We start from the raw sequence: 115343 nt of genomic DNA, 5'->3' as shown, positions 1-115343 counted from the left end.
ACCCGACAGTCATTTAAAGCGGGACTGGACAGAACCCTATCAGGCGTCCGATGCGGTTGAGGCCGCATGGAAAAAGGTATACACGCAGGGCGAAAATTACTGGGATCTTTATGAATGGGCCGAAAAGCTTGTCGACCTTGAGCACCGTTTTCAAACCTGGCGTTTCAGCCATATGAAAACCGTCGAGCGGATTATTGGCTATCGTCGCGGGACAGGGGGGACCGCCGGGGTTCATTATCTGAAAAAAGCCCTTGAGCTCCGGTTTTTTCCGGAACTCTGGAACGTCAGAACATCCCTCTGATAATAAAAAAGGCGGCAATTCTGCCGCCTTTCCATCTCCGGTATTTCCGCTATTATTATATAGCGCGGATTTTATGGAAGAACTCTTCAATATCTTTTTTCAGAGTTTCCGAAATCCGTCCCATTTCAGATGATGCTTTCAGCACATCCTGTCCTGCACTTCCGGTTTCATCAGCCTCATTGGCCACAAGCGAGATATTATTTGAAATATCGGCTGTACCAACAGCGACCTGCTGAATATTTTCGGAAATTTCTGATGTGGCGCGGGATTGTTCCAGCACCGCATTGGCGATTGTTGTGGTTGAATCGTTTGATTCATTGATAACCGCCTGGATTGCTTCAATGCTGGCCACAGTCTCATCCGTCAGGCGCTGCATTTCAGAAATATGATTGGCAATTTCCTCAGTTGCATTGGCTGTCTGACCGGCAAGAGCCTTAACCTCATTCGCCACAACAGCGAACCCTTTACCGGCTTCACCGGCACGGGCACTTTCAATAGTCGCGTTAAGGGCCAACAGGTTGGTCTGGCTGGCAATATCATTAATCAGGTCGATAACCTCGTTAATGCGTTTTGCTGATGTGGCCAGCTTGTTAATGGCTTCGCTACTATGGCTTGCTTCACGTAAGGAACGTTCCGCAATAGCGTTAGCACTTTCAACCTGACGATTAATTTCGCCGACCGATGCGCTTAGCTCTTCTGCTGATGCTGCAACTGTCTGAATATTGCTTGCTGTCTGTTCAGATGCTGAAGCCACTTCAGAAGAGCGCGTTTTGGTGCTTTCAGAAATAACAACCATCTGGTTTGCTGTCGCTTCAAGCTCAGTCGCGGAAGAGGCGAGAGCATTAAGAACTTCAGTAACCTTGGCATCAAATTCCTGAACCGTGTCGTTAATTCTTTTGGCACGGGCTTCTGCCTGTTCACCTTCCATACGGATGCGTTCTGCTTCCTCGCGTTCACGTCTGGCCTGATCTTCGCGCTCTTTGGCTTCATGGGCAAGCCGCTCTTCTTCGGCACGTTTATTTTCGGCGGCCAGGTGTTCACTTTCAAGGGCGGCCTTACGAAGATCTTCAATCGCATTGGAGAATTGACCAAGTTCGTCTTTACGGGTTTTACCGCGGACTTCCTGGGTATAGTCACCCGTTGCAATAACACCCACAGCTTCACGAAGCGTTGTAAGCGGAATGGAAATACTTTTCAGAATTAGCCAACCGAAGACACCGACAAGCACTACAAGAACCGAACAAAGCGATTCCAATAATATCGTTGCAAAATCACGGGTGCTGTCCAGCTGTTTGGTGGCCGTGGTCAGTTCACTCTGTGCTTCTTCTGAGAGAACGTCAAAATGAGGCATCATTTCCACATAGACGTCGTTTAGTTCCGCACGAACATCAATCAGTGCCGAAGCCTGTTCTGCATATGCATTAAAAACATTGCCATATGTGTCAACATTTGCGAGCAATTGTTCTTTTACTTCAGGCGCAAAATTTGTAGCACTGATTTTTTCCGACAATTGTTGAAGTGTTTCGTCCATACGGCTGATATATTTACTGTCAGTCCGCAAGATAAAATCTTTTTCATGACGTCGTGCCAACAGCAAGGTGGCTGTCAGATTAACATCATTTTTTTCGGTGAGGACTTCTTCAATATCATGCACAGCAGCGCGCATTTCTCCTTGAAGTCCGCTATCTTCATCGTAACCAACTTTTTCCAGAGCATCTGTTGCCTTAGCAAAGATTTCTTTATATTTCTCAACAAGACCCGTGAGGGCATTTGCAGCTTTTACCGCTGCTTCACTATTGGTGTTTCCCTCAACATCATATGTATATGTTTCCATATTATCCGCTGCTTCTATTGCTAGATCAGCATATGCAGGTTCTTTTTGAAGGAAAAATTCTTTTTCCGATTGCATCATATCAAGTGAAGACGATTTTATATCTGCAGCAATTAGGCTTAAATCGGAACTCATCGAATATCGATCCTGTCCTGTTTTTAATTCCTGCAAGGTCATATATCCAATCACCCCAACACCCATTGTGCCGAGCAACGACACAATTGATAACGCCATTATTTTTTTTGAAATACTTACATTTTTGAAAAGATGTGTCCCTAACAACTTATCAAAGAGCCTTGCCGGCTTAAACGCACTAATCACTATTTTACTCCTCCTTATCGGAATTAACAAAATTACAAATGGTTCAATATAATTTTCCTATCCTAAACATGTTAATTTTTAGTGAACTTATTAACTATGTTTCTCATATGGCCGAATTTTATTTTTTTTTGATCAGTTTTTGGAATTTACCCGTATAATATTAAGTATAATACTAAGTCACATTTTTGTGATTTGAGTTTTCGGGCAATTTAAGGTTTAAATTTAACCACTAATGATACAGAATTTGGGCTGATGAATTTAAAAGATACAGATAAAAAATACGGGGCTTTATCAAAATTATTACATTGGGGGGTGGCACTTACAATAGTCGGCATGTTTGCTTTGGGATACTGGATGCGAACACTGGACTATTACAGCAAGTGGTATATGAAAGCCCCTCATATTCATGAAAGTGTCGGCCTGCTTCTGTTTATTGTTGTGCCGATTTTTCTGATCTGGCGACTTAAAAACCGAAACCCTGATGACAGCTATTTAAAACCTTATGAAAAGCTGACATCCGGGCTGATGAAAATTGCGCTTTATGTCTTAATGGTCGTAATTCTGATGACCGGCTATCTTATTTCAACAGCGGGGGATACCCCGGTGGCACTGTTTAACTGGTTTGAGCTGCCGGCCCTCATTACGGTAAATGAAAGCAAGGTCCTAATCGGAAATATTCACCAGTATATGGCCTATTTCATCATATTGCTTGCGGTCATCCACGCTCTGGCAGCGCTTAAACATCACTTTATTGACAAAGATAATACGCTTTCACGTATGCTGCCATTTGTCAAAATCAAATAAATATCAGGGTACATTCAACCAAAGGAAAGAATTCTATGAAAAAACTGCTTATTGCTACATTTCTTCTTATTTCACCGGTGACAATATCGGGGGCAACCGCCGCTGATTATATTATTGATGCCGAAGGAATGCATGCTTCCATTAATTTCCGTGTAAAACATATCGGATATAGCTGGCTTACCGGACGCTTTGATAAATTCAGCGGAAAATTCACCTTTGATGAAAATAATCCTGCCGCCTCAAAAGTTGTGGTTGACGTGGATGTCAGAAGCGTCAATACCAATCATGCCATGCGTGATAAACATATCAGTGAGGCAGCTTATCTGAATGTTGAAAAAAATCCAATGGCCCATTTTGAAAGCACGTCAATTGAAGTGACAGGCGCTGACAGTGGCGTTATCAAAGGCAATCTTACATTAAACGGCGTGACAAAGCCGGTTAACCTTATGGCCAAACATGTGGGCGGCGGCGATGATCCATGGGGTGGTTTCCGCCATGGGTTTGAAGCCACAACAACATTGCAGTCAAAAGACTTTAACTATGAATTTGACTATGGTGACATCATCCTGAATTTATATGTCGAAGGCGTCAGACAATAATATAATTCACTCAATCATTTTGAAAACCGCGTCTATCAGGCGCGGTTTTTTTTCAGGTAATGATAAAAAACATCCAGCATTTTATCCAGTCCGCTTCGGCCAAAGCCAATACGGAAATGATCCTGCGGGGTGGACATCAGTTCAGAATTATAAATGCGTGGCGGAAGCAGCAAAATACCTGTTTCATCCAGCAGTTTTTCGCAAAAGTCATTTGCCGTATCAGGCCCAAGATAACGCGGGTAGGCGACGGCACCGCCATCAGGGCGCTTCCAGTCAAACAGGTTGGGAAATTCGCCAAAGAATTTATCCAGTTTATCCAGATTTTCCGATAATAGTTTTCTGTTTTTTTCCAATAACTTATCGCTCGATTTTAAAGCGATAAGTGAAAGAATTTCGGATGGTGCGCTGTTACAGATGGTCAGATAATGCTTATAGCGCTCAATTTCAGCAAGAATGGCTGTATCCTGCGATGCAAGCCAGCCAATACGAAGCCCGGGAAGGCCATACGCTTTCGACATAACATTCAGGGAAATGCCTTTTTCATATATATCGGCAATCTGCGGCAGTCTTTTATGCGCTTCAAGCTCAATGCCCCGGTAAACCTCATCACTGAATATATAAACATCAAACTCGCGGGCCATATTGACCAGGCTTTCAAGCTTTTCCCGGGAAATGATTTTTCCGGTTGGATTATTGGGAAAATTAATCGATATCAGCTTGGTATTGGGTCTTAGGGCGCCGACAACCGCGTCAATATCCAAATCCCAGTCATTGTCCGCATCAAGCCGGATACCCGTTACATCACAAATGCTGATGGGGACCGTTTCTGCTGCCTGATAATTGGGAACGATTACAATGGCATGATCGTCCCTGTCCAGCATGCTTCTCATGGCGGCATAAATGCCTTCCTCTGCACCCGCAAAACAGAGAATATTCTGATCCTGCATGTGGTCATAAGTCCTTGCAATTTCACGTCTTAATGCTGGCAGGCCATAGGTTTCAGTATAGCCAAGCCACAGGTTTTCAAAAGCATCACGGTCTTCCGGGCTTGCCATGGATAGCAGGTCCTTCATCGTCATGCTTTCCACATCAGACGCTGTCAGATGATATTTGGCTTTAAATTCCCATTTGGAGAAAAAGACTTCCAGTTCAAAATTTCGCATTTCCTGCCTCATTCTTCAGTCATAATGATTTTTTATCATGCCTGATCGGTTTGTTAAAGTATATTGCTTGACTTATGATGTTAAAAAGCGCATTACCGGGCCGTTACAGGATTATTTAATAATTCAATTCCGCCAGGCAGCCGTGACAAGTAACGATCACGTGTATCCTTTTATATAAGGCCAAGTGCATTCGCGGAAAATATATATACCCGAAAAATCGGGTAAACCCGCGAAGGACATATTATGACGCTGGAAAATGCGCAGGGCGTGGATGCGCCTATTTTTGATTTTGACAAATTCGGCTTTGATAAAGCCATTATCAAATCGATTAAAAAAGAGAGCTTTACAACACCAACCCCCATTCAGGATCTTGCCATTCCCTATGTAATGGGCGGGTCTGACCTGATGGGCATTGCCCAGACCGGTAGCGGCAAAACCGCGGCTTTTTCATTGCCCGTCATCAATAAACTGATCGATGATTATCAGAAACCGGAAAGCCATAAACCGAAAGTCCTGATCCTGGCACCGACCCGGGAGCTGGTCATGCAGATCGGCAAATTCATTGAAATCATGAGCCGGGGCACACCGATTAAAAATCTGGTTGTGGCAGGCGGGCAAAGTTACCAGCCACAGATCCGCAAACTTAAGTACGGGGTTGATATTCTTATTTCCACACCCGGCCGGTTGATTGACCATATGGGAAGCGGGAATGTCAAACTGGACGAATGCCGGACATTCATTCTTGATGAAGCGGACAGAATGCTGGATATGGGCTTTATTGATGATGTGATTGAAGTGCGGAAAAACCTGCCTGAAGATCATCAGACAGTCATGTTTTCCGCCACCATGAATGATAAAGTCAGAAAGCTTTCTGCTGAACTTCTCAAAAATCCGGAATATGTTGAGCAGGAGAGAAAAACGGTTGTTGCCGATACCATAACACACCGCTTAATGAATGTGCGCCGCAAGGATAAACTGGCGCTTCTTATTTCTTTGTTACAGGACGAGACAATTGATAAAGCACTCGTTTTTGCCCGGACGAAACTCGGGGCAGACAAACTATGTGACGACCTTAAAGCCGCATTTGAAGGAACGGATATGCGAATTGACGCTATCCACGGCGATAAAAAACAGCGCACACGGGAAAAAATCCTGCTGAATTACCGTAAAGGCCGCACCAAAGTATTGGTCGCCACCGATGTTGCTGCCCGCGGCATTGATGTGGAAGGGATCAGTCATGTCATCAATTACGAACTGCCGATTGAAGCGGAAAATTATATTCACCGTGTCGGGCGTACAGGACGCGCAGGCGTACGCGGTCTTGCCATTTCTTTTTGTGATCCAAGTGATGTCCGCCTGCTGCGGGAAATTGAAAAGCTGATCAAACTGCCAATTGAAATTGATGAAGAACAAAGATTTCATTTTGATATTGCTGATGTCGGTGATTTTAAAAAGGGTAAAAGAAATAAGGCAAGAAGCTCAAAAACAGTGAGCCGTCGTCCGGGGCGGGACTCGGCCGCAAAACCGGAAAAGAAAAAAGCAAAACCCTATAAGGCTGATCAGCAAAGACCGGTAAGGGAAAAAAGCGAAAAACCGGTAAAAGCGAAAAAAGCTTACGACCCGCTTCAGGACAGCTATCAGCTTGGTGCCGCAGAATTTGGTGACGATCCGGTTCTTAAAAAACTGCATGGAAAATCGACAAAAATAAAACCAGCGAAAGCAAAAGCCAAAAACCGCAATGAACCAAAAGGAAAACGCGAAAAACTTTATGGGAAAAAGACTGAAAAACCGGCGAGTAAAGGACGGGAAAAACCCGCGTCCAAAAGGCGGGAAAAGCCAAAAGGCAAGACTTCAGGCAAGCAAAAACAAACCGGCGGTTTTAACCGATTTTCACCAAAAGGAAAATCATCTGCCCGTCGCAGCGGCAAATAGCATAAGTTATTGATATATTAAGCATTACCGTGCTAGCATAGCAGAGTAAAAAAAATATGGGGAAAAATGAGCAAGATATTAAAAATTGCCGCTCTGCTTGCGCTTGTTTTTATTTCGTGGAACTTGTTAAGTAAAAAAAGTTTCGATGAAGGGCTTATTGCCTATCGTAGCGGCGATTATAAAACCGCCTATGATATTTTTATTGATGAAGCTGAGAATGGCAATATTAATGCCGCCTATAATGTCGGCTATATGTATAAAAATGCACTTGCCGTTGATCAGGATCTGGCAGCAGCCATAAAATGGTATAAAGAAGCCGGAGATGGCGGCCATGCCGTTGCCCAGAATGAACTGGGGCAGATGGCCAAAAACGGTGAAGGAATGCCGGTTGATTATGATGAAGCCATGTCATGGTTTTTAAAATCAGCCGATCAGGGATATTTCGGTGCACAGTTTAATATCGGTCAGATGTTCTATCAGGGGACCGGCGTTGAGCAAAGTTATGAACAGGCGTTTAGCTGGTATATTCTGGCTGCAGGGCAGGGCATGACCGCCGCGCAAAGAAGTCTTGGTGTTATGTATAAAATGGGTCAGGGAACACTGCAAAGTAATCTGTATTCATTCATGTGGCTTTATATTGCAAAAGAACGCGGTGATGGTCCTGCCGCCAGTTTACTTGATAGCTATACCAAAGATATGGATGTTGATACCGTAACCCAGGCAATCACCCTTGCCAATCAATGGATTGCCAATCATCCTTCGTGACAGATATTTTTGCAAAAATTAACACTTTATGAGAATATAAGTGCTTAGTATGTGTTTTTATAAATAGTATCCTTAATTTCAGGGAAATTGAAATGAGTAAAAAAATCCTGTTTTTCTTTCGTTTGGTTTTTCTTTGTGGCCTGCTTGAGGCCTGCGCTACCGGCATGTCGATGGATAGTGCCAGACTGGCCTATGACCAGGGGGATTATACCACGGCGCTGAATTATTACCGGGAGCAGGCGGCTGCGGGAAATATGGAAGCAAGCTTTCTGGCTGGTCAGATGTATGATCAGGGCACCGGTGTTGAGAAAAACAGTGTGGAGGCGCAAACCTATTATAAAATAGCCGCTGACAGTGGCTATCCCGGTGCAGCACTTGCATTGGCAACCGCCTATTATTTTGATAAAAAATATACTGAGGCAAAGCCTTATTTTGATAGTGCGGCAGCATCCGGCAATGGTGTGGCGCTTTATTATCTGGGTGAAATGTCAGAAAACGGGCTTGGGGTCAGTCGTGACAGTATAAAGGCACTTGACTATTATCAGTCCGCTTCGAAAGCCAATAATGGGGCAGCACAATATAAACTCAGCGAATTTTATCAAAATGGCAATGGTGTGGCGCAGGATGCGGATCAATCCGACCGTCTTTTAAGAAGTGCGGCGGCCAATGGCTATCCTCAGGCGGAATATCAGGTGGCAAATCGTGTGCTGGATGGCCTTGATGCCAGTGTAGGGAGCCGTCAGGCCGTTGACTGGATGAGGGATGCCGCTGATAACGGCGTCATGGAGGCACAGACCATCATAGGGAAAATGTATAATACCGGGGACCGTGTTGATCAGAATGTGACGGAAGCGTTTAAATATTTTGAAATGGCCGCCAATCAGGGTGATGCTGAAGCGCAGCATAACCTTGGCAATTTATATCGACAGGATAAGGGCATAGAACGTGATCTGACTGAGGCGATGCGCTGGTACAGAACGTCGGCTGATCAGAATTACCGTGCAGCGGAATATGATCTGGGCTCCATGTATTATATCGGCCTTGGTGTTGATCAGAATATCAAGGAAGCGACAAAATGGTTTCTGAGGGCTGCCGAAAAAGGTCATCCGATTGCTCAGTATTTTCTTGGCAATATTTACAGAACAGGGCAGAATGTCATCATTAATGAGGAAGAAGCCTTAAAGTGGTATCAAAAGGCGGCGGAACAGAATATCCCTGAAGCCCAGAATAATCTGGGCTATATGTATGCCAACGGTCAGGGTACGGGCAGAAATTATATTCTGGCCCATATGTGGTTCAGCATTTCGCTGGTAAATGATAATCTGAGTGCGCAGCAGGCAAGGCAGTTTATTGAAACTGAAATGACGGAAGACGAGATTGATGAAGCGGAAAATATGGCAAGAAGCTGGCTTGAAAATCATGGGCAATAAATGAAGCACATATATTTCCTGCTGCTGGTCTTATGTTCCTTACCTGCTCATGCGGATATTGATCAGGCAAAAGAAGCCTATTTTATGGGTGATTACAGCCGGGCCATGAATGAATTTATGCCACTGGCCGAGCAGGGCAATACATATGCCCAGATAAAAGTCGGGCAATTATATGAAAATGGCTGGGGTACAGACATAAATTATGAATTGGCCCGCGAATGGTTCGAAAAAGCGGCGGCGGCCGATGATCCGCTGGCGCATGTCGCTTTGGGCAAGCTTTACGGATATGGTCACGGAGTTCCAAAAAACTACAGCCGTGCTCAAACTCATCTTCTGAAAGCGGCGGATCTTGGTTATCCCCATGCCTATTATATTCTGGGGGAACTTCATAATGATGATTTTGCATTGGGTCATAATGATGATTATGCGCTTGAATATTATATTCTGGCGGCAGAACATGACAGTGCAGCATCGCTAATAAACGGACATTTCAGGACAGGGACCGGACAATGGTTTCGCCTGATTACCCCAAAGGGGGTTGCCCTGACCAGAAAATATGCCGATGCCGGTAATATCTATGCACAGTTTAATACCGGCATTCGTTACTATTTTGGTGAAGGGGTTGAAAAAACCATAAAACGGCCGAAACCTATTTTTCTGATGGCAGCGGATGCAGGCAACGCTGAAGCGCAGAATTACCTGGCGCAGAACCGGGTTATGGAAAATCCGACAGGATTTGATAAAATATTTGTCACTAAATGGTTTTTTGTGGCGGCCGAAAATGGCAATCCCGATGCCCGCAACAATCAGCTCAGAATAGAAGCGGACATGACAGCGGACCAAATAAAAGAAGCTCATGCCGCCGCGGATTCAATTCTCAAAATTCAGAAAAAATAAAAAAAATGGAGGGCGGGCAACGAGAAACCCACCCTCCGATCCTTTACTGCCGCATGATCAGAAACAGCAGAAGGGAGATATTTGTAAAGCATAAAGAATCACATGTTTACAGTGAAAACTTAAACGATAAATTGACACTGTCAACTTTAAAATTTAAGCGTTTGAACTTCTGCCATTTTTTGCGTAAAAAAAGAGGTGGGAACTATTTACGGTCAGGGAGTATGGGATGAGTTTCGATGAAGAATTGTTTAAGTGTGTGATTGAAACGGCACGGGAATTTGAGAATAATCTTAAAACGGGTCCTGTTGTGCCGCCGAAGGACGCCATTGATGCGCTGGTCGAATTTAATGAAGCCATGCCGGCAGGAAAAACGGACGCGCTTGATGTGATCAGACAATTAAGAAGACTGGGTAATCCGGCAACGACATTAAGTCGTAGCGGGCGGTTTTTCGGCTTTGTTGTGGGTGGGACATTGCCTGTATCTGTAGCGGCCGACTGGCTTACCTCAACCTGGGATCAGAATTCGGCCCTGACCATGCTTGGATATGTCAATGCCAAGCTTGAGCAGGTCTCCCAAAGATGGATTATTGAGCTTTTATCCCTGCCGCAGGGGACGGCCGTTGGCTTTGTCACCGGGGCGACGATGGCGGGCTTTACCGCATTATCATCGGCACGGACAAGAATTTATAAAAATCTTGGCTATGATCTTAAAACCTGTGGGGTGCGCCGCGCCCCCAAAATCCGCTTTATCATCAGCGAAGATATTCATGCGACCAATATCCGCGCCCTGAATTATATGGGCTATGGCGCGGAGGATTTTGAGTTTGTGCCGGTGGATGACCAGGGCAGAATGCGGCTTGACCAAATGCCGCCACTTGATAACAGCTGCATCATTCTGGCCCAGGCGGGCAATATCAATAGTGGGGCATTTGATAATTTCCCGGAAATCTGCGCCCGCGCACGAAAAGTCGGCGCATGGGTCCATATTGACGGGGCATTCGGCGGCTGGATAAAGGTTTCCCCCACACGTGCCCATCTGGGGGAAGGAATGGAACTGGCCGACAGCTGGTCAATTGATTGTCATAAATGGCTAAATGTGCCCTATGACAGCGCCATTGCCATATGCCGTGACCGTGAAGCAATACTTGAAACATTTTCCATATCAGCAAGCTATCTGACAACGGAAGGGGAAAGAATTCCCAATAACTTTACGCCGGAGCTGTCCCGCCGTGCCCGTGGCATTGATGTCTGGGCGGCGCTTAAACATCTGGGCCGGGAAGGGTTCGGCGAAATGATTGACCGCTGCTGTGACCATGCGACATGGTTTTCGGGAGAGCTTCAAAAAATCGGCTTTACCATCATGAATGATGTGGTGATTAACCAGATTGTCTTCTGCCTTGCGGATCATGATGATCAGCGATTAAAACAGATCATGGATCATGTGGCGGCAAGCGGCAAAACATGGTTCGGGCCAACCCACTGGCAGGGCCGGGATGTTTACCGGATGAGCATATCTTCCCATGAAACAACGCGGGCTGATCTGGACATTGCCCTAGGCGCCATTAAAGACGCAATCAATGCGGTTGGCGGTTAAGGTTTTTTCTCGGATTTTGAAAAAATAAATTTGCGGATATCATAGGCAAATAAGCTGGGCCCGGTGTTAAAATGGAACACTTCGGACAGATGATTATTATCCATCAGTTGTTTAACCATCGGCATTTCACCGTCCCTCCGGTAAAGCGCATCAATCAGGCGGGATGCCTGATACTGGAAATTATCCTTGTCATATTCTGCATATGAAATAAAGACCGGCACTTTCCGCCCGTCCAGTTTATTTAAAATCGAACGGTCAGCATAAACCTTATTATCGCGGCCGAAATAATCGTAATATTGCGGGTCGGCATCATGGTTTAGAATATCTGTATCATAGACGGACCCGCTCGCCAGAATGACTCCGGTGACGCCGTCATTTTCAATCTGGTAGTCTTCTTCGAATATATAGCTGGCAACATGCTGTGCCCCGGCCGAATGACCGAACAGGAATATATTTGATCTATCACCGCTTTTGATTTTATCCGGATTATCCCTAATCCATTTAAGCTGAAGTGCCAGGTCAAGGGTGCCTGTCGGCCATTTATATTCGGGAGCAAGCCGATATGTCATTACCACTGTCGGGATGCCAAGTTTGGCAAAATGATAGCCCACATTGGCATACATGGCCTTATCTCCGGCCACAAACGATCCGCCATGCAGGAATATCAGGATCGGGGCAGGCGTATCCGGCATTTTTGCCGGTTCATAAATATCAAACCCCTGTTTTGGGTCCGGGCCGTATTTCAGATCACGGCTTACCTTGACTTTGCTGTTATCTGCCGCATCCCAAAGCGGTTGCCAGCGTGCCAAAGATTTTCCCACATTTATGATTTTGCCGTCACTTCTGATTTGTTCCGTTATCTCCGTCAGTGACAGTGTCTGGGCATTTGCGCTGAATTGAACCACCAGCAAACAGATAAAAATAAAACCCCGCATCATCATTTCGTTACCTGTCTTTTTTCTGATCATTGTCATTTTCATATTTTTTCAAAATTGACGGATGCAGGTTTGCTTTTAATTCCTCAACCGACTTTGATCTTAACCGTTGGCGCTGGGCAACTTTTTTCTTTAAGTCAGGTTCTTTTCTCTCGCTCATCAGCGTATGAATTAGAAACATTTCAAATATTCCCCTGACCAGTGACAGACAAAACTGGAAGGCATAGCTGAAATTTGGATAAACGACATAATCCGGAAGATCGACAAAGGGAACATCACGCCAGACGATATCACGGCGGATAATTCTCGAATGCTGAATGAAAAAGGCTTCCTGGTTAAAATAAACCATATAGCCATCATAAACGATGAAGAAAAATATAAAGATAACAATCAGAAATTTAAGATAAACAAGATCATAAATCCGCCCGACAAGCTCATAGCGATAGTTCAGCAATATTCCGTAAAAAACAACTCCTACACTGACCATGGCTATGAATATCGTAAGATAAGGGCCAACCTCGGTAAGTTCATAGGTGCTGATCATCATCTTGGCGATGATTTGCGGTAACGCCAGTACGGCAAATAATAAAATAGTCTGGGCAAAATTTAGCCCGCTTTCCTTTAACTGATCCTGCAAGATTGACCCTTTAGATTGCTCAAATTTTTAAAATTATTAATTCTAGTCTTTGATATTGGCATTTCACCACAATTCAGTAAAGTCGAAATATCTAAAAAAAGGAAAGCATGATGAAATTCGACCAGCAATTATTTGAATATGTGGTGAGTGCCGCGAGAGAGTTTGAAGAGAAACTGGACAGCCGCCGGGTAACACCGGACGAAGATGCGCTTATGTCACTGGAGCGTTTCAATGAGCCGTTAAGTCAGGCCGGTGAGGCCGCCACATCCGTCATCAAAATGCTGAATGAAGTTGGTGAACCCGGCGTCGTTTCGTCGCGTGGCGGTCGCTATTATGGGTTTGTCACCGGTGGCGCATTACCCGCCGCCGTGGCGGCAAACTGGCTGGCGGCCAGTTGGGATCAGAACGCAGGCCCCATGGTCATGAGCCCGACTGCCGCCAAAATTGAGGAAGTGGCAGGACGCTGGGTGCTTGACCTGCTTGATCTGCCGCACCAAAGCGGGTTTGGCTTTGTCACCGGCGCCACTATGGCGGGCTTTACCGCATTATCAGCCGCCCGAAACAGGCAGTATAAAAATCTGGGATATGACCTTAAGGCAGACGGGATCAGAAATGCTCCAAAAATCCGCTTCATTATGTCGGAAGAAATCCATCCGACCAATATCATCGCCCTGCAATATATGGGATACGGAAAAAATGAACTGGAATTTATCCCCTGTGATAAGCAGGGGCGGATTATGGTTGATAAAATTCCGCCCCTTGATGATCACTGCATTATTTTGCTTCAGGCGGGCAATGTGAACAGTGGCGCTTATGATGATTTTAATGCCGTCTGCGACCTTGCGGCAGGGACAGGGGCATGGGTCCATGTTGATGCGGCTTTTGGCGGCTGGGTTCGCGCCTCACGGACAAGGGCGCATCTGACAAATGGTATGGAGCGGGCCGACAGCTGGTCACTGGACTGCCATAAATGGCTAAATGTGCCCCATGACAGTGCTATTTCGATCTGCCGCGACGCCGGCAGCCTACAGGATATGTTCGGGGTCAGAGCCGCTTATCTGGTTGAAGGGGCGGCAAGGGAGCCAAACCACCACACGCCCGAGCTATCCCGTCGGGCACGGGGCATTGAAATCTGGGCGGCGCTCAAATTTCTGGGCCGGGACGGCTTTGCCGACCTGATTGAGCGGACATGTGATTATGCAAAATATTTCGCGTCCGAACTCGAAAAAATGGGTGTTGAAATACTCAATGATGTGGTGATTAATCAGGTTGTGGCAACAATGGATGACGCAAAACTTGATCAGTTCATTAAAACGGTGCAGCGGGACGGCAAAACATGGTTTGGCCCGACCGCCTGGCAGGGACGCAGAGGATTCCGCATCAGTATTTCTTCCCATGCGACAACGGATCGGGATATTGAAATTGCGCTATCCTCGATCCGGGCGGCGCTTTAGGAAATAATTTCGGTCACAATTTCCGTCGTCACCGAATTGGCGATAAAGCATAATTCGTGGGATTTATGGTGTATGCGGTCAAGGTCTTCCGGCGTTGGCCGTTTTTCCCCGCTATAATGGGCTTCCGGTTTTAAGATAACTTTGGTCATGGCCATTTTATTGCGGCCAATGCGTTCCAGCGTGCCAACGGCATGATCGGTATAATCATCGACGACAAACCCTTCACGTGAGCAAAGATCAAGAAAGAAAAGCATATGACAGCTTGAAAGACTGGCGACAAAAGCCTGCTCAGGATCAATAAAATCCGGGTTGGAATAAGGGAGCGGCACAATATGATGCGATGGACTGGCAGGAATGCTCAGGCCGCCTTCAAATTCCCATTTATGTTCGCGGCTATATTTCTGATCCGTATATTTTTCGTCGCTTCCACGTTTCCACGAAATCACCGCTTCATAGTCAGACATTCTTTTCTCCTTTTTTAAAAAAACTAACATAGTTTTTAAAAAGCGCGTATCCGAATGTTGTTTTTTTGAACAGAAAAGTTATAAAAAAGAAATCAAAAATATCATTTAGGGAAAATTATGAAAAATTATCTTGCCGACAGCGCACGGACCGCCTCAAACACCTATTTCATCGAAAAAGTCACTGACGAGGAAGTCAAAAATACTTTTGAGGATTTTGCCAAAACCGGTGAAATTCTGGATAACCAGAAACGCCGCCTTTTTTACGGTAAAGGCGACACGCTTGAGGGCGGAAATGTAGATGATTTTTCCATTTCAAATTTAAACGGCAATATTGTCCATGCCATTTACGGGATCTGCACCGAAGCGGGGGAAATCAGTGAAGCTTTCCTAAAGGCGGCAAAGACAGGGGAATTCGACCAGGTCAATTTAAAAGAGGAAGCAGGGGACCTGATGTGGTATCTGGCCATGCTGTTTCGTGAGCTGGGGACCGATTTTCCGGAAGTGGCCACAACCAATATCAATAAGCTTAAGGCACGCTTTCCGGAAAAATTCACCCAGGAAAAAGCCTATAATCGCGATATTATAAACGAGCGGGAAATTCTTGAGCGGTGATAAAAATTTTGTCCGTAATTTTATTTAGTAAGCGGAATTTTAAAAAATTATGCAGGTTATAGTAGAGAATCTTATGTTTCATGACATCTATAATTATTGACTTCCACTTGGTTAAGACATACCCTTAAAGCTTATAAATATAGATTTTAAGGAGTTATGATATGGCTCATTCAGGTTTATTAAAACTTTCCACAGCGCTTCTTACAGTTGCTGCTTTTTCGCCACTCAATAGTATAGCACAGGCACAGGACGCCGGAGACACAGATGTTCTTGTCGTCACCGGGTCCTATATTGGCGGAAAGACCCAGGAAAATTCACCATCACCACTCAACGTTGTCACCCGTGATGATCTGAGTGTGCAGGGGCTTAACAGTCTCGCTGATATTTCCCGCAATATGACTTTTAACGCCGGGGCGGAGATCAATACCGATGCCTTTACCCAGAATTTCAGCACCGGCACGGGAAATATCAATCTTCGCAACCTCGGGCTTGGCTCAACACTGGTCCTGATTAACGGCAAACGGCAGACCCTGTCGGCTTCCTATGCGGATGACGGGTCAACCTTTGTTGATACCAATTCCCTGATGCCGATGATTATGGTTCAGCGCGTAGAAACATTAAAGGACGGCGGTTCCGCAATTTACGGGACCGATGCGGTTTCCGGTGTGGTCAATTTCATTTCCCGAAAAAATTTCACCGGTCTTGAAATGGACGCGGGCTATATGCAGACAACGGCGGATAATCAGCATGATTTTGATATTTCCGCCATCTGGGGAACGGAAGTCGGCGATAACGGTCATTTTGTTATTGCCGGCAGTTTCATGAGCAGAAGCAGCCTGAGTGCCAGTGACCGTGCGGAACTGACAGCAGGCACCGGCATTTCCGGGTCAGGGCAACCGGGCACACTGGTTTTCCGTAACCAGATTCCTGTCCCCGGCGGGGGTGGGGCCACATTTCCGATCCTGCCTATCATTGACCCCTATTGCGGCACAGCGGCCAATTCCATTCCGAACCCGACCGGGGATCAGCTTCCCGTTGGACCCTATACACTGGATGTCGGCAGCTGCGGTTTTCAGTTTGACGGCTATTATGATCTGGTGCCGGAAGAAAAGCGGCATCAGCTATTTGCCAGCTTTGATACGGACATAAATGATACTGCCCATTTATATGTGGAAGCGGGCTATGCCAATAATAAAGCCAAGCGAAATAATGCTCCGGCATTTCCGATAGCGTCACCCGTGCCGGTTCTGGTCGGTGACGGCATGGGCGGCGTGCTGCCCAATGTCCCGGCGGAGGTTCAGCCACTAGTCCAAAGCCTTGGCCTTTCAACAATATTATTTGTCGGTCGGGTGCTGGGTGATAATGGTGCACCGTTTGTTTCCAACCATGATAATGAAACCTTCCGCATTGCTTCAACCCTGGACGGGGATATAAATGAAAGCTGGACATGGGAAACATCGGCCACATACAGCAAAAATACATTTGGCTTAAATGTTCAGGACGTCAAGCGAAACGAATATATAACCGCGCTGACCAACGGCAGCTTTAACCCGTTTGGCACCGCATGGACAGATTATCCCAATAGTCAGGCAGTGATTGACGCCATAACCGGCGATGCAACCGTCGCCGGGAAAACCGATCTCTTTACCTATGACGCCCATGTGACCGGGGAGGTGGCCCAAATTAACGGTAACCCGGTTCAAGTTGCCATCGGCGGCCAGTACCGCCGCTCAACCATGAATTATGACTGGAGCAGCGACTATAACGGTCCAACCGGGGATAATGGTGATGGCAGCAATGGCGGCGTTTTTGCCGGAACGCCACTGGCGCCCTTTGACGGCGGCACGCTGATGTTCCTTTATGGTGGTCCTGATTATGGCGGAAACCGTGATGTCATTGCCGGATTTGCGGAACTTGCCGTGCCGCTTGATGACACGGTTGATGTCCAGCTCGCAGCCAGATACGAAAGCTATGGTGATGGCGTGGACAGTTTTGATCCGAAGGTTTCCGTGCTGTGGCGGCCGAATGATATGTTCTCGGCCCGGGCGTCATACAGCACCACATTCAGGGCACCGTCGCTTTATAACACATACGGGGTTCAGACGGCCCTTAATGAAATTACCCTTGGCAGCAGTTCGACATTTCTGCCTGTAACCTCCATCGGCAATGCGCAGTTAAAACCGGAAACATCCGATGTGATCAATATCGGCTTTACCTGGGAACCGGTTGATATGCTCAGCTTCGGGGTCGATTACTGGCGCTATGATTTCAGCAATCTTATCACGCAGGAAAATTCGCAGTCCGTGGTAAACCGCGCCCTTAATGGTGATATGGCTGCTTATTCCCAGCTGGAATTTTCCGACCCGATGGACCCGACAACGCTTTATCACATCTATACCAATATCATCAATGCGCCGTCGGTTAAAACGGATGGTGTGGATTTGACGGCCAATCTTGAATTTCCGCTGGACGCGAATAATGCAACGCTCCATGCCGGGGTCGAAACTACCGTTGTCTTTAACTATGACGGCGTTGATCAAGCCGGCAACAGCTTCGAAGGGGCGGGAAGCCGCAATTTCACCAATTTTGCCCGCTCACTGCCGAAATGGCGGTCAAATTTCAATGTCGGCTACAGCACTGATCATCACCATGTCAATCTCTTCATGCGCTATATCGGCAGCTATCAGGATGACCAGAATAATGTGGACGTTTCCAGCTATACCACATTTGATCTTCAGTATAGCTATATCTGGGGTGATCCGGACGAGGCACCGATGCAGTTTACACTGGGTGTGATCAATCTATTTGATAAGGACATCCCGCGGCTTAATACCAATGCCGGGTTTGATACCAAAGTCCATGACCCGAGACAGCGGATGGTCTATGGCCGGGTCAGTAAGCGGTTCTAGGATTTAGGACTTTTGCTATTCCGGCAGCTGGTCAAATTGGGGGAGGTCGTCTGTGATCTCAAACCACGGTGCTTTTGAGCCGACGAATATATGCATCTGCGGTTTGATTGACGGTGTATCAACAAGTGTGCCCATGGTGACATGGGCATATTCGCCATCCCGCACCATGGAATAAAGCAATGATCCGCAAGTGCCACAGTGAATATCATAATTCAAATCATCACCGTATTTCAGGATATTTTCCCCGCCCTTCACCAGTTTCAGATGCTCTTTCCTGATCCCGGCAAAGGATTTGAAGGCCGACCCGGTGGATCGCCGACAGTTTGAACAATGACAGTTCATGGCATATTCAAAATTATCATCCACAGCATAATTGACCGCCCCGCATAAACATTTTCCGGCAAGTTTTTTCTGTTTTGTCATGCGCGTCCTTATTTAATTGGTCTTTTCTGATCCTACGTCGATTTCCCCTTGCTGTAAATTATCAATTCCTGAAATTCTGATAGGGTTTAGGAAACTTGGTCATTATTGACAGGATTGCGCGAAGTCAGTACGATCAATAAAAAGGACCATTAAGGGGGATGATATGCGCTTTCTGATTTCCATTCTGTTAGTTGTTTTTGTAACGAATTCTGCCCATGCTGAAGACATTGTCGGCAATCTGAAGATTGGCGATGCAATTCCGGAGTCTCTGGGGGCCGACATTGACGGCAATAAAATAAATTCAAGTGATTATCAGGGCAAAATTATAGTCATAAGTTTTTGGGCAACCTGGTGTCCCCCATGCCGTAAGGAACTTCCGATCATAGATAATCTGCAAAGGCTGGCCGGGAAGGAACGACTGGCTGTGATTGCAGTGAATTTTGGTGAACCCAAACGGATATTCCGCAAATTCGTCAAGGCGGCGGGGGATGTCCATCTGACCTTTAGCCATGATAACAAGGGAAGCATTGGGAAAAAAACCTTCGGCATTGAAGCAATTCCACATATAATTATTGTTGATCATCTGGGGAAAGTTGCCTATGTCCATTCCGGGTATGGTGAAGAAACCGTGGATCATCTGGCCGATGAAATAAATGATCTTTTTCGAAAAATGCAACCAGACATATAAAACCGTCTTTCAATTCTGCGATATAAACCTTAAACTACGCCGGTAATTAAAGGGAGAGATTTATGCGCAAAGTGTTAATTGGAATTGTTCTGCTTATTTCAACCTCAATGGTGGCGGCACAGGAAAACCAGTCTGTCACCATATCGGGGCTGAGCGAACCGGTTGAGATCATCAAGGATAAATGGGGTATTTCCCATATATATGCGCAGAACCAGGCCGATTTATTTTTTGCCCAAGGGTTTAACGCTGCCCGTGACCGGTTGTTCCAGTTTGAAATATGGCGCCGTAAAGCGACAGGAACACTGGCCGAAATTATGGGGGAAAAGGCACTTGCCCATGACGAGGGGGCAAGACTGCTGCGCTTTCGCGGTGATTTAAAAGCCGAGCTTGCCCATTACCATCCTGACAGCGTCGAAATTATCAATGCCTTTGTTGCCGGGGTTAATGCCTATATCGGTGAGACGGAGAAAAACCCCGATCTGCTGCCGTTTGAATTTAATCTGCTCGGCATCAAACCCGGCCGCTGGACACCGGAAATTGTGATTTCCCGCCATAATGCGCTGACCGGCGGTATTTCAAGTGAAATTATGCTGGCCAAAGCAATAACAGCCCTTGGCGGTGAAAAAGTGCGGGACATTATGCCCTTTTACCGGGATACCTATCTTAAACCGTTTGAAGGGGTTGATCTTTCCAAAATCACGTCGGATATTATGGCAAGCTACATTGCGTCGCGCAGCGAGCCTGTGTTTGACCAGAGCGACCTTAAAAACCCTCAAATGGCCTTTATTGACGCCCAGCCGCAATTATTCGATGAAAATTTCTGGCATGACCCGATTGAGGGCATCAATAATATCGGCAGCAACAATTGGGTCATTGCCGGAAGGCGCACCAAAAGCGGTAAACCGATCATGGCCAATGATCCGCACCGGACAATCCAGAACCCGTCGCTTCGCTATATGGTGCATCTTAATGCCCCGGAAAAGGACGGCAAGCGCGGCTGGAACGTGATCGGTGGCGGTGAACCGGTGCTGCCCGGGGTTTCGATCGGCCATAATGAATATGGCGCCTGGGGGCTCACCATTTTTCGGATCGATCAGGAGGATTTATATGTTTATAAAACCAATCCGGATAACCCGAACCAGTATTGGTATGATGACAAATGGGTTTCTATGGAAACGGAGCAAACAACCATCCCTGTTAAAGGCCAGGCTGACGTAACCGCCACCCTTAAATATTCAAAACATGGCCCGGTCATTTTTGAGGACACGGTAAATCATCTGGCATACGGCCTTAAGGCCGCCTGGCTTGATGTCGGGGCGACACCGTATCTTGCCAGCCTTAGGATGGACCAGGCACAGAATTTCCGCGAATTCAGGGAAGCCTGTAGTTTTTCCGGACTTCCCGGTGAAAATATGGTCTGGGCCGACAGGGAAGGCACCATTGGCTGGCAGTCCGTTGGGCTGACCCCGATGCGATTTGGCTGGGACGGTAGTCTGCCAATCCCCGGTGATGGCACATACGAATGGGATGGTTATGTGCCGATCAAACAAATGCCCCATATTACCAACCCGGTCGCCGGATGGTATGGCACTGCCAATAATCATAATGTTCCGGCCGGATATCCGAACATCTTTTCCGATTTTTATTCGGACCCGGCCCGGGCAGAACGTATGGCTGAAGTACTGGACGCGGCAACGGATCAGACGGTTCAGGACAGTATGGCCCTGCAATATGATACCAAATCAATGAATGCGGAAAAAATGACCCCGATCATTGGCAAGGTCAGAATGTCCGGTAAATCGCGTGACGCGCAGAAAGAACTGGCAAACTGGGACCACCGGCTTGACCGGAACAGTATTGCCGCCGCTATATTCGATATCTGGGAGCAGACTATGCTAGCACAGGTTTATCAGCGGCTTGTACCGGAAGAGCAGGCGGTAAATGTGTCCATGATCACACGTGAAAAACTGACCGAGTGGATGGTGAACCCTCCCGACTTTGTGTTTGGGGATAATCCGGCAAAAACACGCGATCAGCTGATCAGGGAAAGCATGGAAATGGCCGTTGCCAAACTGAGTGAGAAGCTCGGTCCTGATATGGATAAATGGCTTTATGGCAGCCTTCATTATGCGGAAATAAATCATCCGCTCAGTCATCTTTTGAGTGCGGAAGAACGGGAGAGGGCAGATATCCCGCGCCTGCCAAGGGGCGGCGGCAGCAATACACTGAACGCCAACCATGGCAACAGCCGGCAAACTTCGGGTGCCAGCTTTCGCATGATTGTCGATACTGCCGACTGGGACGGGGCCATGGGCACCAATACACCTGGCCAGTCCGCTGATCCGCGCAGCAAACATTATGCGGATTTATATGAAAACTGGAATAAGGGGGACTATTTCCCCATGTATTATTCAAAAGATAAAATTTCAGATAATAAAGATATAATAATTCATTTAAAACCAATGAATTAAAAATAATCATTAAAGTAAAAGATTAAGAAAATGGACGATCATATTAAAGAAATTGAGGATATTACCTTTAAAGATTATGGCTCAAAAGCCCATGATTTCTGGGACAGAACCAAAGACCATGATGTGACACAGAATTATGAAGCCTTTCTCGCGCCCTTTGGGGATAAAAAAGGTCTGGATATTCTTGATTTTGGCTGTGGGCCGGGTCGTGACGTGCTTTATTTCAAATCACTGGGCCATAATCCTGTTGGCCTGGATGGCACGGCCGAATTTTGCCAGATGGCACGGGAGCTTACCGGTTGTCCGGTGCTTGAGCAGTCCTTTAATGATCTTAAACTGGAAGAAAACAGCTTTGACGGTGTTTTTGCCAATGCCTCGATGTTTCATGTACCAAGCCGTAATCTGCATAAGGTGCTGACCGACCTTCACCGCGCGCTGCGCCCCGGCGGAATTTTATTTACATCAAACCCGCGAGGTGACCAGGAAGGGTGGCAGAATCCGGGACGATACGGTCATTTTATGCAGTATGATGCCGCGATACAATATTTGGATAATGCCGGGTTTGAGCTTGTACATCATTATTACCGGCCTCCCAATTTGCCGCTACACGAGCAAAAATGGCTGGCGATGGTCAGCCGAACACGGTAAAAGGATTGTTAGATAGAGATATACGTTCAATACCTATAAGTTAAAGACACAATGTCAGTATTTAGCGTAATTTTTTGAGTAATAAAAAATATGAATTTAATGATTAACGTTGCAACACTGACCAGTGTAAGCAGCGCCTTTTATGCTATTTTATTTATTCTGCTGTCAATTTTCTGGTGGCAAAATAAGGATATTGACGGGATCATCTGGTGGTGTGCTTTCCCGCTATTTCGTCTTGTCTATAGCCTGATAGGGTCTGATTCCGTTAATTATGATGATCATTTTTTTATCTATGTTGGCAATCTGGCGGCAGTTCTGTCCGATACATTCCTGATGATTGGCTGTCTCAAATTTATCAGTCAGCCGGTAAACTGGAAGCTGATTGGCGGGTATCTGACCCTGTTTGTGCTGATCTGCAGCTATCAGTATTCAATTAATGCCGACCTGCCGGAGCGGACAATGCTGGTGGTGGTATTCGATCTTATCCCGATTGTATCATCCATTCTGGTCTTATTCAGGCTGCCCAATGCCAAATATGCCCTTGAAAAATTCTTCACCATTTTCTGGGTAAGTACGCAAGTCGCGGTATTTTCATTCTGGATATTAATCAATTTTGAATTCAGCAATCGCGACTATGGCTTATATATTATGCTCAGCCTGACGCTAATTTATTTAAGTCATATTTTTACCACCGTTGGCCTTATTATCCTGACAATTGCCAGAAGAAGAAGTCAGCTTCGTGAAGAAAGCCGAGACCATAAGTTGCTTGAAGAGGAGCTGGAGAGAACCCTTAAAAAGGCGCAGGATGCCAATGACGAAAAAACCAAGTTCCTGACCAATATGTCCCATGAGCTCAGAACGCCGCTCAATGCCATTATCGGCTTTTCGGAAAGCCTCAAACTCAGGTATTATGGTGAACTAAGTGCCAAACAACGCGAATATGTCAATAATATTCATGGCGGGGGCGAACTTCTCCTGAAGCTGACCACCGATCTGCTTGATCTTTCCAGTATTGAAGAAGGAAAAATAGATATCATGCTGGAAGAGGTCAATCTTAACCTTCTGATTGAAAAGACATTGCCGCTTCTTCGGGAAATTGTTGGAGCGGAGAGTGACAGGCTTAAAATCAACAATGAAATTATTGAAAGCGGAAAGTCCTGTGCAGTCTATATTGACCAGATCCGCACCAAGCAGATATTGATTAATTTTGTCTCAAACGCCGTTAAATACGGCAATCCCGACAGCGATGTTATTCTATCCATTACCGACCATGATGAGCAATATTTCAGGGTCAGCGTAAAAGACAGCGGTAAAGGGATCGCCCCGGAACAGTATGAGAATATATTCAAGCCATTCAACCGGGCTGGCAATGAAAAATCCAACATAGAAGGGATCGGGGTCGGGCTTTCCATAGCCAGAAAACTCATTCATGAAATGCAGGGAAATATTGATTTTATCAGCACTGTGGGTGAGGGATCCGTGTTCTGGATCGATATTCCAAAATCAAAACAACATCAATTACCGATAAGTTAGAGCCATGGCAAATCTGGATTTAAATACAATACAGTTGATCAGTTCGGTAATTCTTTTGGTGCTGAGCGTTCTAATGGTGCTTTTATGGTCACAGGATGCCCGTAACAAGGCCAGAACCTGGTGGTGCGTATTTTCGGTGCTTCTCACTGTTGATACCATTTTTTCAACATTCCCCGACATCAGAAATAACCTTGCCTATATTTATATTTTTGATGTGATCAGCAGCTTTTCCTATCTTGCGCTGATGAAGGGCTGTCTGGAATTTGCCTCTATTCGCTATAACCGTCTGTTCATTTTTGCCTTGTTCTTAAGTTGCCTGATTATAAATGCGGCGGGCACGGTTCTGGAATTTTCCGATGATTTATGCCGTATCATTACGATGGCCTATAATAGTGTTGCTCTTCTGGTTTCGGGATATGCCATATTGAAACTCAACAAACATATTTATTTTCTGGAACGCTATTTTTTCATGGTACTCATGGCAATTAATCTGGGTATTTATGGCATCTGGGTCTATTTGCTTCTCAGAAAAGAACCGGAAAACAATTTTCTTTTTGGCTTAAGTGCCACGCCAATTTATTTTGTTCAGATTTTTGTCATTATTACGCTGTTTCTGTTAATCCTTGGCCGGATCAGGTCCCAGCTTGAGCGGGAAAATCATCGCAGTATAGTCATTAAAAATGCCATGACAGAGGCAGTCCGTGAAACCAATGTGGCGAACAAATCAAAGTCCATTTTCCTCACCAATATGAGCCATGAACTCAGAACGCCACTTAACATTATTCTCGGCTTTTCGGAAGCCCTGAAAATGGAACTAATCGGACCCTTAAATGAAAAGCAAAAATCATTTGCCGAAAATATCCATTTTGGCGGCAAAAGGCTGCTTAATCTGATTAATGATCTTTTATCGTTAAGCAAAATCGAAGCCGGTAATTTAAGCAAAAAACTGGAACCGATAAGCCCGGAAATATTGCTGAAGGAAAAAGGGGCGGTTCTTCAAAAACATATTGAAAAGTTTAACTGTAGACTTTTTCTGATTGATGATTTTACTGACCTTGATCCGAAAGCTTATCTGTCGGTAAATTCCGACTGGATTGAACAAAGCCTGCTGGCGCTGGTTGATAATGCCCGTAAATATGGTGAGGACCATGCAAGTATATGGCTCAATGGTTTTATGCTGACTAAAAATACAGTTCGTATCAGCATAAAAGATGAGGGACGCGGCATATCGGAACAACATCGTGACATGGTGTTTAAACCTTTTAACCGCGCCGGCAATGATGACAGCGCAATAGAAGGAACCGGTACCGGTCTGGCGATTGTAAAGGGGCTTGTGGAAGCCATGGGCGGCACAATCGGCTATGAAAGTCAGCCCGGAATGGGCACAACCTTCTGGATTGATCTGCCGCTTAAACGGAAATAATCAGTCCTCTACCTTGGTAAAATCAAGATCATGGAAGTCATAACTGAAATCCGTCAGGGGGGAAATGGCCTTCATTTTAAGTCCATTGACCCGTCCTTCAAAATCTGTGCTGAACATGGCGTAAGCATCAGCCTTGAAGCTTCTGTCTTCCCAGATTGCCTTAAATGTATTGAATTTAAATGCACTTAACGGCCCTTTCAGTTTTCTTGAACGCATTGCCGTGAAATAAAGACCGCCATCCTTTATACTGATACGGACATCGCCGAACCAGGGATCACGATATAGCCCGACATAATCGGATAGCGGTAGCAAAGCTTTTGCGTCCGCTTCTGCTTCGTCTTTTGCCACTTCCGAGTCCGCTTTTTCAATTTCCCTCTCTTCAATTTGTGCATAGCGCTCTGTCCAGTCAATATCGCCCTGATCCAGATACACCTGCATAATATTTTCCATGATGGCCCGCATGGCGTAGCCGTTTTCCTGATTGGTCAGGACAACAACACCAAGATTTTTTTCCGGTATCATGACTTCATAAGTCACCATACCCAGCAATCCACCCGTATGGGAAACCTGTTTATAGCCATAATAATCTTTCAGACGAAACCCAAGGCCATAGGCCGCAAAATTGGTTCCAAACCAGTTATGATCACTCATACTGACCGGCTGTATGGTTTGGGGGGACCACATTTCATCATGTTGTGCCTTGGACATAAGCCCGGCACCATTATGAAGATGTACATTCATCCATTTAAGCATGTCACGGGCACTGCACTGAATACCACCGGCAGCGGCAATGACCATTGGCTGACCCGGTTCATTCAGTCTTGATGCAATCTGCAGCTTGCCATCCACCGATGTATGGGGCGTGGCAACATTATCCTTATCGGTAATTGTCGTAATATCGGCCCGGCAACCATTCCCGATTGCCAGCTGGTTCATGATCCTTGTCTGGACAAATTGTTCATAGGACATGCCGGATGCGGCGGCAATCACCTCACCAGCAACCACATAAAGTGTATTATCATAGGCATAGGCACTTCGAAAGCCAGTGACCATTTTCAGATACCGGACATTACGGATAATTTCCGCCCGTGTACGCTCAGTTGTCGGCCAGAACATCAGATCACCGGCCCCAAGCCCCATACCGCTTCTGTGGGTGAGCAGGTCACGGATCGTAAAATCGGCGGTAATCCAGGGATCCATCATTCTGAAATCCGGCAGAAAATCGATCACCTTATCATCCCAGTGAAGAACCCCATCATCAACCAGAATGGCCAGGGCCGCAGCGGTAAAGGCCTTGCTGTTTGAGGCAATGGCATACATCGTGTCGCCATCAACCGGGGCGGGCTTTCCAATTTCCCGGACGCCATATCCTTTCAGCAGTTTAATCTCATTATCCTGGACAACACCAACGGCAATGCCGGGGACGTTAAATTTGTTCATGGCCGCTTTGACAAAACCGTCAAGCTCCATTTCCGACAACTCGCGGGCAACGGAACTTGAAGCCATTGCTATAAAGAACAATGCGGCAAATCGAAATGAGTTTAAAACTGATCTTTTCATGACATCCTCTTTTTTATTTTTAAGAATTTACACTAATATGAGAAAAGCGAATTTAAAAGGGAATATTTAAGCCTAATCCTTCAAATGATCCGTGTAAATTAGACGCCGGTTTCGATTTCTGTCGATTTCTGCCGATTTTTCGCATGGTTTTTATCTGTTACACCGTATCATTGAGGAAAATAATAATTATTATCATTACTGGTGATGCTTATTCATGGGAATTTATGTGAGCATCCCGTATTTGTTTCTGCCGATAACAAAAATGTTATTACAAATAAGTTGTGGTAGCCCTTTGATAATATTTATAACTAAAATAAAAAATACAAAATGACCAGGGAACGGAACCAAATGACGTGTCGAAATGAACGCCAAAAGAAACTAAATCCACTTAAAACCTATTTTAATATTTTACTGATCTCAACTGCCGTTGGTTCCTTCCTTATTAACCCGTCTTTTGCGGCACAGGAAATAGTTGAAGATGGTGACGCATCAATTGTCACCTATGATAAAGAATTTTTTATTCAGTATGAGCCGGTTACTCTGCTGGATATGTTGCAAAGAGTGCCGGGTGCCCCGGAAATTTTAAATGCAAACCGCCAGCAACGTGGTGGAGGCGGCGGGAATGGCGGCGCACAGAACCAGGGCGAGCGGGGTTTTGGCTCCGGTGGTGATCAGATATTGATTGATGGAAAAAGGCTTGCCGGGAAAAGCAATAATATTAACGACACATTGGGCCGGATATCGGCTGAGAACGTCCAGAAAATTGAACTGATCCGCGGTGCGGCCAGCGGGCTTGACGTTCAAAGTCAGGGGCTGGTTATTAATATTGTCCTTGCTGAAGGAGCATCCACCTCAACCACATTCTGGAAACTGACATCGGAAACAAAGCAGGGCCATTCACCCGGTCTTGAGGCACTCATCTCGCATAGCGGGTCTGCCGGCAGACTTGATTATACATTCAGTGGCGAGCGGACCAGCAATAATGGCTTCTTCACCCGTGATGAACGCTTTTATAATCCGTCTGATGTTTTTACCAGTGACAGGCTTGTCGATATGGCTTTTCATCAACGGGGATGGAAACTAAACAGTAATCTTACTTATAATTTTGAGGATAATTCTGTGCTACGCCTGAACGGGTTATGGAGCACGCAAAATCAGAAAAATAATGAAGACCGTATCAGAACCGGGGATGTGCTGGAAAATATACTCTGGTACCGTGATGAAGATCAGAAAGCCTGGGAAGTCGGCGGCGATTATACCAGAAGTCTTGGGTTTCTGGGACGTTTGAAGGCCCTATTTGTCGTTAATCACAGAACGGAAGACCAGCTTTATGACCGATCAAAAAACAGGGACACATCGCCATTTACCTATACAATTGAAAATGTCCATGAGCTTAAGCAGGAAAAAATCTTCAGAGCTTCGCTGACCAATAATATTACGTCAAACCAGACACTGGAAGTGGGCGGGGAAGCGGCCATTAATAGTTTTGATAAGCGCTTTAACAGCGAAACCCGTGATCTGGCGACAGACCCCTTTGAAGTGGAAGCGCAGGATAATGTGGAAATCAGCGAAAACCGTTACGAGGTTTTTGCCAATCATACCTATAATATTTCAAGCACAATTGTACTGCAAAGCACCCTGACGACTGAATTTTCAAAAATTGTTGCCGATAATATTTTTCCGGATAACAGCATCAGTCGCCGTGATACCAGCTTTACCTATTTTAAACCAAGGGTAAATCTGCGCTATGATTTGACTTCCCAGGATCAGCTGCGCGGCACTGTTGAGAAAAAAGTAAGCCAGCTTGATTTTAATAATTTCGTCACCCGCTATGACCAGAGGGCAGAAAAATACCAGTTTGGTAACACCAATATCCGCCCTGAGCAGTTATGGGAATTTCTGGCCGCTTATGAGCACAGGTTTAATAATGATGGTGGCTCTATACAGTTTGAAGGCTTTTACCGGCATTATAAAGACAAGATCACGTTGGTGGATTTTACAGAATATCTTGATTTTGCCCATAATGCGATTGAACGGGAAGCCTTTTTCAGTCTGCCGCCGGATATGGCATTGCGTGATTACATTGTGGACAGCGGTTCAGACTTTATTTCAAAATCCGGAAATGTTGATAAGGCGACCTCGTATGGCGTTAATGTCAAGGGAAGCCTGCGCCTTGGACTAGTCGGATTGCCGGATGCCGTCTTTTCGGGAACCTATACTTATGAAAAAAGCAATGTCGTTGACCCGTTCACACTTGAGGATCGCCCATTTCAGCGTACATCCCTGCACAGATGGGATCTAAACTATCGTCATGACATGACGGATATCGGGCTGTCATATGGCGGGCGTGCTGTTTTTGAAAGCGATGCAGCCACCAATGACATTTATTATTATTGGCCCTTTAGCCCACAGGCGTCATTAAGTGTATTTGTGGAATATAATATTTTAAAAGGAATTAAACTGCGTGCTGAAGCCAAGCAACTTACAGGAAAACGCGGATATTCCACGCAATATAATTATATTGACCATATCAGGTTTAATGAGCTGGATGAGCGTATTGACAAAAGAACCACAGTCCCGAGAGAGATAGAAATTTCAATTCAGGGAACTTTCTGACATAAAATCAGTTGATCTAAAGAAATAATTAATACAGCAATGATATAACATTTGCTAATTTGGTTTGATTTGGATATATCAAAACCAATCAATTTTTATAAAATTATCGAAATATAGATTAATGAATAAAAGACTTGTTGCGACGCTATTACTCACAACCGCTATGGCAAGCTGGGTATCAACAGCTTTTTCTGCAGAAGAGGCAGCCACAGATAGTTCTGTTGTCATTTATGACAAAGCCTATTTCGAAACGTTTTCCCCTGTCACCCTTCTTGATATGCTGCAGGCAGTTCCCGGTGTTCCGGAAATCTTAAGCCAGAACGAGCAACAGGCAAGACAGGCCCAAAGAACAGGTGGGGGCGGTCAGCGCGGGTTTGGTTCCGGTGGGGATCAGATCCTTATGGACGGTAAAAGACTGGCCGGTAAAGCCAATAATATCAATGATACACTCTCCCGTATTTCAGCGTCGCAAGTCGCCCATATTGAACTGATCCGTGGGGCTGCCAGCGGTCTTGATGTTCAAAGCCAGGGACTGGTGATCAACATCGTCATGATGGAAGGGGCATCCACCTCAACCACTTTCTGGCAGGTCAAGGGCGAATGGACACAAGGTCATAAACTGGTTCCCGAATTTTTGGTTTCCCACACCGGCTCTGCCGGAAACCTTGATTATACGTTTAGCTATGAACATAAAAATAATTATTTTTATATTGATTCAACTGAGGAATTTTATGACCCACAAGGCGTTCATAAAGCCACGCAGTATATTGATAACGGTTCCAACCGCTTTTCCGATGCCTTTAACACAAACCTGTCCTATGAATTTGAAGATGGTGGCCGACTGCGGCTGAATGGGCTTTATGAGCCGGGCGGACAAAAAGGTGATGAGGTCCGCGATAAAACGAGTGACACATTGCGCCCTGTATTATGGAGCACTGACCGCGATGCTGATAAATGGGAAGTCGGTGGCGATTATACCAGGTCTCTTGGTGTTCTCGGCAGCTTGAAATCACTCTTCGTCATCAATAAAAATACTGAAGATTATCTGGTTGACCGATTTAAGGGGACAGGCACAGAAAAAAATGAATATACCAAGGACGATACCAATCTTTATCAGTCTGAAAAAATCTTCCGTGGCTCCATCACAAAAGGGATAACCTCTGCTCAATCAATAGAAATTGGCGGCGAGGCAGCCATTAATAAATTCAACAAAACATTCGACAGTTCCGAACGCGCAGATGCCGCAAGCGATCTAATATTATCCACCAGCGACAATGTTAAAATCAAGGAAAACAGATACGAGGTATTTGCAAACCATAGCTACAACATTTCTTCGGCAATAGTGCTGCAAAGCTCGATCACAACGGAATTTTCAAAAATTGTTGCTGACAATATTCTCACCGGTGGCGCAATTGACAGGCGCGATACGAGTTTTACTTATATTAAACCCCGTTTTAATCTCCGCTATGACGTAACGGAACGTGATCAGATCAGACTGCTTGCCGAGAAAAAGGTCAGCCAGCTTGATTTCAATAATTTTGTTACACGATTTGATCAAATGGAACAAAAACTGAAACCCGGAAATACACAGATCCGCCCTGAGCAGACATGGGATTTTGCCTTTACCTATGAACATCGCCTGCCCAATGATGCCGGGTCTTTTGAAGCTGAGGTTTTTTACCGCAAATATACCGATCATATCGAAACGGTTGATTTCACCAATTATGTGGACTTTAATTTTGATCCGATAACTGCGGACGAATTCTTCGCGCTGCCACCTGACTTGGCTTTACGTACCTATGTTGATGTTACCGGGGAAGGCTATTCCGCCAAGGAAGGCAATATCCCGAAAGCCAATGCCTATGGTGCCAAGGTTAAAGGAAACCTTCGCCTTGGCTTTATCGGTGTGCCTAATGCAACGCTGAGTGCGAATTATACATTCGAAAGACGCCGCACCACTGATCAGTTCACCGGTCTTGAGAGAAATTTTGACCGGGAGTCAGATCATACCTGGAGTGTTAATTTCCGCCATGACTTGCCGGAAATCAAATTTACTTACGGATTTGAATATACGGCCAGAAGTGATTATGCCCGATATTATATTGATTATTACTGGCCGAATAACCCGGCGCCAAATATCAAACTCTATGCTGAAAAGACAGTCTTTAGTGATTATAAGGTCAGGTTGGAAGCAGAAGGGCTTAACAAAAAACGCGGACAGTCGGTTTACTGGCTCTATAACGACCATATCAGATTTGATGATTTAAAAGAACGTCAGGAAAAACTGTTTAAACGTCCAATTGAGCTTAGAATTTTCATTCAGGGAACTTTTTAAAACATTATAATATTACATTTGATTATTAATATCATATGTTTTATACCTTTGCCGTAACCATATTTTAATGATTTGAACTATAAATACGTGTGGTTATTGACGGCCAAAAAATAAAGGGACTAAGATTAATGGGTTTAAAGATATTACCGGCAAAAATCAGGACAACAATTTTTTATTCCACTTTGCTTGCTGGTAGTATGATCTGCCCAGTAATGGCTGCCGAAGATGCCCTCGTTGATGCGGCAATCGTTTCTTATGAACCGGCATATTTTGAAAAATTTTCACCGGTCACCCTGCTGGATATGCTGCAAAGAATTCCCGGTGTTCCGGAAGTCCTGAATAATAACCGCCGTGGTGGTGAGCAAAGAGGTTTTGGTGGCGGTGGTGACCAGATCCTTATTGACGGCAGACGCCTTGCCGGAAAATCAAACAACATTAATGATGCGCTTTCCCGTATTTCAGCGGACCAGGTTGCCAAAATTGAATTGATCCGTGGGGCGACAAGTGGTCTTGATGTACAAAGTCAGGGACTGGTGATTAATATTTTGCTTCTTGAGGGAGGATCAAAATCCTCAACATTCTGGAAAGCAATGGGTGAATATACATTCGGGCATGATTTTTTGCCGCAGTTCCTTGTTTCCCATACAGGCTCAGCGGGCAACCTTGGCTATACCTTCAGTGCGGAAACCAAGAATGATAAAGGATACCGCCCGCGTCATGAAATTTTTTATGACAGCAACGACGACGAGACCGGAACCCGCGACGTTGAACATGAATTTAAATTTAAAGGCTATAAATTTACCACCAACTTGAATTACGCTTTTGAAAATGGCAGTGAGCTGCGCATCAACGGATTATATGAGCCCAATGGCTTTGATTATCACGAAACAAGAGCGGAATTTGGTGATGAACCGGATTATGTGATTTGGGACCAGGACAGAAACAACAGTCGCTGGGAAGTTGGCGGGGATTTCAGTACGGATCTGGGCGCACTGGGACGGTTCAAGACTCTATTTGTTGTCAATAGGAATACGGAAGATACGGAAATTGACCGGACCCGCGATTATATTGATCCTGCATTTATTTATGCCAATGAATTTACCGATGCCGTGAACAGTGAAAAAATATTAAGAAGTTCAACAATTATAACCCTTTGGGGTGATCAGTCCATTGAACTTGGCGGTGAAGCGGCCATCACGACATTCGAAAAAACTTTTGAAAGCTACTCCCGCGATCTTGAGGCGGACCCACTCGACCTGGAATCGCTGGATAATGTGGAAATCAAGGAAAACCGTTACGAGGTTTTTGCAATTTATAATTATAATATTTCACCGGAACTTCTTCTGCAAAGTTCACTGACCACTGAATTTTCAAAAATTGTTGCGGACAATATTCTTTCCGGTGGCGCAATTGACAGGCGCGATACGGCCTTTACCTATTTCAAGCCAAGGTTGGATCTGCGCTATGATTATACCGAAGTGGACCAAATCCGAGGAACCATTGAGAAAAAGGTCAGCCAGCTTCGCTTTGATACTTTTGTGACGTCTTATGACGCACAAAATGATCAGTATAGTGCCGGAAATACGGATCTGCGGCCGACACAAACCTGGGAATTTACCCTTGCCTATGAACATCGCCTGCCAAATGATGCGGGCTCGCTGGAAGGAAAAGCCTATTATCATTACCGGAAAGACCATCAAACGCGTATCGATTTTACCGATTATTTTGATTATGACGGCAATCCGGTTTCTGTGGATGAATTTTTTGCCCTTCCGCCGGACATGGCCCTTCGAGACACCATCGACTTTACACCGAGCCAGGGCAATATTGACCATGCCACTATCTATGGTGTGGATTTAAAAAGTAACCTGCGCATGGGGTTTGTTGGGGTGCCTGAAGCCGTCCTTTCTCTTGGATACAGATTTGAAAAACGCCGGTCATTGGATCAGTTTACCCAAATGATGAGAAACTTTTCACGGCATTCAAACAATGTCTTTAATGTGAATTTTCGTCATGATGTCACCAAGTGGGGCTTTGCCTATGGCTTTGATGTCGAAGCGAAAAGCAACTGGGCCACGTATGATATTAATTATTATCAACCGCAAAGTCCGGCTGCTGCCATTAAGGCTTTTGCAGAATATAACCTGAATGGCGGCATTAAGATGCGCGTCGATTTACTGGAAATCACCGGCAAAGAAGGCCATATGACCACATTCCGTTATACGGACCATATCAGGTTTGATGAACTCTATAAACGTGAGGAAAGAGAAAATACCCGCCCGCGCGCTGTACAGGTATCCTTGCAGGGTAATTTTTAAATGGGCAAAAACCATATGAAATTATCAGGATTTCTAACCACAGTTATGCTATCAGCGCTAATGATTGGCCATGCTTATGCGGGAGGGCAGGACGCAACCGATGATGCGGCTATCGTCACCTATGATCAGGCATATTTTGAAAAATTTGCCCCGGTAACTCTCCTTGACATGATGCAGCGGATTCCGGGTGTTCAGGAAATTATTGATAAAAACCGTGAACAGCGCCAACAGGCCGCCCGTGGTGGTGGTGGTGCTGAAAATCAGGGTGGTCGCGGTTTTGGTTCCGGCGGTGATCAGATTTTGATTAATGGCAAACGTCTGGCAGGAAAGAATAATAATATTGATGACACATTGTCCCGCGTGTCCGCAGGCCAGGTTGAAAAGATCGAATTGATCCGCGGCGCCGCCAGTGGACTTGATGTACAAAGCCAGGGGCTTGTGATCAATGTCGTCATGCAGGAAGGCGCATCTTCATCCACCACTTTCTGGAAATTTACCGGAAATTATTATGAAGGGACCAGTGCTTTTCCACCGGAACTACTTCTCTCGCACAGTGGCTCGAGCGGCGATCTTCAGTATATGGTCAGTGCCGAAGTCAAAAATACCCGCTCTTTCTTTACCCGCTCTGAAGAACATTTTAATGCCGCCGATTTGCAGACAGGGGATAAATTTATTGATAACAGGGTCATCACCCAAACGCTGAACTTAAACAGTAACTTATCCTATGATTTTGGCGATGGATCAGAACTGAGACTAAATGGTCTTTATCAGCCGGGACTTAATAACCGGCTTGAAGATCAGAATGAGACCGGCACTCAGCCGCTTCATACACTGTGGGATACGGACAGTGATACCAGTAAATGGGAAATTGGCGGGGATTACAGCCACAACCTTGGCTCATTGGGACGTTTCAAGGGGCTCTTCGTTATCAACAATGATACAGAGGATCAGGCCGTCTTGCGTGACCGTAATATTGGAGAGGCCGGAGAATTCCGCTATGCCGAGGAAAGCACCAAACTTGATAAATCAGAAAAGATTTTCCGCGGTTCCATTACCAAAAGAATTACTGAAAGTCAGAACCTTGAAGTTGGCGGTGAAGCCGCCATCAACAATTTCAACAAGGATTTTGAAGATAATCGCCGTAGTCTGGCCACAGATCCTTTTACTCTGAATGCAGGGGACAGTGTAAAAATCAAGGAAAACCGCTATGAGATTTTTGCCAATCATACATATGATATCAGCCCTGCGCTTGTACTTCAAAGCTCGCTGACCACCGAATTTTCCAAAATCGTTGCTGTCAGCAGCTCTGCCGCCGCTCCACGGGATACCAGCTTTACCTATATCAAACCACGGGTCAATCTGCGCTATGATGTTTCAGGCAATGACCAGTTGCGCCTTACAGTCGAGAAAAAAGTCAGCCAGCTGGACTTTAACAATTTTGTCACCAGCTTTGATCAGCGTACGGATCAGCTGGTCTTTGGCAATACCAATATCAGACCGGAACAGATCTGGGAATTTTCGGTTGCCTATGAGCACCGCTTTGCCAATGATGGCGGCTCGGTCGAGGCGGAAGTTTTTTACCGTGACTATACGGATCATATTACCATTGTTGACTTTACCGACTATGTCAATTTACTCGGTCAGCCGATTACGGCGGATGAATTTTTTGCCCTTCCTGCATCAGATATTTCTGCCATTCGCGGCAGTCTTAATTTTACATCAAAATCCGGCAATATTGACGGCGCCACGTCACGCGGACTTAAACTGAAAGGCAATTTCCGTTTGGGCCTTATCGGTCTTCCGCAGGCGGTCTTCAGCGCCAGTTACGCCTATGAAAACGGCAAGGAACTGGATCAGTTCACAAAAGAGATTGTCCATTTTGCCAGGATCAGCACCCATACCTTTACCTTTAATTTCCGTCATGACATCACCGAATGGGATTTTTCATACGGGTTTGACGGCAAATCACGCAGCACATTTAACGTCTGGGAACGAAATTACACCTGGCCCTGGAAACTTGGGTTCGGTTATTCGATTTTTGCCGAAAAAAATATCTTAAACGGTATCAAAATCCGTGCTGAAATGAAAAATGAAGACAATGGAACCGGCCTTTCAACCCTGACATATTATTATGACCAGCGGCGATTTAATGATGTGCTGGAACGGACAGAAAAAAATCATATGCGTCCAAAACAGTTTATTTTATCCATTCAGGGCACATTTTAGCATTTCGTCTTAAATAAAACACATTTGACCGCATTATGGTTTACATGTTTGGGTGAGGGCATATGGTAAGTGCGCCTCTATAAAATAACAAACAGGGGGGAGCCATTACCGACGTCGTCAGAAAAGCCGTACTCATAACATTTTCCGTTATCCTGTCATCCGGCACAGGGGCTTTTGCCACTGTCGGCGATGATCAGGACCCCGACATTCTGAACGAGAACAGTGATAATCCATCAACAGTTGCCTATGATGTCAGTTCCTTTGATCAGTATTCCCCTGTAACCCTTATTGATATATTGCAGCGCATACCAGGTGTTCCTGCCATTCTTGATAAAACGGACAACCGTAATAATCAGCAGCGGGGTTTTGGCTCTTCCGGGGATCAGATCCTCATAAACGGAAAAAGACTGTCAGCCAAGGGAAGTTCAATCCGTGATGTGCTGGCCAGGACCTCCGCAAGCGATGTCAGGCGCGTTGAACTGATCCGCGGTGCCGCCGCCGGACTGGATGTTCTGACAGAGGGACTGGTGGTCAATATTGTCCTGAATAAAGAAGCCAATAGCTCAACCACTTTCTGGAAAATTGGCGGCTTTTACCGGGTGGGATATCAGCTCTTGCCGGATTTTGAAGTTTCGCATAAAGGCACTGCCGGAAATCTTGAATATACTGTTGCCGTTGAAGGTGAGTGGCGGTCAAGCAGCTTTGGCCGTGATGAAATTCATCATGATAATAATGACAGTGTGATTACCGGTATACGCGATGTGGACGGAAACTGGTACCACCGGGAATTTAAATTCACAAACAGCCTTTCTTATGACTTTGGCAACAATCAGATCCTTAATCTGAATGGGCTCTATAATCCAAACTATAATGAAAATCATCAGGATCATATCGACCGCGAAGCGGACGGTGAAAAGCTCTTCTGGGATTATGGCGAACATTTCACTGAATGGGAAGCCGCAGGGGATTATAGCCGCGACATTCCCTTTTTAGGAAGTCTTAAGAGCCGGTTTGTCATAAACCGCAAACATAATAAGGATAATCAGACAGAACGGTTCGATGGCACAGGCACGGACCGTTTTCTTTATACAAGAGAAAAAATAGGATTTCATTCAAGTGAAGATATAATCAGGATTTCATTTACGAAAAAATTAAGTGACTCTCAGTCGCTTGAATATGGTAGCGAGGGCGCGTTTAACACCTTTAAACAGTTATATACGAGTGAAGAGCGGGAAGAAGCCATTGATCCACTCGAACTCGCAACAAGCAATGATATTGTGATAAAGGAAAACCGATACGAGATTTTTGCCCATCATAATTACTCCATAACCCCCAAAATCGTCCTGCAAAGTTCACTGACAACAGAATTTTCGAAAATTACGTCTGATACAATTCTTGCCGCTGACAATATCATTAACGTCACCAATAAATTTACGTTTTTAAAACCGCGTTTCAATTTTAAATATGATGTGACCTCACGGGACCAGCTTCGCCTGACCACAGAAAAGAAAGTCAGACAACTTGAATTTTTTCATTATTTTACTTTTTTCGACCAACTGACCAAAGAACTGAAACTTGGTAATAATGATATCAGGCCAACAAAAATATGGGAATATTCAGCGACATATGAACATCGGCTTGCCGATGACGGGGGAAGTCTGGAAGGGAAGGTCTTTTACAATGATTACAGGGATTTTATCGCCCGCAGTGATTTTACCGAATATATGGATTATAATGGAAACAGGGTCAGTGCCGATCAGTATTTTGCCCTGCCGCCGGATGCAGCACTACGGGAGGACACCGATTTTACATCGAAATTTGGCAATGTGAAAAAAGCAACCGGATACGGTATTGAAATAAAAGCGAATTACAGGCTAGGGATTATTGGTCTTAAGGAAGCGCTTATCAATGCGGAATATAAATATGACAAACGACGATATGATGATCCCTTTACAGGCAAAAGCCGAAAATTCAGATGGGAATCTGATCACAGAATTAAACTGGGCTTTCGCCATGATCTTTCATCGCTGGGACTATCCTATGGCGCAAAAGCGGAATATGTAAGTCCGTTCATGCGGTCGGATATTGATTTTGACTGGCAGTTTGAAGCAAGAAATGGTTATGAAATATTCGTTGAAAAAAACATCACGACTGATATTAAAGCCCGACTGGAATATTCCAAAGATGGTGAAAATCATTCAAAAGCCAAGCTTTATAATTTTGTCGACCACCGGCGATTTAACGAACCGGACGGTATTGATGATTACCGGTTTTACTTTCCGCAGCGGATATCCTTTACCCTTCAGGGGACATTTTAGATTGTTATAACATAACAGTTGATTAAAAATATTTATTCCTCTATATGTTTTTCCATAAAATAAAAACGAATAAGGGTTGATATTTTCAAAATGAGGCACAAACTTCTTTCCTCGGCTGTCATTGTGCCGTTTCTTATCCTTGCCCAGACAACTTATGCGGAAGAAGATGACAATTCCGGTTCCTCGATCATCACCTATAACAAAGACTATTTCGTAAAATTCGAACCTGTAACCCTTCTTGATATGTTAAGCCGTATTCCCGGTGTTCAGGAAATTCTTGATAAAAGCAGAAGGGAAAAGGAACAGCAGCAGTCTTTGGGGACCAGCGCCGGGCCACGGGGTTTTGGTTCTGGCGGCGACCAGATCCTGATCAATGGCAAACGGCTTGCCGGGAAGGACAATAATATTGATGACACGCTTGCAAGGGTAACGGCCGACAATGTAGAAAAAATCGATCTGATCCGCGGTGCGGCGGCCGGACTGGATGTACAAAGTCAGGGACTGGTGATTAATATCACCCTGAAAAAAGGAACATCTTCTTCCTCCACATTCTGGAAAGTCGGCGGACGGGCCAATCTGGGGGATGACCTTGGCCATTCTGTTACGCTGTCCCACAGCGGTTCAAGCGGCAACCTTGATTACACGGCCACATTTGAAAGCAACCGTAATTTTATCATCAAAAACCGTATTGATGATTATATCTATGATGGAAGCGGGGTCGTCGCCCGCGTACAGGACAGCCATACACCAAACCGCAAGGATAATCATAAATTTTCCGGCACCTTGACCTATAATTTTGAAGACGGGGCGGTGATGCGCCTTAACGGGCTTTTTAATCCTGAAACACAGAATGAAGTCGCCCCAAGAACAATGACCTTTCTTGATGAAAGTTATGGCCCGGCCATTACCTTTACTGATACGACCCTTGACAGTGACGGGCACCGCAAGCTCAGCGAAAGATGGACCACAAATGGGGCCCCGACCAAATGGGAAATTGGCGGTGATTATTCAAGAAAACTGGGCAGTTTAGGATCGCTTAAATCACTTTTCGTGATAAATAAGGAAAATTCGACCATTAATAATGGCTATTATAAAGGGGATGGCGCGTCCGAATTCCTTTATAATAATCAGGATGCGGTCCTAAGCAAATCGGAAAATATTTTGCGGGGATCGGTGAGCAGAGGGATTGCGACAGGGCAATCGCTTGAAATTGGCGGCGAAGCAGCCATCAATAAATTTGACCGCAGCTTTCAAAACAGCACCCGCAGCACCGCAGCCGACCCGCTGCTGCTAAAAACTGATGACAATGTGAAAATCAAGGAAAACCGTTTCGAAATATTTGCGATCCATAGCTATACTATTTCTCCTCAAATGTCACTGACAAGCTCTCTGACGGGGGAATTTTCGAAGATTGTCGCGGATAATTTCTTTGCCAATAACACTATTGATCGCCGGCAAGCCAATTTTAAATTTTTAAAGCCGCGAATGAATTTCCGCTATGACTTTAATTCGCAGGATCAGCTGCGTCTGACAGTTGAGCGCACCGTCAGCCAGCTTGATTTTAATAATTTTTCCACAAGCTTTAACCCGCGCACCGAAAAAATTGATCTCGGCAATACCGGCATAAAACCCATGCGATCCTGGGATTTTACAGCCGCGGTTGAACATCGTTTTGCCCAGGACAGCGGGTCCATATCGCTTGAAGTTTTTTATAAGAAATATACCGATTATATTGATAAGGTCGATTTTACGGACTATGTCGACAGTATTGGTAATCCTATTACAACGGATGAATATTTTGCGCTTCCCCCATCAGAACAGAACCTGACCAGTGATGATTTTATTTCCAAATCAGGAAATGTCCCGTCTGCAAAGGCAATCGGGTTTAAATTTAAAAGCAGTTACCGGCTCGGCATTATCGGCCTGCCGGAAGCCGTATTCAGTGCCAATTATGATTATGAAAAAGGCACACTTGATGATCCTTTCACGGGCCGGGAAATCCGCTTTTCCTATAAACCGTCAACCCAGATTAATTTTTCCTATCGCCATGATATTACGGCACTTCAGCTCTCATACGGTGCCAGTGTAACCTTCAGACGCGGTTTTTACGGGAATGATATCCGTCTTAACTGGTATGGTACACCGGGAACCCTGCTTGAAGTCTTTGTGGAAAAGAATATCTATAATGGCATCAAGCTTCGGGTCAGCGGTAAGGATCTTAGCGGTAACCTCGGTGATTCAAATCAGTTTTTATATGACAAGCATTTAAGGTTTAACGTTCTCGATCATGAAGTCCAGCGCCATACTAGAGGGCCAAGGGTGATAGAAGCAAGCCTGCAGGGAACTTTCTGACCCGGCAGGCGGCATTAAAAAATATCAGCTTTATGATTGAAAATCATAAACATTGGTTATACTCTTGTGCCAATATTATGACATCAGGTGAGCTATAATGATGACGCGTTTTCTTTTACTATTCTCAATGATTGCAACACTGTTTGCGGCAACGGCAAATGCCGACAATGCAAAAGGCGAAGAAGCCTATGCAAAAGGTGATTATGCCGTGGCCTTTAAGGAATTCAGTGAAGCAGCAGAGAAGGGGGACATGAATGCCCAATATAATCTTGGCGTCATGTATGAACATGGCAATGGCGTGGATCAAAGCGACAAAAAAGCCGCCGAGTGGTATCAGAAAGCTGCCGATAACGGCCATCCGGAAGCCCCGATGGCCTTACAGCTTTTATATGAATATTTTTAATTTATTGGACAGGAATTTACGATGAAAAGCCTCCGACTGTTAATAGCCAGCCTGTTTATTATTTTGTCATTACCGGCAATGAATGCCCTTGCCGGATATGAGGAAGCAAAGGCAGCCTATGATGACCGGCGATTTGAAGAAGCCTTTAAAGGCTTCACCGAAGCGGCGGAGCAGGGACATATGCTCGCACAATATTATCTGGGTGTGATGTATGCGACAGGGCGTACCGTACCGCGCGATGATGTATCGGCCTATAAATGGTTTATGAAAGCGGCGCTGCAGGGGCACCCGATATCACAGGGCAATATCGGCACAATGAAGCTTAACGCCCGTGGTACGGACTATGATGTGACCGGATCATATTTCTGGTTCATTCTGGCCGAGGACGGTGGCTTTGAAAAGGCCCGTAAATTTATGTGGCGGGTAACCAATTATATGACCCGCGACGATATTAATAATACCAAAGCAAAAGCCGAGGAATGGATCAGGGAAAACCGCGGCATAAATTAAGCCGAAAAAATAACGAGGAATGATGATGACTGTGGCCCGTAATATTTTCGCACTATGTTTTATTTGTTTATTTTCATTAAACGTTTTTGCGGCTGATTTTGATTATGATCATATGCCTCCACCGGCTCCTGAAAAATGGCGCCCTTATTATGGTGAATATATACTGGGTGATCAGAAACTTCTCTTTAGGGAAAATAATGGCCGTTTAGAAGTCCTTTATAATCCGTCTGCTGATGGTAAAGACCTGGACAAAATTAAAATCCGGCCGTTAAGTGAGCTGGGCGACGGAAAATTTACCTATAGCTTTAACGGTGAGTTTTCAAATTTCCTGTTCCGGCTTGATGATCAGGGAAAACCGCTCGGGGTTCTGGTCAACGATGATTTCTACGAGCGAAATAATATTGAACCGACCAACGGCAACACTTTTAAAGTCACCCTTGATAAGCCGATTGAAGACTATATTCAAGAGGCGCTTAAAGCCACCCCACCGGTGCAAAAAGGAAACTTCCGCAAACCCGATCTTGTTGATGTCACCACGGTCCTTGAAAAAGTCAAACTTGATATTCGTTATGCGACAACCAATAATTTTCTGAATGCCCCGACTTATTCGCTGGCAAAAAGCTTTATGCAGGGACCGGCACTTGAAGCACTTAATAAAGCCAACAAACGCTTTCTCAAAATGGGTTATGGGCTTCTTATCCATGACAGCTATCGCCCCTGGTATGTGACAAAAGTCTTCTGGGATGCGACAGAAGGCAACGAGCGCGATTTTGTTGCGAACCCTGAAAGAGGGTCAAAACATAATATGGGAAGCGCCGTTGATCTGACTCTTTATGATTTAAAAACCGGAATGCCTATTAAAATGGTCGGCACTTATGATGAAATGTCAGATCGGTCCTATCCGGAATATCCCGGTGGCACTTCGCTTGAAAGATGGCACCGCGATTTGCTTCGTCATGTTATTGAAGCGGAAGGCTTTAAAGTTGTCAGCAACGAATGGTGGCATTTTGATCATAAGGATTGGCAGAAATATCCTATTTTAAACAAAACCTTCGAAGAATTGCTTGCTGAAAAATAGTTTTCTTATATTAGCGAAATATTAATTAAATGAAGGCATATATACCACAAAAATAATAATAACGGTAAAGCAATGAAAGAGCCAACCCATAACGATCCTTTAACAGGACTACCAGGCCGAACCTATCTATGGAGCATGTTGGAGGATACCCTAAATCAGGTTAGGCGCAATGCCTCCAACGCCGCAGTATTATATGTCCAGATTGATGAGCTTTCTACGTTAGGGGACTTAATCAGCATTGAAGCACGAGACGCTTTTTTAAAGCTGATTTCTTTAAGAATAAAAAACAGTCTATGGGATTTGGACAGCGCAATTCAGTTTGAAACCGACAAATTTGTCATCATTGCCAATAGCATCCAAAAGCCGGAAGACGTCCATATTGTTATGACTAAGGTTCATAATTATCTGAGCCTTGACTGTGAAATTTCCGGGCAGACCATTTCACCAACTGTCAATATCGGTATTGTCCTGCTGCCGGGTGACGCAATGGAAGTTGATGAAATCATGACCAATTCCGGAATTGCCCTGCAAATGGCAAAGGCCCGTCAGGATTATAATTATTGTTATTATAATCAGGAACTCGGTGCGGAAATTGAAGATCAACAGTCTATAAAGAATTCAATTCTTGAAACGCTGGAAGATCAGCGGTTTTTGCTTATGCTTCAGCCAAAAATCAATGTTAAGTCTGGCAAAGTTGCCGGTGTTGAAGCGCTGGTTCGCATGCGTGATAATGACGGTAATATTGTCAGCCCTGCAGACTTTATCAAGGTGGCAGAAAAAAGCACACTCATCGCCGAAATCGGCAACTGGGTTTTAGGCCGGGTGCGTGAAATCATTGGGGAATGGCAACAATCAGGCATTGATATACCAATATCGATTAATATTTCAGATATGGAATTTAAGGGCAGCGCGAAACTGCTGTCCGCACTTTACACACTTTCGGAAGTGAACCGGGAAAACCCCGGAAAAATTATACTGGAAATCAATGAAAACAGTATCACAAATGATGTTGAACTGGCTGCCGCCCTCCTTAAGGAAATAAAATCTTATGGATTTCAGCTTTCACTGGATAAGTTCGGCTCCGGATTAAGCTGCCTGTCAATCCTTAAAGATTTGAATATTGATGAAGTCAAAATTGACAGAGGATTTCTAAAAGACGTTCCGGTAAACAGGAAAAATACAGCCATATTTGAAGCAATTATCCATTTGGGCCATAGCCTTGATCTTCGTGTTGTGGCGATGGGTGTCGAAACAAAAAGCCAGTATGATATACTCAAAGCGGCAAATTGTGATGAATATCAGGGCTTTCTCATCAGCAAACCAATGGAAGAAACTGATTTTATCGCCTGGTATAAAAATCAAGCCTGATTAATTTTTTAGCCTGGCCAGCGTTTTTACAAAATAGGCCGCGTCAGCCATATCATTATAAACGGATACCGCAATGCGGAAATGCCCTTTATAAAGGCTTGCTTTTATGTCGGCTTCTGAAAATAGGGGACCGAGCCTTTTTGCTGCGTCGGCACAGTCAAATGTCAGGATCGGTGTGATCATCCGCCCCGGGGTCAGGCATTTATAGCCAAGCGCTTCAATTTCTTTTCTTAAAAACCGTAACATTGGCTGGCGATAGGCGGTAATACGGTCCACACCGACAGCAAGAAGATATTCCAGCGACTGGTCAAGCTGGGCAATAACAATGCGTGGCTCGCTCCATATTGAAAAATACCCTTCGGTATTTTCGGCCAGATCATATTCATAGACATTATCGTCGGTGGTGATTTCATCACCGGGAAAAACATGGGTTACAAGGTTTCTGACCTGCCGCTTGCCATAAACCGGTCGCTTTAATGACTTGAGCCTATCACGGCGGACATATAAAAATCCTGACCCCTGATCCCCCATCAGCCATTTGAATGTTCCGCAGGACATAAAATCAACCCCACTGTCCTTTACATCGAACGGGGTTGCGCCGATATGATGAATTGCGTCAGCATAAACAAGGGCGCCGCGCGAATGGGCAAGCTTGCAAATTCTTTTTAAGTCATGCTGATGGCCGTTAAATGTTGAAACACTAGACAGCGCCACCAACGTGGTCTGATTTGTAATCGCTTCCTCATAGGCTTTATAATCAATATCACCATTAATATTTCTGATGGTGATAACCTGGACACCCTGTTTTTTCAGCTCACCATAAATCTGATAGGATCCAAAATAATGAAGATCGTCGGTCACAACCCTGCCGCCCTTAGCCACCAGATCAAGCGCCTGAATAATCAGATTTTCACCGGCCGTGGTGCTGCCGACCAGTGTCAACTCATCCGGTTCTGCATTGACCAGTTTTGCAAATTTTCCGATGACGTTACTCCGCATGGCGGCCGGATCATAATCCATATCCGTGTGAAACCCTTTATAACGGATATACTCTTTCGCGGCGGCGGCACTCGCCCGGCTTACTGGGTGTTGGACACCCGCATTGAAATATACGCCCCTGATCGGGAAGAAGGCGTCCTTATGGGGCAATTCTGAAGCAGTATCAAACCCGTCATTTTTAATCATGTTTATCATCCGGCATTGCTTAAATTCATTATTTTTTCTTTTACACTTAATGTCCGGCCTTTTCCATATTCTTAAATTTATTTTTCTTTCCTCATGATCCAGTAAGGTTAACCAATTTTTATCGTTAATTAAAATTTAACATGTTTTTTATATACATGTTTAAATAATAGGCAAAATCCTAATATACGAATATTCTGTTTTGCAAATATAACGAGGGTGATAAAAATGTTTTTTAATAATCGTAAGAAAGAAAATGATACACTTGCTTTGACCCCTAATACTGAGGTTAAGTCAGGTAAAGCACCGTCAACTGAATTCATGAGAGTCATTGAGGGCTTACCCCTTAATGTCATGCTTTGTGACCCGCAAACACTTGAAATTACCTATGCCAATTCTACAAGCATAGAAACGCTCAGAACTCTGGAAGAGTATCTGCCCATCAAGGCAGAGGACCTTGTAGGGTCCTGCATTGACATCTTTCATAAAAATCCCGCACATCAACGGGCATTGCTGGCAAATCCCGACAATCTGCCCCATAGTGCACGGATTAATGTGGGTCCCGAGATCCTTGATCTTCTGGTTAATCCCATTTTTGATGAAAGTCAGAATTATATCTATGCAGCACTGAGCTGGTCAATTATCACCGACAAAGTAAAAACCGAAGCGGCAACAGCACGCCTTACACAAATGATTGATAAAATGCCAATCAATGCGATGATGTGCGATCCGAAAACTTTTGTTATTACTTATGCCAACGAAACCTGCATCAATACCCTTCGCACATTGGAAAAATATTTACCGATAAAAGCGGATCAGCTGGTGGGAACCTGTATTGATGTGTTTCATAAAAATCCCGCACATCAGCAAAAAATCCTTAGCGATCCGAAAAATCTCCCCTGGAGTGCGCGTATTAATGTTGGCCCGGAAATTCTTGATCTGAATGTCAGTGCCATTATTGATGCAGACGGCAATTATCTTGCACCAATGGTCACCTGGTCCATTATCACTGCACAGGTCGGTGTTGAAAAAGCGGTTCAGGAAGCGGTTCAGTCTGTCCATACGGAAGCAAAGGAATTAAGTGATAATGCTTCAAAAATGCAGGAAAATTCAGAACATTGCATCCGACTATCAGGGGCAATATCCGCGGCAGCAGAGCAATCCTCGGTAAATTCCCAAACGGTGGCCGCTGCTACTGAAGAACTTTCGGCAAGTATTGATGAAATTTCAAAACAGGTGTCCCATGCCGCCACGATCAGTGCTGAAGCAGAAGCGAAGACGGAAGAATCCATTAAAACGGTTTCCGGTCTTGCTGAAGCATCAAGTAAAATCGGCAATGTGGTTAATCTGATCACCGATATTGCCGCACAGACAAATCTGCTGGCGCTCAATGCAACGATTGAATCTGCCCGTGCCGGGGAAGCCGGCAAGGGATTTGCTGTCGTCGCAGGGGAAGTTAAAAAACTTGCCGGTCAGACCGCAACTGCGACCATTGAAATTAAAGAGCAGGTGGATAATATCCAATCAGAAACCCAAAGTGTTGTCGAAGCCATTCAGTCAATTCAGGCAACAGTTATGCAGGTTAGTGAAATTTCAACGGCCATTGCCGGCGCTGTCGAAGAACAGGGCAATGCAACCCGTGAAATCAGCTCAAACGTTCATGAAGCGGCAAAAGGTGCTCAGGAAGTGTCCTCTTCAATCACTGATATCCTTACCGCTTCAACAGAAACCGGGGAAGCCGGAAAAGCCATCATGGCAGCTTCTGAACTTCTCGTGTCCCTTGCGGACAGCCTTAATCTTGAAGTTGGAAAAATGCTTAAATAAGCCAGTCACAATTTAAAAAGCGGGTTATTCATTAATCCGCTTTTTTTAAACGATCAGTGACCCCGATTGAGGCAATAGTGTATTCAGTCGGTTTAACCCGTCCTGGTAATTGGCAAGTTGTTTCTGTAAATATGGGGGCACCGGGCCATCGGTATTTCTCGCTGCATCCTTTTTAAGCTGCTCCGCAACCGGATCATAGGTGAGTGACCGATAAGCTGACTTGACAATACCGATAGCATAGTCAAGCTGTTGAGCCACATATCGGGCTTCCCGCTTATCAGCGACAGAAAAGCGGTCATCCAGCTTGAATGCAAACACCCCACCGATTTTTACCGAGTCATTTTCATCACCATTTGCATTCAGGTTGAAAAGCTCTTCCGTTGAAAGAACAAGGGTTGGTTCAAGCCCCAGTTTTTTAAGGGCATCCTGCTCACCGCGTCCGGCAATAATTTCGACCCGGCCGCCCGATTTTGTCGCAATTTTCAAACTGTTTCCGTAAGTGGTGAGGGGGGCAACTTCAAACTCTTCCGCTTCGGTAATCCCGTTTCTTTCATTCTGAATTTTTTTAAGCTTTTCCGCAATAACCGCTTTGGCATCAAATTCTTCCTGCTCGGCAACTCCATAATCGGTACTGCTGCCGGAACTGAAGGAGACCGATGCATTTAAATATCTGAAGGATGCCTGGTTAATCCTGTTGGCAAGGGTCCTGTAGGTATCACCCTGTTTAATTTCAATCTTTTTGGTGATCAGTCCATTGACCTTGATATAAAAATAATCTCCGGCACGGGCCGTTGTCTGGGTTTCAATAGTTCTTTTTTCATCTTCATCAAACTGCCCCATGGGAAGGCCCAGTTTACTCAGGACTGATGACCCCTGCGTGGCAAAGGCAATGCCGGTTGCTTCCCTGTTTTCTGTTGAATAACCAATTTGCTTGATCCAGTCGGTTGCCCCGCTGGTTCCGTCAATTTTTGTTGCAAAACTGTCAGTACCGCCCTGAAGTCCATTGCCATCAACATTTCCGTTTGTGGTGCCGGCAATATAAATCTTGCCATCCGAAACAGTAAGTGACCCATTTCTATCCGTGCCGCTGCTGCCAATAAATTTGGTCCAGTCGGCACTGGCACTGCCCCCCGCATCATCAATGGCAAGAACAAAATTATCAACCCCGCCTATGGGCGCGTCAATTTCAGTTCCCCCGCCCGTCAAACTGTTACTGCTGCTGCCGGATACATAAATCCGGCTTCCCTCAACGACAATTTTATCAACCTGGCCACCAACGCCCAGATCACCATAATCATAGGACCATAGGGACGTGGAAAGATCATTTTTATCCAGCTTCTGCAAAATGAAATGGCCATTTTCTTCAGTGCCGACAATGATATTGCCGTCTGCGGCAACAGCAATTGATTTTCCGTAATCACTGTCTGATGACCCGATTTCCACATAATCGGTTTTTTCTCCGTCCGCAGCGTCCAGTTTAAGAACATAGGCATTATCGCTGCCGACAGGAATGGTCGTCGAAAGCTCATAAGCATTCTTTTTTCCGGTCACATAAACATTGCCATCCGCATCAGTGGTGATGCCCGCGGCTCCGTCGGTTCCGTATTTATCATTTAAATACATCCATTGCTGTGTACCGACGCTGTTATATTTAATAACAAAACTGTCCTTTCCGGAAAAAAGATTACTGCTGAGGGCGAGGGGATCATTGCTTTTACCTTTTTCAAGCTTGTCGGCCTGACCAGCGATGATCACGTTATCGTTTGCATCAACGGTGATTGCGTAACTGCTGCCCTGTCCCTGGCTGCCAACAAGGCGGCTCCACAGCAGTTTGCCACTGGCATCATATTTATTCAGGAACGCGTCGCCGTCTTCCGATGTGTTTAAGTGGTTGGCAAAGCGCCCATCGGTTGAACCGATGGTATAATAATTTCCAGAACTGTCAGTCGCAATCGCCGTGGTGAGGGTTTCTGATGCCCTGTCAAGCGGATCAACCTTTGTGGTCAGGGATTTTTCCGGAAGCAGCAGAGCCTCACCGTCGGTGGCAAAAATCGACTTTTGATACTCCTGCGTTGCCTGTGCATCAGAAAGATTGGTCAGTTTGGTGACAAATGCCGTGGTCGGCACATCCGTATTTACTTCCTTGGTGGTCAGATCAATCCGGTTAACATTTCCGGTGATATAAAGTGCGGGTTCCGTATCAGGGGCGGAAAAGCTCAGTTCTTCACTGAACTCGGTTTTTATCCTGAGCGCAAATTTATTTTTTTCAACTTCCTCGGCAAAAAAGCGGGTATTATAAAGCGGGACTTCCTCACCATCATCATTGGTTGTTTTTATGCTCTGGATTTTTGCGTTAATCTGTGCGGTAAGGGCTTCAAGCGTACGGTCTTCAGCAACCGTGGGAATGGTAAAATTAAAATCCTGATTTACGTCAGTCGTGACCCCGGCAACGGTTTTTTTAGTGGTAATGGTAAGGGTAAAGGTTTCCCCGCCGGAAAGTTTTGAAAGCGGATCATCAATTTCCCCTTCATGGATAATTGGGCCGACAAAATCATATTCCTTTTTCCCAAGTCCTGCCTGTGCCGTTACACCATTTTTCTTTTCCCCGAAAAGAAGAGTAAGCTTATTAAAATCTTCGGTGCTGATAAAATCCTTCACCTGCGAAAGTCCAAGTTTGAACTGTTCTTCAAGGGCCGCCATTTTACTTTCTGAGGTTCTGGCATCCCCCGCATAGTCGGCAATGGTTTTTAAATCCCTAAGTGCGTTATAAAGGGTGAATAGTCCCTTGCTATCAACATCAAGGCTGGATTTGGATACTGAATTGGTCAGTTTATTGATAAATTCGTCTTTATTGGCGATTGCCGAATAATCCTTGGTCAGCAGTTTATAGAGAGCATTTGAGGAAAGATTTTCCCCAGCCCGCTCACTTTCAACAGCACTATCCTGATCCCAGGGTGTTAAGGCATTGTTGGTTTTGCTCAATGATACATTTGACTGAACCGATGGCAATGTCAGCAATGAATTTGTCTGTTGCCTTGCGCTGTAATAAGCGCCAAGCAGATCAGCACCGAAGCCAATTAACTGAAATGAATTTTCATCTGACATATTTTTTTCCTTTGTAACGCCTTATTATTTAAAGCAAATAACATGCCATTATGCGCCTCTCATCGGATTGATGATTTTTTCTCATAAATCAACGGATTATGGTGATAAAAACTGTCGCAAGAACTGCCTTTTGTAAATTTACAGGGCAATAAATGCCTGCTATGGTGTGCGCATCTGAAATAAATGCATAGTGAAAGCACAGAAATGGAAGTTTTTGAAAGCCGCCCACCGTCATATAGCCCTGATGAACTCGCAAAAATTGCGAACAAATATTTCGGCAAAACCGGCACTATAAAAACGCTGGTCAGTGAACGGGATCAAAATGCCCGACTGAGCACCGAGGATGGTGACTATGTGCTTAAAATTGCCAACCGTGCCGAGGATCCGGCCTTTCTTGAATTTCAGAATGCGGTGTTAAATCATATTGCCGACCTTGATCCATCCCTTGCCGTTCCAGCGGTTATAAAGGGGAAGGCAGGCGAGGAAATATTCAAACATGGTGAAAATTATGTCCGGTTGATTAGTTTTCTCAAAGGGGACATTTTCGGGGACAGTGAAAAAAGCCTGAGCCTTTATCAGAATCTGGGGCAGTTTATGGGCCGTTTCTCGAAAGCAATGCAGGGATTCGGTCATGTCAAAGCCCATCAGCCGGACTTTTTATGGAACCTTGATGCTGCGCTCAATGTCAGGGACTATGCCGACGAAATTGAAAATGAAGAAAACCGGGAGCTGATCAGAAGTTATTTTGAGCGCTATCAAAATCATGTGCTGCCCCGGCTTAAAAAAATGCGTTCCGCCGTTATTCATTCAGACGCCAATAATTATAACCTGGTGATCAAGGGCGACACTATCAGTGGACTGATTGATTTTGGCGACATGCTGTTTGCCAAACAGGTCAATGAACTGGCCATTACCCTTGGCTATGCCATGATGGATGTTGATGATTTCTTTGCGGTGACAAGGGCACTGATCAGCGGCTACGCACAGGAATTCAGGCTGACAGAAGACGAGCTTGAGGTGCTTTTTGATCTGGCCTCAATGCGGCTGGTGATGAGCGTCTGCATATCCACGCACCGGGCCAAAAAAGCAAGCAGCGAGGAACATAAGGACTATCTTCTGGTGACGCAGGCACCGGCGCTTCGCACCCTGAAACGGGTGAAACAGATCGGCCTGCCGTTTCTGTCTGCTTTTGCGAGGAAAGCCGGCGGTTACCGCGCCACAAGAAATTTTGATGCGATTGTTAACTCACTGGAAAATATAAGCGGACATAATATGTTCGATTTTGACCTTCAAAGCGAACCGCGTGTGCTTTTTGATAACCGGCAAGGCGCGGAAGGCACCGAATTTATTCAGAACGGTCAAAAGCATGCGAAATGGGTCAAAGACTTTCTTGACCAAAACAATGCCCGTTACGGGATTGGCAATTACGGTGAAAACAGGACATCATTCATTTTTGACAGCGGTTTTGACGGTGTGGGGAGTTCTGAACCGCGCACAACCCATCTTGCCATTGATATCTGGTTGCGGGCTCCAGAAAAAATATATGCGCCGCTTGACGGTAAAGTCATCAGCATTGCCAGCAATGATCTTCCTTTTGATTATGGCACCGTGCTTATTTTAAGTCATAAAATCGGCGACGGACCGGAATTTTACACACTTTATGGTCATTTGAACCGCCAAAGCACCAGCCAATTAAAGCCGGGGGATATGGTTAAGGCCGGGGATTATATCGCCACATTGGGTGAAATTCATGAAAATGGCGGCTGGACACCGCATCTGCATTTTCAGCTGATTTCCGACCTGCTTGATATTGAGGACGGAAATTATCCCGGCATCTGTTCACCCGCCGTCTGGGACGTCTGGCAGGAAATCTGTCCTGATCCCAATCTGATTTTAGGATTTATACCCGAAAGCTTTGAAAAACCGGACCTAAGCGTTGAGGGCATGATGGAAGCCCGCCGTAAGGTGCTGGCCCCGTCCTTGAGCGTTGCCTATAAAAAGCATCTGCATATTGTCCGCGGTAAGGGGGCCTATCTTTATGATGCTTCAGGCAGGGCGTTTCTTGACTGCGTTAATAATATTACCCATGTCGGCCACTGTAACCCCCATGTAGTGAGTGCCCTGTGTGAGCAGGCGACAAAACTTAATACCAATTCACGTTATCTTTATGACGGGATCAATAAGCTTGCTGCACGGGTGATCAACACCATGCCGGACCCGCTTTCAGTGATGTTTTTTACCAATTCCGGCTCGGAAGCCAATGAACTGGCGCTTCGGCTGGCCCGTCATTATACCGGGCGCAAAACAACTGTGGTTGTTGACTGGGGTTATCACGGCAACACCAATGCCACCGTTGAAATCAGTCCCTATAAATTTAACCGCAAGGGCGGAACCGGTCGCCCGGATAATACCCGCATTGCCGAATTTCCGGACCCGTATCAGGGACGGTTCAATGATTATTCGGACAAAAGCGGCAAGGCTTACGCCGCTGATATTGATGTTCAGATTGCAGATCTGGTCGAAAATACCGGGCAGGGACCGGCCGCCTTTATCGCTGAAAGCATTGCCGGTGTCGGCGGACAGGTGGTCTATCCTGATGGCTATTTAAAAGCGGCTTATGCCAAAATCCGCGCCGCTGGCGGCCTTTGCATTGCTGACGAAGTCCAAACCGGCTTTGGCAGGGTCGGCAAACATATGTGGGCGTTCGAGCTTCAGGGGGTCGTTCCCGATATTGTCACATTTGGAAAACCGTTTGGTAATGGCCATCCCATGGCCGGTGTTGTCACCACCCGGGAAATTGCCGATAAATTTGCAAACGGCATGGAATATTTCAACAGCTTTGGCGGCAACCCTGTTTCCTGTGCCATTGGTATGGCCGTACTTGACGTGGTTGAGGGGGAAGGGCTGATGGAAAAAGCCATTGAAACAGGAAACCATATAATGGATGGCATGCGTGATATGATGGACCGTTACCCGCTCATTGGACATGTTCGTGGCTGCGGTATGTTTTTTGGGGCCGAGCTGGTAAAGGACAGGGACACAAAGGAACGCGCACCGGCCGAAGCATCCGCCATTGTTCAGTATTTGCGTGAAGACGGGGTTCTGTTTTCAACCGACGGCCCCTATGACAATGTGCTGAAAGGAAAACCGCCAATGGTGTTCGGCATGCGCGAAGCAGACATTTTCCTTTCCAAGCTGGAAAAAGCTTTTATCCGCTTAAATAAAGAAGGATTTTAAGATTTTAACGCTGTAGCCGTTCTGATCAGCTGGTCAAGGCTGGCCGTGATCATTATCCGCTGGCGTTCATCGGCAAAATTGCCATTTTCATCAACGGCACTGGCCGCATTGCCAACAGCAACCTGGGTTGGCACTACATGAACGCCGAGTTTGCTAAGTAACGTATTAAAATATGGAAGTGCACGAATACCCCCCATTGCGCCAGGAGATGATCCGGCTATCGCCGCAACTTTATCCATATAAGGATTGCCGATATTCCGGGGATCAGGCCGTGACATCCAGTCAATGACATTTTTAAGCAGCGGCGGAAAGAAACTGTTATATTCAGGCGTTACAATAAAATAGCCGTCGCTGTTCGCAAAAATTTCTTTCAACCTGGCGGCATTTTCCGGCATGCCCTCATTTGCTTCGAGGTCCCCGTCATAAATGGGCATCGAAAAATCACGAAGGTCGATAAAGATCGCCTCTGCGCCTTTTTCAAGGGCGATTTTATGGGCCGCTCTGGCAACTTTTTTTGATAATGAAGCGTTACGGGCGCTGCCCGCCATGAAAAGTAGTTTGACCATTTAATACCCTTTGCCCTGATCACCAATAATTATTATTAAATAGGGACAAATGAAAACATGTCAAGCAACAGGTAAAAGCCGTCATTTGACGACTCTTACCGTTGAAAAATTTAGATGATTTTTTACTAGTCTACGAGTTTGAGTTCGTCAGCCGCTTCTTTACCACGACTTTCAACGATTTCGTAGCTAACTTTTTGTCCGTCGTTCAATCTGTCAATGCCTGCGCGCTCAACAGCAGAGATATGTACGAACACGTCTTTTCCGCCTTCGTCTGGTGCAATAAAACCGTATCCCTTATTTGGGTTAAACCATTTAACGGTGCCTGTAGCCATTTCTTATACTTCCTCAATATATTGTTATTTAATCCACTAAAAAAATTTTTGCGGAAAAGACTTTAATCTTGCTTATAATGAAGAAAAGATTACTTTAAGAACGCCAGCCTGTTATTTTTCGGTCAAACAAACCTGTTTATACCGGCAATTATTTAAAGAATACCCCCTCAAAAAGGTACAATAACTTAAAATCAAAAATACCGTATAACCGTTTTTTATAAAAAGCAATGCTTTATTTATGGGCCTTTAAACTATTTTTCTAATCATTTCCTTGAATTTTAGAGCGGAAGTTTTGTTATAGTTTTAATTTTCTACGTCACAAAACAGTGTTTCATTATCCTTGGCAAGTGAATAGAATGGGTTTGATTCTGAAAAACTGTCAAGATATTCACTCTGTTGGAACTGTTAAATATTCGGCTTTTTCAGTCGAAATACGAAAAGGGCTTAATGCATTAACATGTATAAAAAAATGACTATAGACGACATTCTAAGCGAACTGGACGGCTGGAAAGCGGTGCCGGGCCGGGAAGCGATCACCAAGAAATTCACCTTCAAAAATTTTGATCAGGCCTTCGCCGCCATGACAAAAATCGCTAAAAAAGCAGAAGAAATGGATCACCACCCTGAATGGTTCAATGTTTATAACCGGCTTGAAGTGACGCTGGCCACCCATGATGCAAACGGGGTGACCAGCTATGATCTTGAACTGGCAAAATTTATTGACGCGGTGTCAGTTTAATAAGCTGCCCGTTTTCCGCACTGTCGGTCACAATATAAAGTGCGCCGTCATAGCCCTGCTTCACTGTACGAAGCCGCTGACCAAAATGCTCTATCAGTCGTTCTTCCGCCACAACATTATTACCCCCCAGCACAAGCCTTGTAAGCTGGCGGCCTTTAAGCGAGGTGGCAAATAAATTACCTTTCCATTTCGGGAAAAGGTCACCCTTATAAAACAGCATGGAAGAGGGGGCAATATTCGGGTTCCAGAAATAGATCGGCTGCTCGTACCCTTCCTTGGCGCTTAAACCTTCCCCAATCACTTTTCCTTCATCACCATATTCACGGCCATATGTAATGATCGGCCAGCCGTAATTTGCGCCCGCTTTCATAATATTAATCTCATCCCCGCCCTGCGGACCATGTTCAATTTCCCAGACAACACCCGTTTCAGGGTTCAGATCCGTCCCTGAAGGATCGCGAAAGCCCATAGCATAAATCGCATCTGGCACGTTGTCATTGCCGACAAAAGGGTTATCGCCAGGAATACTGCCATCCTTATTGATCCGGATCATTTTACTGCCCAATGTTTTCGGGTTCTGCGGGTCACTGTCACTGCCCCAGGTGGTAATCCAGAGCTTGCCATCGGCCCCGAAAGTCATACGGCGGCCACCCACTTCGAAAATATTTTCAAAATTTTCGATTTTTGTTTCATCGTCTGAAAGACGGCCACGGCCGATAAAGCGGCGGTCAAAGGGATGCTCTTTTTTATAAGCTTCATCCTTTACCTTCCACTCGTCATGAAGGGCCGTTGTTGCCTTATAGGCATCGCCCCATTCCTTGGTTGGGCCATGGATGCCATTTCCTGCCTCTCCATCCGGCGGACCAAAATAACTGAAATATACCATTCTGTTATTTTTAAAGTCCGGATCCAGCAGCACATCCATCAATCCCATATACCAGTAGCCGCGAATAGGGGGCAGGCCACTGACCATTTTCATGGAACTGCCGTCCGGGGCAACCACACTGAGACGTCCCGTCATTTCCGTCATAAGAATATTGCCGCTTGGCAGCGGTGCAATCCCCCACGGCAGATAAAGCCCGTCTTTAAGGACCGTTAGTTCCACTGGTGCGCTCTGGTCGGCGATGGATGCCCGGGTCTGCCCAGGGTAAGCCGGTGCCGGTGGTTCCAGACCGGGAAAAACATGCTGCGCATTTGCGAGGCTAGACGCCCCGGAAAAAAATAAAATCAGAAATAATTTCAGTTTCATGATTGCCCCTTAAAAAATATTTCATTTTATATAAAACTCTAACGCGCTATATAGTGATTGGCAAGTCACGGCTTTGTGATCACAAAGAATAAGAAAGAGGATATTATGAATTATAAAAGAATGGGTCTAAGCGGGATAAAAGTATCATCACTTTGTCTTGGCACCATGACGTTTGGTGCGGGCGCCGACAAGGGGGAATCGGCAAAAATTTACCATGCTGCCCGTGACAAGGGGATTAATTTTTTTGACTGTGCCAATCTTTATGCCGGTGGGGCATCGGAAGAAATTTTGGGGGATTTCATCCACGCCCACCGTGAGGAAGTTGTCATTTCATCAAAAGCCTATTTCCCGGTCAATTCATATGCCGGCGGTGCCAGTGAAATCTGGGGACGGGGCCTTAACCGCACTCATGTGACCCGCGCTGTGGAAGACAGCCTGAAACGACTTAAAACAGATTATATTGATATTTATTATATGCATCATTTTGATGATGACTGCACGCTTGAGGAAAGTCTTTCGGTTTATAATGACCTGGTCCATCAGGGCAAAATAAACTATATCGGCTTGAGCAATTTTGCCGCTTGGCAATATATGAAAGCGGTTGGCATTGCCCGAGCACATAATTATGCGCCGATCGCCTGTATCCAACCGATGTATAATCTGCTGAAACGGCAATGCGAAAGCGAAATTCTGCCTATGGCCAAAAGTGAAGGGCTCGGTGTTTTTTCCTATAGTCCGCTGGCGGGCGGTGTGCTGAGCGGTAAATATTTAAAGGATGATGAGAATAGCCGGGAAGGACGCTTAAACAAAATGGACATGTATAAGGAACGCTATAAGGCCGACAGGAATAAGGAAATTGCCAGAAATTTTGTCAATCTTGCCGCGTCCAGAAACATGAACCCAATAAGCCTTGCCGTTGCCTGGGTTGGCGGGCATGAGGCCATTACCGCCCCGATCATCGGCGGACGCAGTGTTGAACAGTTAAAACCATCGCTTGATGCGGTGGATATTGAAATGACACCGGACCTCAGAGCGGAAATTTCCAGCCTTGCCGTTGCGCCAGAGCCGGCAACTGACCGTTCGGAAGAAAAGGCAAAATAAAAATTAGTCCCCGGAATGTTCGACGCTGTTGAAATGGCCGGACATTCGTATTATAAAGTGGCAGGTAAAAATACAGGAACTCTTTAATGAATATAACATACCATGAAAGCGGTGAAGATTCCGCACGCAGGCATATGATTGATGGCCAACTTCTTCCCAATGAAGTGACTGACGAAAATGTTGTTGATGCCATTGAAAAAGTTAAGCGCGAAGCTTTGTGCCGGAAGAGCGAAAAGGTGTTGCCTATATCGATAAAAGCATAAAAGTGGCTGAAAGGTCGTTACCTTATGGAGCCGCTTACATTTGCCAAACTTTTAAATGCTGCTGAAATCAGACCCGATGAACTGGTTCTTGATATCGCTCCTGCAACCGGTTATTCATCGGCCGTATTCAGTAAGCTTGTTGAAACAGTCGTAGCGATTGAGGAAAATGAAGCCCTTGCCGAAATTGCCACAAGAAATCTTGCCGAGCAGGAATGTGATAATGTGGCCCTTTTAACAGCCGCCCATGCCAAGGGTCTGAAAAAACAGGGGCCTTATGACCTTATATTCATTGGTGGAATGGTGGACGAAGTTCCCCAGGCGCTTCTTGAGCAACTTAAAGAAGACGGCAGAATATTATGTGTGATTAATGATGAGGGTATTGGGCGCGCCGCATTGGTGACATATAAAAATAAAGTAAAAGGTGTCAGAATTTTGTTTGATACGTCTGCACCAAAGCTTAAAGGATTTGAAAAGACGAAGAAGTTTGAATTTTAGAACTATTTGATTTTAAGATGAATTGTCAAAATGGTGTTTTGTTCGAAATCGAACAGTTGACTTTGTCCACAATCGGACACAAATCTCTCAACTGTTTGAAATATAATAGTTTTATTCTTGGCATGTTATTTGCTCTCAAATAGATCAGAGAAAAAAAAGTTTCTTAATGTAGAGAAATATTCTGATCCAACTATCAGTTTGTTTTTAAATTTGCCACAAGACGGGTTAAGCAATAACTTAATGTTGACAGTGGTAACATTTTAAGGCAAATTCTCAAAAATTAAGAAATTGTAAGGCTTTTTCCTCTATATAACTTAAAAAAAGACACAAAGAAAACAAGGTATTAGATATGACGAAAAGAATAAAAAGACCTGTTCTTGGTACTGCATTGATTCTTGCAGGGTTAATGGGATCGACTATTCTGGCACACGCAGATAATTTAACAGATGCTCTCACGACAGCCTATATCAACAACCCGACGCTACAGGCAGCGCGGGCCGGTCAAAGGGTAAATGATGAAACCGTCAATCAGGCAACTGCTGGATGGCGCCCGACAATTCAGGCAACGGGATCAATAGCCCGTACGGACAGCAGAAGAACCGGTGTATCATTCCTGCCGTCACAACAGATTACAAAACCTAAATCATTGGGTGTTTCCCTAGAGCAACCGGTTTTCAGAAGTTTTCAGACAGTCAACGGCACAAAAGAGGCCAGAAAACAGGTAGAGGCAGGACGTGCCCAGCTGATGAATACTGAACAACAGATTTTCCTGGATACTGTATCGGCCTATTCGAATGTGATCAGGGACGAATCCTTTCTTGAATTTACAACGAATAACGTCATTGCCCTGCAAAGACAGCTGAAAGCCAGTGAAGACCGCTTTGAAGTGGGTGAGATTACCCGCACAGACGTTGCCCAAAGTAAAGCCCGTCTTTCTCGGGCCCAGTCAGAAAAAATCAATGCGGAAGCCATTTTGACCGCCAGTCGTGCCGCTTACCGCCGGGTTGTCGGCAATGAGCCGGGCACATTGGAAAAGGAAATTGAACTTCCGACACTACCGGCTTCTGAAGAGGCCGCATATGACCTGGCATCACAACATCATCCGGCAATTGTGGCTGCCAAAGCATCGGAAGCGGCCGCCGAATATGCTGTTAAAAAGCAATATGGCGGACTTGGCCCGTCTGTCACTGTCGGCGCCAGCTATTCAAAAAGCTGGGATGGGTTCTTTGCCGGTGATACCAATACAGCAAAAACCATCCAGGCCAATTTGAGACTTCCTATTTATCAGGCCGGTGTTCAGGCGTCTGTTGTAAGACAGGCAAAACAACGTCGGAACCAGTATCGCATGGAAGCGATTGCAGCAGAACGCCAGATACAGGAACTGGTCAGAAATGCGTGGGAAAGCTATCGTGAAGCCAGTGCCCGTATAACTTCAACCCTGTCACAGCTAGAAGCCAACGAAATTGCCCTTGAAGGCGTTCGTCAGGAAGCTGATGTGGGATCACGGACCATTCTTGATGTTCTGGATGCTGAGCAGGAGCTGCTCGACGCACGGGTAAACAATGCCCGGGCCGTTCGCGACAGAACTGTTGCCGCCTTTAATCTGCTTGCAACAATTGGTCAGCTGAATGCGAAAGATCTTGGCCTTAACGTTGATATTTATGATGCAGAAGGCAAAAGCGAAGACACAGAATGGAAAATTTATGGATTTGGTGCCGAATAAGGTAAATTAATTCTAAAAATTATCCAAAATGTTTAATTTTTGTTAAATATTACGGCGCTATAGTTTGATAGCGCCGTTTTATTTTTGAGGATAATGTTAAAAAACATTGATAATCTTCTGAAATTAAATAAAAATGTTATGGTTAACAAATATGGTTAAATCTTTTATAAAGAATATCTTCATTTAGCCATAAGAATTTTAGATATTAAAACTGGAACGAAAAAGAATGAGCCAACCGGGAAAAGAAGAAGAACCAAGCATGGAGGAAATCCTTGCGTCTATTCGTCGCATTATTTCGGAAGATGATGACGCTGCCCCGGAAAATGATGAAGCCGTGAAAGAGGAAACTCCGGAAGTAAAGTTGGAAGCTGAGCCAGAGCCACAGGAAGAGGAAGTTCTGGAACTTACTGAAAATGATCTTGAGGAAGCTTCACAGGACGATATCGACAGCATGTTTGACAGTGTTGAAGATAAAGAAGATGAACTGGTTATGGAAGACAAGGCAGAAGCCTTTGAAGAGCAGGAAGAAGATGATGAACCTGCGCCTGAACCTGCATCTTCCCATTCGGACGATTTTGATATTGATGATGTTGATCCGGCTGAAGGAAAAGATGTCCTGATGTCAGAAGAGGTTTCATCGGAAATCCAGGGCAGATTTGATGCGCTTTCCGCGCTGCTGACCAGTGGTTATCAGGGCTCAGGCAATACGCTTGAGGACCTTGTCCGTGAACTGCTTCGTCCAATGCTTAAAAAATGGCTGGAGGAAAATCTTCCGCCCCTCGCAGAACGGATGGTTGCCAAGGAAATAGCACGGCTTGCCAGGACAAAAAAACCGTAATTTATTGAAGACATTCTGTAAAAGAAGATATAGTTTAGGACAGAAGAACCAGATAGAATGGTTCTTCTGTTTTTATTTGGGAATAAGAAAAAAATTGTGATGCTTGATAAGACTTTTGATTTTGCGAAACGAGAAAAAGAAATATATGACCACTGGGACGACAGCGGTGCCTTTAAATGCGGGCAAAGACCCGATGCGGACCCTTTTACCATCATTCTGCCGCCCCCCAATGTGACCGGCAGCCTCCATATCGGTCATGCGCTTAATCATACCTTGCAGGATGTCCTGATCCGTTGGCACCGGATGCGTGGCCGCGATGTGCTTTGGCAGCCCGGGATGGATCATGCCGGTATTGCCACCCAAATGGTTGTCGAACGCCAGCTAGATGCCGGTAATATGCGCCGCATTGATATGGGCCGTGAAAAATTTGTCGAGCGGGTCTGGCAATGGAAAGAAGAAAGCGGCGGCATGATTTTCAATCAGATGCGCCGGCTTGGTCAGTCCTGCGACTGGTCCCGCCAAAAATTCACCATGGATGACGGTTTTGTTCGTGCGGTTCTTAAAAAATTCGTCGATCTTTATCATGACAACCTTATTTTCAAGGCAAAAAGACTTGTTAACTGGGATCCTGAGCTTTGCACAGCCATTTCCGATCTTGAGGTTGAGCAGCGCGAAGTCAACGGCTTTTACTGGCATTTCAAATATCCCGTTGACGGGGAAGAGGGACGCTATCTTACTGTTGCCACCACCCGTCCTGAAACCATGCTTGGTGATGTCGCCGTGGCGGTTAGCGCCGATGATGAGCGTTATAAAGATTTGATCGGCAAAACACTAACATTACCGCTGGTTGGGCGTAAACTTATTGTTATTGCCGATGAACATGCTGATCCGGAAAAAGGATCAGGGGCAGTAAAAATTACCCCTGCTCATGATTTCGATGACCATATGGTTGGTAAACGTCATAATCTTGAAAACATTAATATATTTGACGAGCATGCCCGTATTAATGAAAATGCGCCGGAAAAATACCGCGGTATGGACCGTTTTGTTGCCCGTAAGGAAATTGTCGCCGATATGGATGCTTTAGGCTTACTGGCAAAAACAGAAGCAACTGTTCATGTAGTACCATATGGTGACCGTTCAGGCGTTCCGATTGAACCGTGGCTTACTGATCAGTGGTATGTGGACGCAGAAACCCTGGCAAAGCCGGCAATCGAGGCGGTTGAAAAGGGCGAAACAAAATTCGTACCCAAAACATGGGAAAAAACATATTACGAATGGATGCGTAATATTGAACCATGGTGCGTATCCCGCCAGCTTTGGTGGGGACATCAAATTCCTGCATGGTATGGTCCGGATGGTGAAGTCTTTGTTGCAGAAACCGAGGAAGAAGCACAGAAACTTGCCGACGCCCATTACGGTGAATTTAAAGAAATTGTCCGCGATGAAGATGTGCTGGATACCTGGTTTTCATCCGCACTCTGGCCCAATGCTACTTTGGGCTGGCCTGATAAAACACCGGAACTTAAACGTTATTATAAATCGGACGTGCTTGTTACCGGCTTTGATATTATCTTTTTCTGGGTAGCACGAATGATGATGGACGGTCTTTATTTTATGGATAATGAGGTGCCGTTTGAAACCGTTTATGTTCATGCGCTTGTTCGCGATGAACATGGGGCCAAAATGTCAAAAAGCAAAGGCAACGTTATTGACCCGCTTGAGCTTGCCGATAAATATGGTGCAGATGCGCTTCGATTTACCCTTGCCGCGATGGAAGCACAGGGCAGGGATATAAAAATGTCCGATAAACGGGTGGAAGGATACCGTAATTTTGCGACAAAGCTTTGGAATGCGGCCAAATTCTGCGAAATGAATGACTGTTTTAAGGAAAGCCGTAATTTTGATCCGGCAACTGCAAAGCATACCGTCAATAAATGGATTATCGGTGAAGCGGAGCAGGCGGCCCTGAAAGTAACCCAGGCGCTTGAAGCATTTCGATATAATGATGCGGCGGCGGCGGCTTATCATTTTACCTGGGGCACGTTCTGTGACTGGTATATTGAACTGATCAAGACCCGCTTTTATTCCGATGACGCCGATGGGATCGGCGAAACCCGGAAAACGGCCGCATGGGTCATGGATCAGATTATAAAAATCCTTCATCCGTTTATGCCGTTTATTACCGAGGAAATCTGGCAAAATACTGCTGAGAACCGCGAAACTGACCTTATTCTTGCCTCATGGCCGGATTATAATCCGAAAAATGTTGACGAGGCGGCATCGGCGGAAATGAACTGGCTGATAACGCTTATATCAGATATCCGAACTGCGCGGGCGGAAATGAATGTGCCGGCAGGGGCCAAACTTAATTTGCTGGTTTCCGGTGCAAATGAAGTGACACTGGCATCACTGGCAACACAGGGGGAGGAGCTAAAACGACTTGCCCGGCTTGAAAATATTGATACACTGGAAGGTGCCGCACCCAGCGGGGCCATTTCCGTTGTGGTCGGCGAGGCAACATATTATCTGCCCCTTTCAGGTGTCATTGATATTGAGGCGGAAAAAGCAAGACTTTCAAAAAACCTTGAAAAACTTGAAAAGGAAATTGCTGCCGTTGCCGGAAGACTGAGTAATGAAAATTTCGTGGCTAAAGCCCCCGATCATGTGATTGCAGAAAATAAAAAAGGGCTTGAAGACGCCAGAGAAAAGGCAGAAAAAATTAATCAGGCATTGGAGCGTTTAGCCTCCATGAACTAGATAGAAGGTCAGATGAAGCTGATATACAGGGTATTTCTCATAAGCATTCTGCTCAGTGCTCCGGCATTGGCGCAGATGGGGACACCCTATAAAGTGAATATGACCTATAAAGCCTATTGGGGTGGTTTTGTCGTTGCCGAAATTCATAGTGAAACTGCTCTTGATGCCACTGGTTATCAGCTCAGTGCCGATTATAAGGTAAAGGGCTTTGCTGCCATTATCAGTGATATGGAAAACCGAACCATGAGCCGCGGAATTCTTTATACAGACGGCAAATACCGCCCTGAATATTATGAAAGCGGCGGTAATTTCGGCAAGCTAAAATATAAAAGCCAGGTCAGCTTTGATCCCAAAACTCTGAAAGTCACCAATCTGGTTCAGGAAATGGAACTCCGCAAAGATACGGAATATATTCCGATTGAGGAAAATGAAAAATACGGCATGGATCCGATGACCATGTTCCTTAACCTGATCATGACTCCGAATTTCAAGGAAGCCTACCGCGAAAAATATTCAGAGCGACAATTTGGCGGAATGTTTGTTTCTGAGCAGAGCTTTACCTGTGGCGACACGGAAATGATGGGAAAGGAAAGCCGCTCAGTCTTTCAGGGGGAAGCGGTCATCTGTAAAATTGACGGGAAGGAAATTTCCGGCGATATTAAAAGCACAAAGCCTAAAAAGAAGAAAAAAAGAAAATCCCGTGAACGGGATGATCAGGACAGCCGCCTTTGGTTCGGCAAAATGCCGGGCTTTGAAGGTACCGTTCCTGTCTACACCGAATTTCCCATTGGCTGGGGCAAGGTGCGCGTTTATCTGTCCGATTTCAACGTAACCCCCGTTGAAACCCCGACAGTGACGGCCCGCGGTGAATAACTGAAAAAATTTAATTGTCAGTTTTGAATTTTGAGCACTGAATCCGATACCTGCACCGCTGAGCCACCAATTTGAACGTCGGTAATTTCATCGTCCCGTGTCGTAACGGCAATTCTTATTTCGCTTGATCTTCCCATTTTTACACCCTGACGGCTGATGATATTTTGTTCTTTCGATTTATCAACCAGACCATAATGCACCAGATAAGACCCGGCAGGACCACTGGCATTACCGGTAGCCGGATCTTCAGTGACCCCAAAGCCAAGCATTCTGCTATAAATTGTTGCGCCGTCATCACCGGGTTCCATTGAAAACAAAAACATACCACGGCGCGTTAACCCCGCTTTATCAATCAATGCACCCATTCTCTGACGATCCATAATGGCCCTGTCCACGGCGTCCCTTGTTGCCAAAGGCACCATAATAAACGGCGCCCCGCAATCAACCATTTGTATAGGCAGATTACTGCTCCCAAAGTCAGCGACCTTAATACCGAGTGCTTCCGCGACGGCCCTTTTATCTTCAATGATGCCCCCAAATTTTGGCAATCGCTGTTTCATCCAGGCAAAGGCAAGTTTATCGTTATCCCATTCCAATTTAATGGGAGTTGGGCCGATGCCAAGTTCCAGAACAAGTTCATTTTGTTTCGGTCCGATAAGGCCCAGATTGGCAAGGGCAAAGACAGTTCCAACTGTTGGATGGCCGGCAATCGGCATTTCATTGGGTCGGCTGGGGGTAAAAATCCGAACCCGGAAGTCAGTGCCCTCTTTTCCTGCCGGATACAGAAAAGTCGTTTCAGAAAAATTCATTTCCTTGGTCAGTTTTATCAGCATCTCATCCGATAACCCTTCCGGGTCCAGAAAAACGGCGAGCTGATTACCTGATAGGGGCGTATCCGTAAAGACATCCATTTGCAGATAGCGAATTTCATTTTTTACTGTTTGGGCGATTGCATTGCCTGCAAAAATAAAAACCAAACCTATAAAAATGGCTTTACTTAAAGTTTCAAATATTCTGTGTAAATTCATCTGATAAACCTTGTTAATTATCAAAATGTCAAACTAATAGCCCGCGACACCATGCTCGATCCCACGCAGATCCGAATAACCGGTGAAAATGCCATTCTCATAAATGATGGAATTGGTCCGGCCCATGACTGTTTTATTTTCGCCGGGGCTGTTGATCCGGTCCCCCGATAGCTTGAAACCACGTGATTTCAATATGGCGAATGTATCCTGCGAAATTCCCTGTTCCAACACCACGGTATCCGGCCACCATTGATGGTGAATGCGCGGCGCGGCTGAGGCTTCCGCGATATTCATATCAAATTCCAGAACATTGAGAACCATTTGAAGCACAACGGTGATGATGGTGCTGCCACCCGGGCTTCCGGTGACCATATAGGGTTTTCCGTTTTTAAAGACGATCGTCGGCGTCATGGCGGAGAGGGGACGTTTACCCGGTTCAATCTGGTTGGCAACACCGCCCAGCAGACCGAAGGCATTGGGTGCACCGGGCTTTGCTGAAAAATCATCCATTTCATTATTGAGCAGGAAACCCGCCCCATCAACCGAACCGCCGCCGCCAAAGGCAACATTGATTGTGGTGGTGACCGATACCGCCCCGCCATCCTTATCCATGACCGAATAATGGGTGGTTTGCGGGCTTTCATAAGGCATATCAAGCCCCGGTTTAATATCTTCCGAACGGCTGGCATGTTTAAGATCAATGCTTTGGCGCAATTTTTCTGCGTATTTTTTATCGGTCAGCTTATCAAGCGGTACCGGATAAAAATCGGAATCGCCAAGATATTCCGAACGATCGGCATAAACGCGTCTCATTGCTTCCACCAGCACATGAATATAATCGGCGCTGTTTGGTCCCATGGATTTAAGATCATATCCTTCGAGTATATTAAGAAGTTCAATCAGATGAACGCCGCCGGAAGAAGCGGGCGGCATACTGTATATATCATAACCGCGGAAAGTGCCTTTTAATACCTGACGCTCAACCGCTTTATAATTTTTTAGATCTTCCAACGTGATAAGCCCACGGTTGGTTTTCATTTCCTTGACGATGAGGTCCGCCGTTTTTCCTTCATAAAAACCCTTTGCCCCTTCCTTGGCAATTAATTTAAGGGTGTTGGCCAGGTCTTTCTGGATTAACCGCTCTCCCATTTTATAGGGGGTGCCGTCCTTTTTAAGAAAATAGCGGATCGATGAAGGATCCTTTTTTAATATTTCAAGACCACCCTGATATTCCCTTTGCTTGGCATAATTGAGGACGTGACCTTCTTCGGCAAGTTTAATGGCCGGGGCCATCACTTGCTCGAGTGACATGGTGCCATATTTTGCCAGTGCCTGTGTCATGCCCATAACCGAGCCCGGCACCCCGGTCCCCAGATAGGTATAAAGCGATAAATTGGGATCATAATCGCCGTTACTGTCCAGCATCATATCCCGCGTTGCCGCGGCCGGGGCCATTTCGCGGTAATCAAGGGCAACAACATGATCAAGACCCGGCAGGCTGATCAGCATAAACCCGCCGCCGCCGATATTGCCGGCGACCGGATGTGTGACCGCAAGGGCAAAGCCGGTTGCCACAGCGGCATCAACCGCATTACCACCGGCTTTTAAAATATCCCTGCCGGCTTCCGCAGCCAGCGTTTCAATTGCGGTGACCATGCCATGCTCGGCCACTTCGGGATGGAACCTGGTCTGTGAGCGGTAGGAATAGGCATTTCCACCCGTCGTCTGTACTTCCTGTGCGACAGTTCCCTGCCAAATCGGCAGGCAAATAAATGCTGAGGCCAGCATGGCCTTAATTAACGTCCCATTTTTAAACATGTTTTCTTCCCCTTATGACTATTTTTATATCCGGCCCAGTCCGAATTTCTCCGATTTTAATTGACGAAAAACAGGAGATCATTAAATTCAGAATATCACGTGAATAGACCTTGTCAATTATCTGATAACGGACTTTTTTTGATCAATATTTAACCTGGGTCAAATTATTTTCCGTTCCACAGGATATACTGCAGTCAAACAATTTAATGGCCGGATGGTCAGAAATTTACTATTAGGAGAAATTAATGTCAGGAAATATCGGTATAACTAGCGTTCTTGTGGTCATTGACCCGACCGAGAAAGAGCAATATGCACTTAAAAGAGCGCTGATGATGAACGAGCTTTTAAAAGGCGGGGTTAAAATTCACCTTTTCATAACCGTTGAAAATGAAAAATTATATGATCTGATGGATTCTGATGATGTTCATTGCGACAGTGTTTGGCTGGAGTCTCTGACAAAACCTTTAACATCAAAGAATATTGACCATACTGCCGAAGTTGTGTGGACAGGCAATTGGCATTCTTCAATACTTGATGCCTCAAAGCGCCATAACGTTGATATGATCATACTTTCCGATTATCGCGATAAACGGGGATATACAGACCTTTCAGCGTCCAAATGGGCACTGCTCCGAGGATCGCTCTGCCCGATCCTGATCGTTGATCCATCCTCACAAATGGTCAGAAAAAAGGTGCTTGCCGCAGTAAACCTGCAAACTGATGATCCACGCCATGCTGCATTAAATAAAAATATTTTGCGCATAGCAGGTATACTTGCCAACGATTATGGTGCTGAACTCCATGTTGTAAATGGCTATGATAAATCGGCAAATTTCCCGGATCGTGCCATGCTCATTCGTGAAAGCGGTGCAAAACAGGAAAATATTCATGTTGAGATCGGCGATCCTGTTGATTTAATTGATGCCATTGCCAAAAAAATCGATGCCGATGTTGTGGTCATCGGCACCATCGCCCGTAAAGGCGTATTGGCCGCAATGCGTGGTAATAAAAGTGAACATATCATTCACAAAATGAACCGCGATGTTATGGTGATCAACAGCGCTGCCGAATAATAATAAGAATACTAAAATATGTGAAAAAGGGGCAATATTGCCCCTTTTTTTATGATTATATGCTGTAATAATTACCTGACATTCTTTTCAAGATAGATTTTCTGCACGTTAAACGGATGAAGACCCGCATAAAAATCATGACTGGACAGATTCTCCGGGATCATGAAACGCTTTTCAAGCGTAACGGACTTCAAGGTTTCCTCCAGCGTTAAATTCTTTTCAATTGCCTGTTCAACTGCTTCTTCAAGCGTTTTCAAATAATCAACATAACGATCAAAAATAGCGGGTCGGGCCGGAATTCCATGCCCGGGAATGATAATATTTAGATCAAATGCTTTTTGAAATGCGTTTAAAGTATTGATGTAGGCTTCCGTGTTTCCAAGCAACAAAAATGGGATCGAGCCATCCCCGAAGATAAGATTGCCGGTCCACGCCGCTTTTACGGATGGCACGTATACCACAGTATCGCCGAATGTATTACCGGCACCAAAATAGTGCAGTTCAACAGTGATGCCGCCCAGATCAATTTCCATAAATTTATCAAAGGTCAGATTGGGCATTCTTTTTTCAACACCGTCAAAGGCATTTTTATCACCACCCACCAGAACTAGATTTCTTGTCTTTAATTCCTCTATTGGCGGGCTCATCATCACTTTTGTCAGTTTCTGGGCGATGATGATTGTTTCGGGCGGGAAAACATAATTGCCAAATGTATGATCAGCATGTCCGTTGGTATTAACAAGATATAATATCGGCTTGTCGGTGACTGACCGGACCGCTTCAATAATCTGTTTTCCCATTTCACCATTTATATGACTGTCGATCACCAGCACGCCTTTTTCACCGACAACAAAACCGGCATTATCAACAGGAGGACGGGACGATTCCAGGGCATAAACGTTTAATCCCAGTGGAATAGCCTTTAGCATGACCCCTTTTGGATTTAGGGGCGGGGGAACAAAACCGGCAGGGGGTGATTGGGCCAGTCCCATGTTGGTGATGAGAAGGGCAATTATGGTGACGACAAACAGTTTGGGCAGCATCCTATATTCCTTTTATATTTACTTGTTAAATGAAAGTAATTAAAGAATACATAATAACTTGCTTTTTGCAAGTAATAAATAGTAGTTACTTCAACATTGCTAGAAACGAAAAGGACTGATAACAGTGAATTATGATGACAAATAAATCCAAACTGGAAAATATCAGACTGGCAACGAAGGGCGTTTATGAAAAAAATGCTGAAGCCTGGGATATGCTTCGCCCGAAAACTCTCTATGAGAAAAAATGGCTTGATCAGTTTATTGGATCAATAGAAAGTCCGACATATCTACTTGACCTCGGATGCGGAACCGGCAGCCCGATTGCAGATTATTTTATAGGGAAAGGCTTCAAAGTCTGCGGTCTTGATTACGCCCCGGCCATGATTGAAATTGCAAAGAAAAATCATCCAACCGGCAACTGGATTGTCGGTGACATACGTTCACTTGAATTTGATGAAATATATTGTGGAATTTATAGCTGGGATGCGTTTTTCCACTTATCACAGGAAGAACAACGGAAAACTTTACCCCGCATTTGTGCTCTCATCAAAAAGGGTGGCGCCATTTTATTAACCGTCGGCCATCAGGCAGGAGCCGTTACAGGAACCGTGGCCGGTGAAAAAGTGTTTCATGACAGTCTTTCAATCGATGACTATTCGAGCATTTTAACAAAAAGCGGATTTAAAAAAATTCTGGTTTATCCTGAAGACAAAGAAGCAAAGGGCCGTTCCATCTTGCTGGCATATGATCGTCAGAAAAGTGGTCTTTAATAGTTTTTGAATAACACCCTTAAATGATGTAAACTTACCTCTTATTGAAACAAGAAGGAGGGGAAAAATGACCATCAAAAGACGTGATTTTAACAAACTGATCGGTGCCGCCGCAATTAGTCCGGTGTTATTAAGTCAACCAACAAAAGCGGAAACCACCTGGTCATTTGAAGCCAACGTTGCGGAATGTTGCAGCTGTGAAATTCCCTGTCCCTGCAATTTTGGTCTGCCGACCAAGCTGCGCTGTGACGGAAACCGCCTGATTGAAATTGAAAAAGGGAATATTGGCGATATGGATCTGGCCGGGGTTCGTTTTCTTGTCAGTTTTGAAATGGGCAAATGGGCCCGTATCTATCTAGATGACAAAATGAACAACGATCAGATGGAAGCGTTCAAGGCCATTTTCCCTGTTGCTTTCGCCGGATATTCAAAACAGGCCAGATCGGTTGAAGTTGTCCCCCTGGAAGTGACCCGTCAGGATGATCTGGTCCTTAAATATAAAACCCCGGCGTCCGAAGTTGAAATGAAGCCGCTTCGCGGCATTGACGGAGGATTAATCACCGTTGATGGCCTTCCGAACAAGGCCTTTTATCATTATGTGCAGTATGAGTCCGTCGACCATACCCATGATGATCCGGACCGGCAATGGTCCTATTCCGGCACCAACGGCTTTACGTCGCGGATGATTGTCAGCGGGTAATCGTCAATTATGGCTCCGCCAGAACCAGATAAGCCAGTTCCAGATAATCTTGTCTCCCAAACCTGGGAAAAACCGTTTGTGCGGCCGGATAAAATCCCTAATTCCGCCGATGTGGTGATTATTGGCGGCGGTATAGTTGGTGTTTCAACAGCTTATTTTCTCGCAAAAGCGGGTATTAATATTGTCCTGTGCGAAAAAGGGCATATTGCGGGTGAGCAATCGGGCCGTAACTGGGGCTGGGTCAGAAAACAATGCCGTGATGCCCGTGAGCTTCCCATGATGATTGAAAGCATGAATATCTGGGCAAATCTGGAAAAGGATATTGGTGAGGATGTCGGCTTTCACCGGACCGGCTGCATTTATGCTGCCAAATCGGAAAAAGAGCTTGCGCGTTATGAGGACTGGCTTAAAACCGCCCGACATTTCGGCCTTGATACGCGGCTATTGAGCGCGGCTGAGCTCAAAGCCCATATCCACGGCGCTTCAGAAAACTGGCCCGGCGCCCTGCACACACCAAGTGACGGTCGGGCGGAACCGCATCTGGCGGCCCCCGCCATTGCCCGTGCAGCGGTAAGGGAAGGGGCAACAATCCTCACCACTTGCGCCGTAAGGGGTATGGAGCAATCGGCCGGGCGTGTCAGCGGTGTCATCACTGAATATGGCACCATTAATGCAACACAGGTGCTTTGCGCCGGTGGGGCGTGGACCTCTCTTTTCTGCCGTTTTCATGGCATCCGCCTGCCGCAGTTAAAAGTTAAAGGCACCGTGGCCCGCACCGAAAAACTCGAAAAAATATTTGACGGGGAACTTTATGGCGGGGGGCTTGGTCTGCGACGGCGGCAGGATGGCGGTTATACGGTTGCCAGTGAATCCTATATGAACCATTCGATCACCCCGTCAACATTCCGCTATGCGCTTAAGTTTCTGCCGGCATTTATTGAGGAATTTAAACATTTGCACCTGTCCATTGGCAGCGATTTTTTTGATGAGCTTTCCATTCCGGTCCGTTGGCCGATGGATACACCGTCCCCGTTTGAGCGGACAAGGGTGTTAAACCCTGATCCGGATGAACCAACTTTAAAGTCAATGATAAAGGCTTTCACCCGCCTTTTCCCGGCCTATCCCGACATTAAATTTGCTGAAAGCTGGGCAGGAATGATTGAAACCACGCCGGACGCGGTCCCCGTCATCTGTGAAAGCGAGAAAATACCCGGCTTTTATATCGCCACCGGCTTCAGCGGTCATGGTTTTGGCATTGGCCCCGGCGCCGGGAAGGCGATCGCCGGTATGATCAGCGGGCAGGACAGTGGCATTGATCTTTCCCCGTTCCAATTGAAGCGCTATTTTGACGGCAGTAAAATAATCCTCAATCAACGCATATAGGGGATATTGCCTTGCCAGACCGGGAACAAACATTCACCGACTTTATAAATTACAGCATTTCAGCGCCAAAGCGCATCGGCAAGTCATTTTATACCATTATTTTTTACGGTATTTTGCTCTATCTGATCATGGCGATACTGATCAAAATTCCCGGTCTATTTACGCAATCTTTTTATCAGCCGGGTGAAGGGGCGACCTATCAGCATATAAAAGACGAGGGGCTGCTGGCGCTTTATAGTTTTATTATCAATGCGAAAAACTATTTATTCATAAGCATTATCATTTTTGTCTGCCAAGAAAGTGATCAGAAGGGAGCCGTTTCCATTTCAACACTCTGGCAGCAGATCAGGAACTTCTCCAAACCTCTTTTGCTTCTGATTCCCACAATTTGGGCTATAATTTATATATCCGGGCTCCTCATTGATCCTTTAGCCAATGAAATGCGGATATCTTTAATCCACCAGCTTTTCATCAAACCCGTCATGACCATCATTTTTCTGATCAATGTAGTTTCTATGAAAATTTTTAAAAATATTTTATATTTAAATATCAATAAGATAATTAACTTAGTTAAAGTAATAAATTATAAAATTCTGTTAACCCTTTATATAGCCAGCCTGGCGCTACTCTATAATTATCCGGGATTGATATATAATGTGCGTAATCCATTGGTTAGAAAACTGACTGAGGATAAAACCATCAATCCAATGGATACGCTGCTTAAAATCAATTATGGATTTGAATTATTGGCCTTTATTATATCCATTGTCGTTATAACCATCACTGCGGCAATAGCCATTTATGCCGTCAGATCGGTTGAAAAAGAGGAACTTAATGAGTAATCCCAAGCCTTTGATCGACCAGCTGATGCAGTTTTTCAAGGGATGCCAGTTGTTCTTCAATGGTGCGGGTCAGCTGCCACTGCCTTGTTGAATTCATGGCAAGCTGGTTTTTAAACAGCGTATTTGTCGCGCCCGCTTCAAAATGGCACTGATGGGAGGGGGCTATATTTTCAAGTCTTTTCCTCGCAATTTTCAGATCAACATTAATGATTTCCGGGTAGAGAGATGTCATATCCACCATAAAAAGCTGGGTGCTTTCCCGTCTGTCGCGAAGCAGATCAAGAATTGAAATATAATCCGACATGGCGCGCCTGATATTTTCATCCGATATAATCTGAAAATTGCCGCTGCTGACCAGTTCCTGTGCAACAGGAAGGTTGGAAATAGGGTTTGCCTGTTTATGGGAAAGGGCGAGGGCACTGCAATCGGCGCTGGTCAATGCGTCCAGCCCTTTTTCGCCAGCATAATAATCCAATATATTGATGATACCATTCTGAATGTCTTTCTGTTCACTATAGCCCTCAAAAATAAGTTTGAGATTTGCTTCGATATCCTGATGCAGGTTTTCCAGATACTTATATTCCTGCGATTTTGTCTTACGCCCGTCATACCATGACTGAACCTGAAGGCCGAGGAAAATACCGACAATCACGACAATCAGATCAAGAGCTACTGCAATCCAATTCTGTTTCGTAACATTTTTCATAAAACGGCGTAATATCATTCATGCTTCCCTTATAATATGGAGCTTAACGTATATTGCTGTCCCGGCAAAATATTATTTAAACGTGGTACAGTAAGTGAATTATTCTATTTTTATTTTATTAAGTCATTGATTTTAAAAGAGTACAGTTTGTGAACTAGTTTAATTTAACTTTCGCAGGTAGATATTTGCCTACTTGAACGAATCAATTTCACTAAAGGAAATAAAAATGGGAAGATTATTAATTCTACTCTACGGGGTATTAAGCTATGCACTGGCTTTGGTAGCATTGGCTTATCTGGTGGCATTTGTCGGTAATTTTGACAATTTGCCTTTTGTTACAAAAACCATTGATAACGGGGTGGCCGGATCACTCGGACCTTCAATGCTGATCAATATTGCACTGCTCGTGCTGTTTTCATCAACACATTCAATCATGGCCCGTCCATGGTTTAAGGAACGCTGGACGAAAGTCATTCCACATGCGATGGAACGGAGCACCTATGTTTTGGTTTCTGCCGTAACACTCCTGGTGCTTTATTATTACTGGCAGCCAATGCCCGATATTATCTGGCAGCTTGAAAGCAATTTCTGGATTTATGTGCTCTGGGGTGTGAGCCTTGCCGGATACGCAATTGTGCTGATCTCCACATTCCTGATCAATCATTTTGAACTTTTCGGGCTTGAGCAGATCTATACAAACTTTACCGGAAAAGCACCATCAGGTTTTAAATTTGTCCAGCCGCTCTTTTATAAACTGGTGCGTCATCCGCTTTATACCGGGTTTGTGCTGGCCTTCTGGTCAACACCAACCATGTCCGCAGGCCATTTTCTTTTTGCGACCATGATGACAGCAGAAATCCTGATTGCCATCCCGCACGAAGAAAAAGACATCGCCTCGCTACTGGGTGAGCGCTATAAAAAATACCTTAATGAAGTCCCGATGCTTATTCCATTTATGAAAATTAAATAAATAACGCAAAACAGGGTATCAAAATTAAATTCCCCGCCGGGAAGGGCATAATGCTCTTATCGGTGGGGAATTTCCTTTTTAGGCTAGCTCCTCTTTCAATATTTTAACAAATCGATCAACATCCGCATTGCTAGTAAACATATGATTGGAAATACGCAGGGCATTATACTCAATAGCTTTGGGGATGATATCCTGATCCCACATTTTATCATAAACCTGCCTGTTTGGGACACTATCAAGACTTATGGTGACAATCGCTGATGCCAGTTCCGGATCAGTCGCGGACAATAAAGAGGTCCCTTTAATATCCTTTAATTGCTCACGGCAATAATGCGCCAGGGACAGGCACCTTTTTTCAATTCGTTCCTTACCGATTTTATCAAACCAGGCGACAATTTCACCAAAGCCTATAATGATGGCAAAATTTCGCGTTCCTGATGATTTGGTATAGGCGGTATATCCATCCAGATAAAAGGTGCTGGTGACTTTTTTCTGCACTGCTTTCCGGATATAAAGGATACCTGTTTCCTTTGGCCCCAAAAGCCACTTATGACCACTGAATGCATATATATCACAGCCAAGCTCATGAACATTCACATTAATCATGCCCGGCGCCTGTGCCCCGTCGACTATAAAGAAAATACCGCGGTCCCGGGCAATTTCCGCTATTTCCCTGATCGGCATACGAAGACCGGAAACGGTAATTACATGGCTTAGCATGAGCATTTTTGTTTTTGGTGTTATATTTTCCAGCACGAGATCAATAATCTGCTGTTTATTTTTGGCCGGCATCGGCATTTCAAATTTCTTAAGTACGGCCCCCTTGGTCAGGACCAGATATTCAAGGCCATTTTCCGCGCTGCCATGTTCATGATTGGAGGTCAGTATCTCATCACCCGCGTTCCATTCAAGACCACCACAGACGGTATTTATCCCTTCCGTTGTGTTGCGGGTCAGTATGATTTCATCAACATCAGCACCAATGAAATTTGCCACATTGACGCGAGTCTGGTCCATTTTGCTTCCGATGGGGCCGGTATTGCCAAGAGCAGGGTTTGCTTCCAGCTCACGCATTGTCGCGCAGACATGATCTATAAGAAATTCCGGTGACGGTCCAAGAGTGCCAGTATTAAAATAAGCCATATTATCCGGCACCAGAAGCGTATTTTTAACCCGCGCAAATATCTGATCGTCACTTAGCCGGTCAATATCATCAAAATTATCCTTTTTATCCGAAATCGCCGCCTGTGCCCCAACCGTCCCCAATAGCGCCAGTGTGCCAATTGCCGATCCTTTTAGAAAGTCCCGTCTATTTTCCATCTTTCCGTCCCTATTTTTATTACTGCCAATGAATATTAACACCAATTTTCCAAAAAAATTAGGAAATTGGATATGTTATTCAATATAATAAATATATCTGTCTTTTCTTAAAGGATTTGCGAATTATGTTGACTTGTTAGCAAAAGAAGTGTCTATGGACATACGTTTGACTAATACATTACCAATAACATCCGCTTCTCTTTCCAAATATTTAGATTCAGTAGAGGGTAATAGACGTAAGTCTTTATCAAACTTTCTGTTTGATCACACTACCGTGATTAAACAACTTACCAATATTTGCATAAGGAGAAACAAAATGGCAACTGGTACAATTAAATGGTTTAATCCGACAAAAGGTTTTGGCTTTATTGAGCCTGACAATGGCGGCAAAGACGTCTTTGTTCACATTTCTGCGCTTCAGAAATCTGAGCTTTCATCTCTCGATGAAGGTCAGAAAATTCAATATGACGTTCAGGAAGACAGAGGCAAACAAGCCGCTTGTAATTTAACAGCGGCTTAATTAAAGCCCACTTTAAAAATTGATTTAACACGGGTCAGAAATCTGACCCGTGTTTTTTTTATTCCGAAAAATCCTCGGCGAGGTAGGCCCATCTTTCATGGTCGCGATAGTCATTGCCGATTTGCAGATACTTTCTGGAAAAACCTTCCTTCTCAAATCCGACTGCTTTAACCAGCCGGATAGAGGCGGTATTTCCCGGCTGAATGTTGACCTCAACCCGGTTTAGGCCGATTTTCTGAAAAGCGTGGGCAAGCACCAGCCTGATCGCTTCCTTCATATAACCATTGCCACATAGGCTTTCTTCTGCGTAATAGCCAAGGCTTGCGGAACTGAACGGGTCCAGCCGGATACTGTTCAGATTAACGACCCCGGCAAACTGGTTATCATCTCGCGTAAAGACGAAAAAGCCGATCATTTTTCCCATTTTCATACGCCGGATATACTGATCATAATAGGCCGGATCACCGGACACAAAGACCCAGGGTTCATGGAAATCCCGGTTGCGGTTAACAAAATCCATAAACTGTTTTTTGTGGCTCATGGAAGGAAGTTGAAGCTCAACCTTGTCACCGCGGGCGATCACATGGGTAAAAACCGATTTTAAAGGCGGGAATGTGACCATTTATACCCCCTTTAAATCCTTACCGCGAAAATTTGTTATTGGACGGGAACCCGTGTGGTGGCATCCGGCCAACCTGACCGCGCTTGCCAATCCAGGGGGTAAGGTCGGTTTCGGTGCGGATTTTTCCGCCGCGCATTTCCCAGCTAAGCCCCTCGGCAATATTAAATGAAATCACATCACCAAGGCTGCCACCCTTATATTTCTGCAAAATCGCCCCGCGGCCCTTTGTCATTTCCGGCATCTGGTCAATCGGGAAAATCAACAGCTTACGGTTTTGCCCGACAATGGCAACATGGTCATGACCCGGTTCAATCACGCGGGCGAGGGCGGCTTTATTCTTGCCATCCTCAACATTCATGACCTGCTTTCCATTTCTGGTGCTGGCCATTACTTTATCGGCTTCCGCCATGAAGCCACGCCCGGCTTCGGACGCGATGATCAGCTTACTATCCGGTTTATAAACGGTGAGGGAGACTATCTTTTCATCATTTTCCAGATCAATCATCAGCCGGACCGGCTCGCCGTGACCACGACCGCCGGGTAGTTTATCCGCGCCCAAAGTATAAAAACGCCCATTCGATGCGAAAAGCAATACTTTATCAGTGGTCTGGCAGTGGAAAGCGAATTTTCCTTCGTCGCCTTCCTTATATTTTATTTTGTCATCATCCAGATCAACATGACCCTTCATCGCCCGGATCCAGCCCATACGGGAACAGAGTACCGTAACCGGTTCTTTTTCAATCATCGCTTCGAGCGGAATAATTGCCGCCTCCGGCGCATCGGAAAATTCGGTGCGGCGCGCGCCCAGATCGGTTTTTTTGCCGAACCGTTCCCGGATGGAACGGATATCAGTGGCAATTTCCTGCCATCTCATCTCCTCACTGTCCAGAAGCGCAAGCAGATGAGCTTTTTCTTCCTCAAGTGCCTTATGTTCGGTGCGAAGTTCCATTTCCTCTAGCTTACGCAGGGATCGCAGGCGCATATTCAGAATAGCTTCCGCCTGTATATCCGTCAGCTTAAAGGTGTCCATCAGGCATTGTTTGACCTCATCCTCTTCACGGATGATGCGGATCACTTCATCAAGATTGAGGAAGGCGATCAGATAACCGCCCAGAACTTCCAGACGATGATCAATTTTTTCCAGCCTAAATTTTGACCGACGGATCAGCACATCCTGACGATGATCAAGGAAAGCCTGCAATACCTCTCGAAGGTTCATCACCCGTGGCAGCCTTCCGCCTTCAAGAACATTCATATTGAGCGAAAAGCGGCTTTCAAGCTCGGTCAGTTTAAATAGACTTTCCATCAGCAGTTCCGGATCAACCGTCCTGCTTTTCGGTTCAATCACGATGCGGATATCTTCCGAGCTTTCATCAAGTACATCGCCAAGGATCGGCAATTTTTTCTGATAAATAAGATCGGCAATTTTTTCGATCAGCCGTGATTTCTGAACCTGATAGGGAATTTCCGTAATGATAATCTGATACATGCCGCGACCGGCATCTTCCACATGCCAATTGGCACGGATACGGAAACTGCCCCGTCCGGTGCTGTAGGCTTCAACGATATTTTCATGCGGTTCAACAATGGTGCCGCCGGTCGGAAAATCCGGTCCCTGAATAAATTCGCAAAGCTTGGCAAAACCGGCATTGGGTGTTTTAATCAGATGAAGAAGAGCGGAACAGATTTCATCCACATTATGAGGAGGAATACTGGTGGCCATACCAACTGCAATCCCCATGGCCCCATTTGCCAGAAGGTTAGGAAAAATTGGCCGGCATAACGACCGGTTCTTTTTCCTCGCCGTCATAGGTTTCCCTAAAATCAACCGTGTCTTTGTCAAGGTCCTCCATCAGGGCCATGGCCACTTCGGTCATGCGCGCTTCGGTATATCACATGGCAGCGGCATTATCACCATCGATATTGCCGAAATTGCTTCGTCCGTCCACAAGCGGGTAACGCACGGCAAATTCCTGACTTAAACGCACCATGGCATCATAAACCGACTGATCACCATGGGGATGGTATTTACCGATCACATCACCAACCACTCGGGCACATTTTTTAAATCCGGTATCGGGATTCAGCTTTAATTGCCGCATGGCATAAAGAAGGCGTCGAACTGGCTTAAGTCCGTCCCGCACATCGGGAAGGGACCGTGACATAATGGTGGATAAGGCATAGGACAGATAACGATCCCCCAGGGTATCACCAAGGGGTGCGTCTAAAATTATATCTTCAGAAATTTTCGTATTCATAACGGCTACTATAACAATATGCGCGCATGATTAAAGCCAAAAAATGATGAAAAATCATTATTCTGCAACAGCAACGCTTTCCGCTTTGCCACGTGAATTTTTTGCCAGCATTTCGCCCTGCTTTTTTGATTTCATCAGTTCTCTTGCTTTTGCGTAAGCCGGATCATTCCAGAAAATCAGGCAGCCATTGCAACCACGGCCACAACATCCCTCAACCCCGATGCGCGGGGTTTTGAATTTGCGGTCTTTTCTGGCATCTTCGGTACTGGCGACAAGTCGGTCACGCAGTTCAAAATAACGCTTTTCTGAACCAAACCCCTGTTCAATTTTGCTGCCTTCCTTATCGAATTTAAGGCGGTCCCATTGTTCCTGGGTAAGGGGGCGTTCCTTCCTGACCACGGAAAGTTCAGGAAACTGACGGATAAGCTCTTCACTTTCCTGATCAAACCATGAAAATGGAATGCGGATCAGCGGTTTTTGCCCGGCATTGACAACCTCGACTGTCTGGCCCTTATTAACATCATAAAATTCGTAAATCCGCAAAAACATGGTTTCCCGGCTATAGGGCGAAATAAATTCAAGCACATCACCCGCTTCTATGCGGTTTTTGGGTTCAAACAAAAAGGCATCATCTTCAACCCCGGAAATAAACCCGGCAAATTCCCATTCCGCCATGGTTGATGTATTTTCATAATTATGGGCGTGATTGGTCAGCCGCCCTTCATGGAAGGCGAGGGTATGGCCACGCCCCTGGACGGTATCGAGTTCTTCCATATATTTTTTCGGGTCCCAGTTTTCAGGATCGGCATAATAATCATCAATCGCCATACGGTAAGCACGGGCAACCAGCGCTACATAATACTGGCTTTTATTGCGGCCCTCGACTTTAAGGCTGTCGACACCGAGTTTTAAATACTGGTCGAGCTTCGGCATCAGGCACAGATCTTTTGAATTCAGGATATAAGAGCCACGCTCATCTTCCTCAATCGGCATAAGCTCGCCTTCACGGAGCACCTTCCTCAAGCAGGAATTCAAACATATCAATGGTATGTTCATTCAGTTCAAGATCCTGAATGGTGCCGTCTTTCAGGCGCATATGAACCTTATAGTTCCAGCGACAGCTGTTTGAACAGTTGCCCTGGTTGGCACCGCGTTCCCGACATAAAGTTTGAAAGCATACAACGCCCGGAATAGGTCATGCACATGGCCCCATGGACAAAGGCTTCAAGCTTGATATCCGGGCATTTTTCCCTGATTTCGGTCAGCTCGGCGAATGAAACCTCTCGCGCCAGCACACAAAGCTTCGCGCCTTGCTCTTCCCAGAATTTGACACTGAGCCAGGAACAGATATTGGCCTGCGTTGATATATGCAGCTCAAGATCAGGGGCCATTTCCTTGACATACTGAAAAACGCCCGGGTCGGCAATAATCACGCCGTCCGGTTTTACTTTCCGCACGGTTTTTACATATTGTTCAAGTTTCGGGACATCCTTGTTATGGGAAAACAGATTAAGGGTCAGATAGACACGCACGCCGTGTTTATGGGCAAATTCGATGCCTTCCACCACATCTTCAAGTGAAAAGTCGGATTTGGTTCGAAGGCTCATATCCGGCGTGCCAAGATAGACGGCATCCGCGCCATAAAGCACGGCCATTTTAAGTTTTTGCAGATTTCCGGCCGGCATCAATAGTTCTGAACGTTCCGGCCTAATTGAATTTGCTGGTCTAATACCCATAATATCACCTGAATTTCTTTATCACGCGTCTATATACTGGAATTTAAATTAAATGTCTAAACAATATAATCCCGAAGCATGCGGCGGGCCTGGGGAATTTTTTTGGCATAGGGGCCAAGCATATGACGTTCCATAAAAAATTCTGTAAGTGCCAACCCATGATTTAAATCTGTGACCGTAATATTTTCTGATTTTCCCTTTAAAAAAGGCGGCAGGATCAGCATTTTATCATGATAAGGGGCGCCCGCCTCACGGCTGACGGCCCGGCCCGATTTGGGGGATACATAAATAAGATCATCTGTTCTGCCGCTGGCCGCACAACTATCGAGGTTAAGGCCAAACCCCAGTTCTGTCAGCAGGCCGATTTCCCAGCGGACCAGAAGCGGCGCCCAATCCGCCAGGTCATTTTCCGCAACTTCCAATGCATCAAGAAAGGCAAGCAGCCCGTCAAGCAACGATGCATGCTCTTCGTTTTCAGCAATTGTCACGCATAAAAGACTGCAACAGCTGTTTAGTGCCGCCAATTTTGCCGGACTATACAGAAAATTTGCCGCCCGCGCCTTTGCAAGCTCAACTGAATAGGTACCCAGATGCGTTTCAAGTCGCCCGCGCCAGGTCACTGTTACTTCATTTCCCGGCTGGACTGTCCCTCGTTGTCGGCGACCAAAACCACCTTTGACAATACCGGCATGGCGCCCGCGGTCACGTGTCAAAATATCAATAATGGCATCATATTCACCATATTTCCGACTGCTTAAAATGATCCCGTGATCCCGCCATTCCATTAGAAAATATCCAAATTTATAAACATACCTAGTTTATCGCAGCCATGTGCAAATTGTAAGTCCCAAGATATATATTTAATTTGTTGTTTATTTAACATTTTTTTAAACTAAAGACGCTAATCTCCGTCAATAGTATGTCAGTGCTTTAAACTATTCCCGGGGACTTAATATTGCTTACTATCAGTACTAATTTTCTACAAGCAATCATTGAAGCGACGCCCAATGCCATCTATGTGAAAGATGAGCAGGGCAGGTATCTGATGATTAATGAGCAGGGGGCGAAGTCTGTTGGACGCACGGTTCAGGATTTTATCGGGCGAACTGATCTGGAAATTTTTCCTGAAGAACTCGCCAATCGGGTCATGGAACTTGATCGCAGGGTTTTGAACGGTCATCACCATAGCGGTGAAGAAAAAGTGAATGATGATCTTTATTTTCAAAGCAATAAATTTGTTGTCAGAGATGAACGAAGCGGTAAAAAAGCCATCGTCGGCATTTCAACGGACATTACAGAATTAAAGAAATCAGAACAAAAGCTCCACGAAGCCCGTGAAAAGGCTGAGGAAGCAAGTTCCCACAAAAGCATCTTCCTGCAAAATATGAGCCATGAGCTTAGAACGCCCCTTAATGCCATTATCGGCTTTTCCAGTATTCTTTGCGGCGAAAGCGGCATAAAGCCTGAAATGGTGGATGACAATTTCATTGAATATGCAAAATTAATCAATTCGAGCGGCATACATCTGCTAGCCATTATCAATGATCTTCTTGATTTATCAAAAATTGAAGCCGGGGAGCAGGATTTTACCGAAAGTGAAATTGACGTAAAATATGTTATCGAAACCTGCGTTCAATCAATGAGTGGGCTTGCCAGGGATAGGAACATTAGAATTTACGAAAAAATGCCGCCACAGATCATCACCATGAAAGGTGATGAGCGGATCATGCGGCAGATGATTGCCAATCTTCTTTCAAACGCCATTAAATATTCGCCCGAGGATAATGATGTTAAGGTCATTTTAAGCCTTAGGAACAGCGGCGGTATTGATATTTCAATTGTCGATAACGGCATCGGTATGACGCCGGATGACTTAAGAACGGCCATGATACCGTTCAGACGCGCGTCGCAGGTCAAAAATTCCGATATTGCCGGGACCGGGCTTGGTCTGCCGTTGGTTGATGCTTTTATAAAATTGTTTCAGGGCACCCTGGACATTAAAAGTGAAATTGGGGCAGGGACCAGTGCCACCCTTCATTTCCCGCCGGAACGGTCCGTCCTGATCAGGGGCCTCAATACTGCCTGATCAGTCCGACAAGAAGGCCCTGAATACGAACACGATTGGCCGGATAAACCTGGGTTTCATAGTCGCGGTTTGATGGCTCCAGCGCAATATCGGGGCCCCGTTTTCTTAATGTTTTAAGGGTCGCTTCCTCTTCATCAACCAAAGCCACAACAATCTGTCCGTTATACGCATTGTCACAGCGCTCAATCAGCACCCGGTCCCCGTCAAGGATACCGGCCTCGACCATACTGTCACCGTCAACATCAAGGGCATAATAACTACCGCTACCGAGTAACCCGGCTGGAACCGCAATATTTTCATATTGCTCAAGCGCCTCAATCGGTGTACCGGCGGCAATTTTACCATGAAGGGGGATTTCAACTGTCTGCGGATCAGTGTCATGGGATTTGCCGCTGAAATCGGGTTTGAAAATATTATTAGGGGCTGTTTCCTCGTCCTCAGGAAGCTTTATTACCTCAAGCGCGCGGGCCCGGTTGGGAAGGCGGCGGATGAATCCCCGTTCCTCCAGCGCATTAATCAGCCTGTGAATGCCGGACTTTGATTTAAGATCAAGCGCAATTTTCATTTCCTCGAAAGAGGGGGCAACACCGTCTTCTTTCAGTCGGTCGTTAATAAGCATCAGCAAAGTATGTTGTTTTTTGGTCAGCATAAAGTTTTCTCCCAGTCCCCTTACTTAACCCAAATTTCAATTCCCGAATTCAATTTTAATTCGTAAATTAAGCTATATATGTTCTTTTATGTTCTATTTTTATTCTCATGTCAAGGCGAAATAAGAACATTTATAAAATATCATTCCAGCAGCAGAATTTTGACCAGATCACCAATTTCCGCTGCGGGTGCATCAATTTCGCGGACGAGCAGACAATTTGAATGGGCCAAGGGATAAAGATTAGCGCTGCCCTGATTTTTGTAAATGCTGACCCATTTTTCACCACGTTCATTTTCATGATAATTTGCGCGCATATAATTTTGCCTGCTGCCACCAGGTGCCAATTCATGCTCGATCCGGGCATGACTGAATTGATGGCCATCTGCCCGCCGACCTTGCATTTTCTGCAGCGCAGGGAGCATAAAATTGGTAAAGCAGACAAAGGCGCTGGCAGGATTTCCCGGCAGACCGAAATAGGGAATAGAGTTGAAATCACCATATACGAGCGGCTTGCCCGGTTGCATCGCCACCTTCCAGAAGGCGACCTGTAAACCAGCGTCCTTTAATACATCCTGGATCAGGTCATAATCCCCGACAGAGACACCACCGATGCTGACGAACATGTCAAAATCCTTAACCTGATCAATTTTTGCCCTGACATCCTCTATCGTGTCTTTTGCTGTACCAAGATTTACGGGCAGACCACCATGTTCCTCAACCAGCGCCATAAGCATCGGGACATTTGAATTGACGATTTTATCGGGGCCGATTTCTGATCCGACCTCCATAAGCTCGTCCCCGGTGGAAAGAATGGCCACTTTCGGTTTGTTATAAACTTTAAATTCAGCCACATTACCCGCCGCCAACAAAGCAATCTGACGCGCCCCAATTAAAGTATTTGCCTTGATCAGGCAGTCTCCGGTTTTAAAATCACCACCTGCGGCACGGATATTTGCGCCCAGAGCCTTGCATTCATTGACCGTGATCATATCACCGTCACGGCTGATATTTTCCTGAATGACCACGGTATCGGCCCCGTCCACCATGGGGGCACCGGTAAAAATCCTGACCGCTTCACCGGGGCCAATCATGCCCACAAAGCTTTCTCCCGCTTTTGATTCACCAATGACTTTTATCGGGTCGGCAATATCAGCGAACCTGATAGCATAGCCGTCCATAGCCGAAGCCGCAAAGGGCGGCTGGGTCATGTTTGAGCAAATATCCTCGGCGACCACGCGCCCTAAAGCATCATAAAGGTTGATTTTTTCCACAGACAGCGTTTTAACCGAATTTAAAATAATCGCCAGGGCATCAGGGACGGGAAGAAGGCTCATAATAATCTAATCCGCATCATAGGTGCCGGATTTCCCGCCGGATTTATGGGTAAGGCGGATATCCGAAATCCGCATTGCCTTATCAACAGCCTTACACATGTCATAAATAGCGAGAGCGGCAACTGAAACAGCGGCCAGCGCCTCCATTTCAATGCCGGTGCGACCATAAAGGCTTGCTGTTGCTTCAATATCCACGCAGCAATCGTCCTGATTGGCGCTAAGTTCCACTTTCACATTCTGGATCGGCAGGGGGTGGCATAACGGGATAAGATCGGCGGTTTTTTTGGCGGCCATAATCCCGGCAAGACGGGCCACGGTAAAAACATCGCCTTTTTTAACGCCGCCGGCCTCAATAAGAGCCAGCGTTTCCATAGCCATATAAATCCGGCCTTTGGCGGTGGCAATGCGCTTGGTTTCCGCCTTTTCCGAAACATCAACCATGCTTGCCCGGCCCTGTTTATCCAAATGGGTTAGTTCTGACATGTTTTTATCCTAAACATAGTAGCCCCGAGTGCTTTATTCGTTAAAAAGCAGTTTTCGGGTCGCTTTTTCCACATCCTGCTGCCGCATCAGCGATTCACCGATTAAAAAGCTGTTTATGCCGCATTTTTCGCGGATCATTATAAGGTCATCATGGGTAAAAAGTCCACTTTCACTGACCAGGGTACGGTTTTTATCGGATAGCTTAGAGAGCTGAATGGTCGTTTCCAGCGATACCTCAAATGTTTTTAGGTTCCGGTTATTAATTCCAAGGAGTTGAGATTTTAATTTATGCCCTCTTTCCAGTTCATTAGCATCATGAACTTCAACCAATACATCAAGATTATACTGCCGTGCAGCGTCTTCCAGTTCGGCAGCAAGATGATCATCAATCATCGCCAGAATAAGCAATATACAATCAGCGCCCAGGGCGCGTGCCTCAACAATCTGGTAAGGATCAACCATAAAATCCTTGCGAAGCACGGGAAGGGATGTTTCGGCCCGCGCCGCCACCAGATATTCGTCCGAACCCATAAAATAGGGCTGATCGGTCAGCACACTTAAGCAACTGGCGCCACCGGCAGTATAGGCTTTTGCCAGGGCAGGCGGGTCAAAATCCTCCCGGATCAGGCCTTTACTGGGACTGGCCTTTTTTATTTCAGCGATTAGACCGAAATTGCCCGCCGCTTCCGCCTTTAACAGATGATCGCGAAAGCCACGGACAGGGCTGGCCTGCTTTGCCGCCGTTTCAAGATCGGCAAGCGATCTTTGTTTTTTGCATTTTTTAACATGCTCACGCGTCGTTGCGGCAATTTTACTTAAAATATCCGCCATCTGATTACTCTTCTTCTTCCGGGGCGGGCGGTTCTTCATTGGAAAGCTCAATCCACTTTTCCAGTGTTTCTTTTGCCTTACCGCTGTCAATGGCCTTTGCCGCTATTTCAGCGCCTTCCTTCAGATCCTTTGCCTTACCGCTGACCAACAGCGCTGCCGCCGTATTGATAAGCACAATATCCCTATAGGCACTTTTCTTACCATTCATCAGATCCCAGATAGCAGCAGCATTATAGTCGGCATCACCACCCTCAATATCCGCCATTTTCGCTCGTTTTAGCCCTGCATCTTCGGGGCTGATGGTGAATTCAGTAACCTTGCCATCCTTATATTCGGCAACATATGTTTCGCCGGTAATGGTAATTTCATCAAGACCGTCAGAACCGGTGACAACCCAGACCCGCTCACTACCCAGCCGGCCGAGCACTTCGGCCATCGGCCGCGTCCATTTTTTATCAAAGACGCCGATCACCTGATATCTGGTTTCGGCCGGATTGGAAAGCGGCCCGATCAGGTTAAATATCGTCCGCGTGCCAAGTGAAGCACGGGCAGGGCCCACATGGCGGGCAGCACTGTGATGCCGGGTCGCCATAAGAAAACTGATCCCCAGTTCATCCAGGCAGCGTTTTACTATGGTCATGTCGGCATCAATATTTATACCAAGGGTTTCAAGCACATCCGCGCTCCCCGATTTCGAGGATACGGCACGGTTGCCGTGCTTTGCCACCGGAACACCGCAGGCCGCCAGCACAATCGCCGCCGCCGTTGAAATATTATAGGTTCCCGCCGTATCACCACCCGTGCCACAGGTATCAACGGCACCGTCAGGCGCTTTAATGGTCAGCGCCTTGCTGCGCATGGCTTCCACGGCACCGGTAATTTCATCAATTTTTTCGCCGCGCACCCGAAGCGCCATTAGAAAGGCGCCGATCTGTGGCCCGGTGGCATCCCCGTTCATCATATAGTCAAACGCTTCACGGGCGTCACCGCGGCTTAATATTTCACCATCGGCAAGGCGGGCGATCAGATGTTTGAAATCAAGCGCCATTATGCGGCCTTTCGTTTGAAATTGTCAGCTATTTCAATAAAATTTCGCAAAATGTCATGACCATGCTGTGATGCGATGCTTTCCGGATGGAACTGAACCCCGTGAACCGGATATTTAATATGGCTTAGCCCCATAATGATGCCGTCATCGGTTTCTGCTGTGATTTCAAGGTCAGCAGGCAGGCTTTCCCGCTCAACAATCAGCGAATGATAGCGGGTCGCGTCAAACGGGCTTTCAAGACCGCTAAACAGCGTTTTTCCCTGATGATAAATTTTACTGACCTTGCCATGCATCATGTAAGGGGCGCGGATTACCTTGCCGCCATAAACCTGGCCGATGGACTGATGCCCCAGGCAAACCCCCATAATCGGTGTATTTGCCCCCATCTTTTCAATGATTTCCATGCAGATCCCTGCATCATCCGGCGTACAGGGGCCGGGGGAAAGGATAATACCGTCCGCATTTTTGGACCGGAGCTGCTCAACGGATATTTCATCATTCCGGTATACTTCAACCCGCGCGCCGATCTCACCAAGGTAATGATAAAGATTATATGTGAAACTGTCATAATTATCGATCAGCACAAACATTTGGAAGCTACCCTTTAATAATATTTCCATCCCTTTTACAAAAGATGCTACAAAAGGTACAACATAAATTTGGGCCAAACCCAAATAAAACAGTATGAATACGTGCAGGGGAGAGAGATTGTGTCAAAACGTCACGCACTGTTTATTTTATATGCCGTGGTCGTTGCCGTCATTTTAGGCGTCCTCGCCGGCTGGTTTTTCGGGCCGGTGGCGCTTAAATTTTCCTGGATGGGAACACTTTTTCTCAATGCTCTTAAAATGGTGGTGGTGCCGCTGATCATTGCCGCCATTATTTCCGGTATTGCCTCGCTCGGCGATATCCGTAAGCTTGGGAAACCGGGATCGGCGACCCTGATCTATTTCATGGTGACCATGATGGTTTCGGCGACGGTCGGCATGGTGCTTGCCGAAATTTTACGTCCCGGCCATGATTTTCATCTGACTTCGACTGCCGCGGAGGTTAATATTAATCAGTCCGTCAGCATGGGTGATGTGCTGCTTTCGCTTATTTCCCCGAATATTGTTGCCTCTGCCACCAATTTTGAAATTCTGCCCCTGATCGTCTTTTCAATGATTTTCGGTGCGGCTTTAACAGTCATTGGCGAAAAGGGCCGTCTGGTCACCGACTTTTTTGAAAGCCTCAATAATATTATGATGGTGATTGTCGGATGGGTCATGATCTTATCCCCATTCGGTGTATTTGCACTGGTATCAACGCCCATCGCCGAAGCTGGCGGCGGGGCGGCTGTCATTGCCACCTTCAGTGCTGTTGGTGCCTATATGGGAACCGTCCTTATCGGGCTGATCATTCAGTCAATACTGCTTTTTATTTTGCTTTATTTATTTGCCAGGCAGGGGCTTAGCTATTTGCGTAACATGATCCCGGCGCTTGTTACGGCGATGAGCACATCAAGTTCCTCAGCAACCGTGCCATTATCAATGGAATGCGCCGAAAATAGTGGTCTGGCGCGGGAACCCATTCGTCTTGTCATTCCGCTGGGCAGCACGGTCAATATGAATGGCACTGCCGTCTATCAGGGTGTTGCGACCATTTTTCTCGCGCAGGTTTATAATATTGATATTGGTTTTGCTGATCATTTTCTTATTGCTCTAACCGCCGCAATGGCCGCAATAGGCTCAGCCGGTATCCCACAGGGTGGCCATGTTATGACACTGATGCTCTTTTCCGTGGTTGGCATTCCGGTTGAAGGATTTGGCCTGATCCTGGCGGTTGACTGGATACTGGACAGGGCAAGAACCACCCTTAATGTATGGGGCGATCTGGTCGGTGCAGCGTTGATTAATCGCCTTATGTTTGGAAAGACTAACGGGTTTGATGCCTAAATTGGCTGCCAGAAAAAAATATTAGCTCTTTTAAAATTCTACGATATAGTCTTTAATCAAGAAAAATTAAAAAATGTATAGCGGAGCAGGAAATGTTAAGAAAGTGGTTTGAAACCAAACTTTGGAAAAGAATTCTTATCGCGCTCATCCTGGGTGTGATTGTTGGAACCCTTATTGGTGACGCAGCTGAAAACATCAAATGGATAGGCGATGTTTTCATAAAACTAATCAGAATGATTGTTGTTCCACTCATTTTTGTGACCCTTGTTTCCGGTGTTGTTGCCATGGGCAGCCCTAAAAAGCTCGGCTCAATCGGGATTAAGACGATGGCACTCTATCTCGGCACCACGGCGATTGCCATTACCATCGGTCTAATCCTTGCCGCTATTATTCAACCGGGCAATGGTGTTTCCATCACCGGCGGTGAGCCACAGCATCTGGAAGCGGCCATTCCGCTTGGCGAGCGGATGATGAATATCATTCCCGCCAACCCGGTTGCCGCGCTTGCGGACGGGGATATTTTGGCCGTTATTTTCTTTGCCCTGATATTTGGCGTGGGCATTATGTTGGCCGAAGAAAAAGCAAAACCGGTTGCCGCCGTTATGGATAGTGCGGCCGAGGTTGTCCTGAAAATTACCCATTTAATCATGGAAGTGGCCCCATTTGGTGTTTTTGCCCTGATCGCTGCCGTTGCAGGCACCAAGGGGGCATCAGCCCTGCTTGATGTGCTGCCACTGGCGGCAACAATCATTGCCGGCTGTCTGCTTCATGTGCTGCTCACCCACGGCGGGTTGATCCGCTTTGTGCTCGGGCTTCCGGCAATAAGGTTCTTTAAAGACATTATTGATGCCCAACTGGTTGCCTTTTCCACATCATCAAGCAGTGCGACCATGCCGGTAACTATTGCCGTTGCCGAAGATAACCTGGGCATTAAACCATCCGTTTCCTCATCGGTTATTCCGCTTGGGGCTACCATCAATATGGACGGCACCGCCATTTATGTCGGTGTTGTTGCCGTCTTTACGGCACAGTCTTTCGGCATTGAGCTGCATCTGGTTGATTATGCGCTGATAGCGCTTACGACCACCATTGCGTCGATCGGTACGGCTGCAGTGCCGTCAGCCAGTCTTTTCCTGCTGGCCGGGGTGCTCGGCGTGATGGGAATTTCTGCCGATCAGACGGCAATCGTTGTCGGCTTCCTGCTGCCGTTTGACCGGCCGCTGGATATGATCCGCACAACCGTGAATGTGACAGGGGATCTGGCCGTCTGTACCGCCGTCGCCACCTGGGAAGGGGAAATCGACCGGGCAGAATTCAGACGCGATCCAAACGTATAATAAAAAAACAAGAACCCCACATCAAAAGTGTGGGGTTATTTATTTTCAATCAGTAGGGGGCGGAAATGCCAAAATATTTTAGACTGTTCATTCTTTTTGCCGTTGCGACGCTGAATATCAATATTGCTGCCGCCTCTGACGGCGGTTACGATCTTAAAGCCAATTACACCAAACAGGAATATTATATTCCCATGCGTGATGGCACACGGCTTTTTACATCCATTTATACGCCAAAGGATGACAGCAAAAAATATCCGATCCTGATGAAAAGGACGCCATATTCGCTGGCCCCATACGGGGTAAATAACTATCCGGATTATCTTGGCCCCAATGGCGGGGACAATCGCTTTGCCAAGGACGGGTATATTTTCGTTTATCAGGATGTCCGCGGCAAAAATATGTCCGAAGGCGATCATAGGGTTATGACGCCCCATAATGACAATAAGAAGGGTACCGAGAATGATGAAAGCTCGGATACTTATGATACAGTTGAATGGCTGCTTAAAAATGTCAAAAACCATAATGGAAAGGTCGGCATTTTCGGTATTTCCTATCCCGGATTTTATACAGCCGCCAGTATTATCGATACCCATCCCGCCATTAAAGCCGCATCGCCGCAGGCCCCGATGGGCGATATTTTCATCGGTGATGATTTCCACCATAATGGTGCTTTTTTCCTGCTTGATGCTTTCCGGTTTTTCCGAGGCTTTGACCAGGGTCCAAAAAACCCGACCAAGGAAAGCAAACGGGACCGCTTTGAATTTTCATATGACGACAGTTATCGTTTCTTCCTCGAACTCGGCGCGCTTTCCAACGTCAATGACAAAATTTTCCATGGGGAAAGCCCGTTCTGGAACGATCTGATGGCCCATAGCGATTATGATGACTACTGGAAAAGTCGGGCGATAGCCCCGCATCTTCATAATATTACCGCCAATGTCATGACCGTTATCGGCTCTTTTGACGCTGAAGACAGCTACGGCGGCACAACCATTTATCATTCGATTGAGGAAAAGAACCCGAAAACCACCAATACACTTGTGCGCGGCCCCTGGTTTCATGGTGGCTGGGTCCGCTCGGACGGTAATTTCCTTGGCAATGTGCCGTTTGATGTCAAAACATCCTCTTATTACAAGGAAAATATCGACCTTAAATTCTTCAATCAGTATCTGAAGGGGGAGGGCGACGCCAATCTGCCGGAAGTGCTGGCCTTTTACAGCGGGGAAAATGAATGGCGTAAACATGACCAGTGGCCACCCAAGGAAGCCAAACCACTGACCTTTTACCTGCAGAATAAAGGCGGCCTGACCAATATGAAACCGGCCACAGACGGGGCGGATGAGTATGTCAGTGACCCGGCCAATCCTGTGCCCTATACCCGCGCCATTACCAATGGCCGCTCACGGGAATATATGGTCGAAGATCAGCGCTTTGTCGCCGGGCGTCCCGATGTGATGGTTTATCAGTCCGATATACTGACCGAAGATATGGTGCTCAGCGGCCCGGTTTATGCCGATCTTTTTGTCACAACAACAGGCACGGACGCCGATTTCGTGGTTAAAGTCATTGATGTGTTCCCGGATGATTTCCCGGAACATGACAATAAATATATGGACGTTCCGATGGGCGGTTATCAGATGATGGTCCGCGGTGATATTTTCCGCGGGAAATACAGAAACGGCTTTGATAAACCGGAAGCTTTTGTGCCCGGTGAAGTCACCAATATTAAATATAAAATGCCCGATATTTCACACACTTTCAAACAGGGCCACCGGGTCATGATCCAAATCCAAAGCTCATGGTTTCCGCTGGCGGACCGAAACCCGCAGAAATTTATGAATATTTATCAGGCCAAGGACGAGGATTATATCAAGGCAACCCATAAAATACTTCATTCAAGCGATTATCCGTCCAGTGTGACAATTGGACGAATTCCAAATTAGAGGAGGGACTAACCCATGAAACTAATAAAATTACTCAGTGCATTTGCCATAATAACGACTTTCCAAATTTCTTCGGTACAGGCGCAGGATATGGGCGGCGTTTATGAACTTCGCACCTATCATACCCATGAAGGCAAGCTTGAACCGCTGCTGACACGCTTTAAGGACTATGAAGTGGCCCTTTTTAACAAGCATGGCATGGAATCCGTCGGATACTGGGTATCAATGGACCAGCCAAATACCCTGACTTATATGCTTAAACATAAAAGCCGGGAAAGCGCCGCTCAATCCTGGAAAGGATTTTTTGATGATCCCGAATGGAAAAAAGTGGCGGAGGAAAGTAAAAATATGGACGGACAGCTGCTAGATTCAGCGCCTGTCGTCGTTTTTTTAAGCCCAACCGGGTTTTCACCACTTAAGTAATTACTTTAAGTAAATAATATTATTCATTGATATATAAAAGCATTTTGTTTTTATATTTACACACCAAACAGGCAGACCGGATGATTTTATTGTTGAAGGTCTGCTTGTCCTTTTCTGGATGCCTGCGATAACTTAATAGCTATATTAACCATGTATTACGCCGTTCTTTTGTGTTATAGATAAAATCGTAACGCAAGGGGAGAGTGATGCAATCACTATTGGCCTTACTTGGCTATATAAATGGCCGAATTGGCGTAAAATGCTCAAACTGCATCAGACTTAAAAACGGTAAATGCTTCGGCAGACAGATTTCCGCTGAAGAGAAAAAGAAAAAGCGCGTCTGTGGGCTCTGGAAGAAACGCTATGTCTGGATCAAACGTCACTCAAAAACCCAAACCGACAGCCACAAACTCAAACATGATTATGAGTGAAGCTATTTATCCAGATCATATAAATAGGGGGATTTAAGAAACCACTTTAATTCAATACCTTAGCTCAATATATTATTCGCATAATATATATTATGGTAAATTTTTATATCTATATTTGGGCTGTGGCTTAATCCATTACTGTGATGTATAATCTGATATCCCCCCCCAAAGCCACAGGAGCTTTATCATGATAAATAAAAATACTCAGAGTATCAGCAAAAGAAAATTTTTGAATTTAGCCGCGGCAACCGCCGCTTCCGCAATGTCGGCTGGTGCAATCCCATCGAGAGCGAATGCGCAGATGCCATCCATGGACGCGCTGAGCGGCCTTAAGACCGGTAAAATGAAACCGATGCGCTATAGCGTGCTTCCAGGCTTTCTTTCCGCCGCGCAGATCGCCCCGCATTATGAAAAGCATTATGGCGGTGCTCTTAATGGCCATCTGGACCTTGACCGGCAGATTAATGAAATGCTGGAGAGCGGTAAACGCGATGCCAATGCCTATGCCACCATGCAGCGCGCCCGCACCGATAAAGGCGACAGCGCATTGCTGCATGAAATATTTTTTGACGGGATGACCGCGGACAGTTCAGCCCCCGGTTCTAACTTACAATCTGCGCTCAAAGCGCGCTCCGGATCCCTTGATAAATGGCAGAATGATTTTGCTGCTGCCGCTGGAAGTGCCACCGGCTGGGCCGTGCTTTGCCACCATAAAATAAGTGGTAAGCTCTATAATGTGGTTTCGGACAGCCATTCAAACGGTGTTTTCTGGAACGCGGTGCCGATTATCGTCCTCGATATGTATGAACATAGCTATTATCTGGATTATCAGAATAATAAGGGCGCCTATATCACCAAATTCTTTGATTATATCGACTGGAATTCTGCGGAAAAGCGGCTGAATGAGGCCCTCGCCTGATTAGAAAACGATGTTCAGCCCCCTATTCATCATCATGCTTATAAATATTGGTGACGATCCTGATTTCGTCTGATTTTAACTGTTTTAAGAGCGATGCCCATTTGCTCACCTCGCCACGGAAAATTTTTATGACATTCTGATTGGCCGTTTCAAGGCCCGGCGGTGTTTCTTTCTGCAATATTTCTATTTTCCGGTTTAAAACAGAAATCCAGTGCATGGTATGATCAAGTTCAATATAAAAATAAAAGGCAATATTATCCGCCAGCTTCTTTGACGGTTTCTTTTTCTGGTCTTTGGGGTTGGTGACCAGTTTTGGCAGAAACACATAGCCGGACGGCACCGTACAATCATCAAGCCTCTGCCAGTCAATGGCATCTTCATGATCAAGTTTGGGATAAAACGAAAAGACATGAGCAAAATATATTTTGCCCATTTCATAACTCACAAGCCGGTCAATTTTATCTGATAGACCAAGTTTCTTTATCTGCTGCACCACCAATGGTGCATGATCATTATCACAAAAATAATCAACCATCGGGCCACTGCCAGAGGCAATATGACACATGTCTGAACCGCAAAGAGAGTCGTAAACTTTAATTCTTTTGCTGTTATCAATTTCAAATTTCTGAAACAGTTTGCGGTAAACCGTGCTCATTTCCGGATAATGCGGGTACCTGCCCCAAAAAAGCTCTTTTCCGCGCCGGATGTCATCTTTTGTGATTTCCTGATCGCCCGGCTCCGTATTTTTCACCTCTTCAACCCTGGCAAAAGACTTGCGGACACGTTTTTGCTCTTTTGGTTTAACTTCAAAAAAACTTTTTATCTTTTTTAACATAATTCTACTTTAAAAAATCCATACACATTAGAAATAGCTGTTATCATTCAAAAATCTGGCCCAAATCCCTCAAACCGATTACAACTATAGGCCCAGAATGTAAAAAATATCTAAAAAATAAATCTAATTTCATCTATGTCTAAAAAAAGTGAATTTTTCTGTTGGCAAGCGAAATAAGGGGCTGTATAACATGCCAACCAAAACGGCGTCATCACGCCCGAAAGTGATTGATGATCCCCGATAGCTCAGTTGGTAGAGCAGTAGACTGTTAATCTATTTGTCGCAGGTTCGAGTCCTGCTCGGGGAGCCACTACTAATTTTCCAGAAATTATTTTTTCCACAAAAACCCAATAAAATCAACAATTTAGGCTTCACGCCTGTATTTATCAAAAAATTTATTCTTGTTATTTTCCGTTATTTTCCGTACAAAAAGACGTACATTGGACGTATAAACGGACGTATATTTAATAAAATGGAATGGGTATATGGCAACTTTCAGAAGATTAAAGTCCGGCAAATGGTATGCCGAAGTGAAGATGAAAGGTGTGAGAAAATCCAAATCATTAGACAATAAACGTGAATTAATGGTCTGGGCATCACTGGAAGAGGCAAAAATTTTAGGGGGTAAAGCAGAAACTGTCACAGGAAAAACATTAAAAGATGCTTTAATCAGATATGCAGATGAAGTGGCCTCAAAAGACAAAGAGGTATTACTACTAAAAAAAATAGCCCGACATCCTTTTGCTGAAAAGCTATTATCAAACCTAACAACACAAACACTTCAGGATTGGATAGATGCCAGACTGATCGAAGTGAAACCTAACTCAGTGCTTCGTGAAATTTCTGCTCTTAATCCTGTGCTAGAACGATGCCGTAAGGTATGGAATTGGATTGATAACAATCCATTGAAAGACACAACCAGACCTAGGGCTGATCCGGCGCGTGTTCGCCGATGTAGTCAGGACGAAATCAATGCGATCCTATCAGCTTTACATTATGAGGAAGATCAACCAGTGACCTCTCAGCGTGATTACATCGCTGTGGCTTTCCTGCTTGCTATTGAGACAGCCATGCGCCAAGGTGAAATCTGGGGATTGGATTGGAGCCATATTCACCTTGACCAGAAATATGTTCATCTGCCTAAAACAAAAAATGGAAAGGCCAGAGATGTGCCATTGACGGAACGGGCCATCGAATTATTTAAAAAGCTGGATCAGGACCGGAAGCCCTTCCCCTTCCCCCAATATTCTTGTGGCACAATTTTCCGCCATGCAGTAACGATGGCCGGAGTGAATGATTTCACATTTCACGATACCCGCCATGAAGCGATTACCAGGCTTGCAAGAAAATTAGATATGCTCGACCTTGCTAGAATGGTGGGGCATACAGACCCAAGATCATTAATGACTTACTACAATGCTACAGCCACTGAGATGGCTAACAGATTAAATTAGGGAGACTTTATGAAAAAAGTATTAGTATCTTTGTTATTGATTGCGACCACAGCCGGATGTGCCAATGGCCGCAAATCAATTATAGTATTACAACATCCGGAAACAAAACAAACCGCAGAGTGTAAGGGCGATCCTTGGAACGATCTTGACCCTTGGTCAGCAGCTGAAAAGTGTGCCAAGGATTATGAAACAGCCGGATATAAAAGATTGGATGCTGAGCTGTAGGGCTCAGCACAACCCCTTTATTGATTTCTAACAACTTTACTATTCTAGAGAGAAGATTTTGAGTAAATTTCAAAAGTGGATACAAAGCTGGTAGTGCTATTTAGTAATGTTTAATTTGGCGTAGATAGCAAAACATGTATCCCCTTCAATAAAACCTAATTTTATTGGACACATTAATAGTCCCAATCCTCATGTGCTAAAGGTTCACTTTTAAGTGTATCTCGATAGAATTTCCATTTTGGCATACATCTATTCATATGCCGAATAAAAGCCTCATTGTGATGCCGTTCGTGTAAATGGACAAGTTCATGCACAAGAATATATTCCAAGCACTCAGGCGGCTTCTTAGCCAGTTCTAGGTTAATTAGAATACGTCCGGTTTGAGTATTACAGCTGCCCCACCTGGTCTTCATACGTTTAATTTGTATATGATTTGGCTTCTTGCCAACTTTGGCTTGCCACTTCAGCAAAAGTTGGGACAATTTATTTTTCAGGTGAACGCGATACCATTCATTGAATATTGCTGCTCTCCAATCTCGTGTTGTATTTGGTTTAATATAAAGAATAAGCTTAGCATTATTGGTTAATTCTACTTTTTCTTTACCTTTACGTTCTATGACATTCAGTAAATAACGTTTACCTTCAAAATAGTGGCTCTCGCCTGAAATATATTGGCGTTCAGTTTGTCTTGGTTGTGCCTTAAATTCGGATTGTTTCTCCCGTATCCATTCAAGTCTTGAAATCACAGCAAGCCGTATATTTTCATCTTCCATGCGTTCTGGCACAGTGATGCGAACATGCCCATTTGGCGGATATACACTGAGGTGCAAATTCTTCACACTTTTACGTATTACTTCAACAGGTGTATCAGATACATTGATAGTATAATTATTGGTATTCATGTTGGTTCTTCACTAACTCAAGGATTGGATCAACAAGTTTCTCATCTTTAACGACCTCATATATTGCACCGGCCACTTCACGTTCTTTGGTAATATTTCCGACCCAATTCGCTTTCTTCGTAACCCGAACCGCGGCATCAATCGCCACAGTCAATGCTTCGTCTTGTCCGAAATTATCATAAATGGCTTTTTTGCCGGGAGTATCAATAGCGTCAGGGTGTTCATCAGGATTAACTCCTCCAGGATTAGTCACCTTCAATGCAAGCTCTTTTACCTTTTCCAAATAGGCTTGATAATCAATCGCCTGTTGTCTTCGCTCTTCAATCAACGCATCTAGTACTTCAGACATTTTTTCATAATATTTTGGATTAACAGATTGGGCATCAATAATTGTACGGCGCATATTGTTCTCAATGGTTTCGGCCATTGATCCTTCGCTAAAATTCATCGAACTTTGTACTGATTGTATCCCTTCGTCCCCTCTATTGATAATGAGATCAATTAATCCCATATCATCAAAGTCAGCAATTATTTCACTGTCTTCTGCACGAATATAAGCGTCAAGCAGGTGCCTCATGGCGGGCTCGTACAGTTTCATATCGACATAATCACCACTGGCAAGTTTAATTTCCTCGCTAACCTTGTGGTAATGTTCAACCTCACCTTTAATGGTTTTGCTTTCATCATCACTATAACCGGCTAAATGCATTTCATTAGCAAGATTTGCATAGGCACGAACAAAAGAGGCCGCAGCTTTATAAAGTGCAATGCGTTTTGGTTCATTTTCACCAAGGTCTTCTTTTTGCGTTACATCACCGCAAAAATATCGAATGTAATCTTCTTGATTGCGCGGCTCCATTACCGGCTCACACACCGCTTTAATCGTTTCCCTACTCGCTTCCAGTTTTTCCCGTGCCTTATCAATGCGGTCTGTTAGCAGTCCTTTAATGTCTGACGCTGCAAACTTATCAAAAGCACCCGATGTATAATCTGAAATTGCCCCTTCGATATAATTAAACAGATCTTTATAATCGATGATATAGCCATATTCTTTATCATCGCCGTCCAGTCTATTCACCCGGCAAATCGCTTGAAATAAACCATGATCCCGCATGGACTTATCAATATAAAGATAAGTTGCCGACGGTGCGTCGAAGCCCGTTAAAAGCTTATCAACCACGATCAAAAGCCGCATTTGGCCAGGTTCCTCAACAAACTTCTTCTTTACCTGCTTTTCAAACTCTTCGGCTTTGTGAATTGCGTCAGCTTCGCTTTCTTCAAAGTAATCAGCCAACATCTTTTTATAGATATCATACTGTCTTATTTTTTCTGTTTTTCCGGCTCCTGTTTCTTCGCCCTTTATATCTGCGTCCGAAGGCTGGTAACTGGTGACAATGGCGCATTTTCCGTTTAGGTCGGTTTTGCTAAATAATTCATACACCTTACACGCCTGATAAATGCTGGAGCAAACAAGCATGGCATTACCCCGCCCATCCATAAGACGTGGTCTGGTTTCCATATCCAATAAAATATCAGCAACAATTTGTTCCAATCTGCTTTGGCTGGACAAAACCTTTTTCATTGTCCCCCAACGTAGCTTTAGACGTGCCCGTGCTGCATCTGATAACCCACTGGTCTTAATATCAAACCATTGATCGACCTTTGACTGTGATTTTACATATTGATCAATATCCCGTGCTTCATAACGTAAATCAAGGATCACACCATCCGCAACCGCCTCGTCAAATTTGTATGTGTGGATAGGTCTTCCAAAAACTTCAAAGCTTTTTTTCTTATCCTCAACCAGCAGCGGCGTACCCGTAAAGCCAATAAACATCGCGTCCGGCAAAATGGCTTTCATTGCTTCATGCAATTTGCCGGACTGTGTGCGGTGACATTCATCGACAAAGACGAACAAATTACCTTTGGCTTTAAAATCGGTCGGCAGGTTTTTTTTAAGGTCCTCTATAAAATCTTCTGTTGCATCATAATCTTCTGAAGGTGTGCCAAACTTATGCACAAGTGAGCATATAAGCCACGGGATAGTGTTATTGAGTGTCGCGATAAGGTCGGCACCGCTTTTGGTGCGGTGGATTTTCTCATCCACCCCGTAAAAAACTTTTTCAATCTGGTCATCCAACTCTGTGCGGTCGGTAATCACCAAAACACGTGCATCATCCACATTTTCGCGTATCCATTTGGCAAGCCACACCATCGTCAGGCTTTTACCTGACCCTTGTGTATGCCAGATAATGCCGTTCTCGTGGTCTTTCACATGCTTTTGCGCGGCGTTAACACCAAAATACTGGTTATGGCGACATGTTTTCTTGGTGCCCGCATCAAAAACGATAAAATCGTGAATAATCTCTATAAGCCGTTCTTTGCTGCACATGCGACTTATATGAAAATCCAACAGCTCTGAAAAGGGATTGGAAACGTCCTCTTTCCACTGGTAATAATGTTTTTCCGGGGTTTCAATGGTGCCGTAGCGCATGCCTTCGCTATCATTCCCCGCCATCACAAGTTGCATGGTGGTAAAAAAATCACGAATAAAGGTCTTTTTCTGATTATCAAGGTTTTGGTGAATGCCTTCTGATACGGATACACAGGATCTTTTTAACTCGATCACGCCAACAGCAATACCATTCACATATAAAACCACATCGGGGCGCTTTTTATTCTCGCCTTGAATGGATACTTCTTCGGCGATGGCAAAATGGTTTTTAAGTGGCTCCTTCCAGTTGATAAGATAGACGGGTTGATTTTGATCACCCGCACCATCCTTTACCTTGGCACCATACCGCAGAAGGCTATAAACATCCTTATTGGCATCATAGAGCTTTTTACCGCCTCCAAGGGCCGCCGCCTGTTCCAGTTTGGCGATGGCACGTTTTATAAGAACATCATTATACCCTTGGGATAATAACCACGTTGCAAGCAATTCTTTTTCAATATTGCTGTTGCCGTAGCGGTCTTGCCAATCCCCCAGATAGTCATAACCAAGGTCACGTTTAAACAGTTTAACAACACGGTTCTGCGTTGCCCGTTCAATTTGTCCTATTTTCGGCATTTATTCCCCCTTAAAATCATATTAGCCGCGTTTTCCCCGTTAACAACTCCTGCATCATGCCTTGCTTGATCATTTTTGTTTTTGTGAGCCTTGCAATGAGAGATTTTAGTTCGTCGTCCATACTCATAAATATTTCGGCTATAGCTCTTTGTTCCTCTATACGTGGTAATGGGAGTAATAGTGATTTGATAATTTTTGAACTCAAACCATCCATGATCCCACCTACTGATAGTTGATCTATCTGCTTAAAAATAATTGGTGATTTAAACAAATAAGTAAGCAAATTTGGACAAAGTTTTGTCGAATTTATTTTCAACCTTATCAGGTGACTATCCATTATACCGGGATCAAAATTATGTGGAACAATAAACGTTTTACCTATTGTCCCCATCATGGATATCAAAAAATCGCCACATTCTAACTTACAACTTTTCAACTTTTGATACCGCTCGTCACAAATGTACCTTGATCCGAGTTCCATGTTACTTTCAAATACGTTTTCTTGACCATACACCTTATATCCTGTTTTCGTTAAAAATTCCGCTTTTAACGCACTCCCAAAAGGTCCTATCTTGATTGAATTTAAACCACTCTGCATCACATCAGCTAGATCAAATATTTCCCAATCTTCTGGAATAAGGCCGAATTCAGTTTGTTTGTATCCATTACCCCCACCAAATCCGGGCAAGCGTTTTTTACCAGTTAGCAACTGCTGCATAGCAGCGGCTTTGATATCCTTCTTTTTCGCGATCTGCTTTTCCAACGCACTAATCAACCCATCCACATCTGATAATGCTTCAGCTATTTCCTCTTGTTCCTTAACCTCAGGTGCATAAAATTCAAAATTCACAAAATCTTTTTGATACAAATGTGTAATGGTTGAACCTGCGGTTATTCGATTTAGAAATTCATCAAAAACTCTTGAGGTCAATGTATAGTAAAGAAATAAGGGTACAAATTTATTTTCAAGGGGACGAATTACAAAAACCCCGCTGTTGAGTGTAGCAGGTAAATAGAGGTCTTCAACATATCCCGCTTTGCCAATCGTTCCGTCTTTAGTGATTAGTACATCACCATTTTTAAGCTGAATTTTCTTATCCTGTGAATATCGCCATTTGCTTATAAAGTGACAAGTATCCCAGTTTACACGTCCACCAATGAAATCTGTTCCGGTTACCAAATAGTAATCACCAGAAGTTTCATATTCATTTGTAGTAAGAGCCTGCCAACCAATACGAGCATTTAAACTAGCATCACTCCCAATACTTATTTTTGTCCAATCCTTAGGGATTTCATCAAATTCGGTTTGTGTAAATCCAGCCCTCACCATGAAAGTCCCATCTTTTGCAGCTGCTTTTCAACAAGTTTCGTATAATCAATCACATCTTTATTGAGACTTTGCAGAGTTTTGGCATAGCGTTCTTCTAATTGCTTTACACGGTTCGTCAGTTGCTGTGTCATTCGCTCAATCTCATCCGTAATGCATGTTTCAATGCTTGCCAGCCATTTATCATGGATGACAAGTTGCTTAATTTCATCCAAAGGAATGGTTGGAATTTTATTAAAGACTTTTTCGTTAAGTTCATCCTCCAGATGCTTCTTGTATTTCTTGGTTGTTGCTTCATCACTGATGAGTTCAGCGCATTTTTTCAGTATGGCTATTTCTTCAGCGTCAGATACTTCTTTCAACCGTGTTTTGATACTTGCATTTGTTACCGATCCCTTATCGGTTTTGGCGTCTTCCAGCACGCCATCTTCGCCGCTGTTTGCTTCAATATAGCTCTCTAACGCTTGCGTAGCGTTATCAAGGTCAGACTGTACGCTATTAATGTTAGTTTGCTCTCTAAGAAAATATTTCTGAATTACCAACTTCGGCGGTAGGATATCGCTTTTATACTTGCGTTTTGTCTTGGCGGTGCTGAATTCAAAATCCGCCTCTTCCTTATAAACATTATTACCATTTTTATCTTTCACCGGGATGATTTCACGTACAACATTGACGGCGGACCATCCATCTTGACTAATCATAAAGACATCATCCTGCATAACATCACGCCAGTAATCCATCAGGATTTGATAGATGTCATATTTGGAAAGCAGGTCAGCAGCCGCAAAGCGATTAAGCAAATCTTCTGAAAGATCGAAAATCAGCTCTTTTGGCTTGTCGCCGACCTTTATATTTTCAAGCGCATTTAAATGTGCAGCTTTCCAACCTTCAAACAAGTCAAGGGCATTGTCTTTGAAATTGGTAAACTCTTTATGGTTCAAAATGGTGGTTTTGATCTCTTTGGCATCAACCAGTGCTTTGGCATACCCTTCCCGTTCATCATTTTCACTGAACAAGGTGTCTTTTAAGGTTGGAAAAACGTCCCAATAATTTTGCAGCGCGTTAATATCAGCAAGCGGGATACCGCCATTCAGGTGCGCGTCAAGGTCATGAATATCTTCTGGTTCACTGCTGTCAATGTAACGGGGAATATTCAAGTTAAATTCATTCTTGGTTGCAATTTCATTATACGGAACCAACCTTGAATAACGATCAATTTCAATCTGTTTGTTAAAAACATCAACAATCTTGTGAATGTCTTGTGACCGAAGGCGGTTTTTGTTGCCGTCCTTGATATAGCCTTTGCTGGCATCAACCATAAAAATCGGGTTTTCTAGGCCAGTATGCTCCTTATCGATAACGATAATACAGGCGGGAATGCCTGTACCGTAAAAGAGGTTTGCGGGGAGGCCAATAATCCCCTTAATATAACCCTGTATAACTAAATTTCGGCGAATGGTTGCCTCTGCATTGCCACGAAACAATACACCATGTGGTAAGATCACAGCGCCCTTACCTTTGCTTTTTAAGGATTTAATAATATGCAGCAAGAAAGCGTAATCACCATTTTTTTCTGGTGGTTCACCATATTCAAAGCGTTTATATTTATCTTCGCTTACTATTATCCCTGAACTCCATGCCTTCAGGGAAAAAGGTGGGTTGGCAACAGCATAATCAAATGTTTGCAAGCTTCCATCAGGATTTTTCCAATGAGGTTCTGATATCGTGTCATCCTGCCAAATTTCTGCAGAGGGACTGTCATGAATATCCATATTCATACGAGCAAGGGCTGCGGTGGCATGTTCTTTTTCCTGCCCATAAAGGCTTAGACCATTGGGTGCTTCATCATTCACCTTCAAAAGTAACGAGCCGGAACCGCAAGTTGGATCGTATGCCGTTTCATCCTGTTTTGTATATTTATTAATTCCAAGTACTTTTGATAGAATTATTGATACCTCTGAGGGTGTATAAAACTGTCCTTTGCTTTTTCCGCTTTCTGTTGCGAAATGGCGCATTAAATATTCATAGGCATCACCAAGCAAATCATCCCCGTCAGCACGATTGCTTCCCAGATCAAGATTTTCAAAAATACCCACAAGGTTGGATAGCCGATCGACCAATGCCTTGCCTTTACCAAGGCGGTCTTCATTATCGAAATCGTTATCTGCACCCGCCAGCCAGTCACGATCATTGGCTTGTGCAAGTTCCCGTACGATAATATTCATTTGTTCGCCAATATTGGATTTACCTTTTAAGGCAACCATATCATCGAATGAGGCACCATCTGGGATTTCTATTACAGGACGAGATTTTCCCTTATATTTATCTGAAATATACTTCACAAAAAGCAGGGTCAGGATATAATTTTTATATTGTGAGGCATCCATACCACCCCGCAACTCATCACAACTCGCCCAAAGTGAAGCATATAACTCAGTCTTCTTAATCGCCATTTACTCGTTTTTCCCTCTAAGATTTATTTTTCCCTATTCTTAAACAAATTAAACCTTACTTGATAGCGATAAAAAACATTATCGAATATGTGGGTGGTAATTTCCCTGTGTGATTTTGAAGTGTCTTGTCTGTAATCTGTGTTAAACTAACATTTGTAACCAGAAGAGCAAATGGAATTGCCACCACGTGGGACTGTGTCTGGCACAGTATATCTATGCCTTCAATTTCGTTTAGTTCGTCATCTGTGACAAACACGGCAACCTGGAGTATCTGATCGAACTCTGTCGCGGTTCCAGTTGTCTCAGTGTCGTAAACCAGAAAATTTATCATCTATCCACAATTCATTTCTATTCCAACGGGTCCAACTCTCGTTTTTCTGGATTACGATTACTGACTTGATCTGTGTTTTTATGTGATTTCCAGAAATCAAATAAATCATTTTCCAAATTCAAGCGTTCGAGATGCATTAAATAATCAGTATTTTCTTCATCGTAAGGGGCCTTTAATCCTTCAATAGTCGAAGCATGCCCCATTATTATATTATCGAAACCCGCCATAAGTCTATTATCAACAGTTGCCAAATATTTATTGAAAAATACTTTCTTGAGCGACAATTTTGCTTTCGGCAATAGTCCAACTCTGAACACTTCTGGCTGAACAATTTCGTAGTATGGTGTGTTAGGTCTTCGAGGTATATGCAAGCGTAAATGTGGGGGAGATAATAGTTCCACTCCCACCTGAACTTTTAACTTAGCTGTACGCCCTTCCGTACTCTCTCTGTAAACATTAACCGTTGTAATTTCTTCTGCTTGATCCGGACTAGTTGTAGTCAAGGTTATCTGTCCTTGAGATGACATGGCAATTCGTTCCAAGTCATTGATATCATCTATCTTGGATAGACTTGTGAAATACACATAGGCAATATTTTTTAGTCGTCTAGTTCCTTGCAAGTTCCATGCTGAGGACCACAGTTCTTTGCTACGTGTAATACTTTTAATTGCGTCTGGTGTTGAGTGATGAAAAAGTATCAATGAAAAATCCTCATCTCTAACGACTGCATCTCCCGCAGAGAAGTCTGAAATATTCTGATCGCATTCTATTATACATTTATAGAGTTGTGCACCGTCGTCATAACACCGAACACGATCTGTTGAACAAATAACAACCAAAACACGCGTCCCTGAAGTCTCGTGGGGTGAAGCAAAATCAATTGTTAACCTTGCTAGATGTACTCCTTCTTCAATATCAAAAGCTACATTACATGCAGAGAAAAAAGACGGACTAAAGTACCGCACTTTCCGACCATCATTGATAAATACCACATCTGGTATAATCACGGTGCCAACCTGTGAATGACCCAAACGAAGTTTTATCATGCCCTCGCCTCGCATCTTTACTTCATCTTCAAGAGGTGCAGTTGTTCTTAAATAACTGTGCATAAATGTTTCCCCAAAATCAATATTACACGGTATCGCAATACTTAATATTATAACCAGCTACCTATCACTGCTTTTTAATTTACCATGTCTCACTTTGTTGTCAGTAAGTTACACTTAATATTGATTATTTTGCTCCCGCCATGTTCTCACTAGAAATAGTGCCATACTACCTGCTAAATTCACCGCAAGCTCTGCATGTCGTGGGGCTGGTTTAATTGGCTTACTACCCTGTCCATGCGCATCCCCAATCTTGTTTCGCAAACTACCTAACCCGCCAACGATACCAGAACAACCTCCAAGAATTTGCTTAAATACACCTTCTGTATGTTGACTAGCAGCAAGTTTTAACAGCGTAGCTACTTTTTTGTAAAGCTCAGGCAAATCAATATCTTTCTTATATACAACATCTGATGCATCTAAAATATGTTTGCACACCGTTTCTAACAATGTGCGAGCAGCGGTAATTGCACCTTCAGCATCATTCGCCCGTCGTTCCAAAGCTTTTTCCCACACTGCATGAACGCTATCTTCATTAAACGTTTTTAACATTTCAGAAATAGACTTATCAGCGGGTGCTGTGTTTCTTCCCTCAACAAAATCTAGAAGCGGTTGGAATGTGTCGTAAATGAATGTTCGTCGATCAGCGTAGGTACTGTATTTATGCTTAATAAATTGCCAGAACTGACCTAAATCTCTATTGGTTCGAATATAGCTAGGAATGTGTGCTTTGAAATCAGTTTTATCCATCAACCAACCTCGCAGCAAAATATAGTCTTCATCATTGGCTACTCCGCCAGTTGCATGCACTATAAGGTTGTTTTGCAAACAGACTATATGTTCAACATCTGTTTCTAACTCTTTTATAATGTTCATAAATTAATTGCACCAATCGATATCTAGCTTGCCTTACCATTACATAGATTTATTTTTCAATCCACTAAAAATAGCTACTTTAATCTGCCAGAAACAGCAGGCCCACGACCAAAGGGAATTACCAATTAATCTGACCATTAAGGAACGCATTGGAATAACAATAATTTGCAAATTGACAATAATTAGGGCACCCTTATTTATTTAAGATTATAGTAAGTAGCTTATTTTGTCGCTAGTCCTTTCCCATCCAATCGATGTTTATTTGCACTTTTAATATAAATTTTCTTTACATTTGTTCTTTTTTTGTTCTAATTGAGGGATGCTTGATACTATCTCTTATATTGGCCCTGTTCATTCGGGTGTTGCCCTTTCTCTTCCTCTTGCGCCCAGTAAGGTGCATTGTGGCTTTCCCAGTGCTGCTGAAGACTGGCTTGAGGATAAGCTGGACCTGAACCAGAAGCTGATTAAAAGCCCGTCCTCCACCTTCCTGTTTCGGGTTGAAGGGGAAAGCATGACTGGGGTTGGCATTAATGACGGGGATTTGTTGATCGTTGATCGCAGTATCATGCCCACACATGGCAAGGTGGTTGTGGCTATGGTTGACGGGGATATGACCGTGAAGCGGTTAAACCTTAAATCTGATCCTCCGCAGCTTGACCCTGCCAATCCCCATTTTAAATCCATCACTGAAGAGTTTACCGTCTGGGGTGTTGTTACCTCCTCTATCACCGAGTTATAGGCCATGTTTGCACTGGTGGACTGTAACAGCTTCTATGCGTCCTGTGAACGGGTATTCCGTCCTGACCTTATAGGGAAGCCCGTAGTGGTCCTATCCAATAATGACGGCTGTCTTATTGCCCTCTCCAATGAAGCCAAGGCACTGGGCTATAAGATGGGGGATGTCTTCTTTAAGGTAAGAGATGATCTACTGAGGAAGCGTGTTGCTGTCTTCTCGAGCAACTATGCCCTTTATGGCGACCTGTCGGAACGGGTCATGAAAGCCCTTGAGAATTATACTCCTGACCTTGAGGTTTACAGCATTGATGAAGCCTTTCTGTCCTTAAAGGGATTTAATGACCTGGAGGCGCGTGGGAAGCTCATCAAGCATGATGTGGAACGCTTAACCGGCATTCCCGTTTCAGTCGGCATTGCCCCGACCAAGACACTGGCAAAGCTGGCTAACCATGTTGCCAAGAGATTTGAAGGCCAGTGTGGGTCCTATGTCATGGAAACACCGGACTATGATATATTAAAACAGATAGCCGTTGATAAGGTCTGGGGCATAGGCAGACGGCTCACAGAGCATCTAAAGGCCTTCGGGGTTCATACTGCCTATGACCTTTCACAATTGGCCCCCAGAGCGGTCAGGAAGCGTTTCAGCGTGGTGGCTGAGCGGACAGTTAGGGAGCTGAATGGCATAAGCTGCATTCCCTTGGAGGAAGCCCCGCCACATCCCCAGAATATAATCGTCAGCAGAGGCTTTAAGAACCGTGTCAGTGCCAAGCAGGAGATGATAGAAGCTGTATCCTTTTATGCCAACAGGGCCGCAGAGAAAGCCCGTATCAAGAAGGTCTATGCCTACAGGGTTCATGTGTTTATCCGCACTGATCCTTATGGGGATAGGAACACAAGCTATTCAGCCAGTCATGCCGTAATTCTACAGGAAGCCCGTAATGATGCAGGCACCATCATAAGAGCAGCCTTACAGGTACTGGAGGCCATCTATAAGCCCAGACATAATTACCAGAAAGCAGGGGTTATGCTCACCGGGCTAGTTTATGACACAGAACGGCAAATATCCTTCTTTGGCGGCGGACAGTCAGACAGGGTAACACATCTCATGAAAACCGTTGATAGGATCAACAAGATACATGGCCGTGAAACCATCCGCCCCGCCATATCCGGCACCAACAAGACCTGGTTCATGGCAAGGAACCTTCTCAGTCCCAGATATACGACACGGTGGGGAGAGCTGAGAAAGGTTTATAGTTGATATGATTTTCTATATTCGACACGAAGATAATTTTTTATTCAGTATCCAAAATAAGAAAAATTGATGAAAATCCATACAAAATTATGCAATAATAGACAGGGTTATTAAAGATGGGGAGCTATGAATGGCTTATTGGTGGGTAAATCACGGGCAAACAATTTTAGAAGAGCTTGAAGGTGGATATATTTGGTCTCCACAGGAAAATAGAAATGGCTCCAGGAACCAAACATATATTAATTTAACAAAAGTCCAGATTGGAGATGTAATATTTTCTTATGCCCATTCAAAAATAAAAGCAATTGGACTTGTAGAAAATCATTATAAAATAGCCGATAAACCTGCCGAATTTGGTTCAAAAGGAGAAGAATGGAACCAGACGGGTTGGTTAGTAGATGTGAAATGGGAAACTGTTTTAAAGCCACTTATACCAAAAAATCATTTGAAAAACATTGTTCCTTTACTGCCTATGAAATATTCCCCTATCCAATCAAATGGAAATGGTAACCAGGGATGCTATCTGGCAGAAATAAGTGATGTTCTAGGCGATTATCTTCTTAATGAAATTACTAATAAAAATCCTAAATTAGACTTTGCTATTGAGAATGATAGATGCGAATTAGAAAATGATAATGTAGAAAAGAATTTACTTAATCAAACAATAAGTGAAACCGAAAAAGCGCAACTTATTAAGTCCCGCCGAGGACAAGGCATTTTTAGAATGCGTGTGTCAGAAATTGAAACGAAATGCAGAGTAACAAGCGTAGATGACAAGTCTTTCCTTATTGCCAGCCATATTAAACCATGGAGAAAGTCTTCAAATGCGGAAAGACTTGATGGCAACAACGGCCTTTTATTATCACCACATGTTGATAGGTTATTTGATAATGGTTGGATAAGCTTTAGTAGCGAGGGGGATATTATTTGCTCCAACCCAAAAATTATTAAACTGATGTCAGATTGGGGAATAAACCCCGCAGCCAATGTAGGTAATTTCACAACAGCTCAGGCTGAATATATGAAATACCATCGAGCTCATATTTTGAAAAAGTAGATTTTTCATTAATGACTTATGAAATTAGCAATTATCATTATTGAAAGGCTGCTTTTGACCCAAAGCAGACATTGAAATTTGGAAATACGGAAATAATTTTAAATATCCTGAAACGTTTTCTTATCAACTTTTTTCATCTAATATTTTGCTTAGAACTGCATAATATCCGAACTTTCCATCCCAGTATGAATGCATAGAGCGGGTACAGGCTTTAACTTTTTCTTTATAATAACCTTCATCTTCAACGAGATTGGCAATTTGTTTGGCATATGAATAAATATCATTATCCTCTACAATCACTGCCGCACCACCAATTTCTTCACAGGCAGGCACAACAGAACTTAAAATAACAGGACGTTTGTAGAGAACTGCTTCAATAGCGGTTTTGGCAAGACCTTCTGCAGTATTATTTTTAGTTGGAACAATTGATAAATGTGCATTCTTGTAAATTTCTTTCTGGTGAAAAGAATTTGTCCAACCATGAAATTTTATAATCCCCTCCAGTCGCAATTGTGAGGATATTTTCTTCATTTGCTCTAAATCTTTTCCATCGCCACAAATATCCCATTTTATTCTACCCGGCATCTTTTTCTCTAATTCGCTAGCAATTTTTATAATGTTAAAAATACCTTTAATTTCAATAATTCTACCAACAAATATTATGTTGAAAGTACCTTTTTGAGGCGGTGAAGGTGGTAACACCCCTTCAAATTCATCTTTCAAATATTGAGGTTTTAGAAGGTAGAAGGGTGGTGGTTGGCCATTTGAAATCTGCGATACCTGTCTTGAGCATTCTAATGATACCCCAATGACAGCATGAGTACCATATTTAAGTAGCTGCCCGTCAAGCCAGAGTATTATTTTAGCTAGTCTCTTTTGTGGGTAATGTCCCTTTGGCCATAACAAGTTGTGATAAACGGGAATAATTTTTATTGAAAATAGTTTTAAAAATGCCAACATAAAATAGAAGGTTGAACCAGAATTGACCAATACTACGTCAGATCTGAATTTAATAATTCGAAACATTAAATTAATGCCATAAAGAAATTGATTTACTAGATAAAGTATTCCCCGTGGATTATGAAAAGGTTTCGCAATATTCTGAATAATAATATTTCCATCCTCAATATAATCTGGTTTTGGGTTTTGAGAAATAATCAGAACCCTAACCTCTTTATCACAACAATATTGCTCTACTTGACTAGAATATGTAAGAGCAAATTCATTGGGATATTTCATGCCATTTTTCCAGTAGTGATGTGCTTTAATCACCTGTCCTGGGCCAGCTACGTAGCAAATTTTAGGATTATTTTTCATTCTTGATCCCCCCCTTAATGAAATAGATTATCTGAATTTTATTTATATTGTCAAATGGAACGCTTTACTCATCTTCTAATTTTGGCAAACGAGTGTCCGCTTTTGGTCCTTAAGAGACACTCAGTTTAATGACCGTTTTCGACCCAAGCGGACAGTCAAATGTTAATTTAATAATTTATCTCTGGCATCAAATGATCTGTAGTTAAATCAAAACAAGTTGAGATTTAAAAGAAATAGGCCAGGTCCTTGGGGGGGAAACCTAGCCTATTTTCCTTATTAAAAATTGCTTTTTATAAGGAATGCCTAACATACTAATTTTAGTTAAAAAATCAACATTAATTAAATGAAAACTATTATAATTTATTTAACTACTTTAATAACTTAGTAGCTACTGTCATTCATTACCTTCCAAAAAAAAATATGGTCTTATAGCCTCATTGCTGCCATATTAGGATATTCTAATAATATCCTTGATTTCAATCAAGGTTTGTATTCAAATAAATGTGAAACTAATAAATAAAAATAAAAAAGAGTAAGTCAATGCCAGTAGAAGTTAAGAATATTCATTTTACTACTCAGGAAGTAAAAAAAGCTCTCTCTATATTTTCCAAAAGACGTAAAAAATACTTTGACCATAACGATATAGTTAGGTTTGAAATTAATGAAAAATCAAAAAAGCCTATAACTTGTGAAATAGATAAGAATTTGGGAATTGAAGATAACATTATTTCATATAATCAAGCCGAAATTGGCGCTGCCTTAATTGCATTTTGTCTGGATTACAGGATACCAATTCCAAAAATAGCATCTAAAGAATTACAGATTGTAAATAAACAATTGATTTTAATCATAAGATTAAATCATGGAATAGAAGAAGACGTATTTGAAATTGGTTAATATCATTGGGCAATAAGAATAAGATGATGAAATCAAACCACTTTTTGCCAATCGCAGTGCATTTTAATCCCCTTTAGGTATTTTACTAGCTACGTTGTACTTGGAGAGGTATCATTGCAGATATTATATGTGAAACATCCTTACCGTTCTCTGATAAAGGCAATTCCAGCACAATTACGGGCAAATTACTAATGCCCACAGATGAATGTGTACCAACATGAATGACATAATGATGGCTATTGATATATTTTAGAAACTCTTCAAATCTTGAAATAATTACCCTTGAATTAATTTGACCGGATTGAATGCGTTCAGATAATGATTTTGGCCCCCATCTGCGTTTAAATTCCTCCCCCACGACCATAACGTTACTTATATAATTTTGATTTTCTAAGTATTTGATTAATCGCATATTTGAATGCCACCCTTTAAAGTCCTCAAATGCGAAATCTGACCAACTTGGGAGTGAGTTTGCATTTATCTTTGCTTGCCAGATTTTATAAAAGCTTTTCAATTTTTCGAGTTGTTCAGGAAAAGGTTGGCTTACCTTGTAAAAATAACTACTAAATTCCCTATGCTCTTCTTTTAGTGAAAAACTATGAACAGCCTTAGATGCATTAAAATTTGAAATATATCTATGCAACCACTTTAGCCTCTGGTTTATTAGACTTTTATTATTATAAAATAAGTTTTATCAATTTTAATAATATGTGTACATCATTTTTAGTAGTAGCTTCTGATCAAATTTATTTACCTCATTTATGCTTCATCATGTCTTTTCTATAGTGCCAAGAAGTAACTCAGTTAAATATTTACTTTCTCATTATGATTTCAATGACTGCATTCGGTCAGAAGCGGTCATCAAAACTTTGCATTAAGAAATCCTAAACAATAACTTTTTATACTCAGTCTATGACAATTATTAGAAAATTCAAAAAACCAAGACGGTTAAAAAGCATTGTGATTTGTACTTTGTTATTTGCTGTAGTTATTGGTTCTGTTTTAGGAGTGTTATTGCCTGAAGACTTGCCGGGTTGGATTAACACTTCTGAAAAGCAATCTTTTGATAATGGAGATATTATTGCTGGAAGGGCACAGGTGATTGATGGTGACACAATAAAAATCAATAAAACAATAATTAGGCTATTTGGTATTGATGCACCCGAAGCCAATCAGGACTGTCTAGATGAAAATTCAATTTCATGGCAGTGTGGCAAAAAAGCAACAGAACATTTATCATCAATAATTGAAAACAAAATCATAAGATGTGAACCAAAAGATATTGATCAATATAATCGAGTTGTTGCTGTCTGTAGGGATGGTGAAACAGACTTGAATGCGCTTATGGTTAGTAATGGGCTTGCCGTTGCTTATAAAGACTACTCTAGTGATTATATTGATGAAGAGGAAGATGCTGATATTTCATCTAAAGGGATATGGATAGGCAAATTTGAATATCCTTGGAATTGGCGAGGTATCAATCGATATATTTCAAGTAATGAGAAACCCACTGGTTGTAATATAAAGGGCAATATCAGTTCAAGCGGCGCAAAAATATATCATATGCCAGATGATGAATATTATTCTGTGACACAAATTAATCCTTCAAAAGGTGAAAAATGGTTTTGCACAGAAAAAGAAGCAAGAGCAGCTGGTTGGAGAAGATCGAGAGTTTAGATAAAAATAATTTAAAAATTGGAATTATTATGATTTATTAATTTGCGCCCCAACTGATATGGACATTTGGGAAGCCCACTATAGAATAGAACAATGCAAAATATTACTTTCAAAATTTAACTTAAACCATAATGTCATCTAACAAAAATCAAATATTTACAATAACCCTCGAGATACTAGACTATAATCCTTCTTATTATATTTCGCAAAATCCATTAAGTACAAACGGTGAAAAATGCCGTAAAGCAGACGATGAATATATTTTAGATTTAAACTGTAAAATATTAGGCCTTCCAAAATCCTTAATCAAAAATCACCTTCGTAAAAATTTCGAGTTATCTCTCTTAAGTGCTGTTCAGTTTTTTCACTACCCTGATCCCCATTTAGAAAAACAAACTACATTCTTTGGTTCCATAA

95 protein-coding genes, 1 tRNA gene and 1 pseudogene (1 of these 97 running past the window's edge) are annotated in these 115343 nt (G+C 44.5%); 59 read left to right on the top strand and 38 right to left on the bottom strand.

What is annotated here, in order from left to right; all coding sequences use genetic code 11:
• Positions 1-301 carry the 3' portion of a tryptophan 2,3-dioxygenase gene (kynA, locus tag R3D86_13235; GenBank protein MEZ5759177.1) on the top strand. 548 nt of this gene lie to the left of the window's left edge, so the window shows 301 of its 849 coding nt (coding positions 549-849); the start codon falls outside the window, past its left edge; it ends in the stop codon at positions 299-301.
• Positions 302-356: 55 nt separating this feature from the next.
• On the opposite strand, the gene R3D86_13230 is transcribed toward kynA, so the two are convergent.
• Positions 357-2453: a methyl-accepting chemotaxis protein gene (locus tag R3D86_13230; protein MEZ5759176.1), complete on the bottom strand. Its 2097-nt coding sequence runs from the start codon at positions 2451-2453 to the stop codon at positions 357-359.
• A gap of 252 nt (positions 2454-2705) precedes the next feature.
• On the opposite strand from R3D86_13230, the gene R3D86_13225 reads away from it, so the two are divergent.
• Both R3D86_13225 and R3D86_13220 read left to right on the top strand, forming a co-directional pair.
• A complete protein-coding gene (locus R3D86_13225) occupies positions 2706-3257 on the top strand; it encodes a cytochrome b (protein MEZ5759175.1) in 552 nt (183 codons plus the stop codon).
• Positions 3258-3292: 35 nt separating this feature from the next.
• A complete protein-coding gene (locus R3D86_13220; protein ID MEZ5759174.1) occupies positions 3293-3856 on the top strand; it encodes a YceI family protein in 564 nt (187 codons plus the stop codon).
• A gap of 35 nt (positions 3857-3891) precedes the next feature.
• Here R3D86_13220 and R3D86_13215 read toward each other — a convergent pair whose 3' ends face one another.
• The gene (locus R3D86_13215) at positions 3892-5019 is read right to left on the bottom strand and encodes an aminotransferase class I/II-fold pyridoxal phosphate-dependent enzyme (protein MEZ5759173.1); all 1128 of its coding nucleotides are present in this window, start codon (positions 5017-5019) and stop codon (positions 3892-3894) included.
• Positions 5020-5262: 243 nt separating this feature from the next.
• On the opposite strand from R3D86_13215, the gene R3D86_13210 reads away from it, so the two are divergent.
• From R3D86_13210 to R3D86_13190, 5 genes are all read left to right on the top strand, one after another.
• A complete protein-coding gene (locus R3D86_13210; GenBank protein MEZ5759172.1) occupies positions 5263-6951 on the top strand; it encodes a DEAD/DEAH box helicase in 1689 nt (562 codons plus the stop codon).
• A gap of 66 nt (positions 6952-7017) precedes the next feature.
• Positions 7018-7716, top strand: a complete 699-nt coding sequence (locus R3D86_13205) for a tetratricopeptide repeat protein (protein MEZ5759171.1) — start codon at positions 7018-7020, stop codon at positions 7714-7716.
• A 92-nt stretch (positions 7717-7808) separates the two neighbouring features.
• Positions 7809-9146 (top strand): tetratricopeptide repeat protein, encoded by a 1338-nt coding sequence (locus tag R3D86_13200; GenBank protein MEZ5759170.1) that lies wholly within the window; start codon positions 7809-7811, stop codon positions 9144-9146.
• Positions 9147-10043, top strand: coding sequence for a tetratricopeptide repeat protein (locus R3D86_13195; GenBank protein MEZ5759169.1), 897 nt, complete (start codon positions 9147-9149; stop codon positions 10041-10043).
• Positions 10044-10269: 226 nt separating this feature from the next.
• Positions 10270-11637: a pyridoxal-dependent decarboxylase gene (locus R3D86_13190; GenBank protein MEZ5759168.1), complete on the top strand. Its 1368-nt coding sequence runs from the start codon at positions 10270-10272 to the stop codon at positions 11635-11637.
• On the opposite strand, the gene R3D86_13185 is transcribed toward R3D86_13190, so the two are convergent.
• On the bottom strand, positions 11634-12605 hold the full coding sequence (locus R3D86_13185; GenBank protein MEZ5759167.1) for an alpha/beta hydrolase: 972 nt from the start codon (positions 12603-12605) through the stop codon (positions 11634-11636). The two genes, R3D86_13190 and R3D86_13185, sit on opposite strands and share 4 nt — an antisense overlap.
• Entirely contained in the window at positions 12583-13209 is a 627-nt protein-coding gene (locus R3D86_13180; GenBank protein MEZ5759166.1) for a hypothetical protein, read from the bottom strand. Before R3D86_13180 ends, R3D86_13185 begins: the two co-directional genes overlap by 23 nt.
• Positions 13210-13316: 107 nt before the next feature.
• On the opposite strand from R3D86_13180, the gene R3D86_13175 reads away from it, so the two are divergent.
• Positions 13317-14663, top strand: a complete 1347-nt coding sequence (locus tag R3D86_13175) for a pyridoxal-dependent decarboxylase (protein MEZ5759165.1) — start codon at positions 13317-13319, stop codon at positions 14661-14663.
• Here R3D86_13175 and R3D86_13170 read toward each other — a convergent pair.
• The gene (locus R3D86_13170) at positions 14660-15127 is read right to left on the bottom strand and encodes an OsmC family protein (GenBank protein MEZ5759164.1); all 468 of its coding nucleotides are present in this window, start codon (positions 15125-15127) and stop codon (positions 14660-14662) included. The genes R3D86_13175 and R3D86_13170 overlap by 4 nt on opposite strands.
• A 117-nt stretch (positions 15128-15244) precedes the next feature.
• Here R3D86_13170 and R3D86_13165 point away from each other — a divergent pair, with 117 nt between their 5' ends.
• Both R3D86_13165 and R3D86_13160 read left to right on the top strand, forming a co-directional pair.
• A complete protein-coding gene (locus R3D86_13165) occupies positions 15245-15739 on the top strand; it encodes a MazG nucleotide pyrophosphohydrolase domain-containing protein (protein ID MEZ5759163.1) in 495 nt (164 codons plus the stop codon).
• Positions 15740-15900: 161 nt separating this feature from the next.
• Positions 15901-18648: a TonB-dependent receptor gene (locus R3D86_13160; GenBank protein ID MEZ5759162.1), complete on the top strand. Its 2748-nt coding sequence runs from the start codon at positions 15901-15903 to the stop codon at positions 18646-18648.
• 15 nt (positions 18649-18663) lie between these two features.
• On the opposite strand, the gene R3D86_13155 is transcribed toward R3D86_13160, so the two are convergent.
• A complete protein-coding gene (locus R3D86_13155; protein ID MEZ5759161.1) occupies positions 18664-19071 on the bottom strand; it encodes a GFA family protein in 408 nt (135 codons plus the stop codon).
• A 163-nt stretch (positions 19072-19234) separates the two neighbouring features.
• Between R3D86_13155 and R3D86_13150 the strand changes: the two genes are divergently transcribed.
• The 5 genes from R3D86_13150 (at position 19235) to R3D86_13130 (ending at position 25834) form a co-directional block, all read left to right on the top strand.
• Positions 19235-19759, top strand: a complete 525-nt coding sequence (locus tag R3D86_13150) for a TlpA disulfide reductase family protein (protein ID MEZ5759160.1) — start codon at positions 19235-19237, stop codon at positions 19757-19759.
• 62 nt (positions 19760-19821) lie between these two features.
• Positions 19822-22230: a penicillin acylase family protein gene (locus R3D86_13145; GenBank protein MEZ5759159.1), complete on the top strand. Its 2409-nt coding sequence runs from the start codon at positions 19822-19824 to the stop codon at positions 22228-22230.
• A gap of 30 nt (positions 22231-22260) precedes the next feature.
• Positions 22261-22878: a class I SAM-dependent methyltransferase gene (locus tag R3D86_13140; GenBank protein MEZ5759158.1), complete on the top strand. Its 618-nt coding sequence runs from the start codon at positions 22261-22263 to the stop codon at positions 22876-22878.
• Between the two features lie 99 nt (positions 22879-22977).
• Positions 22978-24411, top strand: coding sequence for an ATP-binding protein (locus R3D86_13135; GenBank protein ID MEZ5759157.1), 1434 nt, complete (start codon positions 22978-22980; stop codon positions 24409-24411).
• 4 nt (positions 24412-24415) lie between these two features.
• The gene (locus R3D86_13130; GenBank protein ID MEZ5759156.1) at positions 24416-25834 is read left to right on the top strand and encodes a HAMP domain-containing sensor histidine kinase; all 1419 of its coding nucleotides are present in this window, start codon (positions 24416-24418) and stop codon (positions 25832-25834) included.
• On the opposite strand, the gene R3D86_13125 is transcribed toward R3D86_13130, so the two are convergent.
• Complete coding sequence (locus tag R3D86_13125; protein MEZ5759155.1) at positions 25835-27394, bottom strand: serine hydrolase; 1560 nt, start codon at positions 27392-27394, stop codon at positions 25835-25837.
• 348 nt (positions 27395-27742) lie between these two features.
• Here R3D86_13125 and R3D86_13120 point away from each other — a divergent pair, with 348 nt between their 5' ends.
• The 10 genes from R3D86_13120 (at position 27743) to R3D86_13075 (ending at position 44918) form a co-directional block, all read left to right on the top strand.
• A complete protein-coding gene (locus tag R3D86_13120) occupies positions 27743-30010 on the top strand; it encodes a TonB-dependent receptor (GenBank protein MEZ5759154.1) in 2268 nt (755 codons plus the stop codon).
• A 121-nt stretch (positions 30011-30131) separates the two neighbouring features.
• Positions 30132-32345, top strand: coding sequence for a TonB-dependent receptor (locus R3D86_13115; GenBank protein ID MEZ5759153.1), 2214 nt, complete (start codon positions 30132-30134; stop codon positions 32343-32345).
• Between the two features lie 128 nt (positions 32346-32473).
• Complete coding sequence (locus tag R3D86_13110; protein MEZ5759152.1) at positions 32474-34663, top strand: TonB-dependent receptor plug domain-containing protein; 2190 nt, start codon at positions 32474-32476, stop codon at positions 34661-34663.
• Positions 34664-36889 carry a TonB-dependent receptor plug domain-containing protein gene (locus R3D86_13105; GenBank protein MEZ5759151.1) on the top strand — a complete coding sequence of 742 codons (2226 nt, stop codon included), beginning with the start codon at positions 34664-34666 and terminating at the stop codon, positions 36887-36889.
• A gap of 104 nt (positions 36890-36993) precedes the next feature.
• Positions 36994-39207, top strand: coding sequence for a TonB-dependent receptor plug domain-containing protein (locus tag R3D86_13100; GenBank protein ID MEZ5759150.1), 2214 nt, complete (start codon positions 36994-36996; stop codon positions 39205-39207).
• A 90-nt stretch (positions 39208-39297) separates the two neighbouring features.
• Complete coding sequence (locus R3D86_13095) at positions 39298-41559, top strand: TonB-dependent receptor plug domain-containing protein (protein MEZ5759149.1); 2262 nt, start codon at positions 39298-39300, stop codon at positions 41557-41559.
• Between the two features lie 97 nt (positions 41560-41656).
• The gene (locus tag R3D86_13090; protein ID MEZ5759148.1) at positions 41657-41962 is read left to right on the top strand and encodes a tetratricopeptide repeat protein; all 306 of its coding nucleotides are present in this window, start codon (positions 41657-41659) and stop codon (positions 41960-41962) included.
• Between the two features lie 21 nt (positions 41963-41983).
• A complete protein-coding gene (locus tag R3D86_13085) occupies positions 41984-42472 on the top strand; it encodes a tetratricopeptide repeat protein (protein ID MEZ5759147.1) in 489 nt (162 codons plus the stop codon).
• Between the two features lie 19 nt (positions 42473-42491).
• The gene (locus tag R3D86_13080) at positions 42492-43550 is read left to right on the top strand and encodes a M15 family metallopeptidase (protein MEZ5759146.1); all 1059 of its coding nucleotides are present in this window, start codon (positions 42492-42494) and stop codon (positions 43548-43550) included.
• A gap of 72 nt (positions 43551-43622) precedes the next feature.
• Positions 43623-44918: a bifunctional diguanylate cyclase/phosphodiesterase gene (locus R3D86_13075; GenBank protein MEZ5759145.1), complete on the top strand. Its 1296-nt coding sequence runs from the start codon at positions 43623-43625 to the stop codon at positions 44916-44918.
• On the opposite strand, the gene R3D86_13070 is transcribed toward R3D86_13075, so the two are convergent.
• Positions 44919-46103 carry an aminotransferase class V-fold PLP-dependent enzyme gene (locus tag R3D86_13070; GenBank protein ID MEZ5759144.1) on the bottom strand — a complete coding sequence of 395 codons (1185 nt, stop codon included), beginning with the start codon at positions 46101-46103 and terminating at the stop codon, positions 44919-44921. It lies immediately after the preceding gene.
• Between the two features lie 225 nt (positions 46104-46328).
• Here R3D86_13070 and R3D86_13065 point away from each other — a divergent pair, with 225 nt between their 5' ends.
• On the top strand, positions 46329-47924 hold the full coding sequence (locus tag R3D86_13065) for a methyl-accepting chemotaxis protein (GenBank protein ID MEZ5759143.1): 1596 nt from the start codon (positions 46329-46331) through the stop codon (positions 47922-47924).
• Positions 47925-47969: 45 nt separating this feature from the next.
• Here R3D86_13065 and R3D86_13060 read toward each other — a convergent pair whose 3' ends face one another.
• Positions 47970-51029 carry a hypothetical protein gene (locus tag R3D86_13060; GenBank protein ID MEZ5759142.1) on the bottom strand — a complete coding sequence of 1020 codons (3060 nt, stop codon included), beginning with the start codon at positions 51027-51029 and terminating at the stop codon, positions 47970-47972.
• Between the two features lie 183 nt (positions 51030-51212).
• On the opposite strand from R3D86_13060, the gene R3D86_13055 reads away from it, so the two are divergent.
• Positions 51213-54266 carry an aminotransferase class III-fold pyridoxal phosphate-dependent enzyme gene (locus tag R3D86_13055; protein MEZ5759141.1) on the top strand — a complete coding sequence of 1018 codons (3054 nt, stop codon included), beginning with the start codon at positions 51213-51215 and terminating at the stop codon, positions 54264-54266.
• Here R3D86_13055 and R3D86_13050 read toward each other — a convergent pair.
• Together R3D86_13050 and R3D86_13045 are read right to left on the bottom strand one after the other, a co-directional pair.
• Complete coding sequence (locus tag R3D86_13050) at positions 54263-54832, bottom strand: NAD(P)H-dependent oxidoreductase (GenBank protein MEZ5759140.1); 570 nt, start codon at positions 54830-54832, stop codon at positions 54263-54265. The two genes, R3D86_13055 and R3D86_13050, sit on opposite strands and share 4 nt — an antisense overlap.
• 125 nt (positions 54833-54957) lie before the next feature.
• Positions 54958-55164 carry a cold-shock protein gene (locus tag R3D86_13045; GenBank protein MEZ5759139.1) on the bottom strand — a complete coding sequence of 69 codons (207 nt, stop codon included), beginning with the start codon at positions 55162-55164 and terminating at the stop codon, positions 54958-54960.
• 469 nt (positions 55165-55633) lie between these two features.
• Here R3D86_13045 and R3D86_13040 point away from each other — a divergent pair, with 469 nt between their 5' ends.
• The gene (locus tag R3D86_13040) at positions 55634-55903 is read left to right on the top strand and encodes a 4a-hydroxytetrahydrobiopterin dehydratase (GenBank protein ID MEZ5759138.1); all 270 of its coding nucleotides are present in this window, start codon (positions 55634-55636) and stop codon (positions 55901-55903) included.
• Here R3D86_13040 and R3D86_13035 read toward each other — a convergent pair.
• Positions 55881-57152, bottom strand: coding sequence for a PQQ-dependent sugar dehydrogenase (locus R3D86_13035; protein MEZ5759137.1), 1272 nt, complete (start codon positions 57150-57152; stop codon positions 55881-55883). The two genes, R3D86_13040 and R3D86_13035, sit on opposite strands and share 23 nt — an antisense overlap.
• Before the next feature lie 105 nt (positions 57153-57257).
• Between R3D86_13035 and R3D86_13030 the strand changes: the two genes are divergently transcribed.
• The 7 genes from R3D86_13030 (at position 57258) to R3D86_13000 (ending at position 65205) form a co-directional block, all read left to right on the top strand.
• Entirely contained in the window at positions 57258-58253 is a 996-nt protein-coding gene (locus R3D86_13030; GenBank protein ID MEZ5759136.1) for an aldo/keto reductase, read from the top strand.
• 86 nt (positions 58254-58339) lie between these two features.
• Positions 58340-58516, top strand: a complete 177-nt coding sequence (locus R3D86_13025) for a hypothetical protein (GenBank protein MEZ5759135.1) — start codon at positions 58340-58342, stop codon at positions 58514-58516.
• A gap of 24 nt (positions 58517-58540) precedes the next feature.
• Positions 58541-59011, top strand: a complete 471-nt coding sequence (locus R3D86_13020) for an rRNA adenine N-6-methyltransferase family protein (protein ID MEZ5759134.1) — start codon at positions 58541-58543, stop codon at positions 59009-59011.
• Positions 59012-59360: 349 nt separating this feature from the next.
• Positions 59361-60734 (top strand): TolC family outer membrane protein, encoded by a 1374-nt coding sequence (locus R3D86_13015; protein MEZ5759133.1) that lies wholly within the window; start codon positions 59361-59363, stop codon positions 60732-60734.
• Between the two features lie 226 nt (positions 60735-60960).
• On the top strand, positions 60961-61572 hold the full coding sequence (locus R3D86_13010) for a DUF2497 domain-containing protein (GenBank protein MEZ5759132.1): 612 nt from the start codon (positions 60961-60963) through the stop codon (positions 61570-61572).
• 99 nt (positions 61573-61671) lie between these two features.
• Positions 61672-64332 (top strand): valine--tRNA ligase, encoded by a 2661-nt coding sequence (locus R3D86_13005; GenBank protein MEZ5759131.1) that lies wholly within the window; start codon positions 61672-61674, stop codon positions 64330-64332.
• A 12-nt stretch (positions 64333-64344) separates the two neighbouring features.
• Positions 64345-65205 carry a DUF3108 domain-containing protein gene (locus R3D86_13000; protein MEZ5759130.1) on the top strand — a complete coding sequence of 287 codons (861 nt, stop codon included), beginning with the start codon at positions 64345-64347 and terminating at the stop codon, positions 65203-65205.
• A 17-nt stretch (positions 65206-65222) separates the two neighbouring features.
• Here the strand turns inward: R3D86_13000 and R3D86_12995 are convergent, their stop codons facing one another.
• Positions 65223-66233: a PhzF family phenazine biosynthesis protein gene (locus tag R3D86_12995; GenBank protein ID MEZ5759129.1), complete on the bottom strand. Its 1011-nt coding sequence runs from the start codon at positions 66231-66233 to the stop codon at positions 65223-65225.
• A 33-nt stretch (positions 66234-66266) separates the two neighbouring features.
• On the bottom strand, positions 66267-68051 hold the full coding sequence (ggt, locus tag R3D86_12990) for a gamma-glutamyltransferase (GenBank protein MEZ5759128.1): 1785 nt from the start codon (positions 68049-68051) through the stop codon (positions 66267-66269).
• A 245-nt stretch (positions 68052-68296) separates the two neighbouring features.
• Here ggt and R3D86_12985 point away from each other — a divergent pair, with 245 nt between their 5' ends.
• Positions 68297-69124 carry a universal stress protein gene (locus tag R3D86_12985; GenBank protein ID MEZ5759127.1) on the top strand — a complete coding sequence of 276 codons (828 nt, stop codon included), beginning with the start codon at positions 68297-68299 and terminating at the stop codon, positions 69122-69124.
• Between the two features lie 71 nt (positions 69125-69195).
• On the opposite strand, the gene R3D86_12980 is transcribed toward R3D86_12985, so the two are convergent.
• On the bottom strand, positions 69196-70167 hold the full coding sequence (locus R3D86_12980; GenBank protein MEZ5759126.1) for an MBL fold metallo-hydrolase: 972 nt from the start codon (positions 70165-70167) through the stop codon (positions 69196-69198).
• 131 nt (positions 70168-70298) lie between these two features.
• On the opposite strand from R3D86_12980, the gene R3D86_12975 reads away from it, so the two are divergent.
• From R3D86_12975 to R3D86_12960, 4 genes are all read left to right on the top strand, one after another.
• Positions 70299-70937, top strand: coding sequence for a class I SAM-dependent methyltransferase (locus R3D86_12975; GenBank protein ID MEZ5759125.1), 639 nt, complete (start codon positions 70299-70301; stop codon positions 70935-70937).
• Between the two features lie 67 nt (positions 70938-71004).
• Positions 71005-71637 carry a DUF1326 domain-containing protein gene (locus R3D86_12970; GenBank protein MEZ5759124.1) on the top strand — a complete coding sequence of 211 codons (633 nt, stop codon included), beginning with the start codon at positions 71005-71007 and terminating at the stop codon, positions 71635-71637.
• A gap of 9 nt (positions 71638-71646) precedes the next feature.
• The gene (locus R3D86_12965; GenBank protein MEZ5759123.1) at positions 71647-73020 is read left to right on the top strand and encodes an FAD-binding oxidoreductase; all 1374 of its coding nucleotides are present in this window, start codon (positions 71647-71649) and stop codon (positions 73018-73020) included.
• 11 nt (positions 73021-73031) lie between these two features.
• The gene (locus tag R3D86_12960; GenBank protein MEZ5759122.1) at positions 73032-73862 is read left to right on the top strand and encodes a hypothetical protein; all 831 of its coding nucleotides are present in this window, start codon (positions 73032-73034) and stop codon (positions 73860-73862) included.
• On the opposite strand, the gene R3D86_12955 is transcribed toward R3D86_12960, so the two are convergent.
• Positions 73852-74586, bottom strand: a complete 735-nt coding sequence (locus tag R3D86_12955; GenBank protein ID MEZ5759121.1) for a hypothetical protein — start codon at positions 74584-74586, stop codon at positions 73852-73854. The genes R3D86_12960 and R3D86_12955 overlap by 11 nt on opposite strands.
• 208 nt (positions 74587-74794) lie before the next feature.
• Here R3D86_12955 and R3D86_12950 point away from each other — a divergent pair, with 208 nt between their 5' ends.
• Positions 74795-75538 carry an NnrU family protein gene (locus tag R3D86_12950; GenBank protein MEZ5759120.1) on the top strand — a complete coding sequence of 248 codons (744 nt, stop codon included), beginning with the start codon at positions 74795-74797 and terminating at the stop codon, positions 75536-75538.
• Between the two features lie 78 nt (positions 75539-75616).
• Here the strand turns inward: R3D86_12950 and R3D86_12945 are convergent, their stop codons facing one another.
• Positions 75617-76858 (bottom strand): aminotransferase class V-fold PLP-dependent enzyme, encoded by a 1242-nt coding sequence (locus tag R3D86_12945; GenBank protein MEZ5759119.1) that lies wholly within the window; start codon positions 76856-76858, stop codon positions 75617-75619.
• 316 nt (positions 76859-77174) lie between these two features.
• Between R3D86_12945 and R3D86_12940 the strand changes: the two genes are divergently transcribed.
• The gene (locus R3D86_12940; GenBank protein MEZ5759118.1) at positions 77175-77378 is read left to right on the top strand and encodes a cold-shock protein; all 204 of its coding nucleotides are present in this window, start codon (positions 77175-77177) and stop codon (positions 77376-77378) included.
• 58 nt (positions 77379-77436) lie between these two features.
• On the opposite strand, the gene R3D86_12935 is transcribed toward R3D86_12940, so the two are convergent.
• The 6 genes and pseudogenes from R3D86_12935 to recO all read right to left on the bottom strand — a co-directional run bounded on the left by R3D86_12935 (position 77437) and on the right by recO (position 82779).
• The gene (locus R3D86_12935; GenBank protein ID MEZ5759117.1) at positions 77437-78000 is read right to left on the bottom strand and encodes a GNAT family protein; all 564 of its coding nucleotides are present in this window, start codon (positions 77998-78000) and stop codon (positions 77437-77439) included.
• 19 nt (positions 78001-78019) lie between these two features.
• A complete protein-coding gene (gene parC, locus R3D86_12930) occupies positions 78020-79810 on the bottom strand; it encodes a DNA topoisomerase IV subunit A (GenBank protein ID MEZ5759116.1) in 1791 nt (596 codons plus the stop codon).
• Positions 79761-80102: pseudogene (locus R3D86_12925) on the bottom strand (DNA gyrase subunit A). The gene parC and the pseudogene R3D86_12925 overlap by 50 nt, the downstream one beginning before the upstream one ends.
• A gap of 213 nt (positions 80103-80315) precedes the next feature.
• The gene (locus tag R3D86_12920) at positions 80316-81272 is read right to left on the bottom strand and encodes a U32 family peptidase C-terminal domain-containing protein (protein MEZ5759115.1); all 957 of its coding nucleotides are present in this window, start codon (positions 81270-81272) and stop codon (positions 80316-80318) included.
• A gap of 89 nt (positions 81273-81361) precedes the next feature.
• A complete protein-coding gene (locus R3D86_12915) occupies positions 81362-81994 on the bottom strand; it encodes a peptidase U32 family protein (GenBank protein ID MEZ5759114.1) in 633 nt (210 codons plus the stop codon).
• Between the two features lie 56 nt (positions 81995-82050).
• Positions 82051-82779: a DNA repair protein RecO gene (gene recO, locus R3D86_12910; protein ID MEZ5759113.1), complete on the bottom strand. Its 729-nt coding sequence runs from the start codon at positions 82777-82779 to the stop codon at positions 82051-82053.
• A 170-nt stretch (positions 82780-82949) separates the two neighbouring features.
• Here recO and R3D86_12905 point away from each other — a divergent pair, with 170 nt between their 5' ends.
• Positions 82950-84080, top strand: a complete 1131-nt coding sequence (locus R3D86_12905) for a PAS domain-containing sensor histidine kinase (GenBank protein ID MEZ5759112.1) — start codon at positions 82950-82952, stop codon at positions 84078-84080.
• On the opposite strand, the gene lexA is transcribed toward R3D86_12905, so the two are convergent.
• From lexA to R3D86_12875, 6 genes are all read right to left on the bottom strand, one after another.
• On the bottom strand, positions 84067-84729 hold the full coding sequence (gene lexA / locus R3D86_12900; GenBank protein MEZ5759111.1) for a transcriptional repressor LexA: 663 nt from the start codon (positions 84727-84729) through the stop codon (positions 84067-84069). The two genes, R3D86_12905 and lexA, sit on opposite strands and share 14 nt — an antisense overlap.
• Positions 84730-84869: 140 nt before the next feature.
• The gene (locus R3D86_12895; GenBank protein ID MEZ5759110.1) at positions 84870-86063 is read right to left on the bottom strand and encodes a molybdopterin molybdotransferase MoeA; all 1194 of its coding nucleotides are present in this window, start codon (positions 86061-86063) and stop codon (positions 84870-84872) included.
• A gap of 6 nt (positions 86064-86069) precedes the next feature.
• Complete coding sequence (gene moaC, locus R3D86_12890; protein ID MEZ5759109.1) at positions 86070-86546, bottom strand: cyclic pyranopterin monophosphate synthase MoaC; 477 nt, start codon at positions 86544-86546, stop codon at positions 86070-86072.
• Positions 86547-86579: 33 nt separating this feature from the next.
• Positions 86580-87377 (bottom strand): indole-3-glycerol phosphate synthase TrpC, encoded by a 798-nt coding sequence (trpC, locus tag R3D86_12885; protein ID MEZ5759108.1) that lies wholly within the window; start codon positions 87375-87377, stop codon positions 86580-86582.
• A gap of 4 nt (positions 87378-87381) precedes the next feature.
• Complete coding sequence (gene trpD / locus R3D86_12880) at positions 87382-88425, bottom strand: anthranilate phosphoribosyltransferase (protein ID MEZ5759107.1); 1044 nt, start codon at positions 88423-88425, stop codon at positions 87382-87384.
• Positions 88425-89015 carry an aminodeoxychorismate/anthranilate synthase component II gene (locus R3D86_12875; GenBank protein ID MEZ5759106.1) on the bottom strand — a complete coding sequence of 197 codons (591 nt, stop codon included), beginning with the start codon at positions 89013-89015 and terminating at the stop codon, positions 88425-88427. Before R3D86_12875 ends, trpD begins: the two co-directional genes overlap by 1 nt.
• 120 nt (positions 89016-89135) lie before the next feature.
• On the opposite strand from R3D86_12875, the gene R3D86_12870 reads away from it, so the two are divergent.
• From R3D86_12870 to R3D86_12845, 6 genes are all read left to right on the top strand, one after another.
• Positions 89136-90359 carry a dicarboxylate/amino acid:cation symporter gene (locus R3D86_12870; GenBank protein MEZ5759105.1) on the top strand — a complete coding sequence of 408 codons (1224 nt, stop codon included), beginning with the start codon at positions 89136-89138 and terminating at the stop codon, positions 90357-90359.
• Positions 90360-90451: 92 nt separating this feature from the next.
• The gene (locus R3D86_12865; protein MEZ5759104.1) at positions 90452-91696 is read left to right on the top strand and encodes a dicarboxylate/amino acid:cation symporter; all 1245 of its coding nucleotides are present in this window, start codon (positions 90452-90454) and stop codon (positions 91694-91696) included.
• A gap of 65 nt (positions 91697-91761) precedes the next feature.
• Positions 91762-93639, top strand: a complete 1878-nt coding sequence (locus R3D86_12860; GenBank protein MEZ5759103.1) for a CocE/NonD family hydrolase — start codon at positions 91762-91764, stop codon at positions 93637-93639.
• Positions 93640-93654: 15 nt separating this feature from the next.
• The gene (locus tag R3D86_12855; protein ID MEZ5759102.1) at positions 93655-94062 is read left to right on the top strand and encodes an NIPSNAP family protein; all 408 of its coding nucleotides are present in this window, start codon (positions 93655-93657) and stop codon (positions 94060-94062) included.
• 206 nt (positions 94063-94268) lie between these two features.
• A complete protein-coding gene (locus R3D86_12850) occupies positions 94269-94493 on the top strand; it encodes a hypothetical protein (GenBank protein ID MEZ5759101.1) in 225 nt (74 codons plus the stop codon).
• 187 nt (positions 94494-94680) lie between these two features.
• Entirely contained in the window at positions 94681-95412 is a 732-nt protein-coding gene (locus R3D86_12845; protein ID MEZ5759100.1) for a Fe-Mn family superoxide dismutase, read from the top strand.
• Positions 95413-95434: 22 nt separating this feature from the next.
• Here the strand turns inward: R3D86_12845 and R3D86_12840 are convergent, their stop codons facing one another.
• Positions 95435-96247, bottom strand: coding sequence for a hypothetical protein (locus tag R3D86_12840; protein MEZ5759099.1), 813 nt, complete (start codon positions 96245-96247; stop codon positions 95435-95437).
• A gap of 234 nt (positions 96248-96481) precedes the next feature.
• Here R3D86_12840 and R3D86_12835 point away from each other — a divergent pair.
• The 3 genes from R3D86_12835 to R3D86_12825 all read left to right on the top strand — a co-directional run bounded on the left by R3D86_12835 (position 96482) and on the right by R3D86_12825 (position 97926).
• Positions 96482-96557, top strand: a tRNA-Asn gene (locus tag R3D86_12835).
• Between the two features lie 175 nt (positions 96558-96732).
• Entirely contained in the window at positions 96733-97701 is a 969-nt protein-coding gene (locus tag R3D86_12830) for a site-specific integrase (protein ID MEZ5759098.1), read from the top strand.
• A gap of 9 nt (positions 97702-97710) precedes the next feature.
• Complete coding sequence (locus R3D86_12825; protein ID MEZ5759097.1) at positions 97711-97926, top strand: hypothetical protein; 216 nt, start codon at positions 97711-97713, stop codon at positions 97924-97926.
• A 173-nt stretch (positions 97927-98099) separates the two neighbouring features.
• Here the strand turns inward: R3D86_12825 and R3D86_12820 are convergent, their stop codons facing one another.
• The 6 genes from R3D86_12820 to R3D86_12795 all read right to left on the bottom strand — a co-directional run bounded on the left by R3D86_12820 (position 98100) and on the right by R3D86_12795 (position 107991).
• A complete protein-coding gene (locus R3D86_12820; protein MEZ5759096.1) occupies positions 98100-98828 on the bottom strand; it encodes a SprT family zinc-dependent metalloprotease in 729 nt (242 codons plus the stop codon).
• Positions 98815-101898 carry a type I restriction endonuclease subunit R gene (locus tag R3D86_12815; protein ID MEZ5759095.1) on the bottom strand — a complete coding sequence of 1028 codons (3084 nt, stop codon included), beginning with the start codon at positions 101896-101898 and terminating at the stop codon, positions 98815-98817. The genes R3D86_12820 and R3D86_12815 overlap by 14 nt, the downstream gene beginning before the upstream one ends.
• Before the next feature lie 16 nt (positions 101899-101914).
• Positions 101915-103228, bottom strand: a complete 1314-nt coding sequence (locus tag R3D86_12810; GenBank protein MEZ5759094.1) for a restriction endonuclease subunit S — start codon at positions 103226-103228, stop codon at positions 101915-101917.
• Positions 103222-105678 (bottom strand): class I SAM-dependent DNA methyltransferase, encoded by a 2457-nt coding sequence (locus tag R3D86_12805; protein MEZ5759093.1) that lies wholly within the window; start codon positions 105676-105678, stop codon positions 103222-103224. The genes R3D86_12810 and R3D86_12805 overlap by 7 nt, the downstream gene beginning before the upstream one ends.
• 348 nt (positions 105679-106026) lie before the next feature.
• On the bottom strand, positions 106027-107118 hold the full coding sequence (locus R3D86_12800) for a hypothetical protein (GenBank protein MEZ5759092.1): 1092 nt from the start codon (positions 107116-107118) through the stop codon (positions 106027-106029).
• Between the two features lie 114 nt (positions 107119-107232).
• Positions 107233-107991 carry an abortive infection family protein gene (locus R3D86_12795; protein ID MEZ5759091.1) on the bottom strand — a complete coding sequence of 253 codons (759 nt, stop codon included), beginning with the start codon at positions 107989-107991 and terminating at the stop codon, positions 107233-107235.
• Positions 107992-108310: 319 nt separating this feature from the next.
• On the opposite strand from R3D86_12795, the gene umuD reads away from it, so the two are divergent.
• From umuD to R3D86_12780, 3 genes are all read left to right on the top strand, one after another.
• Complete coding sequence (gene umuD, locus R3D86_12790) at positions 108311-108730, top strand: translesion error-prone DNA polymerase V autoproteolytic subunit (protein MEZ5759090.1); 420 nt, start codon at positions 108311-108313, stop codon at positions 108728-108730.
• 3 nt (positions 108731-108733) lie between these two features.
• Positions 108734-109984, top strand: coding sequence for a Y-family DNA polymerase (locus R3D86_12785; protein MEZ5759089.1), 1251 nt, complete (start codon positions 108734-108736; stop codon positions 109982-109984).
• A gap of 124 nt (positions 109985-110108) precedes the next feature.
• Positions 110109-111035 (top strand): HNH endonuclease signature motif containing protein, encoded by a 927-nt coding sequence (locus tag R3D86_12780; protein MEZ5759088.1) that lies wholly within the window; start codon positions 110109-110111, stop codon positions 111033-111035.
• A gap of 123 nt (positions 111036-111158) precedes the next feature.
• Here R3D86_12780 and R3D86_12775 read toward each other — a convergent pair whose 3' ends face one another.
• The gene (locus R3D86_12775; protein MEZ5759087.1) at positions 111159-112352 is read right to left on the bottom strand and encodes a glycosyltransferase; all 1194 of its coding nucleotides are present in this window, start codon (positions 112350-112352) and stop codon (positions 111159-111161) included.
• Positions 112353-112892: 540 nt separating this feature from the next.
• Between R3D86_12775 and R3D86_12770 the strand changes: the two genes are divergently transcribed.
• Positions 112893-113249, top strand: a complete 357-nt coding sequence (locus R3D86_12770; protein ID MEZ5759086.1) for a hypothetical protein — start codon at positions 112893-112895, stop codon at positions 113247-113249.
• Between the two features lie 85 nt (positions 113250-113334).
• On the opposite strand, the gene R3D86_12765 is transcribed toward R3D86_12770, so the two are convergent.
• Positions 113335-113892: a hypothetical protein gene (locus R3D86_12765; protein ID MEZ5759085.1), complete on the bottom strand. Its 558-nt coding sequence runs from the start codon at positions 113890-113892 to the stop codon at positions 113335-113337.
• Positions 113893-114161: 269 nt separating this feature from the next.
• Here R3D86_12765 and R3D86_12760 point away from each other — a divergent pair, with 269 nt between their 5' ends.
• Together R3D86_12760 and R3D86_12755 are read left to right on the top strand one after the other, a co-directional pair.
• Positions 114162-114926 (top strand): thermonuclease family protein, encoded by a 765-nt coding sequence (locus R3D86_12760; GenBank protein ID MEZ5759084.1) that lies wholly within the window; start codon positions 114162-114164, stop codon positions 114924-114926.
• Between the two features lie 131 nt (positions 114927-115057).
• Positions 115058-115343, top strand: a 286-nt coding sequence (locus tag R3D86_12755; GenBank protein ID MEZ5759083.1) for a hypothetical protein, incomplete at its 3' end; no start/stop codon positions are given.

This window comes from Emcibacteraceae bacterium (assembly GCA_041396985.1).
Lineage (GTDB): Bacteria > Pseudomonadota > Alphaproteobacteria > Sphingomonadales > Emcibacteraceae > Pseudemcibacter.
Note: the sequence above shows the minus strand (reverse complement) of the source record. Positions and strands in the feature narration are given on the sequence as shown.

What these genes read in the sequence shown, in the direction of transcription:
- R3D86_13225 (MEZ5759175.1), top strand. Translation starts at nt 2,706, where the DNA reads ATGAATTTAAAAGATACAGATAAAAAATACGGGGCTTTATCAAAATTA.
- R3D86_13220 (MEZ5759174.1), top strand. Translation starts at nt 3,293, where the DNA reads ATGAAAAAACTGCTTATTGCTACATTTCTTCTTATTTCACCGGTGACA.
- R3D86_13215 (MEZ5759173.1), bottom strand. Translation starts at nt 5,019, where the DNA reads ATGCGAAATTTTGAACTGGAAGTCTTTTTCTCCAAATGGGAATTTAAA.
- R3D86_13210 (MEZ5759172.1), top strand. Translation starts at nt 5,263, where the DNA reads ATGACGCTGGAAAATGCGCAGGGCGTGGATGCGCCTATTTTTGATTTT.
- R3D86_13205 (MEZ5759171.1), top strand. Translation starts at nt 7,018, where the DNA reads ATGAGCAAGATATTAAAAATTGCCGCTCTGCTTGCGCTTGTTTTTATT.
- R3D86_13200 (MEZ5759170.1), top strand. Translation starts at nt 7,809, where the DNA reads ATGAGTAAAAAAATCCTGTTTTTCTTTCGTTTGGTTTTTCTTTGTGGC.
- R3D86_13195 (MEZ5759169.1), top strand. Translation starts at nt 9,147, where the DNA reads ATGAAGCACATATATTTCCTGCTGCTGGTCTTATGTTCCTTACCTGCT.
- R3D86_13190 (MEZ5759168.1), top strand. Translation starts at nt 10,270, where the DNA reads ATGAGTTTCGATGAAGAATTGTTTAAGTGTGTGATTGAAACGGCACGG.
- R3D86_13185 (MEZ5759167.1), bottom strand. Translation starts at nt 12,605, where the DNA reads ATGATCAGAAAAAAGACAGGTAACGAAATGATGATGCGGGGTTTTATT.
- R3D86_13175 (MEZ5759165.1), top strand. Translation starts at nt 13,317, where the DNA reads ATGATGAAATTCGACCAGCAATTATTTGAATATGTGGTGAGTGCCGCG.
- R3D86_13170 (MEZ5759164.1), bottom strand. Translation starts at nt 15,127, where the DNA reads ATGTCTGACTATGAAGCGGTGATTTCGTGGAAACGTGGAAGCGACGAA.
- R3D86_13165 (MEZ5759163.1), top strand. Translation starts at nt 15,245, where the DNA reads ATGAAAAATTATCTTGCCGACAGCGCACGGACCGCCTCAAACACCTAT.
- R3D86_13160 (MEZ5759162.1), top strand. Translation starts at nt 15,901, where the DNA reads ATGGCTCATTCAGGTTTATTAAAACTTTCCACAGCGCTTCTTACAGTT.
- R3D86_13155 (MEZ5759161.1), bottom strand. Translation starts at nt 19,071, where the DNA reads ATGACAAAACAGAAAAAACTTGCCGGAAAATGTTTATGCGGGGCGGTC.
- R3D86_13150 (MEZ5759160.1), top strand. Translation starts at nt 19,235, where the DNA reads ATGCGCTTTCTGATTTCCATTCTGTTAGTTGTTTTTGTAACGAATTCT.
- R3D86_13145 (MEZ5759159.1), top strand. Translation starts at nt 19,822, where the DNA reads ATGCGCAAAGTGTTAATTGGAATTGTTCTGCTTATTTCAACCTCAATG.
- R3D86_13140 (MEZ5759158.1), top strand. Translation starts at nt 22,261, where the DNA reads ATGGACGATCATATTAAAGAAATTGAGGATATTACCTTTAAAGATTAT.
- R3D86_13135 (MEZ5759157.1), top strand. Translation starts at nt 22,978, where the DNA reads ATGATTAACGTTGCAACACTGACCAGTGTAAGCAGCGCCTTTTATGCT.
- R3D86_13130 (MEZ5759156.1), top strand. Translation starts at nt 24,416, where the DNA reads ATGGCAAATCTGGATTTAAATACAATACAGTTGATCAGTTCGGTAATT.
- R3D86_13125 (MEZ5759155.1), bottom strand. Translation starts at nt 27,394, where the DNA reads ATGAAAAGATCAGTTTTAAACTCATTTCGATTTGCCGCATTGTTCTTT.
- R3D86_13120 (MEZ5759154.1), top strand. Translation starts at nt 27,743, where the DNA reads ATGACGTGTCGAAATGAACGCCAAAAGAAACTAAATCCACTTAAAACC.
- R3D86_13115 (MEZ5759153.1), top strand. Translation starts at nt 30,132, where the DNA reads ATGAATAAAAGACTTGTTGCGACGCTATTACTCACAACCGCTATGGCA.
- R3D86_13110 (MEZ5759152.1), top strand. Translation starts at nt 32,474, where the DNA reads ATGGGTTTAAAGATATTACCGGCAAAAATCAGGACAACAATTTTTTAT.
- R3D86_13105 (MEZ5759151.1), top strand. Translation starts at nt 34,664, where the DNA reads ATGGGCAAAAACCATATGAAATTATCAGGATTTCTAACCACAGTTATG.
- R3D86_13095 (MEZ5759149.1), top strand. Translation starts at nt 39,298, where the DNA reads ATGAGGCACAAACTTCTTTCCTCGGCTGTCATTGTGCCGTTTCTTATC.
- R3D86_13090 (MEZ5759148.1), top strand. Translation starts at nt 41,657, where the DNA reads ATGATGACGCGTTTTCTTTTACTATTCTCAATGATTGCAACACTGTTT.
- R3D86_13085 (MEZ5759147.1), top strand. Translation starts at nt 41,984, where the DNA reads ATGAAAAGCCTCCGACTGTTAATAGCCAGCCTGTTTATTATTTTGTCA.
- R3D86_13080 (MEZ5759146.1), top strand. Translation starts at nt 42,492, where the DNA reads ATGATGATGACTGTGGCCCGTAATATTTTCGCACTATGTTTTATTTGT.
- R3D86_13075 (MEZ5759145.1), top strand. Translation starts at nt 43,623, where the DNA reads ATGAAAGAGCCAACCCATAACGATCCTTTAACAGGACTACCAGGCCGA.
- R3D86_13070 (MEZ5759144.1), bottom strand. Translation starts at nt 46,103, where the DNA reads ATGATTAAAAATGACGGGTTTGATACTGCTTCAGAATTGCCCCATAAG.
- R3D86_13065 (MEZ5759143.1), top strand. Translation starts at nt 46,329, where the DNA reads ATGTTTTTTAATAATCGTAAGAAAGAAAATGATACACTTGCTTTGACC.
- R3D86_13060 (MEZ5759142.1), bottom strand. Translation starts at nt 51,029, where the DNA reads ATGTCAGATGAAAATTCATTTCAGTTAATTGGCTTCGGTGCTGATCTG.
- R3D86_13055 (MEZ5759141.1), top strand. Translation starts at nt 51,213, where the DNA reads ATGCATAGTGAAAGCACAGAAATGGAAGTTTTTGAAAGCCGCCCACCG.
- R3D86_13050 (MEZ5759140.1), bottom strand. Translation starts at nt 54,832, where the DNA reads ATGGTCAAACTACTTTTCATGGCGGGCAGCGCCCGTAACGCTTCATTA.
- R3D86_13045 (MEZ5759139.1), bottom strand. Translation starts at nt 55,164, where the DNA reads ATGGCTACAGGCACCGTTAAATGGTTTAACCCAAATAAGGGATACGGT.
- R3D86_13040 (MEZ5759138.1), top strand. Translation starts at nt 55,634, where the DNA reads ATGACTATAGACGACATTCTAAGCGAACTGGACGGCTGGAAAGCGGTG.
- R3D86_13035 (MEZ5759137.1), bottom strand. Translation starts at nt 57,152, where the DNA reads ATGAAACTGAAATTATTTCTGATTTTATTTTTTTCCGGGGCGTCTAGC.
- R3D86_13030 (MEZ5759136.1), top strand. Translation starts at nt 57,258, where the DNA reads ATGAATTATAAAAGAATGGGTCTAAGCGGGATAAAAGTATCATCACTT.
- R3D86_13025 (MEZ5759135.1), top strand. Translation starts at nt 58,340, where the DNA reads ATGAATATAACATACCATGAAAGCGGTGAAGATTCCGCACGCAGGCAT.
- R3D86_13020 (MEZ5759134.1), top strand. Translation starts at nt 58,541, where the DNA reads ATGGAGCCGCTTACATTTGCCAAACTTTTAAATGCTGCTGAAATCAGA.
- R3D86_13015 (MEZ5759133.1), top strand. Translation starts at nt 59,361, where the DNA reads ATGACGAAAAGAATAAAAAGACCTGTTCTTGGTACTGCATTGATTCTT.
- R3D86_13010 (MEZ5759132.1), top strand. Translation starts at nt 60,961, where the DNA reads ATGAGCCAACCGGGAAAAGAAGAAGAACCAAGCATGGAGGAAATCCTT.
- R3D86_13005 (MEZ5759131.1), top strand. Translation starts at nt 61,672, where the DNA reads ATGCTTGATAAGACTTTTGATTTTGCGAAACGAGAAAAAGAAATATAT.
- R3D86_13000 (MEZ5759130.1), top strand. Translation starts at nt 64,345, where the DNA reads ATGAAGCTGATATACAGGGTATTTCTCATAAGCATTCTGCTCAGTGCT.
- R3D86_12995 (MEZ5759129.1), bottom strand. Translation starts at nt 66,233, where the DNA reads ATGAATTTACACAGAATATTTGAAACTTTAAGTAAAGCCATTTTTATA.
- ggt (MEZ5759128.1), bottom strand. Translation starts at nt 68,051, where the DNA reads ATGTTTAAAAATGGGACGTTAATTAAGGCCATGCTGGCCTCAGCATTT.
- R3D86_12985 (MEZ5759127.1), top strand. Translation starts at nt 68,297, where the DNA reads ATGTCAGGAAATATCGGTATAACTAGCGTTCTTGTGGTCATTGACCCG.
- R3D86_12980 (MEZ5759126.1), bottom strand. Translation starts at nt 70,167, where the DNA reads ATGCTGCCCAAACTGTTTGTCGTCACCATAATTGCCCTTCTCATCACC.
- R3D86_12975 (MEZ5759125.1), top strand. Translation starts at nt 70,299, where the DNA reads ATGATGACAAATAAATCCAAACTGGAAAATATCAGACTGGCAACGAAG.
- R3D86_12970 (MEZ5759124.1), top strand. Translation starts at nt 71,005, where the DNA reads ATGACCATCAAAAGACGTGATTTTAACAAACTGATCGGTGCCGCCGCA.
- R3D86_12965 (MEZ5759123.1), top strand. Translation starts at nt 71,647, where the DNA reads ATGGCTCCGCCAGAACCAGATAAGCCAGTTCCAGATAATCTTGTCTCC.
- R3D86_12955 (MEZ5759121.1), bottom strand. Translation starts at nt 74,586, where the DNA reads ATGATATTACGCCGTTTTATGAAAAATGTTACGAAACAGAATTGGATT.
- R3D86_12950 (MEZ5759120.1), top strand. Translation starts at nt 74,795, where the DNA reads ATGGGAAGATTATTAATTCTACTCTACGGGGTATTAAGCTATGCACTG.
- R3D86_12945 (MEZ5759119.1), bottom strand. Translation starts at nt 76,858, where the DNA reads ATGGAAAATAGACGGGACTTTCTAAAAGGATCGGCAATTGGCACACTG.
- R3D86_12940 (MEZ5759118.1), top strand. Translation starts at nt 77,175, where the DNA reads ATGGCAACTGGTACAATTAAATGGTTTAATCCGACAAAAGGTTTTGGC.
- R3D86_12935 (MEZ5759117.1), bottom strand. Translation starts at nt 78,000, where the DNA reads ATGGTCACATTCCCGCCTTTAAAATCGGTTTTTACCCATGTGATCGCC.
- parC (MEZ5759116.1), bottom strand. Translation starts at nt 79,810, where the DNA reads ATGACGGCGAGGAAAAAGAACCGGTCGTTATGCCGGCCAATTTTTCCT.
- R3D86_12915 (MEZ5759114.1), bottom strand. Translation starts at nt 81,994, where the DNA reads ATGGGTATTAGACCAGCAAATTCAATTAGGCCGGAACGTTCAGAACTA.
- recO (MEZ5759113.1), bottom strand. Translation starts at nt 82,779, where the DNA reads ATGGAATGGCGGGATCACGGGATCATTTTAAGCAGTCGGAAATATGGT.
- lexA (MEZ5759111.1), bottom strand. Translation starts at nt 84,729, where the DNA reads ATGCTGACCAAAAAACAACATACTTTGCTGATGCTTATTAACGACCGA.
- R3D86_12895 (MEZ5759110.1), bottom strand. Translation starts at nt 86,063, where the DNA reads ATGAGCCTTCTTCCCGTCCCTGATGCCCTGGCGATTATTTTAAATTCG.
- moaC (MEZ5759109.1), bottom strand. Translation starts at nt 86,546, where the DNA reads ATGTCAGAACTAACCCATTTGGATAAACAGGGCCGGGCAAGCATGGTT.
- trpC (MEZ5759108.1), bottom strand. Translation starts at nt 87,377, where the DNA reads ATGGCGGATATTTTAAGTAAAATTGCCGCAACGACGCGTGAGCATGTT.
- trpD (MEZ5759107.1), bottom strand. Translation starts at nt 88,425, where the DNA reads ATGGCGCTTGATTTCAAACATCTGATCGCCCGCCTTGCCGATGGTGAA.
- R3D86_12875 (MEZ5759106.1), bottom strand. Translation starts at nt 89,015, where the DNA reads ATGTTTGTGCTGATCGATAATTATGACAGTTTCACATATAATCTTTAT.
- R3D86_12865 (MEZ5759104.1), top strand. Translation starts at nt 90,452, where the DNA reads ATGTTAAGAAAGTGGTTTGAAACCAAACTTTGGAAAAGAATTCTTATC.
- R3D86_12860 (MEZ5759103.1), top strand. Translation starts at nt 91,762, where the DNA reads ATGCCAAAATATTTTAGACTGTTCATTCTTTTTGCCGTTGCGACGCTG.
- R3D86_12855 (MEZ5759102.1), top strand. Translation starts at nt 93,655, where the DNA reads ATGAAACTAATAAAATTACTCAGTGCATTTGCCATAATAACGACTTTC.
- R3D86_12850 (MEZ5759101.1), top strand. Translation starts at nt 94,269, where the DNA reads ATGCAATCACTATTGGCCTTACTTGGCTATATAAATGGCCGAATTGGC.
- R3D86_12845 (MEZ5759100.1), top strand. Translation starts at nt 94,681, where the DNA reads ATGATAAATAAAAATACTCAGAGTATCAGCAAAAGAAAATTTTTGAAT.
- R3D86_12840 (MEZ5759099.1), bottom strand. Translation starts at nt 96,247, where the DNA reads ATGTTAAAAAAGATAAAAAGTTTTTTTGAAGTTAAACCAAAAGAGCAA.
- R3D86_12830 (MEZ5759098.1), top strand. Translation starts at nt 96,733, where the DNA reads ATGGCAACTTTCAGAAGATTAAAGTCCGGCAAATGGTATGCCGAAGTG.
- R3D86_12825 (MEZ5759097.1), top strand. Translation starts at nt 97,711, where the DNA reads ATGAAAAAAGTATTAGTATCTTTGTTATTGATTGCGACCACAGCCGGA.
- R3D86_12820 (MEZ5759096.1), bottom strand. Translation starts at nt 98,828, where the DNA reads ATGAATACCAATAATTATACTATCAATGTATCTGATACACCTGTTGAA.
- R3D86_12815 (MEZ5759095.1), bottom strand. Translation starts at nt 101,898, where the DNA reads ATGCCGAAAATAGGACAAATTGAACGGGCAACGCAGAACCGTGTTGTT.
- R3D86_12810 (MEZ5759094.1), bottom strand. Translation starts at nt 103,228, where the DNA reads ATGGTGAGGGCTGGATTTACACAAACCGAATTTGATGAAATCCCTAAG.
- R3D86_12805 (MEZ5759093.1), bottom strand. Translation starts at nt 105,678, where the DNA reads ATGGCGATTAAGAAGACTGAGTTATATGCTTCACTTTGGGCGAGTTGT.
- R3D86_12800 (MEZ5759092.1), bottom strand. Translation starts at nt 107,118, where the DNA reads ATGCACAGTTATTTAAGAACAACTGCACCTCTTGAAGATGAAGTAAAG.
- R3D86_12795 (MEZ5759091.1), bottom strand. Translation starts at nt 107,991, where the DNA reads ATGAACATTATAAAAGAGTTAGAAACAGATGTTGAACATATAGTCTGT.
- umuD (MEZ5759090.1), top strand. Translation starts at nt 108,311, where the DNA reads ATGCTTGATACTATCTCTTATATTGGCCCTGTTCATTCGGGTGTTGCC.
- R3D86_12785 (MEZ5759089.1), top strand. Translation starts at nt 108,734, where the DNA reads ATGTTTGCACTGGTGGACTGTAACAGCTTCTATGCGTCCTGTGAACGG.
- R3D86_12780 (MEZ5759088.1), top strand. Translation starts at nt 110,109, where the DNA reads ATGGCTTATTGGTGGGTAAATCACGGGCAAACAATTTTAGAAGAGCTT.
- R3D86_12775 (MEZ5759087.1), bottom strand. Translation starts at nt 112,352, where the DNA reads ATGAAAAATAATCCTAAAATTTGCTACGTAGCTGGCCCAGGACAGGTG.
- R3D86_12770 (MEZ5759086.1), top strand. Translation starts at nt 112,893, where the DNA reads ATGCCAGTAGAAGTTAAGAATATTCATTTTACTACTCAGGAAGTAAAA.
- R3D86_12760 (MEZ5759084.1), top strand. Translation starts at nt 114,162, where the DNA reads ATGACAATTATTAGAAAATTCAAAAAACCAAGACGGTTAAAAAGCATT.